Source organism: Devosia sp. GW821-FHT12F11 (assembly GCF_058806655.1).
In genome coordinates, this window is sequence record NZ_JBXAPX010000006.1 from 281,154 (window position 1) to 389,026 (window position 107,873).

At 65.7% G+C, this 107,873-nt stretch carries 112 protein-coding genes, 1 other RNA gene, 2 pseudogenes and 1 riboswitch (1 of these 116 only partly in view); of the genes and pseudogenes, 52 read left to right on the forward strand and 63 right to left on the reverse strand.

Annotated features, from left to right (window positions below; all coding sequences use genetic code 11):
* The 5 genes from AC1ROK_RS18940 to AC1ROK_RS18960 form a co-directional block, all read left to right on the forward strand.
* Positions 1 to 684 carry the 3' portion of an NAD(P)(+) transhydrogenase (Re/Si-specific) subunit beta gene (locus tag AC1ROK_RS18940; protein ID WP_492849746.1) on the forward strand. 723 nt of this gene lie to the left of the window's left edge, so 684 of the gene's 1,407 nt are visible here — the last part of the coding sequence; the start codon falls outside the window, past its left edge; the stop codon is at positions 682 to 684.
* Positions 685 to 818: 134 nt separating this feature from the next.
* Positions 819 to 2,438, forward strand: coding sequence for a hypothetical protein (locus AC1ROK_RS18945; RefSeq protein WP_492849748.1), 1,620 nt, complete (start codon positions 819 to 821; stop codon positions 2,436 to 2,438).
* Positions 2,439 to 2,560: 122 nt separating this feature from the next.
* Positions 2,561 to 2,965: a hypothetical protein gene (locus tag AC1ROK_RS18950; protein WP_492849750.1), complete on the forward strand. Its 405-nt coding sequence runs from the start codon at positions 2,561 to 2,563 to the stop codon at positions 2,963 to 2,965.
* Positions 2,966 to 3,243: 278 nt separating this feature from the next.
* The gene (locus AC1ROK_RS18955; protein ID WP_492849752.1) at positions 3,244 to 3,903 is read left to right on the forward strand and encodes a DsbA family oxidoreductase; all 660 of its coding nucleotides are present in this window, start codon (positions 3,244 to 3,246) and stop codon (positions 3,901 to 3,903) included.
* A gap of 47 nt (positions 3,904 to 3,950) precedes the next feature.
* Entirely contained in the window at positions 3,951 to 4,769 is an 819-nt protein-coding gene (locus tag AC1ROK_RS18960) for an alpha/beta hydrolase (RefSeq protein WP_492849754.1), read from the forward strand.
* Between the two features lie 199 nt (positions 4,770 to 4,968).
* Here the strand turns inward: AC1ROK_RS18960 and AC1ROK_RS18965 are convergent, their stop codons facing one another.
* The 6 genes from AC1ROK_RS18965 to AC1ROK_RS18990 all read right to left on the reverse strand — a co-directional run bounded on the left by AC1ROK_RS18965 (position 4,969) and on the right by AC1ROK_RS18990 (position 8,951).
* Positions 4,969 to 5,433 carry a DUF992 domain-containing protein gene (locus AC1ROK_RS18965; RefSeq protein WP_492849756.1) on the reverse strand — a complete coding sequence of 155 codons (465 nt, stop codon included), beginning with the start codon at positions 5,431 to 5,433 and terminating at the stop codon, positions 4,969 to 4,971.
* A 191-nt stretch (positions 5,434 to 5,624) separates the two neighbouring features.
* Positions 5,625 to 5,867, reverse strand: a complete 243-nt coding sequence (rpsU, locus tag AC1ROK_RS18970) for a 30S ribosomal protein S21 (protein WP_055046207.1) — start codon at positions 5,865 to 5,867, stop codon at positions 5,625 to 5,627.
* Positions 5,868 to 6,009: 142 nt separating this feature from the next.
* Positions 6,010 to 7,098 (reverse strand): 5-(carboxyamino)imidazole ribonucleotide synthase, encoded by a 1,089-nt coding sequence (locus AC1ROK_RS18975; RefSeq protein WP_492849758.1) that lies wholly within the window; start codon positions 7,096 to 7,098, stop codon positions 6,010 to 6,012.
* Positions 7,091 to 7,555, reverse strand: a complete 465-nt coding sequence (purE, locus tag AC1ROK_RS18980) for a 5-(carboxyamino)imidazole ribonucleotide mutase (protein ID WP_477157169.1) — start codon at positions 7,553 to 7,555, stop codon at positions 7,091 to 7,093. The genes AC1ROK_RS18975 and purE overlap by 8 nt, the downstream gene beginning before the upstream one ends.
* Positions 7,556 to 7,845: 290 nt before the next feature.
* Complete coding sequence (locus AC1ROK_RS18985) at positions 7,846 to 8,562, reverse strand: TetR/AcrR family transcriptional regulator (protein ID WP_492849760.1); 717 nt, start codon at positions 8,560 to 8,562, stop codon at positions 7,846 to 7,848.
* A gap of 173 nt (positions 8,563 to 8,735) precedes the next feature.
* Positions 8,736 to 8,951, reverse strand: a complete 216-nt coding sequence (locus AC1ROK_RS18990) for a YdcH family protein (RefSeq protein WP_055883069.1) — start codon at positions 8,949 to 8,951, stop codon at positions 8,736 to 8,738.
* Between the two features lie 178 nt (positions 8,952 to 9,129).
* Between AC1ROK_RS18990 and AC1ROK_RS18995 the strand changes: the two genes are divergently transcribed.
* Positions 9,130 to 9,300 carry a YdcH family protein gene (locus AC1ROK_RS18995; protein ID WP_477149867.1) on the forward strand — a complete coding sequence of 57 codons (171 nt, stop codon included), beginning with the start codon at positions 9,130 to 9,132 and terminating at the stop codon, positions 9,298 to 9,300.
* 94 nt (positions 9,301 to 9,394) lie between these two features.
* On the opposite strand, the gene AC1ROK_RS19000 is transcribed toward AC1ROK_RS18995, so the two are convergent.
* The 5 genes from AC1ROK_RS19000 to AC1ROK_RS19020 form a co-directional block, all read right to left on the reverse strand.
* Entirely contained in the window at positions 9,395 to 9,781 is a 387-nt protein-coding gene (locus AC1ROK_RS19000) for a VOC family protein (protein WP_492849763.1), read from the reverse strand.
* Positions 9,782 to 9,802: 21 nt separating this feature from the next.
* Positions 9,803 to 10,573: a sulfite exporter TauE/SafE family protein gene (locus AC1ROK_RS19005; protein ID WP_492849765.1), complete on the reverse strand. Its 771-nt coding sequence runs from the start codon at positions 10,571 to 10,573 to the stop codon at positions 9,803 to 9,805.
* 37 nt (positions 10,574 to 10,610) lie between these two features.
* The gene (locus tag AC1ROK_RS19010) at positions 10,611 to 12,500 is read right to left on the reverse strand and encodes a monovalent cation:proton antiporter-2 (CPA2) family protein (RefSeq protein WP_492849767.1); all 1,890 of its coding nucleotides are present in this window, start codon (positions 12,498 to 12,500) and stop codon (positions 10,611 to 10,613) included.
* An 18-nt stretch (positions 12,501 to 12,518) separates the two neighbouring features.
* Positions 12,519 to 13,241, reverse strand: coding sequence for a DUF1013 domain-containing protein (locus AC1ROK_RS19015; RefSeq protein WP_492849769.1), 723 nt, complete (start codon positions 13,239 to 13,241; stop codon positions 12,519 to 12,521).
* Positions 13,242 to 13,337: 96 nt separating this feature from the next.
* Entirely contained in the window at positions 13,338 to 14,363 is a 1,026-nt protein-coding gene (locus tag AC1ROK_RS19020; RefSeq protein WP_492849770.1) for an NAD(P)H-quinone oxidoreductase, read from the reverse strand.
* A gap of 183 nt (positions 14,364 to 14,546) precedes the next feature.
* Between AC1ROK_RS19020 and AC1ROK_RS19025 the strand changes: the two genes are divergently transcribed.
* The 3 genes from AC1ROK_RS19025 to AC1ROK_RS19035 all read left to right on the forward strand — a co-directional run bounded on the left by AC1ROK_RS19025 (position 14,547) and on the right by AC1ROK_RS19035 (position 16,009).
* Positions 14,547 to 14,732 (forward strand): DUF1192 domain-containing protein, encoded by a 186-nt coding sequence (locus AC1ROK_RS19025; protein ID WP_055883079.1) that lies wholly within the window; start codon positions 14,547 to 14,549, stop codon positions 14,730 to 14,732.
* A gap of 297 nt (positions 14,733 to 15,029) precedes the next feature.
* The gene (gene rcdA / locus AC1ROK_RS19030) at positions 15,030 to 15,554 is read left to right on the forward strand and encodes a protease adaptor protein RcdA (RefSeq protein ID WP_492849773.1); all 525 of its coding nucleotides are present in this window, start codon (positions 15,030 to 15,032) and stop codon (positions 15,552 to 15,554) included.
* 41 nt (positions 15,555 to 15,595) lie between these two features.
* Positions 15,596 to 16,009, forward strand: a complete 414-nt coding sequence (locus tag AC1ROK_RS19035) for a GFA family protein (RefSeq protein ID WP_492849775.1) — start codon at positions 15,596 to 15,598, stop codon at positions 16,007 to 16,009.
* 177 nt (positions 16,010 to 16,186) lie between these two features.
* Here the strand turns inward: AC1ROK_RS19035 and rpmE are convergent, their stop codons facing one another.
* Positions 16,187 to 16,408, reverse strand: a complete 222-nt coding sequence (gene rpmE, locus AC1ROK_RS19040) for a 50S ribosomal protein L31 (protein ID WP_492849777.1) — start codon at positions 16,406 to 16,408, stop codon at positions 16,187 to 16,189.
* A gap of 182 nt (positions 16,409 to 16,590) precedes the next feature.
* On the opposite strand from rpmE, the gene AC1ROK_RS19045 reads away from it, so the two are divergent.
* On the forward strand, positions 16,591 to 18,423 hold the full coding sequence (locus tag AC1ROK_RS19045) for an ABC transporter transmembrane domain-containing protein (protein ID WP_492849779.1): 1,833 nt from the start codon (positions 16,591 to 16,593) through the stop codon (positions 18,421 to 18,423).
* On the opposite strand, the gene AC1ROK_RS19050 is transcribed toward AC1ROK_RS19045, so the two are convergent.
* Positions 18,424 to 19,416: an AraC family transcriptional regulator gene (locus tag AC1ROK_RS19050; protein ID WP_492849781.1), complete on the reverse strand. Its 993-nt coding sequence runs from the start codon at positions 19,414 to 19,416 to the stop codon at positions 18,424 to 18,426.
* 58 nt (positions 19,417 to 19,474) lie between these two features.
* Here AC1ROK_RS19050 and AC1ROK_RS19055 point away from each other — a divergent pair, with 58 nt between their 5' ends.
* Positions 19,475 to 20,335, forward strand: coding sequence for an NAD(P)H-binding protein (locus AC1ROK_RS19055; protein ID WP_492849782.1), 861 nt, complete (start codon positions 19,475 to 19,477; stop codon positions 20,333 to 20,335).
* Here the strand turns inward: AC1ROK_RS19055 and AC1ROK_RS19060 are convergent.
* From AC1ROK_RS19060 to tkt, 12 genes are all read right to left on the reverse strand, one after another.
* Positions 20,319 to 21,344: a peptidoglycan -binding protein gene (locus tag AC1ROK_RS19060; RefSeq protein ID WP_492849783.1), complete on the reverse strand. Its 1,026-nt coding sequence runs from the start codon at positions 21,342 to 21,344 to the stop codon at positions 20,319 to 20,321. The genes AC1ROK_RS19055 and AC1ROK_RS19060 overlap by 17 nt on opposite strands.
* Complete coding sequence (locus AC1ROK_RS19065; RefSeq protein WP_326871838.1) at positions 21,344 to 22,339, reverse strand: flagellar motor protein MotA; 996 nt, start codon at positions 22,337 to 22,339, stop codon at positions 21,344 to 21,346. The genes AC1ROK_RS19060 and AC1ROK_RS19065 overlap by 1 nt, the downstream gene beginning before the upstream one ends.
* Positions 22,340 to 22,631: 292 nt before the next feature.
* Positions 22,632 to 23,423 carry an inositol monophosphatase family protein gene (locus AC1ROK_RS19070; RefSeq protein WP_492849785.1) on the reverse strand — a complete coding sequence of 264 codons (792 nt, stop codon included), beginning with the start codon at positions 23,421 to 23,423 and terminating at the stop codon, positions 22,632 to 22,634.
* Between the two features lie 145 nt (positions 23,424 to 23,568).
* Positions 23,569 to 24,684: a tetratricopeptide repeat protein gene (locus AC1ROK_RS19075; protein ID WP_492849787.1), complete on the reverse strand. Its 1,116-nt coding sequence runs from the start codon at positions 24,682 to 24,684 to the stop codon at positions 23,569 to 23,571.
* On the reverse strand, positions 24,681 to 25,235 hold the full coding sequence (locus AC1ROK_RS19080) for a thiamine phosphate synthase (RefSeq protein WP_492849789.1): 555 nt from the start codon (positions 25,233 to 25,235) through the stop codon (positions 24,681 to 24,683). Before AC1ROK_RS19080 ends, AC1ROK_RS19075 begins: the two co-directional genes overlap by 4 nt.
* A 129-nt stretch (positions 25,236 to 25,364) precedes the next feature.
* On the reverse strand, positions 25,365 to 26,390 hold the full coding sequence (locus AC1ROK_RS19085) for a class I fructose-bisphosphate aldolase (RefSeq protein WP_492849791.1): 1,026 nt from the start codon (positions 26,388 to 26,390) through the stop codon (positions 25,365 to 25,367).
* 108 nt (positions 26,391 to 26,498) lie between these two features.
* Positions 26,499 to 27,698 (reverse strand): phosphoglycerate kinase, encoded by a 1,200-nt coding sequence (locus tag AC1ROK_RS19090; RefSeq protein ID WP_492849794.1) that lies wholly within the window; start codon positions 27,696 to 27,698, stop codon positions 26,499 to 26,501.
* Between the two features lie 70 nt (positions 27,699 to 27,768).
* Positions 27,769 to 28,056, reverse strand: coding sequence for a hypothetical protein (locus AC1ROK_RS19095; protein WP_492849796.1), 288 nt, complete (start codon positions 28,054 to 28,056; stop codon positions 27,769 to 27,771).
* A gap of 151 nt (positions 28,057 to 28,207) precedes the next feature.
* Positions 28,208 to 29,098 (reverse strand): hypothetical protein, encoded by an 891-nt coding sequence (locus AC1ROK_RS19100; protein ID WP_492849798.1) that lies wholly within the window; start codon positions 29,096 to 29,098, stop codon positions 28,208 to 28,210.
* A 189-nt stretch (positions 29,099 to 29,287) separates the two neighbouring features.
* A complete protein-coding gene (locus tag AC1ROK_RS19105; protein ID WP_492849800.1) occupies positions 29,288 to 29,839 on the reverse strand; it encodes a putative glycolipid-binding domain-containing protein in 552 nt (183 codons plus the stop codon).
* Between the two features lies 1 nt (position 29,840).
* Positions 29,841 to 30,848: a type I glyceraldehyde-3-phosphate dehydrogenase gene (gap, locus tag AC1ROK_RS19110; RefSeq protein WP_492849802.1), complete on the reverse strand. Its 1,008-nt coding sequence runs from the start codon at positions 30,846 to 30,848 to the stop codon at positions 29,841 to 29,843.
* Between the two features lie 50 nt (positions 30,849 to 30,898).
* Positions 30,899 to 32,878 carry a transketolase gene (gene tkt, locus AC1ROK_RS19115; protein ID WP_492849804.1) on the reverse strand — a complete coding sequence of 660 codons (1,980 nt, stop codon included), beginning with the start codon at positions 32,876 to 32,878 and terminating at the stop codon, positions 30,899 to 30,901.
* Between the two features lie 192 nt (positions 32,879 to 33,070).
* Between tkt and AC1ROK_RS19120 the strand changes: the two genes are divergently transcribed.
* Together AC1ROK_RS19120 and AC1ROK_RS19125 are read left to right on the forward strand one after the other, a co-directional pair.
* Entirely contained in the window at positions 33,071 to 33,370 is a 300-nt protein-coding gene (locus AC1ROK_RS19120; RefSeq protein WP_492849806.1) for a DUF4164 family protein, read from the forward strand.
* A 5-nt stretch (positions 33,371 to 33,375) separates the two neighbouring features.
* Positions 33,376 to 33,753, forward strand: a complete 378-nt coding sequence (locus AC1ROK_RS19125) for a cell division protein ZapA (RefSeq protein WP_492849808.1) — start codon at positions 33,376 to 33,378, stop codon at positions 33,751 to 33,753.
* Here the strand turns inward: AC1ROK_RS19125 and AC1ROK_RS19130 are convergent, their stop codons facing one another.
* Positions 33,754 to 34,683, reverse strand: a complete 930-nt coding sequence (locus AC1ROK_RS19130; protein ID WP_492849810.1) for a lytic transglycosylase domain-containing protein — start codon at positions 34,681 to 34,683, stop codon at positions 33,754 to 33,756.
* Here AC1ROK_RS19130 and AC1ROK_RS19135 point away from each other — a divergent pair.
* Positions 34,669 to 34,872, forward strand: a pseudogene (locus AC1ROK_RS19135) (ribbon-helix-helix domain-containing protein); the annotation flags it as partial. The gene AC1ROK_RS19130 and the pseudogene AC1ROK_RS19135 sit on opposite strands and share 15 nt — an antisense overlap.
* Positions 34,873 to 34,921: 49 nt before the next feature.
* Here the strand turns inward: AC1ROK_RS19135 and AC1ROK_RS19140 are convergent.
* Together AC1ROK_RS19140 and AC1ROK_RS19145 are read right to left on the reverse strand one after the other, a co-directional pair.
* Positions 34,922 to 36,397 (reverse strand): diguanylate cyclase, encoded by a 1,476-nt coding sequence (locus AC1ROK_RS19140; protein WP_492849812.1) that lies wholly within the window; start codon positions 36,395 to 36,397, stop codon positions 34,922 to 34,924.
* A 181-nt stretch (positions 36,398 to 36,578) separates the two neighbouring features.
* The gene (locus tag AC1ROK_RS19145; protein ID WP_492849814.1) at positions 36,579 to 38,276 is read right to left on the reverse strand and encodes a cation:proton antiporter; all 1,698 of its coding nucleotides are present in this window, start codon (positions 38,274 to 38,276) and stop codon (positions 36,579 to 36,581) included.
* A 193-nt stretch (positions 38,277 to 38,469) separates the two neighbouring features.
* Between AC1ROK_RS19145 and ssrS the strand changes: the two genes are divergently transcribed.
* From ssrS to AC1ROK_RS19160, 3 genes are all read left to right on the forward strand, one after another.
* Positions 38,470 to 38,626, forward strand: a non-coding RNA gene (gene ssrS, locus AC1ROK_RS19150) — 6S RNA.
* Between the two features lie 77 nt (positions 38,627 to 38,703).
* The gene (locus tag AC1ROK_RS19155; protein WP_492849816.1) at positions 38,704 to 39,300 is read left to right on the forward strand and encodes a 5-formyltetrahydrofolate cyclo-ligase; all 597 of its coding nucleotides are present in this window, start codon (positions 38,704 to 38,706) and stop codon (positions 39,298 to 39,300) included.
* Complete coding sequence (locus tag AC1ROK_RS19160) at positions 39,297 to 40,112, forward strand: TIGR00282 family metallophosphoesterase (RefSeq protein WP_492849818.1); 816 nt, start codon at positions 39,297 to 39,299, stop codon at positions 40,110 to 40,112. The genes AC1ROK_RS19155 and AC1ROK_RS19160 overlap by 4 nt, the downstream gene beginning before the upstream one ends.
* A 3-nt stretch (positions 40,113 to 40,115) precedes the next feature.
* Here the strand turns inward: AC1ROK_RS19160 and AC1ROK_RS19165 are convergent, their stop codons facing one another.
* A complete protein-coding gene (locus AC1ROK_RS19165) occupies positions 40,116 to 40,946 on the reverse strand; it encodes a hypothetical protein (protein ID WP_492849820.1) in 831 nt (276 codons plus the stop codon).
* Positions 40,947 to 41,203: 257 nt separating this feature from the next.
* Here AC1ROK_RS19165 and AC1ROK_RS19170 point away from each other — a divergent pair, with 257 nt between their 5' ends.
* Positions 41,204 to 41,953: a YebC/PmpR family DNA-binding transcriptional regulator gene (locus tag AC1ROK_RS19170; protein WP_492849822.1), complete on the forward strand. Its 750-nt coding sequence runs from the start codon at positions 41,204 to 41,206 to the stop codon at positions 41,951 to 41,953.
* A 376-nt stretch (positions 41,954 to 42,329) separates the two neighbouring features.
* Entirely contained in the window at positions 42,330 to 42,728 is a 399-nt protein-coding gene (locus AC1ROK_RS19175) for a VOC family protein (protein ID WP_492849824.1), read from the forward strand.
* On the opposite strand, the gene AC1ROK_RS19180 is transcribed toward AC1ROK_RS19175, so the two are convergent.
* Positions 42,698 to 43,471 carry a GGDEF domain-containing protein gene (locus AC1ROK_RS19180; protein WP_492849826.1) on the reverse strand — a complete coding sequence of 258 codons (774 nt, stop codon included), beginning with the start codon at positions 43,469 to 43,471 and terminating at the stop codon, positions 42,698 to 42,700. The genes AC1ROK_RS19175 and AC1ROK_RS19180 overlap by 31 nt on opposite strands.
* Positions 43,472 to 43,610: 139 nt before the next feature.
* Complete coding sequence (locus AC1ROK_RS19185; RefSeq protein ID WP_492849828.1) at positions 43,611 to 44,387, reverse strand: GGDEF domain-containing protein; 777 nt, start codon at positions 44,385 to 44,387, stop codon at positions 43,611 to 43,613.
* Positions 44,388 to 44,541: 154 nt separating this feature from the next.
* On the opposite strand from AC1ROK_RS19185, the gene ruvC reads away from it, so the two are divergent.
* The 7 genes from ruvC to AC1ROK_RS19220 are packed head-to-tail and all read left to right on the forward strand — an operon-like array spanning position 44,542 to position 48,376.
* On the forward strand, positions 44,542 to 45,045 hold the full coding sequence (gene ruvC / locus AC1ROK_RS19190; RefSeq protein WP_492849830.1) for a crossover junction endodeoxyribonuclease RuvC: 504 nt from the start codon (positions 44,542 to 44,544) through the stop codon (positions 45,043 to 45,045).
* The gene (gene ruvA / locus AC1ROK_RS19195) at positions 45,042 to 45,656 is read left to right on the forward strand and encodes a Holliday junction branch migration protein RuvA (protein ID WP_492849832.1); all 615 of its coding nucleotides are present in this window, start codon (positions 45,042 to 45,044) and stop codon (positions 45,654 to 45,656) included. The genes ruvC and ruvA overlap by 4 nt, the downstream gene beginning before the upstream one ends.
* Positions 45,653 to 46,087, forward strand: a complete 435-nt coding sequence (locus AC1ROK_RS19200; protein WP_492849834.1) for a hypothetical protein — start codon at positions 45,653 to 45,655, stop codon at positions 46,085 to 46,087. Before ruvA ends, AC1ROK_RS19200 begins: the two co-directional genes overlap by 4 nt.
* Before the next feature lie 36 nt (positions 46,088 to 46,123).
* Complete coding sequence (locus tag AC1ROK_RS19205) at positions 46,124 to 46,462, forward strand: hypothetical protein (RefSeq protein ID WP_492849836.1); 339 nt, start codon at positions 46,124 to 46,126, stop codon at positions 46,460 to 46,462.
* A complete protein-coding gene (ruvB, locus tag AC1ROK_RS19210; protein ID WP_492849838.1) occupies positions 46,459 to 47,499 on the forward strand; it encodes a Holliday junction branch migration DNA helicase RuvB in 1,041 nt (346 codons plus the stop codon). Before AC1ROK_RS19205 ends, ruvB begins: the two co-directional genes overlap by 4 nt.
* A gap of 8 nt (positions 47,500 to 47,507) precedes the next feature.
* Positions 47,508 to 47,987 (forward strand): NUDIX domain-containing protein, encoded by a 480-nt coding sequence (locus AC1ROK_RS19215; RefSeq protein ID WP_492849840.1) that lies wholly within the window; start codon positions 47,508 to 47,510, stop codon positions 47,985 to 47,987.
* Positions 47,984 to 48,376, forward strand: coding sequence for a YbgC/FadM family acyl-CoA thioesterase (locus AC1ROK_RS19220; protein WP_492849842.1), 393 nt, complete (start codon positions 47,984 to 47,986; stop codon positions 48,374 to 48,376). Before AC1ROK_RS19215 ends, AC1ROK_RS19220 begins: the two co-directional genes overlap by 4 nt.
* A 53-nt stretch (positions 48,377 to 48,429) precedes the next feature.
* On the opposite strand, the gene AC1ROK_RS19225 is transcribed toward AC1ROK_RS19220, so the two are convergent.
* Positions 48,430 to 48,870: a CHRD domain-containing protein gene (locus AC1ROK_RS19225; RefSeq protein WP_492849844.1), complete on the reverse strand. Its 441-nt coding sequence runs from the start codon at positions 48,868 to 48,870 to the stop codon at positions 48,430 to 48,432.
* A gap of 307 nt (positions 48,871 to 49,177) precedes the next feature.
* Here AC1ROK_RS19225 and tolQ point away from each other — a divergent pair, with 307 nt between their 5' ends.
* The 11 genes from tolQ to AC1ROK_RS19280 all read left to right on the forward strand — a co-directional run bounded on the left by tolQ (position 49,178) and on the right by AC1ROK_RS19280 (position 61,555).
* Positions 49,178 to 49,882, forward strand: coding sequence for a protein TolQ (gene tolQ / locus AC1ROK_RS19230; protein ID WP_326871262.1), 705 nt, complete (start codon positions 49,178 to 49,180; stop codon positions 49,880 to 49,882).
* Positions 49,882 to 50,346 (forward strand): protein TolR, encoded by a 465-nt coding sequence (tolR, locus tag AC1ROK_RS19235; RefSeq protein WP_492849846.1) that lies wholly within the window; start codon positions 49,882 to 49,884, stop codon positions 50,344 to 50,346. The genes tolQ and tolR overlap by 1 nt, the downstream gene beginning before the upstream one ends.
* A gap of 4 nt (positions 50,347 to 50,350) precedes the next feature.
* The gene (locus AC1ROK_RS19240; protein WP_492849848.1) at positions 50,351 to 51,433 is read left to right on the forward strand and encodes a UCP034077 family protein; all 1,083 of its coding nucleotides are present in this window, start codon (positions 50,351 to 50,353) and stop codon (positions 51,431 to 51,433) included.
* Positions 51,434 to 51,468: 35 nt separating this feature from the next.
* The gene (gene tolB, locus AC1ROK_RS19245) at positions 51,469 to 52,776 is read left to right on the forward strand and encodes a Tol-Pal system beta propeller repeat protein TolB (RefSeq protein WP_492849850.1); all 1,308 of its coding nucleotides are present in this window, start codon (positions 51,469 to 51,471) and stop codon (positions 52,774 to 52,776) included.
* 332 nt (positions 52,777 to 53,108) lie between these two features.
* Positions 53,109 to 53,600, forward strand: coding sequence for a peptidoglycan-associated lipoprotein Pal (gene pal / locus AC1ROK_RS19250; RefSeq protein ID WP_055999663.1), 492 nt, complete (start codon positions 53,109 to 53,111; stop codon positions 53,598 to 53,600).
* 209 nt (positions 53,601 to 53,809) lie between these two features.
* Positions 53,810 to 54,889: a tol-pal system protein YbgF gene (gene ybgF / locus AC1ROK_RS19255; RefSeq protein WP_492849853.1), complete on the forward strand. Its 1,080-nt coding sequence runs from the start codon at positions 53,810 to 53,812 to the stop codon at positions 54,887 to 54,889.
* Positions 54,874 to 55,899, forward strand: coding sequence for a tRNA lysidine(34) synthetase TilS (gene tilS / locus AC1ROK_RS19260; protein WP_492849855.1), 1,026 nt, complete (start codon positions 54,874 to 54,876; stop codon positions 55,897 to 55,899). The genes ybgF and tilS overlap by 16 nt, the downstream gene beginning before the upstream one ends.
* Positions 55,900 to 56,043: 144 nt before the next feature.
* Positions 56,044 to 57,978 (forward strand): ATP-dependent zinc metalloprotease FtsH, encoded by a 1,935-nt coding sequence (gene ftsH, locus AC1ROK_RS19265; protein WP_492849857.1) that lies wholly within the window; start codon positions 56,044 to 56,046, stop codon positions 57,976 to 57,978.
* Positions 57,979 to 58,158: 180 nt separating this feature from the next.
* On the forward strand, positions 58,159 to 59,010 hold the full coding sequence (locus AC1ROK_RS19270) for a class I SAM-dependent methyltransferase (protein ID WP_492849859.1): 852 nt from the start codon (positions 58,159 to 58,161) through the stop codon (positions 59,008 to 59,010).
* A 146-nt stretch (positions 59,011 to 59,156) separates the two neighbouring features.
* Entirely contained in the window at positions 59,157 to 60,500 is a 1,344-nt protein-coding gene (glmM, locus tag AC1ROK_RS19275; protein WP_492849861.1) for a phosphoglucosamine mutase, read from the forward strand.
* 311 nt (positions 60,501 to 60,811) lie between these two features.
* Positions 60,812 to 61,555: an outer membrane protein gene (locus AC1ROK_RS19280; RefSeq protein WP_492849863.1), complete on the forward strand. Its 744-nt coding sequence runs from the start codon at positions 60,812 to 60,814 to the stop codon at positions 61,553 to 61,555.
* A gap of 65 nt (positions 61,556 to 61,620) precedes the next feature.
* Here the strand turns inward: AC1ROK_RS19280 and AC1ROK_RS19285 are convergent, their stop codons facing one another.
* Positions 61,621 to 62,067: a porin gene (locus AC1ROK_RS19285; RefSeq protein WP_492849865.1), complete on the reverse strand. Its 447-nt coding sequence runs from the start codon at positions 62,065 to 62,067 to the stop codon at positions 61,621 to 61,623.
* Between the two features lie 144 nt (positions 62,068 to 62,211).
* On the opposite strand from AC1ROK_RS19285, the gene AC1ROK_RS19290 reads away from it, so the two are divergent.
* Positions 62,212 to 62,904, forward strand: a complete 693-nt coding sequence (locus AC1ROK_RS19290; RefSeq protein WP_492849867.1) for a pentapeptide repeat-containing protein — start codon at positions 62,212 to 62,214, stop codon at positions 62,902 to 62,904.
* A 148-nt stretch (positions 62,905 to 63,052) separates the two neighbouring features.
* Here the strand turns inward: AC1ROK_RS19290 and AC1ROK_RS19295 are convergent, their stop codons facing one another.
* The 3 genes from AC1ROK_RS19295 to AC1ROK_RS19305 form a co-directional block, all read right to left on the reverse strand.
* Positions 63,053 to 64,213 (reverse strand): winged helix-turn-helix domain-containing protein, encoded by a 1,161-nt coding sequence (locus AC1ROK_RS19295; RefSeq protein ID WP_492849869.1) that lies wholly within the window; start codon positions 64,211 to 64,213, stop codon positions 63,053 to 63,055.
* Between the two features lie 44 nt (positions 64,214 to 64,257).
* Positions 64,258 to 66,318, reverse strand: a complete 2,061-nt coding sequence (locus AC1ROK_RS19300) for an ATP-dependent helicase (protein WP_492849871.1) — start codon at positions 66,316 to 66,318, stop codon at positions 64,258 to 64,260.
* 111 nt (positions 66,319 to 66,429) lie between these two features.
* Positions 66,430 to 67,179 carry an alpha/beta fold hydrolase gene (locus tag AC1ROK_RS19305; protein ID WP_492849873.1) on the reverse strand — a complete coding sequence of 250 codons (750 nt, stop codon included), beginning with the start codon at positions 67,177 to 67,179 and terminating at the stop codon, positions 66,430 to 66,432.
* 153 nt (positions 67,180 to 67,332) lie between these two features.
* On the opposite strand from AC1ROK_RS19305, the gene AC1ROK_RS19310 reads away from it, so the two are divergent.
* The 3 genes from AC1ROK_RS19310 (at position 67,333) to AC1ROK_RS19320 (ending at position 69,775) form a co-directional block, all read left to right on the forward strand.
* The gene (locus tag AC1ROK_RS19310) at positions 67,333 to 68,334 is read left to right on the forward strand and encodes an AraC family transcriptional regulator (RefSeq protein WP_492849875.1); all 1,002 of its coding nucleotides are present in this window, start codon (positions 67,333 to 67,335) and stop codon (positions 68,332 to 68,334) included.
* Between the two features lie 61 nt (positions 68,335 to 68,395).
* Positions 68,396 to 68,821 (forward strand): Rrf2 family transcriptional regulator, encoded by a 426-nt coding sequence (locus tag AC1ROK_RS19315; protein ID WP_492849877.1) that lies wholly within the window; start codon positions 68,396 to 68,398, stop codon positions 68,819 to 68,821.
* 186 nt (positions 68,822 to 69,007) lie between these two features.
* Complete coding sequence (locus AC1ROK_RS19320) at positions 69,008 to 69,775, forward strand: nuclear transport factor 2 family protein (RefSeq protein ID WP_492849879.1); 768 nt, start codon at positions 69,008 to 69,010, stop codon at positions 69,773 to 69,775.
* A gap of 52 nt (positions 69,776 to 69,827) precedes the next feature.
* Here the strand turns inward: AC1ROK_RS19320 and AC1ROK_RS19325 are convergent, their stop codons facing one another.
* Complete coding sequence (locus AC1ROK_RS19325) at positions 69,828 to 70,052, reverse strand: hypothetical protein (RefSeq protein WP_492849881.1); 225 nt, start codon at positions 70,050 to 70,052, stop codon at positions 69,828 to 69,830.
* A 32-nt stretch (positions 70,053 to 70,084) separates the two neighbouring features.
* The gene (locus AC1ROK_RS19330; RefSeq protein WP_492849883.1) at positions 70,085 to 70,459 is read right to left on the reverse strand and encodes an iron chaperone; all 375 of its coding nucleotides are present in this window, start codon (positions 70,457 to 70,459) and stop codon (positions 70,085 to 70,087) included.
* A 168-nt stretch (positions 70,460 to 70,627) separates the two neighbouring features.
* On the opposite strand from AC1ROK_RS19330, the gene AC1ROK_RS19335 reads away from it, so the two are divergent.
* A complete protein-coding gene (locus AC1ROK_RS19335) occupies positions 70,628 to 70,894 on the forward strand; it encodes an usg protein (protein WP_492849885.1) in 267 nt (88 codons plus the stop codon).
* A 13-nt stretch (positions 70,895 to 70,907) separates the two neighbouring features.
* Here the strand turns inward: AC1ROK_RS19335 and AC1ROK_RS19340 are convergent, their stop codons facing one another.
* From AC1ROK_RS19340 to AC1ROK_RS19365, 6 genes are all read right to left on the reverse strand, one after another.
* The gene (locus tag AC1ROK_RS19340) at positions 70,908 to 71,267 is read right to left on the reverse strand and encodes a hypothetical protein (RefSeq protein ID WP_492849887.1); all 360 of its coding nucleotides are present in this window, start codon (positions 71,265 to 71,267) and stop codon (positions 70,908 to 70,910) included.
* An 87-nt stretch (positions 71,268 to 71,354) separates the two neighbouring features.
* The gene (locus AC1ROK_RS19345; RefSeq protein ID WP_492849889.1) at positions 71,355 to 72,488 is read right to left on the reverse strand and encodes a hypothetical protein; all 1,134 of its coding nucleotides are present in this window, start codon (positions 72,486 to 72,488) and stop codon (positions 71,355 to 71,357) included.
* A gap of 53 nt (positions 72,489 to 72,541) precedes the next feature.
* Positions 72,542 to 73,237, reverse strand: coding sequence for a TfuA-like protein (locus AC1ROK_RS19350; RefSeq protein WP_492849891.1), 696 nt, complete (start codon positions 73,235 to 73,237; stop codon positions 72,542 to 72,544).
* Positions 73,234 to 74,352: a YcaO-like family protein gene (locus AC1ROK_RS19355; RefSeq protein WP_492849893.1), complete on the reverse strand. Its 1,119-nt coding sequence runs from the start codon at positions 74,350 to 74,352 to the stop codon at positions 73,234 to 73,236. The genes AC1ROK_RS19350 and AC1ROK_RS19355 overlap by 4 nt, the downstream gene beginning before the upstream one ends.
* A 90-nt stretch (positions 74,353 to 74,442) precedes the next feature.
* Positions 74,443 to 74,661, reverse strand: a complete 219-nt coding sequence (locus AC1ROK_RS19360) for a hypothetical protein (protein ID WP_492849895.1) — start codon at positions 74,659 to 74,661, stop codon at positions 74,443 to 74,445.
* A 20-nt stretch (positions 74,662 to 74,681) separates the two neighbouring features.
* On the reverse strand, positions 74,682 to 76,439 hold the full coding sequence (locus tag AC1ROK_RS19365; RefSeq protein WP_492849897.1) for an AfsR/SARP family transcriptional regulator: 1,758 nt from the start codon (positions 76,437 to 76,439) through the stop codon (positions 74,682 to 74,684).
* Positions 76,440 to 76,843: 404 nt separating this feature from the next.
* Here AC1ROK_RS19365 and AC1ROK_RS19370 point away from each other — a divergent pair, with 404 nt between their 5' ends.
* Complete coding sequence (locus AC1ROK_RS19370) at positions 76,844 to 77,320, forward strand: Ros/MucR family transcriptional regulator (RefSeq protein WP_492849899.1); 477 nt, start codon at positions 76,844 to 76,846, stop codon at positions 77,318 to 77,320.
* 249 nt (positions 77,321 to 77,569) lie between these two features.
* Here the strand turns inward: AC1ROK_RS19370 and AC1ROK_RS19375 are convergent, their stop codons facing one another.
* Positions 77,570 to 78,745, reverse strand: coding sequence for an acetyl-CoA C-acetyltransferase (locus AC1ROK_RS19375; RefSeq protein ID WP_492849901.1), 1,176 nt, complete (start codon positions 78,743 to 78,745; stop codon positions 77,570 to 77,572).
* Positions 78,742 to 80,670, reverse strand: coding sequence for an acetoacetate--CoA ligase (locus AC1ROK_RS19380; RefSeq protein ID WP_492849903.1), 1,929 nt, complete (start codon positions 80,668 to 80,670; stop codon positions 78,742 to 78,744). The genes AC1ROK_RS19375 and AC1ROK_RS19380 overlap by 4 nt, the downstream gene beginning before the upstream one ends.
* An 80-nt stretch (positions 80,671 to 80,750) precedes the next feature.
* Between AC1ROK_RS19380 and AC1ROK_RS19385 the strand changes: the two genes are divergently transcribed.
* Together AC1ROK_RS19385 and AC1ROK_RS19390 are read left to right on the forward strand one after the other, a co-directional pair.
* Positions 80,751 to 81,341: a helix-turn-helix transcriptional regulator gene (locus AC1ROK_RS19385; RefSeq protein ID WP_492849905.1), complete on the forward strand. Its 591-nt coding sequence runs from the start codon at positions 80,751 to 80,753 to the stop codon at positions 81,339 to 81,341.
* Positions 81,341 to 82,078: a 3-hydroxybutyrate dehydrogenase gene (locus AC1ROK_RS19390; protein WP_492849907.1), complete on the forward strand. Its 738-nt coding sequence runs from the start codon at positions 81,341 to 81,343 to the stop codon at positions 82,076 to 82,078. The genes AC1ROK_RS19385 and AC1ROK_RS19390 overlap by 1 nt, the downstream gene beginning before the upstream one ends.
* Before the next feature lie 18 nt (positions 82,079 to 82,096).
* Here the strand turns inward: AC1ROK_RS19390 and AC1ROK_RS19395 are convergent, their stop codons facing one another.
* The 6 genes from AC1ROK_RS19395 to AC1ROK_RS19420 all read right to left on the reverse strand — a co-directional run bounded on the left by AC1ROK_RS19395 (position 82,097) and on the right by AC1ROK_RS19420 (position 86,330).
* Positions 82,097 to 82,522, reverse strand: coding sequence for a DUF1284 domain-containing protein (locus AC1ROK_RS19395; protein ID WP_492849909.1), 426 nt, complete (start codon positions 82,520 to 82,522; stop codon positions 82,097 to 82,099).
* Positions 82,522 to 83,103 carry a biotin transporter BioY gene (locus AC1ROK_RS19400; protein WP_492849911.1) on the reverse strand — a complete coding sequence of 194 codons (582 nt, stop codon included), beginning with the start codon at positions 83,101 to 83,103 and terminating at the stop codon, positions 82,522 to 82,524. Before AC1ROK_RS19400 ends, AC1ROK_RS19395 begins: the two co-directional genes overlap by 1 nt.
* A gap of 85 nt (positions 83,104 to 83,188) precedes the next feature.
* Positions 83,189 to 83,851: a GntR family transcriptional regulator gene (locus AC1ROK_RS19405; protein WP_492849913.1), complete on the reverse strand. Its 663-nt coding sequence runs from the start codon at positions 83,849 to 83,851 to the stop codon at positions 83,189 to 83,191.
* Between the two features lie 124 nt (positions 83,852 to 83,975).
* Positions 83,976 to 84,683 (reverse strand): CE1759 family FMN reductase, encoded by a 708-nt coding sequence (locus AC1ROK_RS19410; protein ID WP_492849915.1) that lies wholly within the window; start codon positions 84,681 to 84,683, stop codon positions 83,976 to 83,978.
* Positions 84,684 to 85,118 carry a MarR family winged helix-turn-helix transcriptional regulator gene (locus AC1ROK_RS19415; RefSeq protein ID WP_492849917.1) on the reverse strand — a complete coding sequence of 145 codons (435 nt, stop codon included), beginning with the start codon at positions 85,116 to 85,118 and terminating at the stop codon, positions 84,684 to 84,686.
* Positions 85,119 to 85,139: 21 nt separating this feature from the next.
* On the reverse strand, positions 85,140 to 86,330 hold the full coding sequence (locus AC1ROK_RS19420) for a CE1758 family FMN-dependent luciferase-like monooxygenase (protein WP_492849919.1): 1,191 nt from the start codon (positions 86,328 to 86,330) through the stop codon (positions 85,140 to 85,142).
* A gap of 184 nt (positions 86,331 to 86,514) precedes the next feature.
* On the opposite strand from AC1ROK_RS19420, the gene AC1ROK_RS19425 reads away from it, so the two are divergent.
* Entirely contained in the window at positions 86,515 to 87,699 is a 1,185-nt protein-coding gene (locus AC1ROK_RS19425; protein WP_492849921.1) for a phosphoserine transaminase, read from the forward strand.
* 101 nt (positions 87,700 to 87,800) lie between these two features.
* Positions 87,801 to 89,387, forward strand: coding sequence for a phosphoglycerate dehydrogenase (gene serA / locus AC1ROK_RS19430; protein WP_492849923.1), 1,587 nt, complete (start codon positions 87,801 to 87,803; stop codon positions 89,385 to 89,387).
* A gap of 201 nt (positions 89,388 to 89,588) precedes the next feature.
* On the opposite strand, the gene AC1ROK_RS19435 is transcribed toward serA, so the two are convergent.
* The gene (locus AC1ROK_RS19435) at positions 89,589 to 90,836 is read right to left on the reverse strand and encodes an epoxide hydrolase family protein (RefSeq protein WP_492849925.1); all 1,248 of its coding nucleotides are present in this window, start codon (positions 90,834 to 90,836) and stop codon (positions 89,589 to 89,591) included.
* A gap of 111 nt (positions 90,837 to 90,947) precedes the next feature.
* Positions 90,948 to 91,328, reverse strand: coding sequence for a hypothetical protein (locus tag AC1ROK_RS19440; protein ID WP_492849927.1), 381 nt, complete (start codon positions 91,326 to 91,328; stop codon positions 90,948 to 90,950).
* A 118-nt stretch (positions 91,329 to 91,446) separates the two neighbouring features.
* Between AC1ROK_RS19440 and AC1ROK_RS19445 the strand changes: the two genes are divergently transcribed.
* Positions 91,447 to 92,253 carry a helix-turn-helix domain-containing protein gene (locus AC1ROK_RS19445; protein ID WP_492849929.1) on the forward strand — a complete coding sequence of 269 codons (807 nt, stop codon included), beginning with the start codon at positions 91,447 to 91,449 and terminating at the stop codon, positions 92,251 to 92,253.
* Between the two features lie 163 nt (positions 92,254 to 92,416).
* On the opposite strand, the gene AC1ROK_RS19450 is transcribed toward AC1ROK_RS19445, so the two are convergent.
* The 4 genes from AC1ROK_RS19450 to AC1ROK_RS19465 all read right to left on the reverse strand — a co-directional run bounded on the left by AC1ROK_RS19450 (position 92,417) and on the right by AC1ROK_RS19465 (position 96,907).
* Entirely contained in the window at positions 92,417 to 92,869 is a 453-nt protein-coding gene (locus AC1ROK_RS19450; protein WP_492849931.1) for a GNAT family N-acetyltransferase, read from the reverse strand.
* Positions 92,866 to 93,813 carry a DMT family transporter gene (locus tag AC1ROK_RS19455; RefSeq protein ID WP_492849933.1) on the reverse strand — a complete coding sequence of 316 codons (948 nt, stop codon included), beginning with the start codon at positions 93,811 to 93,813 and terminating at the stop codon, positions 92,866 to 92,868. The genes AC1ROK_RS19450 and AC1ROK_RS19455 overlap by 4 nt, the downstream gene beginning before the upstream one ends.
* 152 nt (positions 93,814 to 93,965) lie before the next feature.
* Complete coding sequence (locus AC1ROK_RS19460; RefSeq protein WP_492849935.1) at positions 93,966 to 95,351, reverse strand: FAD-binding oxidoreductase; 1,386 nt, start codon at positions 95,349 to 95,351, stop codon at positions 93,966 to 93,968.
* 185 nt (positions 95,352 to 95,536) lie between these two features.
* Positions 95,537 to 96,907, reverse strand: a complete 1,371-nt coding sequence (locus tag AC1ROK_RS19465) for an FAD-binding oxidoreductase (RefSeq protein WP_492849937.1) — start codon at positions 96,905 to 96,907, stop codon at positions 95,537 to 95,539.
* Positions 96,908 to 97,219: 312 nt separating this feature from the next.
* Between AC1ROK_RS19465 and AC1ROK_RS19470 the strand changes: the two genes are divergently transcribed.
* Entirely contained in the window at positions 97,220 to 98,509 is a 1,290-nt protein-coding gene (locus AC1ROK_RS19470; RefSeq protein ID WP_492849939.1) for an adenylosuccinate synthase, read from the forward strand.
* Positions 98,510 to 98,558: 49 nt separating this feature from the next.
* On the forward strand, positions 98,559 to 100,712 hold the full coding sequence (locus AC1ROK_RS19475) for a hypothetical protein (RefSeq protein WP_492849941.1): 2,154 nt from the start codon (positions 98,559 to 98,561) through the stop codon (positions 100,710 to 100,712).
* A 75-nt stretch (positions 100,713 to 100,787) separates the two neighbouring features.
* On the opposite strand, the gene AC1ROK_RS19480 is transcribed toward AC1ROK_RS19475, so the two are convergent.
* The 4 genes from AC1ROK_RS19480 to thiB form a co-directional block, all read right to left on the reverse strand.
* Positions 100,788 to 101,324 (reverse strand): sugar O-acetyltransferase, encoded by a 537-nt coding sequence (locus AC1ROK_RS19480; RefSeq protein WP_492849943.1) that lies wholly within the window; start codon positions 101,322 to 101,324, stop codon positions 100,788 to 100,790.
* Positions 101,325 to 101,544: 220 nt separating this feature from the next.
* Positions 101,545 to 102,177, reverse strand: a complete 633-nt coding sequence (locus AC1ROK_RS19485; protein ID WP_492849945.1) for an ATP-binding cassette domain-containing protein — start codon at positions 102,175 to 102,177, stop codon at positions 101,545 to 101,547.
* A complete protein-coding gene (locus AC1ROK_RS19490; RefSeq protein ID WP_492849947.1) occupies positions 102,164 to 103,807 on the reverse strand; it encodes an ABC transporter permease family protein in 1,644 nt (547 codons plus the stop codon). Before AC1ROK_RS19490 ends, AC1ROK_RS19485 begins: the two co-directional genes overlap by 14 nt.
* Positions 103,755 to 104,747, reverse strand: a complete 993-nt coding sequence (gene thiB / locus AC1ROK_RS19495) for a thiamine ABC transporter substrate binding subunit (RefSeq protein WP_492849949.1) — start codon at positions 104,745 to 104,747, stop codon at positions 103,755 to 103,757. Before thiB ends, AC1ROK_RS19490 begins: the two co-directional genes overlap by 53 nt.
* Before the next feature lie 65 nt (positions 104,748 to 104,812).
* Positions 104,813 to 104,910: riboswitch (TPP riboswitch) on the reverse strand.
* 74 nt (positions 104,911 to 104,984) lie between these two features.
* On the opposite strand from thiB, the gene AC1ROK_RS19500 reads away from it, so the two are divergent.
* Together AC1ROK_RS19500 and blaOXA are read left to right on the forward strand one after the other, a co-directional pair.
* Entirely contained in the window at positions 104,985 to 105,635 is a 651-nt protein-coding gene (locus AC1ROK_RS19500; protein WP_492849951.1) for a thiamine diphosphokinase, read from the forward strand.
* Positions 105,636 to 105,838: 203 nt separating this feature from the next.
* Positions 105,839 to 106,615, forward strand: a pseudogene (blaOXA, locus tag AC1ROK_RS19505) (class D beta-lactamase); the annotation flags it as partial.
* A gap of 301 nt (positions 106,616 to 106,916) precedes the next feature.
* Here blaOXA and rpoH read toward each other — a convergent pair.
* On the reverse strand, positions 106,917 to 107,804 hold the full coding sequence (gene rpoH, locus AC1ROK_RS19510) for an RNA polymerase sigma factor RpoH (RefSeq protein ID WP_069909057.1): 888 nt from the start codon (positions 107,802 to 107,804) through the stop codon (positions 106,917 to 106,919).
* Positions 107,805 to 107,873 lie beyond the last annotated feature (69 nt).

Consider the following 107,873-nt stretch of genomic DNA (forward strand, 5'->3'; position numbering starts at 1 on the left):
ACCGCGCTGATCATCACCGGGGCGCTGGTCGGCTCGTCCGGCGCCATCCTCAGCTACATCATGTGCAAGGCGATGAACCGCAGCTTCATCTCGGTGATCCTGGGCGGTTTCGGCGGCGACAGCGCCGCCGCCGGCTCGGGCGAAGAGGAGACGCGGCCGGTCAAGCAGGGCTCGTCCGACGACGCGGCCTTCATGATGAAGAATGCCGGCAAGGTCATCATCGTCCCCGGCTACGGCATGGCCGTGGCCCAGGCCCAGCATGCGCTGCGCGAAATGGCGGACCTGCTCAAGGCCGAGGGCGTCGAGGTGAAGTACGCCATCCACCCGGTGGCCGGCCGTATGCCGGGCCACATGAACGTGCTACTCGCCGAAGCGAACGTGCCGTATGACGAAGTGTTCGAGCTCGAGGACATCAATTCCGAGTTCGCGCAGACCGATGTCGCCTTCGTCATCGGCGCCAACGACGTCACCAACCCGGCGGCCAAGACCGACAAGACTTCGCCGATCTACGGCATGCCGGTGCTGAACGTCGAAGACGCCGGCACGGTGCTGTTCATCAAGCGCGGCATGGCGGCGGGCTATGCCGGTGTGCAGAACGAGCTGTTCTTCCGCGACAACACCATGATGCTGTTCGGCGACGCCAAGAAGGTCACCGAAGATATCGTCAAGGCACTGGGGCACTGACAGCCCGCGCGTCTATTGAATTCTGCTGACTTGCTTCCGTCAGCGCCGATACTGAACTAGAGTCGCCCTGAGGGCGGCTCTTTTCATTTTCAGGACTTGCGAGATCAATCTCCCAGCTGCCCGTGGGGATAGTCATGGCAAGAAAACCTGTGTCGAAACCTGCGGCCGAGCCGATCAAGCGGCAGGCGATCGTTGTCGTTCACGGCCAGGGCCAGCAGCGGCCGATGGGCACGATCCGCGATTTCGTCGCGGCCCTGTGGGCGTCCAATCCCGATGTGACGCCGGATCCGCCCTACAGCAAGGACAACACCTGGATCGTGCCCGACAGCAAGAGTGGGCTCTACGAAATGCAGCGGATCACCACGCCGCCGCATGACGAGGGTCGCCGCACCGATTTCTTCGAGCTCTACTATGCCGACCTGTTGGCCGACACGCCGCTCCGCAACCTCTGGCGCTGGCTCGAGCGCCTGTTCTGGATCAGCCCGCTGCAGGTGCCCAGGCGAATGTATGGCCCGTGGCTGGCGTTCTGGTTGCTCTGCCTCGCTGCCATGGCGATGACGCTCTGGGTCATCCTCGAAATCCCGCAACTGCTGCAGGCAAACTGGCTGGCGCCGTTCCAGGACCGTAACCGGGTCGATGCACTGATCGGCCTCGCGATCATTGCCATCGCCGTGCTGACGCTGGTGGTGCCGAAGTTCTTTCCGGCCACGGCGCAGGCAAAATCGATCCCGCGTGGCGCTATCCTCCTCGCGTTGATCGTCGGTGTCGGCTTCATCTCGTGGCAGACGCCGGTGATCGTTGCCGCCCTGATCATGGGTGTGGTGCTCTACCTGTTCACCAACGACCTGCTGCCGCTGTTCGGCGATGCCGCCAGCTACCTGAGCGCGCAGACCGAGACGGTGCGCAGCCGCCAGGCCCTGCGGGAGCGCGGCCTGTCGCTGCTCAAGGCCCTCCACGACGATACCGACTACGACCGCATCGTGGTGGTGGCCCACTCGCTGGGGACGGTCCTCGCCTATGACCTGCTGCAACTGCTCTGGCACAGCGTCGGGCCCACCAAGGACAACCCGCCGGAGGCCGACGCCGTCACCGCCATCGAAGCGGTGGAGAGCTTCGCCAGCAAACCCGTGGCCGAGTGGACGCCTGCCGATGTCGATACCTACCAGAACCTGCAATGGGCAGCGTTCTCGGCGCTACGTCGGCAGAAGCCGGCCGACCCTCCGGCTGACGGCAAGCCGGCAGGGTCGTCGGGCTGGAAGGTCAGCGATTTCGTCACGCTCGGCTCACCGCTCGCCAATGCCCAGTTCCTCGTCACCGAGGGGCTCGAGGACTTCGAGCGGATGAAGCATGAGCGGGTGCTGCCGATCTCGCCGCCCGAGCCGCGCGGCGATGCGGAAGGCTTCATCTATGAGGAGAACGGCCGGATGGTGACACACCATGCCGCAGTGTTCTCCACGGTGCGCTGGACCAACATCTACGACGAGTTCGATCCCCGCTGGTTCCTCAGCGGCGACGTCATTTCCGGCGCGATTGCCCAACTGTTCGGGCCCGGTATCAAGGATATCAACGTGCCCATCCTCGACAATGGCAAGCGAAGGTTCAGCCACAATCTCTACTGGGTCGATACACGATCGGAGCCGGCGCGCCGGCAGGTTGCGCTCGGTCCCGGAGGGGACGCACACAAGGTCCGGGCGGAAGCTGCGGCCCCGCAGATCCAGCAGCTTCGCGATGCGGTCGGGATGAGCCGCAACTAGCTGATGCTCGCGTCACCACGCGGCGGGGCTGGTGAAATATCGTGCCGGCGCGATCACCTATTGACCTCAACTTCACTTGAGGTCGTATCCAGTCTGCCTTCCCAGCAAAGGGCTCGGCAGTCATGGATCTCACGTTCAATATCCTCCTCATCATTCATCTCGCGGCCTTCGGGCTCGCCATTACCACCACCATCGCGGCGCCGCTGATCGGCAGCCGCATCGCCGCGGCTCCGCCAGAGGCACGGCCGTTGCTCGGCGGCATCGGCAAACGCCTCAGCATCAACGCCCGCATCGCCTTCGGCCTGCTGCTGATCACCGGCGTCGCCATGGTCTATGTCCGCTATGGCGGGTTCGAAGGGCAGAGCGTCTGGTTCTTCATCAAGATGGGGCTGGTGGTCGTGGTGCTGATCGCCATGATCATCGGCATCCTCGCCAAGCCGGGCACCATCAGCCCGCAGGTGATGGGCTGGATCACCCGGCTCGCCATGGCCGGCATCGTCATCAGTGCGGTGATGGCGTTCAACTAGCGTATCGCGCAGTCGAGCCGCACCCAAGGTCCGGCCCTCGACGTACCCACCGGGTCATTCCCGCGAAAGCGGGAACCCCTGTTTTCTTGCCTGTCGCACCATCGCAAACGGAGATCCCCGCTTTTCGCGGGGATGACACCGCAGATGGGGCAACTCATCGGTGAAATGCTCACAGGCGCGGATAGGCAGGTTGGCGGATGCAGGTTACCTCGGTGTGCGTTCTTGCGCCGCCGGGGTTGTGCAGCCATGTGTGGCCGGTTCAGCCAATGAGGACCACCGTGCCGCGCACCGTCAAGATCGACCTGTTCACCGATACCGTCTGCCCGTGGTGTCTCGTTGGCTCGGCACGGCTCGACCAGGCGATCGCCGCATTGCCGGATAACGTGGTGGTCGAGGTGGAGAACCACCCGTTCTATCTCGATCCCAACACGCCCGAGGAAGGCGTGGTGGTCGCCGACATGCTGCGCGAGAAGTATGGCCGCGACCCCAAGGAGATGTGGGCACGCGTCGAGGGCGAGGCGAAGAAGACCGGTATCGACCTCGATCTCAGCCAGCAGCCGCGCTCGTTCCCGACCCGCAAGGGCCACACGCTGGTGCGCCTCGCCAAGGCCAAGGGCACCCAGCATGCGCTGGCCAATGCCATCGCCTGGGGCTATTTCATGGATCACCAGCTGATCAATGACGACGAGGTGCTGGCCGGCATCGCCGCGCAGCACGGCTTCACCCATGCCGAGGCGCTCGATGCCGTGCGCGACCCGCGCGAGCTGGCGATCACCCACGAACTGGCGGTCGCCGCGGCGCAGCAGGGCATCCAGGGCGTGCCGTTCTTCGTGTTCGACAACAAGTTCGCGGTTTCCGGCTGCCAGCCGGCGGAAGTGTTCGAGCGGGCCTTCGAATTCGCGCTCGATCCCGAGAAGATGCAGGCAGCCCAGGGCTGACATCGCTTCGTCGTCATGGCATGCCCTTGCCGAACGGAGGGCATGAGATGAAGCGGCTGAGACGGATCGCCATCGGGGTCGGCATCGTCGCCGTGCTGGCCTACGGGCTGGTGCTGGGCGCCATGTACTTCTTCCAGCGCGATTTCCAGTATGATCGCGGCGGGCAGCTGCTGGCGCTGAGCGAGACCAGGCTCGCGCAGGCGGAGCTGGTGAGCATTCCCAGCGCCGATGGCTCCTACATCGCCGGCTGGTATCAGCCGCCGGCTGCCGGAAAGCCGCTGATTGTCTATTTCCGCGGTAACGCCCAGAGTTTTTCGCGCGAGCATGAGCGCTATGAAGCGTTCGTCGCCGACGGCTATGGCTTTCTCGCCTTCGACTATCGTGGTTTTCCCGGTTCGCCCGGCGAGGTGAGCGAGGCGAACATCCTCGCTGACGGCCTCGCGGCCTATGACTGGGCGGCCGCCAAGGGATTTCCGATCGTCCTGTGGGGGCGCTCGCTCGGCTCGGGGCCGGCCACCTATGTGGCGAGCCTCCGGGAGGCTGACGCGCTGCTGCTGGAAACGCCGTTCGACTCGGCCGTTTCGGTCGCCGCCGACCGCTACTGGTTCCTGCCGGTCGGGCTGCTGATGTCTGACCAGTTTCCGGTGGACCAGTGGATCAGGGATGTGACCGAGCCGGTCTACGTCGCGCACGGCACCGCCGACCGTACCATCGGGGTCAGCCATGGCGAGCGGGTCCATGCGCTGGCGCCGAACCCGGACGAGCTCTGGATCGAGCCGGGGGCAGGGCACAGCGATATGTGGGCGCGCGGGATCTGGGACAGGGCGAAGGCGTTTTTCGCGCGGGCTGAAGCTACGGCTCAGTAGCCGCGCGGCTTGCACATGCTGACCCCCACCCCTGTCCCCTCCCCGCAAGGGGGAGGGAGACCCTCACACCGGCATCGCAGCATGCGTCTCCCTCCCCCTTGCGGGGAGGGATCAAGGGCGGGGGCAGCCCGCACCGGCCCAAAAACGAAAACGCCGGCCCCTCAGGGACCGGCGTTCAATTTCAGCGCGGTGCGCCGGCTCAGTACAGGGTCAGGCCCGAGAAGGCGACCGAGTAGTTGAGGCCGGTCTGGCCCTGGATCGACCACGGCTGCAGGGCGAAGCCCTTGCGCGAGCCGCCGATCAGCCAGTTGCCGCCGAGGCCGACGCCGAGCGTGGCTTCAGCCGAACCGCCGACATAGGTGCCGGCCAGCGAGCCCTTGCCGTACTTGGTGTTGGAAGCCGAGAACACCAGCCAGACGATCTCGGTGCGGCCGGTGACGCCGATGTCGATACCGAGCTTCTTGATGTTGCCTTGGTAGCGCTCGGTCTTGTAGCCGTCGCGCTTGAAGCGGCAGGTCATGTCCTTGGACGAGCCGATGATGAAACCGACGCCGGCTTCGACGGAGCAGCTGAGTACGCCGACCTTGACCTGGGTGGCGGCCTGGGCAGCGCCGGCGGTCATGAGCATGACGGCAGCAGCGGCCGCGGCGATGAACTTCTTCATGTTGGAGTCCCCAATGTTTGACGCGTTTGTAGTCGATCCTCAGGTGGATCGGGAGTCTATCCGTTGCCGCCAACGGCACAAGGCCTCTTCCGGTTGCGCACAAACTGCACAACTATGAGCGAATTCTGGCGGTACGTAACAAAAACGCCGCCCTTGTGAGGCGGCGTTCCTGAACCAAATCTGAACGCCTCTTACGGGCGTGCCGGACGCGCTGCCGCAGCAGGGGCGGGCAGGCCGCCTTCACGCTGGGCGCGCTTGCGAGCCAGCTTGCGGGCGCGGCGCACGGCCTCGGCCTTCTGGCGAGCCTTCTTCTCGGACGGCTTCTCGTAGTAGTTGCGAAGCTTCATCTCGCGGAAGACGCCTTCGCGCTGGAGCTTCTTCTTCAGTGCGCGCAGCGCCTGGTCAACATTGTTATCGCGAACAACTACTTGCAAGCGCAACCGCCCTTCGAAATCCGTCAGAACTGTTTGAGGTGAACGCCCCAAAGGAGCGCCGACCGGCTGAACCGGTCATTCGTGGGCGGCTATATAGGCCAATCGAAACGGCTTGTCCACACCGGCAAGCGTCCGAAATCGCTCATTTTGCGCGCTTTTTCACCGCAATCCGGTTGATGTGACCCATTTTCCGGCCGCGGCGCGACTCGGCCTTACCGTAGGCATGCGGCTGGATGCTGGGGCCAAGCCGTTCAGGAATCGCAGTGATTTCGTCGCCGATCAGGTTCTCCATCACCACATCGGCCATGCGGCTGGGGTCGCCCAGCGGCCAGTTGACCACGGCGCGGATATGCTGCTCGAACTGGTCGGTAATGGCCACGGCCTCGGTCCAGTGGCCGGAATTGTGCACGCGCGGCGCGATCTCGTTGACCAGGAGCTTGCCGCCCGGCAGCACGAAGAACTCGACCCCGAGCACCCCGACATAGTCGAGCGCCGTGGCGATCTCAGCGGCGATCTCGACCGCCTTCTTCGCGGTCTTCGAGCTGATGTCGGCGGGCACCGTGCTGGTCTTGAGGATATGGTCGCGGTGGACGTTCTCGGCGGGATCGAACGCGGCGACTTCGCCGAGCGCATTGCGCGCCACCACCACCGAGATCTCCTTGTCGAATTCGATGAAGCCTTCCAGCACCAGCGGTTTGGGCGACAGCAGCTCCCAGGCGAGGGCCGCGTCTTCCATGTTGTGGACGATGCGCTGGCCCTTGCCGTCGTAACCGAGGCGGGTGGTCTTCAGCACCGCAGGCGCGCCGATCTCCTCGAGTTCAGCCTCGAGCCGGTCGAGATCGGTGATCGCCGCGAACGGCGCCACTGGGATGCGGTTGATGGTGAGGAAGGCCTTCTCGGCCAGCCGGTCCTGCGATACGGCCAGCGCATTGGCGCCGGGGCGCAGCGGCTTCAAATTGGCGAGGAAGGCGGCGGTCTTGGCCGGAACGTTCTCGAACTCGTAGGTGACGACGTCGACGCCGGCGGCAAAAGTCGCGAGCGCGGCTTCGTCGTCATAGGCAGCGACGGTCTTCAGCGGTGTCACGTCGAAGGCCGGGCTATCGGGATCCGGGCAGTAGATGTGGGTCTTCATCCCCAGCCGTGCGGCGGCGAGCGCCAGCATCCGGCCGAGCTGGCCGCCCCCGAGGATACCGATGGTGCTGCCCTGCGGCAGCGGCGAGGCGTCAAACATCGTCGGATGGAAACTCAGGGATGGAAGCGGTCTGGTCGGCGCGGAAATCATCGAGCGCCGAAGCGATTTCAGGATCGGAGAGCGCCAGGATCGCGGCGGCCAAGAGGGCCGCGTTGATGGCGCCGGCGCGGCCGATGGCGAGGGTGCCCACCGGAATGCCGGGCGGCATCTGCACGATCGAGAGGAGGCTGTCCTCACCGCCGAGTGCCGCCGTCTGCGCCGGCACCCCGAGCACGGGAAGGGGGGTCAGCGCGGCCACCATGCCGGGCAGATGCGCGGCGCCGCCGGCCGAGGCGATGATCACCTGAAAGCCCTCGGCCTTGGCGCCCTTGGCGAATTCGTACATCCGGTCGGGGGTGCGATGCGCCGAGATGATGCGCGCTTCGTAGTCGATCTTCAGCGCGTCGAGCGTCTCGGCGGCGTGGCGCAGGTTCGGCCAGTCGGACTGGCTGCCCATGATGATGGCGACGGGTGGCGAGGTCGGCACTTAGGTCCCCCGGAAGGCGCGGCTCATGCCTGGTTTATCGCGCAGTCGAACCGCAAAAGTCTGCAGCTTTTGCTGACCACGCTCGCGACGTTTGTCGCGCAGTCGAACCGCAAAAGTCTGCAACCTTTGCTGACCACGCTCGCGACGTTTGTCGCGCGGTCGAACTACAAAAGTCTGCAACTTTTGCTGACCACGCTCCACGTTTCACCCTTAGGCAAGAGCCCCGCCGAGTGCAAGCGGGCAGCCCTCGTCCTTTGTGGTCAGGCGGCGGTCGGCGGCCGGTCCAGCGTACAGGCCAGCGCATCGAGAGCGCTGCGATCGGCCAGCTCGATCGAGCCTTCCGGCAGCCCGAGGATGCGATCGATGACCGTGCCCAGATACTCCATCTTGTCGAGCAGGCGCTGCGACAGCCGCTCGAAATGCAGCCGGTCGCGGGTCTGGTAGAGCTCGACGATCAACTCCCGGTTCGAGGTCATCAGGTGCATGATGGTCTCGGCGGCGCCTTGCGGATCCGGTGTATCGAAGGTCTGCTCGGCAACGCCCTCGACGATGATGCGCGTCAGGATCGGCTGCACCACTTCGGTAACGGCGCGCTGGGTGCGCTCGAACAGCTGCAGGTTCTCGGCCCGGAACATCGGCTCGAACGTGGCGCGCAGTTCTGCCGCGGTCTCGGTCTTGTGGCGGCGCATGGTGCCGAGAAAGCCGGCGAGCTTTGAAAACGCATCGAGCGTCGGGTCGGAGAGTTCCGCTTCGGTCAGCGCAGCGGTCTGGCGCGCATAGCGGCAGGCGAGGGCCTCGACCAGGTCCTCCTTCGATTCGAAGTGGTGGTAGAACGCCCCCTTCGACACGCCGACGGCGGCGATGATCTGGCTGACCGAGGTCGAGTCGTAGCCGTTGCGGGCGAATAGTCGCTGCGCGGCGTCGAGGATTTCATCGCGCCGTGCAGGGGCGCTCTTCACAATTCGAGGAAACGGCATTCCGCCCTCCCAAGGACAGTTGCACGCGTCAAAATCAAGGACCGACCAGCGGTCGGTCACGCTGTGTAGCATGCTCGGCGAGGAAAGTGGAGAGCGGCGCGCCGACGCAGGTCGCAAGTCTTGAGTGGTGTGCTTTCCAACCGGGACAGTCTGCGGCCTCCCGCAGCGCTCGCTCAGGCGATGATGTCGGGAAGCAGGATGTTCTCGAGCTGCACGATCCGATCCTTCAGCGTCAGCTTACGCTTCTTCATACGCTGAATCAGCATCTGATCGGAGTAGCCGGAGGATGACAGGGTGTGGATGGCGGCGTCGAGGTCGGCATGTTCCTGGCGTTTTGCAGCCAGTTCCAGACCCAGCGCGGCTTCTTGTTCCTTGGTAAGCGGCAGCATCGCAGCGGTTGACGAGGTCCCTCAGCGAGGCGAAATGCCCGTGCCGAAAGGGTTAGCCGATCGGTCGGCGATTTGCACCTGATTTTGCACCGGCGGGGAGGTGTTGCAGTCTTGCACATCGACAGGGCGTGAAATTTTTGTGACGATCAGTGCGTCGAAAAGCTGGAGAGGAGTTGTCATGACGACTGAAGGCCACGTCGAATCGCTCGAGCGGCGTCACCGGGAATTGGACCGGAAGATCGAGGATGAAATGAGCCACCCCAGCCACGATGATTTGTACGTCGCGGCACTTAAGCGGAAGAAACTGGAGATCAAGGACGAGCTGGCGCGAATGCTCAGCGAGGCCTGAGGAAACAAACAGAATCCCATGCAGTTGAGGGCCACGGCAAGCGCCGCGGCCTTTTTTGTTGGGCGGCGTCACCTGCCACCCTCAAACTCGATGTCTAGCGGAAATCGTTGATCTCGAACCAGTAGCCGTTGGGGTCCTGGACGAACACGGCCCGCATGCCGTCGGGCCGGGTGTTCACCGCGCCCGGGTTGCCCTGCATATCCGAAAATGGCGTGCCCAGCGCCCGCAGATGCGTGAGCACGGCCTCGAAATCCGGAGCGGAAAGCGCGAAGTGCGTGCGCTTTTCCACATGGGTGCGGCTTATGTCGCCGGCCTGGATATGGAAGCGCTGGCTGTTGCCGAACTCGAACCAGCGGATATGGGTGCCGCCCATCGGGTCGGGCACTTCGCGGATCTGCAGCACCTCGGTGAGGAACTTCGCCGTCTCGTCGAGGTCGCGCACCAGCAGCGCAATATGGTCGAGGCGATAGTCGATGCTCATCTTTATTGCTCTTGTTGCGCCTCAGGCGACAGCGGCAGGGAAGAACACCCCAGCCGCGCCATCGTAAATCAGTTTCAGCGACAGCAAAAACACCAGCCAATACGTAAGCTGGTAGAAGCGTATCACCGAGATGCGCCGCACCAGCCAGACGCCGATCATCACCCCGACCACGGCCAGCGGTGCGAGGATCGCGGCGTGGGTGAGGTTGGCGACGTTGAGCTGGCCGAGGAAGAAATACGGCACCAGCTTGGCGGTATTGACGATAGCGAAGAAGAACGCCGTGGTGCCCGAATAGATCACCGGCGTCAGCCGCTGCGGCAGCACGTAGATCTGGAACGGCGGGCCGCCGGTGTGACTGATGAAGCTGGTAAAGCCGGCAAAGCCGCCCCAGAACGCGCCCCAGGGCTTCGACGGCGGCAGCCCCTCGAGCTTCTTCCTGATCGGCAGCAGGGCATCGAGGATGAACAGCAGCGTGATGATGCCGATGAACAGCAGCACCATGGCGTCGCTGACAAAGCTCCACAATGCCCAGCCGACCAGCGTGCCCACCATGGCGCCGGGCAGCATGATCTTGAGGATGCGCCAGTCGGCATCCTTGCGGTAGGTCCAGATGGCGATGGCGTCCATCACCAGCAGTAGCGGCAGCAGCATGCCCGCGGCATCACGCGCCGGCATCACGAGCGACATCATGGGGACGGCGACCATGCCGAGGCTGCCCACCAGCCCGGATTTGCTCAAGGCGACGATGAAGACCGCGAGGATTGCGACGGTCCAGAAATAGAGATCGGGCATGGGGAAGGGGGCGACCGGTGGGAAGAAAGACTGGCCGCTACTCGGATGCCCGCGGCGCCTTGTTGTCAATATCGCCTTGGGCAGAATGCCCCGGTTCTGGCTGCTGTTCGCGGTCGGCCTTCATCACTGCGTCGAGCATTTCGGTGGAGCGACGGACGAAGCCGATATAGGCGGTCTGGTCGTGGCGGACGGCGTAGCTCTCGTGCAGCATGCGCCTATCGTGCTGTTCGAACGCCTCGGCGACGCGGTGGGCCTCCGCCTTGTCACGGCCGAGCGCGAGCAGCGCTTCTTCGCCCAGCTTGATCGCGGCGCGGAAGGTTTCACGCTCGATCACCTGCACCCCGAGCGCCATCAAGTCATGGGCATGCGAGCGGTCGACGGCGCGGGCCGCGATGATGATGTCGGGGTAATTGCGACGGATCAGCTCGGCGATGCCGAGGATACGCTCACCACCGGCCACGGCGATGACGATCATTCGGGCCTTGTCGGCGCCTGCCGCACGCAGGATTTCGATCCGCCCGCCGTCGCCATAGAACACCTTGACGCCGAAGCGCTTGACCAGCTCGATCTGTGCCGGATCGTCGTCGATCAGCGTCATCTCAAAGCCCTGGGCGCGCAGCAGCCGGGTGACGATCTGGCCGAAGCGGCCATAGCCGAGGACGATCACTCGGTCATTCGGGTGGGGCACGTCCGGGCCCGGCGGCAGGTCGGCCTGGGCATCGCCGTTGCGGTTGAGCCGCGGCGCCCAGAGCCGGTCATAGAGAAAGATCAGGAACGGCGTCGCCGCCATCGAGAGCGCCACCACCACGGTCAGCAGCTCCACCTCGGGCCCCGAGAGGTTCCCAGCCGTGCGGGCGAACTGCAGGACAACGAACGCGAACTCGCCGGCCTGGCTGAGCAGCACGGCGAGCAACAGCCGCTCGGCAACGTGCATCTTGAAAAAGGTCGCCAGGACGAACAGCACCAGCATCTTGAGGCCGATCAGCGCCACCACCAGCGCCAGCACCAGCAGCGGGTTCTCGATCACCACATTGAAGGCGATCGACATCCCCACGGTGATGAAGAACAGCCCGAGCAGCAGACCCTTGAATGGCTGCAGGTTGCTCTCGAGCTCGTGCCGGTACTCGCTGTCGGCCAGCAGCACTCCGCCGAAGAACGCCCCCAGCGCCGGCGACAGCCCGAAACTCTCGGTGACCAGCGCGGCGCCGATCACCAGCGCCAGCGCGAAAGCGGTGAACGCCTCGGGCACGCGCGTCCGGGCGAGCCAGCTCATCAGCGGCCGGATGACGAAGCGCGAACCGAACAGCGCTGCGACAAACGCGCCGACCACCACCAGGGCAATCCACCAGTCGATCGGGTCGTCGACCGCCTCGAGCACGTTCTCGCCGATCGCCTCGATGGGCGAGCCACCCATAGCGCTGAGCAATGGGATGATGGCGAGGATCGGGATCACCGCCACGTCCTGCACCAGGAGGATGGCCAGAGAGGCACGACCGGTGTCGGTCTTGGTGATGTTGCGCTGATCCACCGACTGCATGGCGATGGCGGTGGAGCTCATGGCCAGCGCCAGGCCGACGACGACGGCATCGACCCAGACGAAGCCGATCAGCCGCGCCAGCACCGCGACGACGACAGTGGTCGCCGCCATCTGGGTGAGGCCAAGGCCGAACACCTTGTTGCGCATGCGCCAGAGTTCGCTGCCATCGACCTCAAGGCCGATCAGGAACAGCATCATGACGATGCCGAACTCGGCGATCTGGTGGATGAGGTCGGTGTCGGAGACCAGCGCCAGCCCAAAGGGGCCGATCAGCACACCGGCGGCGAGGTAACCGAGGATGGTGCCGAGCCCGGCCCACTTGAACAGCGGGACGAGCAATACCGTTGCGGCGAGAAGAACAAAGATTGCGAGCAGCAGGTTGATTTCCATCTCTGCTGCCCGTGCGCCTTACTCTTCGGAATCGCCCTTGAGCGACTTCAGCTTGGCGAACACCGAATCGGCGTCGAGCTCTTCCTCGCGCTCGGGGCGACGTTCGACGCCCTCCTCGTCTTCGGCATGGTCCATGCCGGCACGGCCGTGGGCGCCGGCCAGCGCTTCCTCCGCGGTCAGCAGCATGGTGCCCTGTTCGGCAATATCGCCCGGCGCGGCGCCCTTGGATGCACGGCTCACTTCCAGATCGAGGTCGATCTGACTGGCAAGGCCGAGCGTCACCGGGTCCATCGGGGTGATGTTGGCGTTGTTCCAGTGCGTGCCCTCGCGGACCGCATCGATGGTCGACTTGGTGGTGCCGACCAGACGCATGATCTGCGCGTCCTTCATCTCGGGGTGGTTGCGCAGCAGCCACTTGATGGCGTTCGGGCGTTCGTTGCGGCGCGAGATCGGCGTATAGCGCGGACCCTTGCGCTTGGGCGCGGCGACCCGGACCTTGGGATCCGAGATCTTCATGCGATAGTTCGGGTCGGCCTCGGCCTTCTCTATCTCCTCGCGGGTCAGCTGGCCGTTCTGCAACGGGTTGACGCCCATGATGCCGGTGGCCACGTCGCCGTCGGCGACGCCCTGCACTTCAAGCGGGTGCAACCCGCAAAAGGCGGCGATCTGCTCGAACGAGAGCGCAGTGTTGTCGACCAGCCAGACGGCGGTTGCCTTGGGCATCAGTAGGGGCGTGGCCATGATAAATCTCTCCTTGAGGCGCGGCCGGGTTCTTCCGGTCCGCCCCGCCTCGTGGTTCATCCTGAGGGGGAATAATGCGCCTATATACCTGCGGGTTCAGGCCGATTCAATCGGATTGTCGCTATCGTAAGCAGTCTCGCCCCATGGCGTGACGAGGATCAGCTTGCCGTAATTGCCGGGTTGCTCCAGTTCGACATGGCCACGAGCCGCCTCGGCGAGCGGCAACGCCCGGATCCGCGGGCGGACGATGCGGCCGTCGGCCAGCGCCGGCCAGGCCGATTTTGCGAGGCTTCGCGCGATCGCCGCCTTCACCTCGCGGGTCTGTGGTCGCAGCGTCGAACCCGACAGCGTCAGCTGCTTCATCAGGATCAGGCTGGCATTGATCTCGGATTTCGGCCCGGCCAGCGTCGAGACGATGACGATATGGCCGAAGCGGGCCGAGGCGCGGATGTTCCTTTCCAGCGCATCGCCACCGACGATGTCGACGATGCGGTCGGCGCCTTTACCCCCGGTGATCGACAGCGTCCGGGCGACGAAATCCTCGCTCGCGCGGTCGATGGTTTCGGTGGCGCCGAGCGTGCGGGCATAAGCCGCCTTCTCGGGCCCCGAGACGATGGCGATCGGATTGGCGCCGTGCAGTCGGGCGATCTGGATGGCCGCCCCGCCGATACCGCCGGCCGCGCCGTGGATCAGCACATGCATCCCCGGCGCCAGCCCGGCCCGCATGACCAGCGTCTGCTCGATGGTGAAGAAGGTTTCCGGCAGCGCAGCGCCCGACAGCATCGACCAGCCGGTGGGGACCGGCAGCACCTGGCCTGATGGCACCGCGACATACTCGGCGTAGCCCCCGCCATGGGTCAGCGCCACCACCTGGTCACCCAGCGACCAGCCGCGGACGCCCCGGCCTATGGCCGCGATCTCGCCGCCGACCTCGAGACCGGGCAGGGGCGAGGCATCGGGCGGCGGGTTGTAGGTGCCGCGGCGCTGGCCGAGATCGGGCGCGTTGAGCCCGGCCGCGGCGACGCGGATCAGTACCTCGCCGGGGCCGGGCTGCGGCACCGGCAGTCGCACCGGCTGTAGCACCTCGGGACCACCGAACTCGGTGATGGAAATGGCAGTCATTTCGGCGGGGATCGGCATGGCCATTAGCTAGGACCATGCGACCCGCGCTGGCAATCAGCCAATCGTCCGGGGACGTCGCAGTCGACGCTCCGGGGGACGTCGGAGTCGACGCCCTGGGGCGTCAGGGTTGCACGCCTCGGCAGGAGGTCTAAAATTCGGAAAAACCCAAGCCGGGAGAAGCTCATGTTCGACGACGACGCAGTCAAGAAGCCCAGGGGACACGAGGTCGGCATGCTGATCGACACGATGTCGGTAGAGGAGCTTGAGGAGCGGATCGGCCTCCTCAAAGCCGAGATCGCTCGCCTCGAGCAGGCGATCGCGGCGCGGAACAAGACCCGCTCGGAGGCGGAATCGCTGTTCAAGCTGTGAGGCGCCGACGGCGCCGCGCTGGTGACGGAATGGCAAGGTTAAGAAAGCGAGTCTCGTTAACCTCGAATTAACACATCGCCGTTAACTTAAATCGTATCCAGTTCGCTGGATTTTGCAGAGTGGTTTCTCCCTCTGTTTGACGCCTCCCTGTTAACTTTCGAGAGCCGTTTCGACGGCTCTTTTCTTTTATGCGGTTCCCATCGGTCCGTTAAGCCAACGGCAAGGGAGGCGGGCGCACAACCGGGTATCCGGCAGCAGGCGCCGGTCGCAAATTTCCGTTACCCGGGCGGCAGCAGCGTGGACGACAGCAGGCAGAAACAGAAGCCGGTGGCCATCGGGCCGCGTATCGTCGCGTCCGGTGGGTTCGACATGCTCTACCGCGAGGGCATGGTGTTGATCGAACAGGTCGCCTCCTATCTCGACGGCGACGGTCGCACCGAGAGCCGCGGCCTGCCGCGCGAAGCTTCGTTTCTTTACGCTTCCGAGAGCATGCGCCTCACCACCAGACTGATGCAGCTCGCCTCTTGGCTGCTGCTGCAGCGCGCAGTCAATGAGGGCGAACTCACCGCCGAGAATGCCCGCACCGAAAAGGAGAAGGTCCGCTTCTCCGCCACCCCGGCCGATCGTGGCGGCCCGGGCTACAGCGACCTGCCGGATCGGCTCAGGGAGTTTATCGCCAAGGGCGACCGGCTATTCGATCGGGTGCAGCAGTTCGACAAGCTCGAGCGCGGCGGCGTGCCGGAATATGCCCCGAGCGCCGAAGGCGGTATTGCCGACCAGCTGGCGCGGCTCAAGGCAGCATTCGGCCGGTTGAAGGAATAGGTCGGCAGCCTTACCATCGGTCGAGTAGACCGGGTGGAACAATGACCGAGACATTGACGGGTGGGTGCCTTTGCGGGGCCGTGCGTTACACCTACCAGGGTGAGGTCGGCGCCGCCGGCTATTGCCATTGCGAGGATTGCCGACGCATTTCGGGCAGCGCCTTCGGCGTCAGCGTGCGAGTTGCCGCCGCTGGGTTCAGCGTCAGCAAGGGCATCCCGAAGAGCTTCGTCAAACAGGGCGACAGCGGCCGGCCGGTGGCGCGCTTCTTTTGCGGCGATTGCGGCTCGCCGCTCTACACCCTGCCGCCGCTGCACCCAGACGTGGTGTTCATCAAGGCCGGCAGCCTCGATGATCCCAGTGTAGTGAGGCCCAATCGCCAGGCCTGGACGCGCTCGCGCGTCGATTGGGCCGAGATCGATCCGTCGATCACGGCGTATGAGACGAACCGGGTTTGAGGGGATGCGCGGGCTGCTAGTTGGGTCCCTGCTTTCGCAGGGATGACATCGAGTTTGAGGCACTGCCTGGTGGTGAGTTGCGCCGGTGGGGCGTCCGCCCAAGCCGTTGATATTACTCCAAACAACAAAAAACCCGGCGCAATGGCCGGGCTTTTGCATTCGTCGGTACCGTCAGGCTTAGAAGCCGAGGCCCTTGAACTTGTCCTTGAAGCGGGTGACGCGGCCGCCGCGGTCCATCAGGTTGCCCTGCACGCCCGTCCAGGCCGGGTGCGTGGTCGGGTCGATGTCGAGCTGCAGCGTGTCGCCTTCCTTGCCGTAGGTCGAACGGGTCTGGTAGGTCGTGCCGTTGGTCATCGCCACGGTGATCAGGTGGTAGTCGGGATGGATGTCGTTCTTCATGGCGCTGCCTCAAATCAAACGGGCGCCACGGCGCCCGGACGAAACGATTAATACGGATTGGCCGGGTTCATAGAGAAAATCCCGGCCCTCTGCAAGCGAAAGCCGCGCTTTGTCGCGGGGCTGGCAATTCGGTTGCGGCGCGGGCGCCACCTGCCTATATCGAGGGCACTTTGAAAAGTACTATGCGCAGCACCACCGGGGCGGCCCCGACCGGCAAGCTCGGCAGCAAGGGCGAGGCCCTCAAGGCCGGGCAGCGGGACATCAAGCCGATCCGCCGGCTGATGCCGTTCGTGCTGCGTTATCCCTGGCGCCTGACCTTCACCATCGGTTTCCTGCTGGTTTCGACCCTGTCGTCGCTGGTGATTCCGTCGCTGGCCGGCAAGATCATCGACAAGGGCTTCGTCGAGCAGAACCTGTCGATGGTCGGCCAGTACGGCATGATCGCCATCGGAGTGGCGCTGGTGATGGCGCTGGCCAGCGCCGGCCGCTTCTACTTCATCTCGGTGCTCGGTGAGCGCGTGCTCACGGACCTGCGCCGCAAGGTGTTCGATCACCTTTTGACCCTCGACTCGGCGTTCTTCGACCTGCACCGGGTGGGTGAACTCACCTCGCGGCTCAACGGCGATGTGGCAACGATCCGCGGTGCCATCGGCACCAGCCTCTCGATCATGCTGCGCGGCGCGGTGACGCTGATCGGCGCGGTGACGCTGATGTTCCTTACCAGCCCGTATTTGGCGCTCACCATCGTCATCGTCGGGCCGGCGATTCTCATTCCGGTGATGCTCTACGCGCGCCGGCTGCGCCGGATGTCGCGCCGCACCCAGGATGCGCTGGCCGATATGTCGGCGATGGCCACCGAAGCGCTGGGCGCCAGCAAGACCATCAAGAGCTTCGTGCAGGAACCCGAGCAGTCGCGGCTCTATGGCTCGCGTGCCGAGGAATCGTTCGAGGCCGAAGTCAGCCGGGTAGGGGCGCGCGCCGCACTGCTCGGCGGGCTGCTGTTCCTTTCCACCGCGGCGTTGGTGGTACTGGTCTGGTGGGGCGCCAACGCGGTGTTCACCGGCGTCGTCACCGTTGGCGAGCTGGCGCAGTTCATGATTTACGCGCTGATGGCCAGCAACGCGCTGACCAATCTCTCCGAGATCATGGGCCTGCTGCACACCGTCTCGGGCGCCACCGAACGACTGGTCGAGATTCTCGACACCGAGCCGGCAATCCAGCCGCCGGCCAACCCGCAGGCCCTGCCGGTGCCGCCGCTCGGCACCGTCGCATTCGAGAATGTCGGCTTTGCCTATGAGACCCGCGACAGCGAAGCGGTGATCTCCGAATTGAGCTTTGCCATCGCGCATGGCGAGACGGTGGCGCTGGTTGGCGCATCGGGCGCCGGCAAGTCGACGTTGTTCGCGCTGGTGCAGCGCTTCTATGATGTCACCGCAGGACGCATCCTGGTCGACGGCATCGATGTACGTGATGTCGAGCCCGAGCAGCTCCGCCGCCGCTTCGCCTATGTCGAGCAGGAGCCGACGATCTTTGCCGGCACCATCGCCGACAACATCCGCTTCGGCCGGCCCGAAGCGACGTTCGCCGAGATCGAGGCCGCCGCCAGGGCGGCGCTGGTGCACGACTATGTCAGCGAGCTCAGCAATGGCTACGATTCGATCGTGGGCGAGCGCGGCGTGATGCTGTCGGGCGGCCAGAAGCAGCGGCTGGCGATCGCACGGGCCCTGCTCAAGGATGCGCCGATCCTGTTGCTGGACGAAGCCACCTCGGCCCTCGACGCCGAGAGTGAGCGGCTGGTGCAACTGGCGCTGGAGCGCCTGATGACCGGCCGCACCACGCTGGTGATCGCCCACCGCCTCGCCACCATCCGCGACGCCGACCGTATCCTGGTGCTCGAAAAGGGCCGCCTGATCGACCAGGGGACGCACGACCAGCTGGTGCGGAAGGGCGGCAAGTACGCCGAACTGGCGAAGCTGCAATTCCGCGCCGAGCTGCAGCGCGAAGTGGCGGAATAATCAGCCGGGTTGGCGCGACAGCGTGTTGCGATTGGCGGCGCGCAACTGACCGGGCGCGATGTTGCGGATACGCTTGAAGGCCTTGGCGAAGGCGAACTCATTCTCATAGCCCACCCGCGGGGCCACGGCGGCGATGCGGTGTCCCTGTTCGAGCAAGCCTGCCGCGACCGTCATCCGCCAGCGGGTGACGTAGCTGAGCGGTGCTTCGCCGACTGCCTCGGCGAAGCGCCGTGCGAACACGGCGCGCGACAGCTTTGCCCTGCTGGCCAGCGCGGCGACCGTCCAGGGATGCGCCGGATCATCGTGGATGGCGCGCAATGCGGGCGCTACCTGCGGATTTTGTAGCGCACCGAACCAGCTGGACGACTGCGAGCGGCGCTGCTCTTCGAGCCAGGTGCGAAGCGTGTAGACAAAGATCAGGTCGACCAGCCGGTCGACGACCATTGCAGTACCCGAACCCCGACTTTCCGCTTCAGCGGCGAGCAGCGCGATGGCGGCTTCGAGGCCGGTCCCGCGGGTCTGGCTGCCGGTGAGGTGCACGAGGCTGGGCAGGCCGCGCAGCAGGGGGTTGGTCCCTGCAGCCGAGAAGGAATAGGAGCCACAGAGCAGCACCGTGGCCGCGCCGTCGGTGCCATCAGGGAACTCGACCGCCTCGCCCGGAGCGAGGCCGGCGAGGAGGCTCTCGAACTCGACGGCAGGAGTGTGTGGTGTATCGCCCAGCGTGTGGCCGGAGCCGTGCGGGAACAGCACGATATCGCCAGGCCCCAGGGCGACCGGGGTGTCACTGCCATCGACGCGGGCCCAGCAATGGCCGCTGACCACAACATGGAAACCGGCCCGGTGGCTGGTTTGTCCGGCATGCAGGGCCCACGGCGCACGCAACTCGTTGCGTGAGGAGAGGACGCTGCCCAGGTGCACCGCGTCCAGCACCTCGCTCAGCACATCGGCCCGTGAATCGAGACGTTTGAACATGATATCGAGTGTTTTACCCATCGAGGAGCTCGGCTGCGATCCGTATGTGATGGCGCAGTCAAGGTCAAGGAAAGCACAAATGACACGCTCTGTTCTGGTTCTCGGTGCCACCGGCAAATCCGGCCGCCGTCTCGTCCCGTTGCTCAGGGAGCAGGAGGTGAAAGTCCGGGCGGCGAGCCGCCGCGGTATTGCCGGTATGGCCTATTTCGATTGGGACAAGCCCGAGACCTATGACGCCGCCCTGGCGGGTATCGACGCCGTCTATCTGACGCCGCCGGAGCTGGTGGTTGATCCGACGGGGCACACCGGGCCGTTTCTTGCCGCCGCCGCTCGGGCCGGTGTCGGGCGGGTCGTCGCCGTGACCTCGATGGGGGTGACGTTTCCCAACGAAGGGCCGGGGACGGGACGATATGAGCTCGAGCAGCAGGTGATGGCTTCCGGTCTCGAATGGACCATCCTCAGGCCGTCGGGCTTCAACCAGAACTTCTCGGAGGATTTCTTTCTCCCCGGCATCCTCGGGGCCGACATGGTCGCGACAGCTACCGGCGACGGCGCCGTCGGCTTCGTCGATGCCGAGGATATCGCCGCCGTGGCGGCGGTTGCGCTGCTCGACGAGGGGCACACGGGCGAGATCTATGACGTGACGGGCCCCGAGGCGATGAGCTTTGCCGATGCGGCAGCGATCATTGGCCAGGCCGCCGGGCGGAGCATCGCGCACCGCAAGATCACGGGTGAAGAGTTCACCCAGATTCTGGTGGGGGCGGGGTTGGCGCCGGACTACGCGGCGATCGTCGTCGGCAACCAGCTGGCAATCCGAGACGGGTTGGGCTCGGCGATCAGCGATACGGTCCCGGGCCTTACCGGTCGGCCGGCGCGGACCTTCACTGATTATGCCGCGAAGGCGGCGCCGACTTGGGCGCGGCCTATTCCGTCAGCTTAAACTCGATACGGCGGTTGCGACGGTAGGCCTCGTCGCTGTCGCCGGGATCGATCGGCGAGAACTCGCCGAAGCCGGCAGGGACCAGCCGGTTGGCCGGGACGCCCTGGGTGATCAGGTACTTCGCCACCGCAATGGCACGGGCGGCCGAGAGCTCCCAGTTCGAGGGGAATTCGGGGGTGTTGATCGGCCGCTTGTCTGTGTGCCCGTCGATGCGCAGCACCCAGTTCACATCATCAGGGATCTGCGCCTGCAATTCCTTGATTGCGCTGCCGAGCTTGGCCAGCTCGGTCTGGCCTTCGGGCGAGATCGCCGCCTCGCCGGCGTCGAACAGCACCTCGGACTGGAACACGAAGCGGTCGCCCACCACGCGCACGTCGGCCCGGCCTTCCAGCACCTGGCGCAGCTTGCCGAAGAAATCCGAGCGATAGCGGCTCAGATCCTGCACGCGCTGCGCCAGCGCCAGGTTCAGCCGGCGGCCGAGATCGGCGATCTGGGTGCGGTTCTCGGTGTCGGTGGCTTCGGACGCCTGCAGCGCCTGCTCGAGCGCGGCGAGCTGGGTACGGAGGGCAGCGAGCTGCTGGTTGAGCAGCGCCACCTGGGCCGCCGCCTCGCGCGACAGATCGGTCTGCGCCGAAAGATCGGATTCCAGCTGAGCAATGGTTGCGTCCTTGCCGTCGCTGCCGTTGCCCAGGCCGGCGAGCTGAGCCGCCATCTGGTCGCGCTCGGCGGTGGCGCTGCTCAGCGTGGCAGTAAGCGTCGCGATAGTGGATTCGAGGTCGCTCGAGTTGACCTTTTCGAGCTGCAGCAGCTCGGTCAGCTCGGCGATCTGGGCGTTGAGCCGGCTCATCGCCGTGTCCTTGCCGCTGATCTCCTGGCCGAGGAAGAACTGGCTCAGCATGAACAGCGAGAGCAGGAAGATGATGACCAGCAACAGGCTCGACAGGGCGTCGACGAAGCCCGGCCAGTAGTTGGTGACCTGCGAGCGGCGGGAGCGGGTGGAACTGGCCATCAGTTCGGCCGCCGGTCGGATTCACCCTCGCGCAGCATGGCTTCCATCAGTTCGCGCAGCTTCTTGTTGGTTTCGCCCTGCTGGATGATGTGGCCGCGCAGGTCCTCCTGCTCGGCCTTGATATGCTTGACCAGCCCATCGATGCCGCGGGCCAGTTCGGCCATGGCGCGAATGGCGTTCTGCGACGAGCCGGAGTTCTGCAGGGTCGAGCCGAACTGCGCCAGCATCGCCGACATCTCATCGCCGGAGACGCCGAGGCCGGTGGCCTGCATCTGGGTGACGGGGTGGTCGAGCTCGGTCATCGAGGTCATCCAGTCCTCGAGGTCGGTGTAGAAGGCGTTCTGCGCCTGGCTGGCCTGCAGGTCGAGGAAGCCGAGGATCAGCGAGCCGGAGAGGCCGAGCAGCGAGGCCGAGAACGCCGTGCCCATGCCGCCGAGCGGGGCGGCGAGGCCTTCCTTGAGGTTCGAGAACAGCGTTGCGGTATCGCCCGCCGTGGCGTCCAGCGCCTGGATGGTCGAGGCGACGTGGGTCACGGTTTCGAGCAGGCCGTAAAAAGTGCCGAGCAGGCCGAGAAAGACCAGGAGGCCCGTCAGGTAGCGCGAGGTATCCTTGGCCTCATCGAGGCGGTTGCCGACGGAATCGAGGATCGAGCGCATCGACGAGGGCGTGATCACTGCTTCGCCGAGCCGGTCGCGCAACAGGTTGGCCACCGGAGCGAGCAGCCGCGGCTGGGTGGCGGGCATGCGGCCTTCCTGCAGGGCGTTCACCCAGTTGATCTCGGGGAATAGCCGGATCACCTGGCGGAAGCTCAGGATGATGCCGATGAAAAGCGTCAGCAGAATCAGCGAGTTGATGAAGGGATTGGCCCAGAAGAAGATCAGCAGCTGGTTGGCGAGGATGGCGGCAACCAGCGCCACCAGCACCAGGAAAATGACGATCTTGACCAGATAGACCGCGGGGCTCGCCAGGCGATACGGGTCGTAAGTCTGCGACATGTCGCGGCCCCATGCTCGATGAAATCGGCCTGACAATAGTGCGCTTCGGCGAATCCGCGCAACGGTCGGCGGCCCGCCATGCGGGTTAACCCCATGAAATCCCGACAATGCGACTGGAGGGTGACGGGATGCAGAGCGATAGAGATGGCCCCCTCCCCGGCTTCCCCCATGATGGGGGAGGTGAAGAAAGGCAGCGGCCGGCGCACGATCAAGCCAAAAACTCGGTGCGGCACCTCCCCCTTCATGGGGGAGGATGGGAGGGGGCCGTCTGCCAGCCGACTTCTTGAGGTGGCTAGTTGACGGCTTTGACGATCTTCAGCAGCTGGCCCTGGATCGTCTCGTTGCCGGCGATCACCTGGCCGTTCCAGACCGAGCCGGTGGTGCCGGCATAGTCGCTGATGGCGCCGCCGGCTTCGCGGACCATCAGCGCGCCGGGCGCCACGTCCCAGGGGGCGAGGCCGGCTTCCCAATAGCCGTCGAAGCGGCCGGCGGCCAGCCAGGCGAGATCGGTCGAGGCCGAGCCGGTGCGGCGGATGCCGGAGACAGCCGGAACGACCTGCGCCATCTGCTTCAATTGCAGCACGTCGAGCGCGCGGCCGCGCGAGTTGATGCCGGTGACGACGACGGCGTCGGCGAGGTGCTTGCGGTTGGCGACGCGCAGGCGCTTGCGATCATTCAGCCAGGCGCCGCCGCCCTTTTCGGCGGTGAACAGTTCTTCCATCGCCGGATTGTAGATCACCGAGGCGACGATCTCGTTGTTGCGTTCGAGCGCAATGGCGCAGGCGAACATCGGGATGCCGTGGAGGAAATTGGTGGTGCCGTCGAGCGGGTCGACGATCCAGCGGTGCTGGCCATCGGTGCCCTTCACCTCGGTGCCCTCCTCGCCGAGGAAGGAGTAGGTCGGGCGGGCCTTCTGCAACTCGTTGAAGACAATCTCTTCGGCGCGCTTGTCGGCGTTGGAGACGAAATCGGCCGGGCCCTTCACCGAGACCTGCAGGTTCTCGACCTCGCCGAAATCCTTGGCAAGCGAGCGGCCGGCTTTGGTAGCGGCCTGGACCATGACGTTGAGAAGCGCCGAGCGCATGGGGAAAACTCCGCGCGAGAAACCGGAAACGTGGGAAGGGCCGCTATGTGCCCGAGAACGCTTGCAAGTGCAAGGTTGCTGTCGTCTCGTCGGCAAAACACACCGTGCCACCCCGGCTGTCGCCGGGATAACGTCGAGCGTTGGGTCAGTTCGCCGGTGGCGCCGACACATCCGTTGCAGAGGGTTGGGCGGTGTTCGCCGCGACCTTGGTCGGCGGCAGCGACGGCCAGAAGCGGGCGCGCTCCTCGGCGCGGGTCAACTGGTCGGGCTTGATCGTGGCCAGCAGCTTGTCGAGCTGCGGGTCCTTCAGCCCCTGCCGCCGCGCCAGGGCGCGGTACATCGCAGCGTCCTCGAGATTGGCGGTCACGCCTTCGCCGGCGGCCAGCAGCTTGGCGTAGCGGTTCTGTGCCACCGGGTTGCCGCCGTCGGCAGCGCGCGCGTACCAACTGGCGGCGGCGGCACGATCTACCGGCACGCCTTTGCCGAGATAGAGGATGGTGGCGTATTCGACCTGCGCCGCGGCCAGTCCGTCTTCGGCGGCGAGGCGGAACTGCTCGGCCGCCGCCTTGGCATCGGGGGCTATGCCGGCGCCTTCGGCCAGCATGCCGGCATAGTCGTAGCGGGCTTCGGTGATGCCGGAATTGGCGGCTTCGCCAATCAGCTCGGCGGCCTTGGTGAGGCTCGGCTCGGCATAGACGCCTTCGACATGCAGCAGCCCCAGATTGTATTTGGCTGCCATGTTGCCGGCGTCGGCGGCGGTCTTGAACAGTTCGGCGGCGCGCTTGCGATCCTTGGCGACGCCGGTGCCCTGTTGGTACAGCATGCCGAGTTCGAAGGTGGCGAGCGCATCGCCATGTGCGCTGGCCATGCCGTACCAGCTGGCGGCGGCGGCAAAATCTTCCGGCACGCCAAGGCCCTTGGCGTAGATCTCGGCAATCAGCGTCTGTGCGTGCGCATCACCCTTTTCGGCGCGCGGCAGCGCCAGCCCGAGCGCGGTGAGGAAGAAGCCGCGTTGGTAGGCGCCATAGGCCGGGTCGACCTTCTCGCCGAAGACAGAATCGCTGATGGTCAGGGCGTCCGGAGCCGGCTGGCGCAGGAATTCCTCCGGCACCGGCCCGATCGGCAGGTCCTCCATGCCCAGATTGTCGGGGAACTGCATGTCCTTGGGACGCAGGTCCTCGAAATCGGTGCGGCCGGTTTGCGCCAGCGCCGGCAGCGCCAGGCCGGCAAGCAGCAGCGCGAAGCCGAGGCGGCGCATCATTTCGTCGGCTCCGGCAGCGTCAGCGGCAGGCCGATGAATTCGCAGTCGCCGGCATCGTAGTTGGCGGGGCCCGCTTCAGGGTCTGACAGCACGCTGGGGATCTCCATGGTCTCGGCCCACCACTGCGCCATTTCGCGCTCGGGGGCGGATATGGAACCGGAAAGCGGCCCAAATAGGATGTAGTCGACCCCCGCCTCGCCTTTCAGCATGGCGTCGTCGCGCGAGTGGATGTCGCCGGCCCCGACGATCATTTTCGGCTTCAGCGCGGCGATCGCTTCCCGCACCGCCGTGATGCCGCCGGGCACGTGGAGGCCATCGGCGCCAAGCAGGCGCACCAGTCCGGGCTCACCCTCGACCAGCACCGCCGCGCCCTTTGCCTGGGCCAGCGGCACGATGCGCTTGGCGAGGTCCTTGTAGGCGTTCTCGGCCAAGGTGCCGCGCGGCAGCAGCAGGGCGGCGACATCGTCGCGCTCCAGCGTGGCGGTCAGCGCCGCAACGAGCTGGTCGGACGGAGTATCGGTGGGTGCAATGAGGAAGATTTCGGCTGACATGGCGGTGTTATAGCGGCCCCACCGCCGATGTGGAGCCGGATTCTGGCCTGAGCGGGGCAAGGGGTTACCGAGCCGAAAAGAAAAGGGGCGCCGAGGCGCCCCTAGTCGTCGGGAAGTCAAATCCGGAGGTCAGGCCGCAAGATCGAGCTCGGGCTTGTACTGGCCGAGGGACGCAAGCGCGTTCATCCTGGCGCGGTGGGTGAAGGCCTGCTGCGCTGCCCGAACGTTCTGTTCCTCGCCGTTCCAGGTGACCAGCGCCGACGTCTGCAGCGCCCGGCCATATGAGAAGGTGAGGGCCCAGGGCAGGCCGCCAAGCTGGTTCATCGCCGACAGATGCGCGGTCGCTTCTTCATCGGACTGGCCGCCCGACAGGAAGGCGATGCCCGGCACGGCGGCCGGCACGAAACGGCGGAGCGTCTCGACGGTGCGTTGGGCCACTTCCTCGGTGCTGACGCGATCGCGCGAGCGAAGGCCCGGGGTCACCATGTTGGGCTTCAGCAGCATGCCCGAGAGGTCGACGCCGGCGAGGCGCAATTCCTTGAACACCGCCTCGAGCGTTTCGCCGGTCACATCCTCGCAGCGCTGGATCGAGTGATCGCCCGGCTCGCCATCGGCCAGCACTTCCGGCTCGACCACCGGCACGATGCCGGCTTCCTGGCAATACATGGCGTAGCGGGCCAGCGCATGGGCGTTGGCGCGGATGCCGTTGCGGGAGGGGGCGTAGGAGGTGATGGCAATGACGCCTCGCCACTTGGCGAAGCCAGCGCCGAGCTTGGCGTAATGGGCTAGCCGCTGGCGCAGCCCATCGAGCCCTTCGGTGATCTTTTCGTCCTTGCTGCCGGGCATCGGCAGCGCGCCGCGATCGACCTTGATGCCGGGGATCACATCGGTGGCGGTGAACAGGTCGCGGAAGGGTGTGCCGTCCTTGGCCTTCTGCTCCAGCGTCTCCTCGGTGAGGATGACGCCCGAGATGTAGTCGGTCATCGCGTCGGTGGAGCGGAACAGCATCTCGCGATAGTCGCGGCGGGTTTCCAGCGTCACCGGCAGGCCGATCAGCGCGAAGCGCTTGGCGATGGTGCCTTCGGATTCGTCAGCGGCAAGGATGCCCTTGCCGCTGGCGACGAGCTTTTTGGCGATTGCATTGAGCGAGGCCATGGGAGGGAGGGTCTCCGTTTGTGCAATGGAGACACAATGCCAGACCCGCCCGCGCAGTTCGATTGGACGTTCAGGTATTAGACGTTCGTCATCAGACGAAAGAGGGGATCAGCGCTTCAGCGCCTCGACGCCGGGAAGGGGTTTGCCTTCCATCCACTCGAGGAAGGCGCCGCCGGCAGTGGAGACATAGGTGAACTGGTCCTTCACCCCGGCATGGGCGAGGGCCGAGACGGTGTCGCCGCCACCCGCCACCGAGACCACCTTGCCGGCCTTGGTGCGCGCCGCGACATATTGCGCGATCTCGACCGTGCCGTGATCGAAGGGCTGCAGCTCGAAGGCGCCGAGCGGGCCGTTCCAGACGACGGTCTTGGCCTCATCGATGGCGCCCTTGATGCGCTCGATCGAGCCCGGGCCGACATCGAGGATCATGCCTTCGGGATCCATCGAATCGACGCCATAGAAGCGGTGCGGCGCGTTGGCCTCGAAGTGCCAGGCGACCGTGGCGTCGATGGGCAGGATAATGGCGCAATGCGCCGCGTCCGCCTTGTCGCGGATATCGTTGGCGGTTTCCGCCAGATCCTTCTCGGCCAGCGACTTGCCGACGCCCAGCCCCCCGGCATGCAGGAAGGTGTTGGCCATGGCGCCGCCGATCACCAGCCCGTCGACCTTGTTGATCAGGTTGCCGAGCAGGTCGAGCTTGGTCGAGACCTTGGCGCCACCGACAATGGCGATTACCGGCCGCTCCGGCGCGCCCAGCCCCTGCTCGAGCGCCTTGAGCTCAGCCTCCATGGCGCGGCCGGCGGCCGAGGGCAGCAGGTGGGCGATCGCTTCAGTGGAGGCATGGGCGCGGTGCGCAGCGGAGAAGGCATCGTTGACGAAGATGTCGCCGAGTTCCGCCATGCGGGCCGCCAGCGCCGGATCGTTCTCCTCTTCGCCCGGATGGAAGCGGGTGTTCTCCAGCACGAGGATCGAGCCCGGAGGCGCCTCGTCGATCGCCTGCTTGGCCTTCGTCACATCGGTCCAGTCGGTGGCGATAAAGCCCACCGGGTGGCCGGTCTCGTCGGCGACGGCGGGCACCACCAGCTCGAGTGAGAATTCCGGGTCGACCTTGCCCTTGGGGCGGCCGAAATGGCTGAGGATGATCGCCTTGCCGTCGACCTTGATGATTTCGCGGATAGTCGGCACCAGCCGCTCGATGCGGGTGGCGTCCGTTACCTTGCCGTCGGCGACCGGCACGTTGAGGTCGGCACGCACCAGCACGCGCTTTCCCGAAAGGTCGAAATCGTCGAGGGTCTTGAAAGCCGGCATGGCACGCATCCGCTGCTAGGGAGAGGTGCCGCTGCTATAGCAAGGATTGCAGCAAGGGCAACAGCGGAGGTCAGAGGCCGACGAGACCCGCGAGGGTGCCCGACAGCGCGAACAGCAGCGCGCCGATGCCGATATGGCGCAGCGCAAAGTAGAGGTTGGTGTTGAAGGTGAAGCGGGCAAAGCCCTCGCTCGGCCAGTGCCGCGGCCCGATGCGGCGGCGCAACGCCCGATCGGCCAGCACCACATAGAGCCCGAAGGCCGCCAGCGGAATCAGGAACCAGGTGGCGTCGTGGCGGGCGCCCAGAGCGAGGCTCCCCACGACATTGGCGACGACGAGAAGCCGTTCGATATCACGCACCGGCCGATCTCCGGATCAGGGATCAACTGGTCATGGACAATAGCGCGCCGACATAACGCTTTGGCGACGAAGAGATTAACGGTGGATGACGGTCGCATGCAAAGGGGCGCTCCGCAGGAGCGCCCCTTGAGTTTACCAGCCCCGTCGTTGATCAGGGGTTCTCGCCGCCGAAACCGCCGAATGTCTCGAGGAAACCGTTCGTGCCCTGCACCGGACGGAGCGAAGCACCGCTGCGGTCGCGATCGAGCAGTGAGTCCTCGCCGAGTGCGAAACGAGCGCCCACCAGGAAGCGGTGACTGCCGATCGTGGCGTCATCGCTCATCGGTGCGTCGACCGAGGTGGTCGAGTAGTCGTATTTCGCGAACAGCGAGATGGGGAGCGAGTCGAGCTTGTATTCGACACCGGCGCCGATGGTTACGGTGTCAAACGTCGCCGACGCGATCTCAAAATCCAGCGTGTCGAAGCCGGCGCGAGCTTCGATCCGCAGGTTGGGCGTAAGGAAGTAGCGGACTTCGGCGTTGGCGAACCAGCCATTGAGGCCGATCGACATAGAACCGTTGCCGTAGTCGAGCTGCTGCATGCCGGCTTGGCCGTACAGTGTCAGGTTGTCGAAGTACACTTGGGCTTCGCCGCCGACGTAGGCGCGGTCGATGGTGCCTACGCTCGCCGAGTTGTAGCTTACGTCGTCGCGGCCGATCTGCACGAAACCACCGACGAGGAACTTGTCGGACTCGCGGTAAAAGCCGTGCAGCGCCCCATCGAAGCTGTTCGTCGTAATGTCGTCGCCCGAGTCCTCGAGCGTGCGCGAGGTAAACTGGACGTCGCCCTGAACGCCGAGCACCGGGGTGAGCATGATCGCGCCACTGAGCAGCGCTTCAAGGGCATAGCCATCGAGGTTGAAGGTGCTGCTCCCGGCGTCGATCTCCGTCCCCGCTGGCCCGGCGCCAATCGAGATGAAGCCCGTGGGATCGGCCAGGGCTGGAGTAGCAAGGGGGGCCGTAAACAGAAGCGCGGCGCCAAGCGCAACGGCCTGGTTCTTCATTATGGTTCTCCGACGTGATCGCAGATGCATGCTGCACGAGGCTGGCGTCCGCGCCGATCCCCAGGATCAGCCTTGGCAATGAATCAGACGTGCAGCGCTTATGCGTTGGCGTCGTATCGGCAACAAGTGCAGCGGTGCCACAAACGTGGCCAAATCGTTGAAATTACAATCGTTCTGGTTGAGCAATTATTATCCGATCACCCGCCCGAACAGCGTCGGATAGTCCACCACGAAACCGTCCTCGTCCACCGTCAGGACCCGCTCGAAGCTGCCATCGGCAGCCTGGTAGCGGTAGTGGGTGGGATCGAGCCGGGTATAGATCTGGCCGTCACGGAACGGCTCGAGGCTGTCGAGCGGCACCCATGCCATGACGAACTGCTGCGGCACGCCATCGGCAAACTTCGCCCGGCGGATCGGCAGGGTGTTGGTGAAGGGCGTACCGGAGATGTCGATATCGACACAACCCTCAAGGTCCGGGGCGCGTTGGCCGTTCACCTTCCAGTCGCCAAGCCCGTTCGAGAGCAGGCGCAGCACGCGGCCATCCTGCAGGCGGAGGGTGAGAGAACGGAAGGTCCAGTCGGCGGCAAGCTGGATGTCGTACTGGGCGCCGCAGGCAAAGCCCTCGAATGCGCCGATCAGTACGCTGCGAACATTGATGCCGTCGGAATTCTCCCAGACACGGCAGTGTTCGAGCCCGACCTCACCGACTGGCTGCCAGCGGAGGTCGAGCTCGAGAGGCAATTTAGAGCGTCTTGGCGAACACGGCCGTCATGTCGGCCATGCGGTTCGAGAAGCCCCACTCGTTGTCGTACCAACCCATGATGTTGACGAAGTTGTCGCCAATCACCTTGGTCTGGTCGAGCAGGATCGTGCACGAATGCGGATCGTGGTTGAGATCGCTCGACACCAGCGGGTGGGTGGTGAAGGTCATGATGCCCTTGAGCGGGCCGTTGGCGGCGGCGATCAGCGCGTCGTTGACTTCCTGCGGCGTGGTGTTGCGCTTGGCGAGGAACTTCAGATCGACCAGCGAGACGTTGGGGGTCGGCACGCGGACCGAGATACCGTCCAGCTTGCCCTTCAGCTCGGGCAGCACCAGACCGATCGCCTTGGCGGCGCCGGTCGAGGTCGGGATCTGGCTCAGCGCCGCGGCGCGGCCGCGGTAGAGGTCCTTGTGCATGGTGTCGAGCGTCGGCTGGTCGCCGGTGTAGCTGTGCACCGTGGTCATCATGCCCTTCTCGATGCCGACCAGGTCGTTCATGATCTTGGCCATCGGGGCGAGGCAGTTGGTGGTGCACGAGCCGTTCGAGATCACCACGTGCTCCTTGCCGAGCAGGGCGTGGTTGATGCCGTAGACGACGGTCAGGTCGGCGTTCTCGGCCGGGGCCGAGACGATCACCTTCTTGGCGCCGGCGGCGAGGTGCGCAGCGGCCTTGTCGCGGCTGGTGAAGATGCCGGTGCACTCGAGCACGATCTCGACACCCAGCTCCTTGTGCGGCAGCTGTGCCGGATCCTTGACCGCGGTCACCTTGAACTTCTGGTTGCCGGCGGTGATCACATCGCCTTCGACCTTCACTTCATAGGGGAAACGACCGTGCACGCTGTCATAGCGCAGCAGATGGGCGTTGGTTTCGACCGGACCGAGATCGTTGACGGCGACGACCTCGATGTCGTTGCGGCCGCTTTCGACGATGGCGCGCAGGATGTTGCGACCGATGCGGCCAAAGCCATTGATTGCGACGCGTACAGCCATGATGGCTCCTTCAGGGACTTCTAAGGGAGGAGAGAAGAAGAGCGCGGTTCTTACAACTGCGCCATGACAGCTTCAACTATGGCTTTCGCCGTAATGCCAAAGTGCTCATAGAGCTGCTCGGCCGGCGCGCTGGCGCCGAACGAGTGCATGCCGATGAAGCGGCCCTTGTCGCCGAGCAGCTTCAGCCAGCTCATCTCGATGCCGGCTTCGATCGCCACCTTGGCCTTGGGCTTGCCGATGACGCTGTCGCGGTATTCCTGCGACTGGGCATAGAACAGCTCCTGGCTCGGCACCGACACGACCTTGGCCGAAATGCCTTGCGCCTTCAGCAGCTCCAGGCTCTGGACGGCGATAGTGACTTCCGAGCCGGTGGCGAAGATCACCGCGTCGGCGTCCTTGTCGCCGGCGATGACATAGGCGCCCTTGGCCGACGGGTTGCCGGCGACGGTCTCGGTGCGCAGCGCCGGCAGGTTCTGGCGGCTGAGCGCCAGGATCGAGGGCTTTTCCGCCTCGATGGCGAGCTGCCAGCATTCGAGCGTTTCGACCGCATCGGCCGGCCGGAAGACCAGTAGGCCGGGGATGGCGCGCAGCGTCGACAGATGCTCGACCGGCTGGTGGGTCGGGCCGTCTTCACCCAGCCCGATCGAGTCATGGGTCATCACGTAGATGACTTTCTGTTCCATGATGGCCGAGAGGCGGATGGCCGGGCGGGCATAGTCGGTGAACACCAGGAAGGTGCCGCCATAGGGGATCAGGCCCTTATGCAGCGCGATGCCGTTCATCGCCGCCGCCATCTCGTGCTCACGGATGCCGTAGCGCATGTAGCGGCCGGCGCGGTCCGTGGCGGTGAAAGGCAGGGTCTCGGGCGTGTTGGTGAGGTTCGAGCCGGTGAGGTCGGCCGAGCCGCCGATGGTTTCGGGCAGCACCTTGTTGATCACCTCGAGCGCCATCTGGCTCGACTTGCGCGTGGCGACCTTCGGCTTGTCGGCCACGAGCTTGGCCTTGAACGTCTCGATGGTCTCGTTCCAGTTCGCCGGCAGCTTACCGGCGATGCGGCGCTCGAACTCGGCGCGCAGTTCGGGCTTGGCTGCAGCGAGACGGCCTTCCCAATCGCCGCGGGCGTTTTCGGAACGGGTGCCGGCGGCGCGCCAGGCATTGAGCGTGTGGCTCGGGATTTCGAACGCCGGGTAGTCGATGCCGAGCTGCTGCTTGGCTCCGGCGAGCTCGGCCGCGCCGAGCGGCGAGCCGTGCACGCCGTGCGAATCCGCCTTGGTCGGGGCGCCGAAGCCGATGATGGTCTTGGCGGCGATCAGGGTCGGCTTGTCCTTGGACTTCTTGGCGTCGAGCAGGGCCTTTTCGACCTGGGCCTGGTCGAGGCCGTCGATCTCGATGGTGTTCCAGCCGCAGGCCTTGAAGCGGGCGATCTGATCGGTCGAGTCGGCGTTCGAGACGCGGCCGTCGATGGTGATGTTGTTGTTGTCCCAGATCACCACGAGCTTGTTGAGCTTCAGGTGCCCGGCGAGCGAGATCGCTTCCTGGCTCACGCCTTCCATCAGGCAGCCGTCACCGGCGATCACCCAGGTATAGTGGTCGACGAGGTCGGAGCCGAACTCGGCGGCGAGCTTGGCTTCGGCGACGGCGAAGCCGACCGAGTTGGCGATGCCCTGGCCGAGGGGGCCCGTGGTGGTCTCGATGCCCGGGGCGAAGTGATATTCCGGATGGCCGGCGGTTTTCGAGCCGAGCTGGCGGAACTGCTTCAGCTGATCGATCGTCATGTCCTCGTAGCCGAGGAGATACAGCGAGGCGTAGAGCAGCATGGAGCCGTGGCCGGCCGACAGGATGAAGCGATCGCGATCGGCCCACCAGGGGTTCTTCGGATCGAACTTCATCACCTTGGTGAACAGCACCGTGGCGATGTCGGCCACGCCCATCGGCAGGCCGGGATGACCGGAATTGGCTTTCTCCACCGCATCCATGGCGAGGGAACGGATGGCGTTGGCCATCTCATTGGCTTGGGCGGAGTTGGTCATCAGGGTGCTCTCGGCTAAGGGACAGAAGCCCGGAAATCCGGGCGCCTCGAACCCTCCTGCCGAGGCGGGTTGACGCTTAGCAGGTTCCTTTGACCTGTCAATGTCGCCTCCCGGAGGGGGGCGTTGCCACGCCGCGCCAGCTTTGCGCTATAGTGCCAAGCGGAATCGCCCTTTTTCGCGATGGGGGTCGGGATGGCCGAGCAGCACTCCGAGGATGGATACGAAGCCGCCGCCAGCCGGCTGGACAAGGCGTTCGCACGGCTCGAGGCGAGCGTGCGCAGCCTCAATGGCCGGGTGCGGGCGCATAGCCGGATCGAATCCGACACGCAGAAGCTGGTGGGCGAGCGGCAGCGCCTGGCGCAGGAACTCGATAAGGTCAGCGCCAAGGCCAAGCGGTTGGACGACAGCTCGGCGGAAGTGGCGCGGCGCCTCGTCGTCGCCATGGAGTCGGTGCGCGAAGTGCTGGCCCAAGACGGCTCCAAACAAGGATAGCTGAGATGCCCGAGGTCAATGTCGATATCAATGGCCGCAAATACCGCATGGCCTGCGAAGAGGGCCAGGAGCAGCACCTGCTCGGTCTTGCCGACCGCTTTAACCAGCATATCGACCAGTTCAAGGGCACGTTCGGCGAGATCGGCGACAACCGGCTGACGGTGATGGCCGGCATCGCCGTGCTCGACGAACTGGCCGAGGCCGAGCGCCGCATTATCGAGCTGAAGCAGGATGTCGCCAACCTCACCCAGGTGGGCGAGGCGCTGACCCACGAGGCCGAGGAACTGGAGCGGCGGTTCGCCAAGCGGCTCAACGAAGCGGCGCGCAAGATCGAAGCGATCTCGAGCGCCATCGACGACACCGGCGCCGCAGCGGGCGCTTAGCTAGTTCTTCCTGACGATGCAGGAGCCGCCGGCGGCCTGCAGTTTCGCGCAGAGCGCATCGGCGTCGCCGCGGTTGTCGCGGCCGATCATGGCGTAGTGCCTGAGCCGCGGCCCGAAATTGGGGTTGCGAGCCATCAGCAGCATCAGCTTCTCGCTGCCCAGCACCTTGGGGTAGCTCGCCTGCACTCGTTCGAAGCGGCGGATAACCACGCCCTGCGAAAAGTTCTGTGCCAGGAGCACGCCCCAGGGCTTCCATTCGCTCGGCACCCGGTCGAGGCTCGGCACCCGCTCCACCTCCGCCATCTTCACACAGGCGTCGATGAATGGCTCGTCCTTGCCGATGGCGTAGTCGACTTCGGGCGGCACCTCCGCCAGCCAGGCATCCGGATCGCGGCCGGTGACGATCTCGACGTAGAAGCGGGTCTCGGCCGGCAGGTAGCTGCCACCCTTCACATAGCCCGATGCTCGCCCCTCGCCGCCATTATAGGCGACGGCGGCCAGACCGAGGTTGCCGAACTTGTCGGTGAGAAAGCGCAGGTACTCGGCCGATTTCGCCAGCGCCTCGCTGGGGTCGAAGGCGTTGCGGAGCCCGCGGATACGCGCCGTCGAAGGGATGAACTGCGCGATCCCCTGCGCTCCGGCGGTGCTGAGCGCGAACGGATCGAACCGGCTCTCCTGCCAGATCAGTCGAGCGAAATACCCGACCGGTAACTGTTCGCGCCAGGCAAACAGCTGGATCGCGCCACAGGTATCGCGAAAGAATTGCTCCTGCCGGATGCATACCGCCGTCCAGGCCGGCGCGGCGGGATCGGCAGCATAGCAGGAACGGGGTTTGGCAGGTTCGGCATCGCTTTCGACAGCCGGGACGGCGCAGCTCAAGGCCGCGATCGCCAATGCCACACCGAGGCTGATCAGGTGTCTGCAGCGCATCGGGGGAAACTAGGACGTGATGCCGGGTATCGGCAAGCGCGGCCAAAGGAGCTTGGCCATGGCCCCATCAACATCTCGCTGCCGGACAAGTTGAAGCAATGGGTTGAGGAGGAGGTTACAACGGGACGCTACGCCAATGCGAACGATCTGGTGCGCGATTTCATTAGAGAGCGGCGAGAGAAGTCGGCTGCCATCGCTCGGCTGCAGCGTGAAATAGACAAAGGAATTGCCAGCGGCATTAGCTCGCGGCGGCTATGGTTCCGGGCGTCGCGTCATCGGCGACCACGCGATTTCGGCCGGCCGATTTCGCAGCGTAAAGGCGGCGATCGGCCCGCGCCAGCACAGCCTCCTGTTGGCCCGCTTCGGTGGCGGCGAGGCCGATGCTCACCGTCACGACGAGACCGGGCGCGAGCCGGGACCAATCATAGTCCTCGATCTCGCGACGCACCGCATCGCAGACCGCGTGGTGATCCCTGTCATTGCCGGTGAACAGCAGGGCGAATTCCTCGCCGCCCAGCCGTGCCGCCAGCGTCGCCGGCGCGGCATCCAGCAGGCGCGATACCTGGCGGAGAACGTCGTCGCCGAGCATATGCGAATGGTTGTCGTTGATTGCCTTGAAGCGGTCGATATCGACAATGGCAATGCTGTGAGGCTGTCCCTCTACCGCCTGCAATTGCTGCTCCAGGGCACGGCGATTGGCGATGCCGGTCAGCGGATCGCGCAGCACCTCGACAGCCAGCCGCTGGGCCTCGGCGCGGTGGTGCTGGCTTTCGAGATGGATCTCCGCCGCTTGCGCCCGCCGCCGCGCCTGCTCGCCTTCATTGCGGCGGTAGGTGTCGTGGTAGCGTTTGAAGTAACGCAGCGCCGCCGTCATGTCGCCGTCCCGTTCGGCGATCTCGGCGAGGCGCTTGAGGCTGTTCATCTGATGGTCGGTATGCCCGGTCGTTTCGGCCAGTTCATAGGCTTGGGCGCACATCCGCCTGGCGCCCACAAGGTCGCCCTCGCGCATCCGCAACTCGCCATCGGTATAGAGCTGGTGCGCAGTCTCGCGCACGCCGGGTGTGCCGGGAGTGGTCGGCCACTGGGCCAGGAGGGCGCGCGCCATGGCAAGATGCCCCTGCAAGCCGAGATATTCGGCCGTGTTGGTGAGCGCGAGCCGCAGCATCCAGCCATCGCCGCAGCGCCGCGCCGCATCGATCGCCGCGGTCCCGAAGTCCACGGCGAGGTCACGCTGGGCAGTCGCGCCACTGCTGTCGCCCTCCCGTTCCCGCTGGTCTCCGAGGTCGGCCAGGGCGTAGGCGAGATTGCTGAGGAACAACGACAGCGAGGATTCGTCTCCGATCTCGGTGGCGACCTTTACGGCCCAGCGGAAATGCTGCTCGGCCAGATCGGGGTGCTGGGAGTAGAGCAGCGCCATTCCCTTGGTGTTGAGGGCATGGGCGAGCGTCAGCGGCTTGCCGTCCGACTCCGCCAGCGCCACCGCCGCATCGGCTTCGAGATAGGCCTCGTCCGTCAGCCCGACCTCCAGCAGAAGCCAGGCGCCCAGCGAGCGCGCCGCCGCGCGGCGATCCTCATCACCCAGGTCTTCGGCCAGCCGGCGGGCCTGTACGGCAGCGGCCAGCCCGTCGTTCGCCTCGCCCAGTTGCAGGCTGTGCCAGCCGACCCGCAGCAGCGCCGCGAGGCGGGTGGCGGGGTCGGTGGAGACCTCGGCCACCTGCCGCGCGATGGCCAGCGCAGCAGCCGGCTCGCCGGCGCGGCCGAGACGGCGCGCCTGTGCCAGCTGGGAGTCCGGGCTCGGCGGTTGCGTGGCGATCGGTCGTCTCCTTCCAGCCCCAAGCTAGTCGGCAGGCGTTACCGTGCAGTTGTCGCGGTTATCGGTGTTGTGCGCATCGGCCTCAGCCGCTGAACCGCCCCGGTTCCCAATTCGCCAGTACCGCCTGCTGCAGGTCGATCTCTTCCATGATTTCGCGCAGCACCTCGTCGTCGAGCTTGCGCTCGTCGCGGGCGGCGACCAGCGCGGTGCGGCGGGCCTCCAGCACGGCGCGGCCCAGCTCGAGCACCATGGAGTCGTGCTCGGTATGCGACTGGCGCTCGGCGGCGTCTTCGACGCTGGCGCGCTTCAGCATCTGCTCGGCGGCGGCGCGGGCTTTCGGATCGGTCTGGCCATCGCGGAAGGTGGTGATGGCGGCGCGGCCGGCGGCGTCGGCGATGTCGCGGGCGATGGCGTGCTGGCTGGCGCGATACTTGTCTTCAGCCGGGTCGGAGATGCCGAGCACGCCGATCAGCCAGGGGAGAGTCAGGCCCTGCACCAGCAGCGTGCCGATCGTCACCGCGAAGGCGACGAACTGGATGAGGTCGCGGCCGGGGAAAGCGTCGCCCGAGAGCGTCACCAGCGGAATACCGGCGGCGGCGGCGAGGGTGACCACGCCGCGCATGCCGGTCCACGAGATCACCAGGTTCTCCTGCCAGCTGAACGGCTCGGGGACATCGTATCCGCCCTGTCGCAGCACCTCCCGGCGACGCTCGAAGCGACCGTCACGCCGGCCGAACCGTCGCGGCGGTTTCTCGCCCGCCTCCATGCGGGCAATGGACTCGCGCACCCGGCGGGTCTGCCAGCGTGAGACGAAACCGGTGCCGAACACCCAGCCGATGCGGACGAGGATCACTGCCACGAGGACGATCAGCGACAGTCCGAGCAGTTCGATCAGGCTGAAGCCGGTGGCCGTCGCCTCCTCGATGACGAACCTCATCTGCAGGCCGATATAGGCGAAGACGAAGGCCTCGAGCAGCGCATCGGCGGTGCGCCAGAACTGGCGCTCCTGGATGCGGGCGGCATAGCCAGCTTCGGTGGAATTGTGCCCCAGCGAAAAACCGGCGGCGACCACCGAGAGAACACCTGACGCCCCCACTTCTTCGGCCACGAGGTAGGCGGCGAACGGCACCAGCACGGAGAGCACGGTGACCAGCGAGGCGTTGCTCATGCGCAGCCGGGTGCGGTGGACGATGGCGCCGATCACCATGCCGATGACGATGCCGACGGCCACGGCGTAGATGAAGTAGAAAAAGCCGTTGTCGATGAACAGATGGCGGCCGGTTACCGTCGCCGTGGCGAAGGCGAACAGGGTCAGCGCCGCGGCGTCGTTGATCAGGCTCTCGCCCTTCAGCACGGTCATCATCCGGCTGGGGAGCCCGAGCTTGCGGCCGACCGCGACGGCGGTCACCGCGTCCGGTGGCGAGACGACGGCGGCAAGCACCGTCGCCACGGCCAGCGTCATGCCGGGAATGATCGAGGCCGATACCGCGCCCACCACCGAGGTGGTCACCAGCACCAGGATCACCCCCAGGTTGATGATCGAGGGCAGCCGCCGGATGAAGCTGATGAACGAGAACTCGGTTGCGGCCGAATAGAGCAGGGGCGGCAGCACCACGGTGAGGATGATCTCGGGCTCAAGCTCCAGCCGCGGCAGGCCAGGGATGAACGAAGCGGCGAGGCCGACCAGCGCCAGCAGCAGCGGCGCCTGGATGTTGCGCCGTTCCGCAAAGATGGTGACCGCAATGGCTGCGATCATCACCAGGAGGATCTGTGAAACCATGCGCTGCCCCGTGCCCGACGTCCCAGTGATATAGGGCAGGATCGCGTTTCGTTGAATCGCACTCCCGCCCTAAATTTTCGTTTGGTCGCGAGATCGAACCGGAAAAGTCTGCAACTTTTCCTGATCTCGCTCCGCGCGGGACGTGGAAAAGGAAAGAAGCGCTTGGCGTTGGTGGCAGAGGGACCCTATATTGGCGGTGCTGCCCGGTGCGTGTTGGATCTTATTTCCCTGGGGCCGTACTGATCCTAAAGGGAGCTGTACCTGACCGGACCCGTGGGTTCGGACATACGGCGCCCACCTACGTAAGTAGGTTCCCAGGATCTGTATCCCACGGCCAGGGCGGCACCTGAATTCCTCGGTATTCCGAGTTGCGGGATCGAACCGCAAGAGCCTGCAATTTTTCCGGATCCCGCTTCCAGAAAGCCCGATGAGCGACGCAAAGATCGAAGAGGCGAAAGCGGCGCTGCGCGCTGTGGCGCACAAGAAGCGGGCTGCTTTCCACCCGTCGCTGCGCAGCGACGCCGCCAAGGCGGCCGCCGAGCATTTCTTTGAAGGCGTGCCGCTCAACAAGGGCGAAGTGGTCGCCGGCTACTGGCCGATCCGTGACGAGATGGATGTGAAATCCGTGGTGGCCCGGCTGATGGATGCCGGCCAGCCGGTCTGCCTGCCGGTGGTGCTGGGCGACGAGCAACCGCTCGAATTGCGGATCTGGGAAGATGGCGCTCCGCTCTACGAAGCGGGCTTCGGCACGCTGGCGCCGCCTGAGGAGGCGCCGCGCGCTCAACCCGATGTCATCATCATGCCGCTGCTTGGCTTCGACAAGCATGGCACCCGGCTCGGCTATGGCGGCGGTTACTATGACCGCACTTTGGCGACGCTCAGCAAACGCCCCCGCCTGATCGGCTTCGCCTTCGCGCTGCAGGAGGTGGATCTGATCCCGCGCGAGGCGCACGATGTGCCGCTCGATGCCATCGTCACCGAGCATGGCGTGCGCAACTTCGACAAAAAGGCGCCGGTTACGTGAGAGTATTGTTCCTGGGCGACGTGGTCGGCAAAGCCGGCCGCGATGCCGTTTCCGACCGCCTCGCCGGGCTGGTCGACAAGCACAAGTTCGATTTCGTGGTGATCAACGGCGAGAACGCCAGCCATGGGCGCGGCCTCACCGAGGGGCATTTTACCGAAATCAAGGCGGCGGGCGCCGATGTGGTGACGCTGGGCGACCATGCCTTCGACCAGCGCGACACGCTCACCTACATCGCTCGCGAACCGACGCTGCTCAGGCCGATCAACCTGGCGCCCGGCACGCCGGGGCGCGGCGCCAACCTCTACGAGAGCCGCGCCGGGCACCGCGTGCTGGTGATCAATGCGCAGGGCCGGGTGTTCATGGACCCGGTCGATGATCCGTTCCGAGCGGTGGAGACGGCCGTCGCCGCGTGTCCGCTGGGCGAGCAGGCCGACGCGATCATCCTCGATTTCCATACCGAGGCGACCTCGGAAATCCAGGCGATGGGGCATTTCCTCGATGGCAAGGTCAGCCTTGTCGTCGGCACCCACACGCACATTCCCACCTCCGACCACCGTATCCTCAAGGGCGGCACGGCGCTGATGGCGGATGCCGGCATGTGCGGCGACTACGACTCGGTGATCGGAGTCGAGGTCGACGAGCCACTCAACCGCTTCCTCACCGGCATCGCCACCGGCCGCTTCACCCCGGCCGAAGGCGAGGCGACGCTGAGCGGTATCGCGATCGAGACCGATCCGAGGACCGGTCTCGTCGCCAAGCTGTCGCCGCTCAGGGTCGGTGGCTCGCTGGCCCAGGTCGAGCCGGCGTTCTGACCGTTACGGCACCTTGGACGGGTCGATCTGCGGTACCGATCCCTGTTCCTCCACAGCTGGCCCGGTCTCTCCGGTCTCAACCTTGGTGAAGGTGCACTTCTGGCCGCTCGGCAAGTGGCCGTAGAAGTCGCCTCGCTCATTGGAATAGGGCAGCGGCAACTTGAACACCTCGCCGGGGAGCCAGTCCTTCTTGAGCTCATAGGTCATCCATTCGCCTGACGGCAGGACGAAGACGATCTTGGTACCCTTCGGTATCGTCACGTTTCCACTGTTCTGGAGCCCAATGTAGAGCTGCGCCGGCTCCACGGAATTGTTCCAGTTCACCGCACATTTGAACTCCACCTTGCCGGCGAGATACCAGGGGGTGTCCTCCGCCGGCTGCGGCAACTGCTTGCTGTCCCGCTCTGGCTTGAGCTTGATGGAGCAGGCCGCAATGGCATCGACGCCGCCGATATCGATAGCGATGTCCATTGCTTGGCCGGGGTACCAGTCGGCGGTTACCTTGTATTGCTTCTGGATGCCACCCGGCTGCACATAGACGGTGACTATGGTGCCGGCCGGGATCAGCTTGCCGGTATCGTTCGTCACCAGCACCCCGACGATCTCATCGTCATCCCAAGTCAACTTGCACAGCATCCCAGGCGAGCCCTTGGGCAGCCGGCCAGGCTGCGCCGGGTTGGCGCGCTCCTCGGAGCTGTCCTTCTCCTTCTGTTCGATCGTCGGCCGATCCGGTTCGGTCGGCCGCGTATCCCGTGTCTGACTGAAGGCCGGCGTCGCGCCGGCCACCACTACCGCGGCCATCAAGGCCAGCGAAAATCTCTTAAATGCGTCCATCTCAGGCTCTTCCTGCTGGCGGCCCCAATGCCGCGCTGATGGACAGGGATAGGGTCTCAGGGCTGAATGTGTGCTGATATCCGCATTTATCGCGGGTTCATGTTATAAAACCCGCCAATACCACGGATAATGTTGTGCCTGTGGTCATCGTCGAGCCGACCGAAGCGTTACGCGTCACGCGCACTTTATTTTCCGCCCCGCCGCCCCTATAACCGCCCACCACCATTGCCACACATGCCAGAAACAGGGGTGACCGCATGGCCGGCCATTCACACGCCAAGAACATCATGCACCGCAAGGGCAAGTCCGACGCGGCTCGCTCGAAGGTGTTTTCGAAACTCGCCCGTGAAATCACCGTCGCCGCCAAGCTCGGCATGCCCGATCCGGCGTTCAACGCGCGCCTGCGCCTCGCGGTGCAGAACGCTCGCGCCCAGTCGATGCCGCGCGACAATATCGAGCGCGCCATCAAGAAGGCAGCGGGCAATGACGGCGAGAACTACGAAGAGATCCGCTACGAGGGCTATGGCCCGGGCGGCGTCGCCGTTATCGTCGAGGCGCTGACCGACAACCGCAACCGCACCGCTTCGAACGTGCGCTCGACCTTCTCCAAGAACGGCGGCGCGCTCGGCGAAACCAACTCGGTCGGCTTCATGTTCGATCGCGTCGGCGAGATCTTCTACCCGGCCACCGCCGGTTCGGAAGACAAGGTGATGGAAGCGGCCATCGAGGCCGGCGCCGATGACGTCGAAAGCGACGAAGACGGCCACTGGATCTACACCTCGTTCGAACAGCTGAACGAAGTGGCGGCGGCGCTCGAGAAGGTGCTGGGCGAAGCGGAATCGGCCAAGTTCATCTTCAAGCCGCAGAACGAAGTGCCGGTCGACGCGGAAAAGGGTGCGACGCTGCTCAAGCTGATCGGCATCCTCGAAGAGGACGACGACGTGCAGAACGTCTACAGCAACTTCGATATTTCCGACGAAGACATGGCGAAGATCGACGCCGCCTAAGAGCGGCTTCGACTTCGAGATCGACGCCGCCTAAGGGCGGCTTGGTTTGACAAATTCGGGCCCGGGCAATAGTTCGGGCTCGTTACGCCGAAAAAACGTAGGCCGGTTAAGGTGAGTCCGGCCCTCCCGCGAGGGAGATTGTCCCGCCGCTAGACCAGGATTGGTCGCGAGATCGAACCGGAAAAGTCTGCAACTTTTTCCTGATCTCGCTCTAGAGGCGAAGGACCCACGGCAAGCCGACGAGCGTCCGATCCCGGGCGCCCGCTGCTTGTTGGGATATGGGTCGATGCAATCACTGCCAGCTACATGCCCTCATGCCGCGTGCGTCACGGAGCCGGTCGCTCGACCGTTCCACCACGCTCATCAGGACATCACCATGCAGTTCAATCACGCTAATTTCGCCGTCGCCGATGTGCGCGCGGCTGCCGAGTTCTTCACCCGGCATTTCGATTTCGCCATTGTCGGAGAAGCCCACGACAACTTCGTCGTCCTTGTGGGCGAGGGCGGCTTCGTCCTCAACTTCATGGCGACCGGCAAGGCCGAGACCAGCTATCACAAGAACTTCCACGTCGGCTTCTTCGTCGGCAGCGTTGCCGAGGTCCAGCTGAAGCATGCCGAACTCGTCGCTGCCGACTGCGATCCAGGTGACGTGCAGCAGTTCAGCCGCGGCGGTGCCCGAACGACGACGTTCTACTGCCCGGCACCCGGTGGCTTCCTCGTCGAGGTGGCCACCACCGCGACGGATCAAGCGGCAGCGGCCGGCAGCGTTTCGTAGTGCGCGATGGACGTGACTGCGATGCAGTTGCGTCCATTCTGCTTGGCCGCATAGAGCTGCTGGTCGGCCAGCCGGAACAGTTCTGCGAAGGGCAGGTAGCGATCGTACACAGCGCCGCCGACGCTCACCGTCAGCTGGTGTGGCTTGCCTTCGGGCGCGAACGCGGCCCCGTGCACCGCGCGCCGCAGGCGCTCGGCGACTGCTTCGGCAATCAGCAGGGTGGTGCCGGGCAGGTACACCGCGAACTCTTCCCCACCGATCCGCCCGATGAGGTCGGCGGAGCGCAGCACGGCGCGGATCGAGGTGGCGATCAGCCGCAACGCGGCGTCACCCTGCTCATGGCCATAGGTATCGTTGATCGCCTTGAAGTTGTCGGCGTCGATCACCAGAAGCGTGCCGCGCATGCCGTCTTCAGCGAATCGCGCATCTGCCAGGGCTTCCTCGACCGCGCGGGTGAAGGCGCCCCGGTTCAGCAGATCGGTCAGCGCATCGGTTGCTGCGTAACGGCGCAGCAGCTCATGGGTAATCGCCAGTTCGCGCAGCTTGCTCAGCAGGAAGAACAGGATCGGGCCGGCGAGGCCGAGCGGCACCAGCACGTCGAGCATGATCGACCAGCGCAGGTCATCGGGGGCGAGGCTGTGGAAGTTGAACGAGTCCACGAACAGCGAGACGGCAATGCAGCCGGCAGCACCAAGTGCGGTCCAGAGGAAGACGCGGCCCCATCCGGTGGGTGAAAAATCCAAGACTCGCGTCCCTTCAGCACTTCTGCGCAGAGGGCCGGAACAGTAGGCGGGGCGAGTTGAAATCGCCTCAAGCCACCGGATTGGATTTTATCTTTCGCCGCCTATCTATCGGCGCCGACCTGTCGTCTTGGGGCTGCGGTCAGCGGATCGCGGCGCTCATTGCCGCAAGGTCGGCATCGCCGGCATTGCGTCCGAGTTCGACGCGGTTGCGTCCGCCGTGCTTGGCTTCATAGAGGCGGCGGTCGGCGATCCGGAACAGCTCCGAGAAACCGGAGTCGCCGGCGCAGACGGCGCCGCCGATGCTGACCGAAAGCCGCTGCACCATGCCCTCCGAAGTCACGAACAGGGCGTTCACCGCCGCGCGGATGCGCTCGGCGGCGCCGCTGGCGACGTCGTGCCCGGCATCCCTCAGGAACACGCCGAATTCCTCGCCGCCGATGCGGCCGACCAGATCGCCGTCACGCACGCTGTCGCGGATGGCGCCGGCGATCAGCTGCAGCACCTCGTCACCGCGCTCGTGGCCGAAGCGGTCATTGACGGTCTTGAAGTGGTCGGCATCGATGACCAGCAGCGTGCCGTAGCCATCGGTCTGGCCGAGGCTCGAGCTGACCCGCGAGGTGAAGGCGCGGCGGTTGAGGCAATCGGTCAACCAGTCGGTGGAGGCGAGCAATTCCAATCTGCGGTTGGCATCGCGCAACTGCGCCGAGCGTACCTGCAGGAACAGCAGGACCGGGCCACCCAGCGCGGTGGGCATGGCGAGGGCCAGCACGGTGCCGACGGTGTTCATCCCCTGGTTGAGGGACATCATGACGAGATTGGACATGACCCATGACCCGACGGTAGACGCGACCAGGATCAGGGCCGTGCGCTGCCAGGCGATGCGCCATTCGGAACGTGGCAGTGCATGGGTCTTCATTTCCGTGTCCCCCGGAGCGAGTGCCCCCGCTTAAGGGACGAATGCTTGAATGCTGATTAATTCGCTCATGCGGATCGCAGCTAAATCGGTGCAGTGTTTCTGTTTCGTTCACAAAGCACTTGGTAGGGTCCGGCTCCTGACCTAAAGCTTCGAAATGGCTGAAACAGTGCGAATCATCGGGATCGATCCGGGGCTGCGGCGCTGCGGCTGGGGCATCATCGAGAGCAACGGCAACCGGCTGAGCTTCATCGCCTGCGGGACGATTACGCCGCCGGTGGACGGGATATTGGCCGACCGGCTGGTGGCGCTGCATCGCGGCATCACGGCGGTGCTCGACGAGTATGCACCCGAGGAGGCGGCGGTGGAGGAAACCTTCGTTTCCGCCGGCGCGCGCTCGGCGCTGCAACTGGGGCAGGCGCGCGGCGTGGTGCTGATGACGCCGGCTCTGCGTGGGCTGCCGGTCGGCGAGTACGCCGCCAACCTGGTCAAGAAATCGGTGGTCGGCACCGGCCACGCCGAGAAGGCGCAGATCCAGATGATGATCAAGATCCTGCTCCCCACGGCATCATTCAAGGGCGCCGATGCGGCCGACGCGCTGGCCATCGCGGTCTGTCACGCCCACCATCGCGCCATCCGCAAGCTGAGTGTTCCTGCATGATCGGCAAACTCAAGGGCATGGTCGACGGCTTCGGCGACGACTTTGCGCATCTCGACGTCAACGGCGTGGTCTACGAAGTGTTCTGCTCGGCCAAGACGCTGGCGGCGCTGCCGCAGGTCGGCCACGCGGCGGTGGTCCATACCGAGATGATCGTCCGTGAGGACATGATCCGGCTCTACGGCTTCTTCACCGAGGCCGAGAAAGCCTGGTTCACCACGCTGATGACGGTGCAGGGCGTGGGTAGCCGCGTGGCGCTTGCCATCCTTTCCGTCCTCACCCCATCGGAGCTCGCCAGCGCTATCGCGCTGCAGGACAAGGCAATGGTCGGCCGCGCCAACGGCGTCGGCCCCAAGCTGGCGGTCCGCATCGTCACCGAGCTCAAGGGCAAGGCGCCGGCGGGAGCAATCGATGCCGGCGTGCTGGGCCTGCAGGCGGCGCTGGGCGAAGGGGTCGCCGCAGGCAATGTCGCCGACGCGGTCTCGGCACTCACCAACCTCGGCTATTCGAGCGCGCAGGCATCAGCCGCCGTGGCGCGGGTCGTCGGCCGAGAGGGCGATGACGTGCCGACGGACAAACTGATCCGGCTGGGGCTCCGGGAGCTCAGTTCGTGATTGGCGGCGCAGGACCGCGGGACCGCCTGATTGGCATCTTCGTCCTGTTCGCCATGCTGCTGGTGACGGGGCCTACCATTCTGAACTTCATCGATTTGGTGATCCATGGTCCCACGGCTTCGGCGCTGTCCTATCTATTCCCAAGCTCGGTGCTTTACGCGTTCTGGTGCCTTGCTGTTCTTCTGCGTTCGGCGGTTCGGGCACCGATTGGCCTATGGGAGCACCTCATCCTGCTGCCGCTGAGCGTGGCAGTGTTGATCGGGACAGTCTCAGTCTCGTGGGGCTGGTTCGATTGGTTGCCATCAGGCCCTTCGTTTAAACGGGACGGGCTTCGCTTCTTCGAACTGGTAACCACCTTTCCCTGGCTGGCCATTCAGTACATAGCGATAATGGTCATCGGCTCGCGGGTCGGGACGCGAGACAAGATATGAACGCCAGCCTGAACCCCCCGCCTATGGGTTAGTAACATGCCTTCTGCCATCGAGAATCTTGAGACGCTCATACTCCCGAAGGTGGACCCTCTGGTGATCCCCGACGCGGTAATGCTTGTCGCAAACGAACTAGGGCTGACCGTCACGCTTACCTGCAGGGATGCGCCGGAACAGTATGAGATCACGAAAGGTGGTGCGCCATGCGGCTACATCCGGGTGCGGTGGGGCGGAATGTCTGTTAGCTACCCTGACGCAGGTGACGAAGACCTGTTTGCCGGCCCCGTCGACGGCTTCGGCGGCTTCACCGACCACGAGCGGGAAGCTAAGCTGCTCCTGGCTCTGGGCCTCATCGCGGCGCGGATGCTGAAGCTTTGACCGACCTCACCTCGGCCCAGGCCGGTCGCGATGACCCGCTCGACGTTTCGCTGCGACCCTCCGGCTTCTCCGAGTTCATCGGGCAGGCCGAGGCGCGGGCCAATCTCGAGGTGTTCATCCAGGCCGCCAAACAGCGCGGCACGGCGCTCGATCACGTGCTGTTCGTCGGCCCGCCGGGGCTGGGCAAGACGACGCTGGCGCAGATCGTGGCGCGCGAACTCGGGGTCGGGTTCCGCGCGACCTCGGGGCCGGTGATCGCCAAGGCCGGCGATCTAGCGGCACTGCTCACCAATCTCGAAGAACGCGACGTGCTGTTCATCGACGAGATCCACCGGCTCAACCCGGCGATCGAGGAAGTGCTCTATCCGGCGATGGAGGACTATCAGCTCGACCTGATCATCGGCGAGGGCCCGGCGGCCCGTTCGGTGCGCATCGACCTCGCGAAGTTCACATTGGTCGGCGCCACGACCCGGGCGGGGCTGTTGACCACGCCGCTGCGCGACCGCTTCGGCATTCCGATCCGGCTGAATTTCTACACGCCCGAAGAGCTGGTGAAGATCGTCGAGCGCGGCGCCCGCCTGCTCGGCATCGGCATGGCGCCGGATGGGGCGATGGAAGTCGCCCGCCGCTCGCGCGGCACACCGCGCATCGCCGGCCGGCTGCTCCGCCGGGTCACCGATTTCGCGCTGGTCGATGGCGCCAAGGAGATTACCCGCTCGGTCGCCGACAAGGCGCTGCTGCGGCTCGACGTCGATGCGCGCGGGCTCGACCAACTCGACCGACGCTACCTCAAGGTGATCGCCGATTTCTACGGCGGCGGCCCGGTGGGGATCGAGACCATCGCCGCGGCGCTGTCGGAACCGCGCGACGCGCTCGAGGAAATCGTCGAGCCCTACCTGATCCAGCAGGGCTTCATCCAGCGCACGCCGCGTGGCCGCATGCTGACCGCGCTGGCGTTCCAGCATATGGGCATCAGCGTGCCGCAGGGCTTTGTCGGCATGCAGGGCAGCCTGTTCGAGGAGCCGGGCGAGGAGTGAGCCGCCGGATGATCTCGTTCGACCACGGCACGACGCGGTTCCAGTTCCGCGCTGCGGCGATCATCCGTCGCGAGGGACATGTGCTGATACACCGAGCGACTACCGAGGACTCTTGGGCGCTTCCCGGTGGGCGGGTCGAGATGGGCGAGATCAGTTCCGAGGCGCTGGCGCGCGAGCTCGAGGAGGAACTGGGCGTCGTAGGGAAGATCGGCCCCCTCGCCATCGTGATGGAGGACCTGTTCCGCTATGACGGCCGGGTGATCCACGAGATGGGGTTCTACTACCCGGCTGAGATTCCGCCGAGCTTTCCGTTTTCGACCGATGCGGTCTGCCACCAGGTCGCCGACGGCGGTGCAACGCTCGAGTTCAGATGGGTCCGCAATGATGCGAAGACCCTGGCAGCGATGCCGCTGTTCCCGGTGGAGCTGCGCGGCGGCATGATAGAGCTGGAGCCGCATCCGATCCATGTCGTCGTGAACGAGCTATGACCAGCAGCCATTTCACCGCCCGCGTCTACTACGAAGACACCGACTTTTCCGGCAATGTCTATCATGCGGCGTACCTGCATTTCTTCGAGCGGGCCCGGACCGAGTTCCTCAGGGAACGCGGCGTGCATCACTCGGAACTGGTGAAGGACGGCATCGCCTTCGCCGTGCGCAGCATGAGCATCGACTTCAAGGCGGCGGCGCATATCGACGACCTGCTCGAGGTGACGACCGAGGTCGCCTCGCTCACCGCGGCGCGGCTCAACCTGGTGCAGTCAATCAGCCTCGCTGGCGTCGAGATCACCCGGGCCGCGGTGCAGGTGGTGGCAATCAAGACCAGCGGCGGGGTAGCCCGGATGCCCCGCGAACTGGTGGATCTGCTTAAGGCGTAACAAAGGGCCGCCAGCGAACCAGCGACCCCAAGGATTGGCGTCAGACTGACGTCCTACATCGCAGCGGGCTTTACCTGTCCGCGGATTTCGCCATCCGGGAACTTTGCCGTGTGCAGATTGAAGTACCAGGAGCCGCCCTGCAGCTGGGTGGCCTGTTCGTCGGTCAACGTGGCGTTGCCGTTAATCGGGCTGGCCAGCGGGTCGGCAAGCGGCACGACCGGAGCGGCATTGGCGTCCTCGGCAGCCGGGCCGTGGAAGTGAGCGCCGGTAGCATCCCCGCTCAGGCCGTCATAGGTGACGGTCCAGGTGAAGACCTTGGAGTCGGTATCAAACGTCGCTTCCACCTTGCCCGTCGCGGTCGAATCCGTCGGCGGCACTTCGGCAGCGCCGGTCAGCTCTGCGCTGAACTTCAACTGCTCGGCGAACGCCGGCATGGCCGAAAATGCCAGGATGGCGGCAGAGGCGAGCAGCGTGCTCTTCAGGTTGAGATGCATGGGGATCTCCCTTTCGTTGTTTGTGCTTGTTGTGGGACGACCGCGAACCCCCAGAACGGGCGGCCTGGGGATGAACGCATTACCAACCGTAGGGTTGCGCTGCGCCGATCTGCCGCGATCACACAAACGCGAGGAATCGCTTTGTTAACACTTGCTTGACCATAAGTAAGGCAGTGCACCAGCAGCGCTGCCAAAGGTCCGGAAAACCGGGCTTTTCTCTTAAATTTGACAAATTTGAACCGCATCGACCCGACGATCAGGTTTCGGTCGTCGGGGCCGGACTGAGAAGGACCCTTACATGGAAGCCATGGATGCAGTCGGCACGGTCGCTCCGCATGCCGACCTCTCAATCTGGGCACTGTTCTGGCAGGCGGACCTCGTCGTCAAGACGGTGATGATCGGGCTGCTCGCCGCCTCGGTCTGGTGCTGGGCGATCATCGTCGACAAGTCCATGCTGTATGCGCGCGCCAAGAACGAGATGAACCGCTTCGAGCGGGTGTTCTGGTCGGGCCAGTCGCTCGAGGAACTTTACCAGCAGATGAGCGAGAAGCCCTCGATGGGGCTGGGCGCGGTGTTCGTCGCGGCGATGAAGGAGTGGAAGCGCAGTCACGAACAGAACGCATCCTCGTTCGTCGGCGTGCAGGGTCGTCTCGACAAGGTGCTGGACGTGGCGATCAGCCGCGAGAGTGAGAACCTCGAGAAGCGCCTCGGTTTCCTCGCTACTGTCGGCTCGGCCTCGCCCTTCATTGGCCTCTTTGGCACGGTATGGGGCATCATGAACGCATTTACGGCCATCTCGGCCGCATCGAGCACCAATCTCAGCGTGGTCGCCGGGCCGATCGCCGAAGCGCTGTTTGCCACCGCACTTGGCCTGCTCGCCGCTATCCCGGCGGTTATCGCCTACAACAAGCTCTCGGGTGACGCGAACAAGCTGATCGGCCGGCTCGAAGGCTTTGCCGACGAGTTCTCCACCATCCTCAGCCGGCAGCTCGAAGCGCGGGGTGCTCGCTGATGGCAATGGCAGTATCCAGCGGCGGTGGCGGCGGACGCCGTCGTGGCCGGCGGCGTGGCGGCGGTTCCAAGCCGATGAGCGAGATCAACGTCACGCCGATGGTCGACGTGATGCTGGTGCTGTTGATCATCTTCATGGTGGCGGCGCCGCTGATGACGGTCGGCGTGCCGATCGAGCTGCCGCAGACGCAGGCCAAGCAGCTCAACACCGAGCAGAAGCCGATCACCGTCTCGGTTACCAACGAAGGCGCGATCTTTCTCGGCGACAATCCGGTGACGCTCGAGGATCTGGCCGCGCAGGTTGCCGCGGTGGCCGTCAACGGCACCGAGGACCGGATCTATGTGCGCGGCGATCTGGCGGCGAACTACGGCTCGGTGATGCAGGTGATGGGCGCGTTGTCGGGCGCCGGCTACGCCAAGATCGGGCTCATCACGGAACAGGCCGCGCAGCAACAGGACCAGTGAGCTGATGCGCACCGGGTTCACGGTTTCCACCATCGGGCATGTCGGGCTGATCGTTCTCGCGGTCGTCGGCATCGGCATGGGACGACCAATGGATCCGGAGCCGGTAGAGTCGATCGCCGTCGACCTGATCTCGGTTACCGACTTCGCCAATATCCGCATGGGTACGCTCGACAGCACGGTGGTCGAGACCGAGGCGCCGTCGATCGTCGAGGCGGAAAAGCCGGCGGAGCTGGCGCAGCCGACCGGCAACACCCAGGAAGACCAGCCGACCCCGATGGACAATCCGGATCCGACCCCGGCGCCCACCGAGCAGACCGCTCCGGCGCCCGAGGCGGCGGCCGAACCGGTGGTTGAGCCCGAACCGGAAGTGGCGCCGACCCCAGCGCCGCGCCCGGTGGTCGAGCCGCAACCTGAGCCGGTCCCCGAGCCGGTCGAAGAGCCGACCCCGGCCGAACCGACGCCGGTAGCTACACCCGAAGCCCCCAATCCGGCGGAGAGTGCGCCAAAGCCGCGGACGCACACCGCTTCGCTCGAGCAGAAGCGTGCCGAGTTCAAGAAGCAGCAGCAGGCCGAAAAGCAGAAGCAGGCCGACGAAAAGGCCAAGGCCGAAGCTGACAAGAAGAAGGCCGAGGAAGAAAAGAAACGCAAGGCCGCCGAGGAGAAGAAGCGGATCGAGCAGGCAAAGGCCGACGAGGCCACCAAGCTCGCCGATGAAGTCGCCAACCTCATCAACAACGAGGAATCGCGCGGCGCCACCACCGGTGCGGGCGGCGAGCCGACGCTCGGTCGGGAGGATGGCCGCTCGGCGACGCTCAGCCAGTCCGAGATCGGTGCGCTGGTGGCCCAGATTCGCGCCTGCATCACCTTGCCGGCCGGCGCCGAGGATGCCGATGCGCGCGCCGAGTTCACATTCTCGATCGGTGCCGACGGTATGGTCAGCGGCCGCCCGCAGATGATGAGCACGCCGAGCAGCCAGATCGAAGATGCCTATGCCCGGGCGGTGTCGCGCGCGCTGCAGCGTTGCGGCCCGTTCACCGTGGCAGCCGGGCAGGACGTGCGAGCCCAGTTTGCAGCGCGGGAGTTCTGAGTGACCCCGACGCCCGAGAAAGATGGAGACGTAAGATGACCCTGATCACCCGGCGCAACGCGCTCAAACTCGGCCTTGCGGGCGGCGCGCTGGCGCTTGCCACCCCGTCGCAGGCGCTGGTCGAGATCGTCGTCACCGGCGGCAACTTCACGCCGCTGCCGATCGCCATTCCGGATTTCGCCTCATCCGACCCGGCCTTTGGCGCCGAGATCGCGCAGATCGTGCGCGACAACCTCAAGCGCTCCGGGCTCTTCGTCCCGCTCGATCCCGCTTCGCTGCCGATCCGCGTCGGCGACGTCACCAACGAGCCGGACTTTGCCGCCTGGCGCGCCGCCACCGTCGATGCGCTGGTGATGGGCTCGGTGGAGCGCGGAGCGGAGGTCGCTTCGCAGGTGCGCGTCTGGGATACCCAGGCTTCGGCCCAGGTGGTCGGCAAGTCGTACAAGACCGATGCGCAGAACTATCGCCGCATCGCCCACATCGTCTCCGACGCGATCTATGCCTCGCTGTCGGGCGGCACCGGCTATTTCGATACCCGCATCCTCTACGTCGCCGAGAGCGGCCCCAAGGCCAATCGCGTGAAGCGCCTCGCCATCATGGACCAGGACGGCTTCAACGTGCAGTACCTGAGCTCGGGCAAGGCGCTGACCCTGTCGCCGCGGCTGTCGCCCGATGGCGGCACGGTGACCTTTACCTCGTACGAGGACGGTAACCCGCAGGTGTACGTCGCCGGCCTCGGCGGTTCGTCGAGGAAGCTGATCGAGGGCGCGCCGATGTCGTTCGCCCCGCGCTTCTCGCCCGATGGCGGTACCGTGGTGTTCTCGGTCTCCAACGGCGGCACCACCAATATCTACGCGGCCGGCGCCGGTGGCGGCAACCCGACCCAGCTGACCAGCGGCGCGGCCATCGATACCTCGCCCTGCTACTCGCCGGATGGTTCGCGCATCGTGTTCGAGAGCGACCGGGGCGGCAGCCCGCAGCTCTACATCATGGGTGCCGGCGGCGGTGGCGCGCAGCGCATCTCCTATGGCGAAGGCAGCTATTCCACCCCGGTCTGGTCGCCGGCCGGCGACCTCATCGCCTATACCAGGCAGTCGGGCGGGCAGTTTCACATCGGCATCATGAAGCCCGATGGCTCGGGCGAAAGGATCCTTTCGTCCTCCGGCCAGGTGCAGGAAGGCCCGACCTGGGCGCCGAACAGCCGCGTCATCGCCTTCTTCCGCGATCCGGGTGGCGATGCCGGCCCGAGCCTCCACTCGATCGACATCTGGGGCCGGAACGAGCTCAACCTCAAGACCGAGAGTTTTGCGTCCGACCCCGCATGGTCGCCGCTCAGGGGGTAAAGGCTTCGATTTAGAGAGGGCCGTGCGGGAAGAGTACCCCCCACCCTGTCCCTCCCCCACAAGGGGGGAGGAGACGCTCACACCGATGCCAGTGTTTTGGTCTCCTCCCCCCTTGTGGGGGAGGGACAGGGTGGGGGTGCTCTTCCCGCGCCGGTCTATCGGTGAAAGCCGCTCACCATTCCGTGTCTTCACGGCAACATCACGGAAAAGCCCGGATTCCGGCCACATTGGCGCCCGAATGACCAACAATTAACCAAGCACGACAACCCCGCCTTAAGATTACCAACGGTAAAAAAGGCGTCTCAAATCCTTCCGATTAGGAGTCAACCCGGATGCGTTCAGTAACGCCCCTTCTCGCCGTGCTGCGTGCTGCCGCGCTGGTGGTTCTCGTGGTCGCCGTGGCGGCCTGTTCGCGCAATGGCGCCGGCGGTACCGGCGTCGGCAATCTCGGGCCCGGCGGCGGCGCTCCCGGCAGCCAGCAGGAATTCCTGGTGAGCGTCGGCGACCGCGTGTTCTTCGAGACCGACTCCTCGAACCTCACCCCGACCGCCATCGCCACGCTGGATAAGCAGGCGGCCTGGCTCAACCAGTACCGCAACTACCGCATCCTGATCGAAGGCCATGCCGACGAGCGCGGCACCCGCGAGTACAACATCGCGCTCGGCGCCCGCCGCGGCTCGATCGTGGTGAATTACCTGGTGTCGAAGGGCGTCGACCAGCGCCGCATCACCACCAAGTCGTTCGGCAAGGAACGTCCTGTGGCCATCTGCAACGATATCTCGTGCTGGTCACAAAACCGCCGTGCTGTGACGGTGGTACAGTAGGCGTCGAACGGGCTTCGGGGCGGAGGCCGCGGCCACGCGGTGTCTCGCGCGTAATCCCCGAAGCTTTATCGACTGGAGGCATAAGCGCCGGGCGCCGCGTAATTGGGCCCGGCGCTTTCTTTTTGTCGAAATCCTGCGCTAATCCAAGCTGGTGCGGTCGACGGCCGCTCGTGACCCACTGGACCCCTCCCGGACCCGACGGAGCTTTGATGGTGAAACTGCCCCCAATTCGTGGATCGGCCTACCGACCCGCGATCTATGCCGCCCTGCTGGCCTCGGCGCTGACCGCGCCCGCGCTTGCCGCAAGCAGCCCGCTGCCGGCAAATGCGCTGATGCCACCCAAGGCGATCGCCGAGACGCGCATCCATGTGGCGCAGAACCAGCAGTCGAGCGCCCAATTGCTGGTGCGCATCCAGGAGCTCGAGGACCTGATCCGCACGCTGACCGGGCGCGTCGAGGGGCTGGAGTTCCAGCTCACGCAGATGCAGACGCAGCTCGCCAAGCAGGCTGAGGACAATGAGTTCCGCTTCCAGGAACTGGAAGGCGGTGCTGGGGGAAAACCACAGGCGGCAGCGCCAACTGACGGCGTGACGCCGTCCGATACGCTGCCGCAGACCTCGGCCCAACAGACTCCGGCGCAACAGCCTCCGGCCCAGCAGACTCCCGCACCCGAGGCTCCCGCCGTCGCGGCAACCCCCGAGGCGCCGGCGGCGGCCGCGCCGATGGATGATCTGCCCCTGGCGGATCTCAACGGCGAACCGATGGACGCCCTCGGCGACTCCGCCGATCCGCTGCTCAAGGGCGGCATCGACCAGCTCGGCACCATCAGCGGAGAAGATCCGCTCGGCAGCCGCCCGCTCGACCTGTCGCTCGGCGGGGGCGGAGAAATCTCGAGCGGTGACGCCAAGGCCCAGTACGATGCGGGCTACGACGCCATGACCCGCGGCGACTATGCCTTTGCTTCCGACCAGTTCCAGCAGTTCGTCGCACTCTATCCCGACGATCCGCAGACGCCCGACGCCATCAATTGGCTGGGCGAAGCGCTGATCCAGCAGGGCCAGTTCACCGATGCGGCGCAGGTGCTGGCCGACGGCTATACCAAGCACAAGGATAGCAAGCGCGCCCCGGACATGATGCTGAAGCTCGGCGTGGCGCTGATCGGCGCCGACCAGGTGGATGTGGGGTGCCGCACCTTCTACACGCTCAAGCAGCGTTACCCGCAACTCAGCCCGGCGTTCACGCAACGCCTCGATGAGGAAGCGCAGAAGGCGAAATGCCCGGTGAGCTGATCGACAGCGAGGCGATCTTTGCCCCGCTCGCCGAATTCCGGCGCGTCGGGCTTGCCGTTTCCGGCGGGCCCGACAGTCTGGCGCTGATGCTGCTGGCGTCCGAGTTCGCTGCCCGGCATGGGGCGCACGACCGCTTCACCGTCTACTCGGTCGATCATGGCCTGAGGCCCGAGGCGGCAGGGGAGGTGGCTTACGTCACCGAGGCGGCTCGCCGGCTTGGCTTTGCTGCCCGCGCCCTCCGCTGGCAGGGAGCGAAGCCGGCGACCGGCATCCAGCAGGCGGCCCGCACCGCACGCTATGGACTGATTGCTGACGCCATGGCGGCCGATGGCACACAAATCCTCGTCACCGCGCATCACCTTGCCGACCAGGCCGAGACGGTGCTGATGCGACTGGCGCATGGCAGCGGCGTCGAAGGGCTGCGTGGCATGGACTATCTCGCCGAGATCGACGGGCTGGTCGTGGCGCGGCCGCTGCTTGGGGTCGATCCGGCGGATCTGGCGAACCTGGTTGCCGCGTCCGATCTGTTGCCGGCGCGCGATCCCAGCAACTTCGATACCGACTACGAGCGGGTCCGTTGGCGCCAGATGCTGCCGCAACTGGCGGCGCTCGGGCTCGACGCGCGCCGGCTGTCGCGATTTGCCGACCGGATGCGCGATGCCGACCAGGCGCTTGCCACAGCGGCGGTGATGGTCGCGACAGGTGCCGATCCGGCGACCGGCTCCAGCACGATCACGCATGCCGAGCTGGTCCAACTGCCGCGCGCGGTGGCGGTCCGGGCGGTGGCCAACCTGCTCGACCGGGTGGGGGGCAGGCAGAAGCCACATGATCTCGCGCCGGTCGAAGCCCTGACCGATCGATTGCGGATGGAGCCAGCCCTGAAGCGGACAAGTTTGCATGGTTGTCTCATCGGCAGCGACGGCGTGACCATCACCGTCGCGCGGGAGGCTGGCCGGCAGGCCGCGCGTCAATCCCGCGTGAGGTCCGATAGCTCCGTGACACGGAATTAACCGGAAAAGCGCAAGCGCTCTCGACTTTTCGGCCAAACCGCCGCACCAGTTTCGGCCCGCCGATACCTTGTAAGGCCCAGGAGCGAGGCCTACATTCGCTCCAACTCTCCGGCGTCTCCCGTGCCGGACTTCAGGACAGGATTGATGAACGTCAATTTCCGGAATTTCGCCATCTGGCTGGTAATTCTGTTCATGCTGATGGGCCTGTTTCAGGTCTTTCAGTCGTCGACCCGCTCCATAGCGACGACGGACAAGAGCTATAGCCAGTTCGTCTCCGACGTCGATGCAGGCAGCGTCCAGTCGGTGACCATCACCAACGACGTGGTTTCGGGCGTGCTGAACAACGGCACCAAGTTCGAGACGGTGTTGCCGCCGCAGGGCTCCGACATCATCTCGAGGCTCGAGCAGCGCGGCGTGCAGATCACCGCGCAGCAGCCGGAGTCGAGCCCGTTCTGGGGCATGCTGCTGACCTCGTGGCTGCCGTTCCTCGTCATCATCGGCGTGTGGTTCTTCTTCATCCGGCAGATGCAGGGTGGCGGCCGTGGCGGCGCCATGGGCTTCGGCAAGAGCCGCGCCAAGCTGCTGACCGAGACGCAGGGCAAGATCACCTTCGAGGACGTCGCCGGTGTCGACGAGGCCAAGCAGGACCTCGAGGAGATCGTCGAGTTCCTGCGCGATCCGGGCAAGTTCCAGCGCCTGGGCGGCAAGATCCCGCGCGGCGTGCTGCTGGTCGGCCCGCCGGGTACCGGTAAGACGCTCATTGCGCGCGCCGTCGCCGGCGAAGCCAATGTGCCGTTCTTCACCATCTCGGGTTCGGACTTCGTGGAAATGTTCGTCGGCGTGGGCGCTTCGCGTGTCCGCGACATGTTCGAGCAGGCCAAGAAGAACGCCCCGTGCATCATCTTCATCGACGAAATCGACGCTGTCGGCCGTCACCGTGGCGCAGGCCTGGGCGGTGGTAACGACGAGCGCGAGCAGACGCTGAACCAGCTGCTGGTCGAGATGGACGGCTTCGAGGCGAACGAGGGCATCATCCTCATCGCCGCGACCAACCGCCCCGACGTGCTGGATCCGGCGCTGCTGCGTCCGGGTCGCTTCGACCGCCAGGTCGTGGTGCCGAACCCGGATGTGCAGGGGCGCGAGAAGATCCTCAAGGTGCACGTGCGCAAGGTGCCGCTGGCCCCTGACGTGGACCTCAAGGTGCTGGCCCGCGGGACCCCCGGTTTCTCCGGCGCCGATCTGATGAACCTTGTCAACGAGGGCGCCTTGCTGGCGGCTCGCCGCAACAAGCGCTTCGTCACGATGAGCGAGTTCGAGGATGCCAAGGACAAGCTGATGATGGGCGCCGAGCGCCGCACCCTCAGCCTGACCGAGGAAGACAAGAAGCTCACCGCCTATCACGAAGCCGGGCACGCGCTGCTCGCCATCAAGATGGACGCGTCCGATCCGATCCATAAGGCCACCATCATCCCGCGCGGTCGCGCCCTGGGCATGGTGATGCGTCTGCCGGAGCGCGATCAGGTGTCGCTGACCCGCCGCAAGGCCTATGCCGACCTCGCCGTCGCCATGGGTGGCCGCGTCGCCGAAGAGGAAATCTTCGGCTACGAGAAGGTGACCTCGGGTGCTTCCGCCGACATCAAGATGGCAACGGGCCTGGCGCGCGCCATGGCCACCGAATGGGGCATGTCCGACAAGCTCGGCCCGCTGCTCTATGGCGATGCGCAGGACGAGGTGTTCCTCGGCCGTTCGATGATGCAGCGCAACACGCATATGTCGGACGAGACCCAGCAGGTGGTTGACGCCGAGGTGAAGCGCTTCGTCGACGAAGGCTATCAGACGGCGCAGAAGGTGATCCGCGACAACATCGACGATCTCCACACCATCGCCCAGGCGCTGATTGAGTTCGAGACGCTGACCGGCGACGAGATCCGCGGCCTGATGGAAGGCAAGACACCGCTCCGTCCGTCCGACACCGATCCGCCGGTGAAGTCGACCGGTGTGCCGACTGCCGGCAAGTCGGGCAAGAAGCGCCCCGACGCCGAGCCGGGCGCCGCGCCCGAGCCGCAACCGGGCAGCTGACGTCTCCCAAAATCCACACCAGGGCCGCCCTTCGGGGCGGCCCTTTTGTTTGTGGTTGTTTCCCGGTTGTGTTTCGGGCGCGGCTGCCCCAAACCGCTCCGGCCACCTGGAGCATCTCACCGTTTCGCAGAAGCGACGAACGCTCCGGGTCTTTCGATTTGCGCTCCAGGAGCACCTCGCTTGAAGCAGCCCAAAAAGCACGCCGACCTCGATCTGTTCGCCCGCATGCTGAAGGTGTTCGCCGATACGCCGTGGTTGCACTATGGGCTGTGGCTCGAGGGCGAGACGCCGAGCTTCCCCAGAGTCCGGCAGGCGCAGGAGCGCTATGTCGACAAGCTCCTGGCGCTGCTGCCGCCGGCGCCGGCGAGTATTCTCGATATCGGCGGGGGTACCGGCGCCATGGCAGGCCGGCTGGCTTCGCTCGGCTATACGGTTGAAATGCTGACCCCCAGCGAGGTGCAGGTCGGCATCGCGCGGGAAGCGCTCAATGGCGCCGCTACGGTGCACCTGTCACGGCTCGAGGATTTTGCGCCGGGCAAGCGCTTCGACGTCTGCCTGTTTTCCGAGAGCTACCAGTATATCCCGCTCGATGCGTCCTTCGCCAAGCTGGGCGAGTTGCTGGCGCCGGGGGGGCGGGTGGTGATCGCCGACTGCTTCCGTTCCGAGGGCTTTGAGGGGGGCCGGGCGATCGGTGGCGGGCACCGCTACAGCGCGTTCCTCGAGGCGGTCGAGCGATCCGACTTCGCCATCACCAGCAATGAGGATGTCACGGCGCTCGCCGCACCCTCGATCGAGATCGACCGCATGCTCTATCGCGACGTGCTGTCGCCGGTGGTGACCCAGCTTGGCGGCCTGCTGGAAGATAGGCGACCCGCTATCCATTGGCTGGCACGGCGCGCTTACGGCCTGTTCGTCAGCCCCAGGGAACGTCAGCGCATCTCCGAGCGGCTAACGGCAGAGTACCGTACGCCCGAGCTGTTCCTCGCCAACAACACCTATCGGTTCATGACGCTGGCACGCAGGGCGGGCTGAATCTGCGGCGGGCCGGCAACATCTGTCGGCAATCGGCCGCGCAGCCTAACATCCGCCGGGATCGGCCGGTTAACGAAACGGCACCAATCTATTTCGTATGCTTGGGGCTCGGCGCTAGATTGGCGCTACCCAATCGAGGGCTTCTCATGGCGCGCAGATATTTCGGCACGGACGGCATTCGCGGGCTGGCGAACGGCGAGAAACTGACGCCCGAGCTGGCCATGAAGGTCGGCATGGCGGCCGGCGTCAAGTTCGTCAACGGCGACCACCGAAACCGCGTCGTCATCGGCAAGGATACGCGCCGCTCCGGATACATGATCGAGAGCGCGCTGACTGCCGGCTTCACTGCCGTCGGGATGGACGTCTACCTGCTCGGCCCGATGCCGACGCCGGCCGTCGCCATGCTGACCCGCTCGCTGCGGGCCGACCTCGGGGTGATGATCTCGGCTTCGCATAACCCGTTCGACGACAACGGCATCAAGCTGTTCCGGCACGACGGCTACAAGCTCTCCGACGCGCTCGAGGACGATATCGAGCAGTTGATGGATTCCAACATGCTGGGGCAGCTGAGCGTCGGTCGCGATATCGGCCGCGCGCATCGCGACGAGGCGGCCCAGACCCGCTACATCGAGTATGCCAAGCGCACCATGCCCAAGGGCGTCGACCTCACGGGCCTGCGCGTGGTGCTCGATTGCGCCAATGGCGCGGCCTACAAGGTGGCGCCGACGGCGCTGTGGGAGCTGGGCGCCGAAGTGTTCGTCATCGGCAACGAGCCCGATGGCTTCAACATCAACGACAAGGTCGGCTCCACCGCCCCCGAAGCGCTGATCGCCAAGGTGAAGGAGCTGCGCGCCGATATCGGCATCGCGCTCGATGGCGACGCCGATCGGGTGATCATCGTCGATGAAAAAGGCGAGATCGTCGATGGCGACCAGTTCATGGCGGTCATCGCGCAATCCTGGCACGCCCGCGGCGAGCTCAAGGGCGGCGGGCTTGTGGCCACGGTGATGAGCAATCTCGGGCTCGAGCGGTATCTGGGCGGCATCGGGCTCAGCCTCGAGCGCACCCAGGTGGGCGATCGCTATGTGCTCGAAGCGATGCGCGCCAAAGGCTTCAATGTCGGCGGCGAGCAGAGTGGCCACATCATCCTTTCCGACTTCACCACCACGGGCGATGGCCTCATCGCCGGGCTGCAGCTGCTCGCCGTGGCCAAGCAGGCGGGACGCGCGGTGTCCGAGATCTGCAAGCGTTTCGACAAGGTGCCGCAGCTCTTGCAGTCGGTGCGCTACAAAGAGGGCAAGCCGCTGGAGCACAAGCTGGTGCAGCAGGCGATCAAGGAAAGCCAGGCGCGCCTGGGCGACACTGGCCGCCTGGTCATTCGCCCCTCCGGCACCGAGCCGGTGATCCGGGTGATGGCCGAGAGCGACGACGAGGGGCTGGTCCTCGCCGTCGTCAGCGAGATCGCCGCGACGATCAAGAAGGTCGCTTAAGGGCGGTCCGCCGCAAGCAGACGGCCCCCTCCCATCCTCCCCCATAAAGGGGGAGGTGCCGCATCCAGTACTGGGCACGATCAAGGCCAGAGCCTTGACTCTCACCTCCCCCTTTGTGGGGGAGGACGGGAGGGGGCCGTCTCCATCAGTCTGCCCCCCTCAAGTAACCGCGTGCCCAAGACAAGACTTCGTTAACACATCTCCTTCACCCGATATTAGGGTTATCCGTTAGGGTTAAGTGGGTTTTAAGAAAAGGCAGGCAAGGTGGGGCCACTCGACTGGTGTCGTCGTGGCAACAAGGACCCTGCAATATGCGTAGATATCTTGCCTCAGCGGCTGCGGTAGGAACCGCCCTGCTGCTCGCCGGCCCCGTGATGGCGGCCGATATGCCTGAATATCCCGAGATCCCCGAAGTCGATTACGATATCGGCGGCTCGTTCTACCTGCGCGGCTCGGCCGCACTGAACATTCACTGGGCGCCCGAAGTCGTGCATCCGTGGCTCGATGAGACCCATGAGATCGTCGACTACGGTTATGGCTATAGCTGGGGCGCCGGCTTCGGGTATGAGACCGGCACCGGTCTGCGCTTCGACGGCACGATCGACTCGGTTGAGACCAAGGGCCTGAAGATCACCAAGCCCGCTCCCGCTCCGGACGCCGGCGACTACACGCTGATGCTGCGTTCGACCGTGGCGCTTGCCAACGTCTACTACGACTTCGGTCTCGGCGGCGACTTCTCCTACTCTTCGGGCGCCGGCGGCGCCTTCGGCTATGTTGGCGCCGGCGCCGGTCTGGCCTGGAACCACGCCGAGATCAACTCGCCGCTCGGCGTGCCTCAGCCGGTGCCAACCGGCGGCAATGTCAGCGCCGCGGCGGCTGTCATGGTCGGTGTGGGTTACGACATGGGCAACTGGGTGGCCGATGTCGGCTATCGTGGCCTCTACATCAACCAGATCAACAACGCGCCGACCGATCCGGAGTCCGACAGCTACTACGAGATCGACAATAACTGGATCCACGAGTTGCGCGGCACGGTCCGCTACCGCTTCAACTAAGCAGCCGTTGGACGACACCAGTCCGACCGGAACGGCGCCCAGAAGGGCGCCGTTCTTGTTTACGACTACCAGGAGTAGTTCACACCGGCACGGCCGCCGGCAGTACCGCGGCCAAGGCCGACACCCACGGCGCCAGTGATGGTCAAGCCGTCGGTCGCGACGATGGCGCCGCCGACACCGATGGCGCTTTCTCCGTTGAATGTGCCGAAATTGACGGCGGCGCCGAAGGTCTTGCCCGTATCGACCGTGGCGGTCGGCAAGGCAAGGCTCAGCGCCACACCCTCGTTGGCGTCCCGCACCTGCTCGAGCATTTCGCTCTCGCCATTGATGGTACCGTACGGACTTTGTTTCTTGGTTTCACCGGTGTTCGCGTTGTAGCAAGTCTCGGTGACGGGGATGTAGAACCATCCCGTCCCGTACACGTCACAGACCCGAACATATTCCGGGGCAGCGTAGGTGGAGGAAGAACAAAAAATGACCGCGGAGGCCGCGGCGGCAAGCAGTATGCGCATGGTGATTTGCCCCAAATTGACGGCGCAATTATCACTGGCGATTCTGCAGGCGCAAGCCAAAGTAACGATGCAACTTGTTACTTTCAGCTGCGGTTTTTTGCCTGGCCGTCGACCGACTCGGTGTCAATCGCTAGAACGAGCGACATGAATCCTCCCGCCATCACCATAGAAGACCGCACGCTCGCCCGCGCCGATGTCACCGCCCTCGTGGGTGACGATCCGGTCCGCCTCCTCGGCTGCAATCTCGATGAAACCAAGCTCGCCGATCTCGATCTCACCGGCTGGGTGTTCGAGCGTTGCAGCTTGGTGCGCACCGATTTCGGCAAGGCCGAGCTGGAGCTTGCCCGCTTCCTCAACTGCCGCGGCGCCTTCGCGCTGTTCCGCGGCGCCAATCTCGAGGATGCGGCGTTTCGTTCGTCCGACTTCAACAATGCCAGCTTTCGCGGCGCCACGCTGTCGTCGGCCTCGTTCGAGGATTGCAAGCTCACCGGCTGCGACATGGCGGAGGCCAAGTCGATGGACGTGCGGTTCACCAATACCTTGCTGGTCTCGGCCAAGCTCCCAGGCTTCAATTTCCGCAAGGAGACGCTGGTCGGCGTCGACTTCAGCTCCGCCGATCTCGCCAGATGCGACTTCCGCGAGGCAAGCTTCGAGAACTGTTCGATCCGCGAAGCCAATATCGAGGAGGCGCGGTTCCAGGATGCGGACCTGCGTGGCGCCGACCTGGGCGGTCTCTCGATCCTCGCGCAGGCCGGCCGCTTCAAGGGTGCTGTGGTCTCGGCGGCGCAGGCGGAACTGATCCTCAGCCAGACCGGGCTCAAGGTGCGGGCGCGGTAAGTGCCCATGGTTTGCGAACACCCACCGGTGTCATCCCCCGCGAATGCGGGGACCCAGTGAGATGCTTCAGCCTCCATTTGCCAGGCGATATCCCACCAGGTTCCCGACTTCGCGGGAATGACGCCGGCGGGTGTGGCACGACACGGACTCAAGCGGCCGGCGCTGCAGCCTCGTCGCTCGCCAGCTGAAACCGCTCGAACCGGCCCAGTTCATCCTCGAGCATGGCCTTGTGCTCGGCGGCGTTGCCCTTGCCCACCCAGTGCCAGGCCTGGATCAATACCTTGCCGGCGGCACGGTCGGTCTTGAGGTCGAGGGCCGCGACGATCTCGTCGCCGGCCAGCACCGGCAGGGTGAAGTAGCCGAACTTGCGCTTGGCCTTGGGCACATAGGCCTCGAACACATGGTCGTAGCCGAAGAACAGGCTGGTGCGCCGGCGCTGGATGGCCAGCGGGTCGAACGGCGAGAGGATGTGCACCAGCGGCGGGCCCTTGGGCTCCGGCGTTTCCAGCGCTTCGGGTGTTGCATAGTGGAGCGTCGGATCATCGCCGACGGTCACCGGCAGCAGCGCCTTCTTCCGTCGCCTGGTCTCGATCAGCTTGGCCAGTTCGGGCGTAAAGCGGAGCTTGGGGTGCATCACCGATGGGCCGCTGATCAGCCCCTGCGAGGTCAGCGCCCGATCGAGCAGGTAGGTATCGATCTGCCTCGATGTCGCCGCCTTGGGCAGCTTGCCGAAGTGCCGCGTCATCAGCTCGTAGGTCTTCACCATGCCGATGCGTTCGGAAATGGTCAGCTCGCCCGAAAAGAAGCCGTATTGCAGCACGCGCTTAGATGGCTTGCGACTGCCCCACGGATGGTCCTTTTCCACCAGCTCGTCGGTGTCGATATCGCGGATCGAGATGGCGCCGTCCTTCCGGATCTGGCGCAGCAGCTTTTTCAGATCGTTGGGGTCGGCATCGGCATACCAGCGCATCGGCTCGCTGCGATGCTGCTTCATCTCGTCGATGTAGAACGGCAAATCACGCACCGGCACATAGGCCAGGGCGTGCGTCCAGTACTCGAACACCGATTTGTCGACCGACTGCGCCTGCGCCAGGTCGCTGCGCCGATAGTTGGGGATGCGGGTGAACAGGATGTGGTGGTGGGCGCGCTCGATGACGTTGATGGTGTCGATCTGCACATAGCCCAGTTGCTCCACCGCCTGGCGGGTCGCCTCGGGGCCGGCGCCGAACGGTTCGCGTTCATCGAGCCGCTGGGCGTGCAGCCAGATCCGACGGGCGTGGGGCAGGGTGAGGTTGAGCGGTTTCTTCATGCTGACAAGCCTAGCGCATCATCCTGCCAGCGCGTGTCAGGGTTTCATTTCTTCCACATCGCCAAGAGCCCCGCGCCGACATCGATGCGCGCCGTCCCTGGCGCAAGGCCGCTGATCGCGGCCGGCTTCACCGCCGGCCAGAACATGTCGTCGAACAGCGGCAGCATGGCTTTGGTGATGAAGCGGCTGCGCTGGGCGTAGACATGCTTGTCGCCATAGGGAGTCTGCTGGTGCACGTAGAAGCGCTGCGGCACCATCAGGTGCAGCTCGTCCCGGGCCCGGGTCATCGCCACGTAAAGCAGCCGACGCTCCTCTTCCAGCTCGTGGGTCGAGCCGGTGCCGAGGTCTGACGGGATGGCGCCGTCGACGACGTTCAGCACATGGACGTTCTTCCATTCCTGCCCCTTGGCCGAATGGATGGTCGAGAGGATCAGAAAATCCTCGTCGAGCAGCGGCACGCCGGCCTGGTCCGAGGTGGCATCGGGCGGATCGAGCGTCAGCTCGGTGATGAAGCGCTCGCGGCTCGGGTAGCCGGCGGCGATCTGCTCCAGCTGGTAGAGGTCTTCCTTCCGAACTTCGGCATCCTCGTACACTGCTTCCATCAGCGGCTCGTACCACATGCGGGCCCTGAGCAGTTCGGCCGGCCAGCCGCCACCGCCCTTGCCCAGATGCTCGACCACTTCGAGCAGCGCCGGCCAGGCTTCGGAGCCGCGCGGCGGGGGAGCGGTATTCAGCAATTCGACCAGCGGGTCGGGGCTCTCGGCCATGCGGTCGAGCACCTTGCCCGCGGCGCCCGGTCCGATACCCGGCAGCAGCTGCAGCACGCGGAAGCCGGCAACGCGGTCGCGCGGGTTATCGACGAAGCGCAGCAGCGCCAGCATGTCCTTGACGTGGGCGCTGTCGAGGAACTTCAGCCCGCCATACTTGACGAACGGGATGTTGCGCCGCGTCAGTTCGATCTCGAGCTCGGCCGAGTGCGAGGAGGTGCGGAACAGCACCGCCTGCTGCTTCAGCGCCGTGCCGCCCTCGCGGCAGGTCAGCACGCTCTCGACCACGTAACGGGCCTGGCTCGGCTCATCCTTTACCGTCACCAGCCGCGGCTTTTCGGTGGCCTGCCGCTCGGTCCAGAGGTTCTTGGTGAAGCGCTCCTTGCTCTCCGAGATCACCGCGTTGGCGGCCTCGAGGATCGGCTGGGTGGAGCGATAGTTGCGGTCGAGCGTCACCATCCGTGCCGGCGGGGTGAAGGCGCCGGGGAAATCAAGGATGTTGCGCACCGTCGCGGCGCGGAACGAGTAGATCGACTGCGCGTCGTCGCCGACGACCGTCAGCCCGTCTCCATCAGGCTTCAGGGCCAAAAGGATCGAGGCCTGCAGCCGGTTGGTATCCTGGTACTCGTCGACCAGCACGTGGTCGAAGCGCCCGCCGAGATCCTCGGCAATCGTTGGCTCGCGCATCATGGCGGCCCAGTAGAGCAGCAGGTCGTCGTAATCGAGCACCTGCTGGCGTTGCTTTGACTCAACATAGGCGGCGAACAGCTCGCGCAGCTGTGGGCCCCACATGGCGACCCAGGGGAAAGCTTCCTTCAGCACCGCGTCGAGGTCGTCCTGCGCGTTGACCACGCGCGAATAGATGGCGAGGCAGGTGCCTTTGGTCGGGAAGCGTTTCTTGGCTTCGGAGAACCCCATCTCGTGCCGGATGATGTTGATCAGGTCGCCGGAATCCTCGCGATCGTGGATCGAGAAGCCCGGCGTCAGGCCGATCTGCTCGGCATGCTCGCGCAGCAGCCGCGCGCCAATGCCGTGGAAGGTGCCGGCCCAGCTCAACGCATCGGTAATCACGCCGGATTTGGCGCCCATCACCTGCGCCACCAGCCGCTCCACCCGGCGCTGCATTTCGCTGGCGGCGCGGCGCGAGAAGGTCATCAACAGGATACGGCGCGGATCGGCGCCGTTGACGATCAGGTGCGCCACGCGGTGCGCCAGGGTGTTGGTCTTGCCCGATCCTGCCCCGGCAATCACCAGCAGCGGCCCACCCAGATGCTCCGCTGCCTGCCGCTGCTCGGGGTTCAGCTTGTCGAGATAGTGGGGGGCTAAGGCAGTCTGCACGCGAATCGATCCGGCTGGAGGTCCGGATCAGGAAGCATCATTCTCGCTTTGTTCGCAATTCACGGGATCGAGGCGCCGGCGGTCTGAGCCGACGCCTCCATGGTCCAATCGTCACTGCGCTGCAGCTTCGATCACTTTGGCGACGTCCTCGGCCTTCGAGATGAGGCCGGAATGGCTGGCCTTGATCTCGGTGACCGTGGCGCCGATGCGGCCGGCGAAGAAGCGCTGCGCGTCGGGGGGCAGCACCAGGTCTTCGGCGGTCACGACGTAGAAGTTCGGCTTGTCGTGCCAGGCGGCGACCTCGGCCACGGCGTCGAAGTTGGCCGGGTTCGAGGGGAGCTGTGTCGCTGCACTGGCCTCGGCCTCCGCCACCGGCAGGTCGCCGGCGAACAGGGCGGGGTACTGGGCCGGGTCGAAGATCAGCCCACCCTCGACGTTCGGGCGGATCGCCTTGACGCCTTCGCTCGGTGCGCCACCCGACAGCAGCTTGGTCAGAGTTTCGCCCTTGTCCGGCGCGAAGGCCGAGACATAGACCAGCGACTTGACCTTGGCGTCAGCCCCGGCTTCCCCGATCACCACACCACCCCAGGAATGGCCGACCAGCACGGTCGGGCCGTCCTGGGCGTCGAGTGCTGCCATGGTGGCGGCGACGTCGTCGGCGAGCGAGGTGAGCGGATTGGCGACCTGGGTCACCTTGTAGCCCTTGGCCGAAAGGATGGCGGCGACCTTGTCCCAGCTCGATGCATCGGCGAAGGCGCCGTGGACGAGGACGACATTCCTGGCAGGCTCCTGGGCGAGAGCGGCGCCACCAGCACCGACAGCGGCGGCGCTGAACACGACGGCGGACAGAAGGGACTTCATTTTCATCTCCATATGTTGAGGCGAGGCTGGACGATCGGCAAAGTCGATTTGCCGCTGGCTGGCGCCGCGCTTGTAAAAACCGGATCTTGCGTTTCGCCCGAGGATTGTTGAAGTTCCTCGCCAAGCGATGCCGTAGAGATAGAGGTGAGGGCCGTGAACGACCATGATCGCGCCTCCGGAGTTCATGCTCTGGAATCCGAAGGCAGCTTCCCGATGATGGCGTCGCGCGTCGACCTGTTGTCGCAGGTGCTGACGCTGATCCGGCTGCGCGGCGAGCTGATCTTCTCAAGCGAGCTCACGGCGCCCTGGGCGCTGCAGTTCGAGGCCGGCTCGGCCTATTTCCATGTGGTGTCGGAAGGCACGATGGAGGTGCGGGCCAGCGACGGCCGGCGGATCACCGCTGCGGCGGGTGACCTGATCGTCCTGCCGCAGGGCAGCGGCCACAGCATCGGCGTCGATGGCGCGACGCCCGTGCCGATCCGCGAGGTGCTGGAGGCACAGATGCGGGAGCAACTCGCCATCCGCCTTGGCGGCAATGGGGCCATGACCCAGCTTATCACCGGGGCGTTCCGCTTCGAGGGCGACAACATGCCGACCATGCTCGCCGTGCTCCCCTCGCTGATCCACATCTCGAAGGCATTGCGCAGCGAGGAGGAGGCCTGGGTCGAGGGGATCGCGCATTTCCTCCTCGCCGAGGCCAGGGTGCCGCATCCCGGCTCGTCGCTGATGATCTCGCGGCTGATCGACGTGCTGGTGATCCGTGCCATGCGCACCTGGGTGCGCACCGCACCGCCGGAAAAGCGCGGCTGGCTGGGCGCGCTGGCCGATGTGCGGATCAGCCGGGCGCTGAAAGCCATCCATGACGAGCCGTTCCGCCGCCGCACCGTAGCCGAGCTTGCCGGCATTGCCGGGATGTCGCGCTCGAGCTTTGCCGAACGTTTTGCGACGTTGATCGGCGCGGCGCCGCTGCACTACCAGACGCGCTGGCGGTTGCTGCTGGCCAATGAGATGCTGAAGGGGCCCGACACGCGGGTGAGCGAGGTCGGGCGGCGGGTCGGCTACGACTCCGACGCCGCGTTCAGCCGGGCGTTCAAAGCGCAGTTCGGCTACCCGCCGGCGCAGGCCATGCGTGGTGGGTTCGCCGGTTCGCCGTGACAACCATCGGTTGCCAGCCGACCTTTGTGTTCCTATTTTGGGTACACATGGGATCCGCTCGATGAACACACGCTTTGCCGTCGCCACGCACATCGTGACCTTTCTCGCCTATCAGGACGGCCGGCCCGCGACGTCCGAGCTCATTGCCGCAAGCGTGAACACCAATCCAACCTTCATCCGGCGCCTGTTGACGCAGCTTCAGAGGGCGGGCCTCACCGCGTCGCAACTGGGCGCCGGCGGTGGCGCGTTGCTGGCGCATCCGGCGAACACGATCAGCCTGCTGGATGTCTACCGAGCGATCGACGAGGAGCAGCAGGTGTTTGCCCTGCATGACACTCCCAACCCGCAGTGCCCGGTTGGCCGCAACATCGATGCGGTGCTGAAGGGCCGCATGCTGGAGGCGGAGCGCGCGCTGCAGGCACAGCTGGCGAAGACCACGATAGCCGACCTCGCCGCCGATATCGCCGAGCGCAACAAGGTCGCCTGACGCGAAGGCACGCCCGTCGAGCCGGACCTCTTTACAATCATGTGTATCCGGATTAGATACCATTATGTGTAACCGATCTGGATACAGAATATGACGAACCTGGACCTCGCAGCGATCACTCTGGCGACGTTGATCACCTCGTCGGCAGTGCTGCCGGCCACACCCTTATTTGCACAGGAGCCAGCCATGAGCACTCAGGAGCAGCAGGTCGTCGACCTGCTCAAGGCCATCGAAACCGGCGCCGCCGGCCCGGTCGCCGTCATCAATCCCGAGCACTACACGCAGCACAATCTGGGGGCGGCCGACGGGCTCGCCGGCTTCGGCGCGCTGCTGGCCGCGCTCCCGCCGAACTCGGCCAAGGTCAACACCGTTCGCGTGTTTGAGGATGGGGAGTATGTCTTCGCCCATACCGAGTACGAGTTCTTCGGCCCCAAGATCGGCTTCGATATCTTCCGCTTCGAGAACGGCAAGATCGTCGAGCATTGGGACAACCTGCAGGAGACGGCGCCTGCCAACCCGAGTGGCAACAGCATGATCGACGGCGCGGCCACCGCCAGCGACCTCGATCAGACCGAAGCCAACAAGGCGCTGGTGGCGCAGTTCGTCGACGACATCCTCGTCAATGGAAGGTTGGAGAAGCTCGCCGGCTACTTCGATGGCGACAGCTACATCCAGCACAACCCGCAGATTGCCAATGGCCTGTCGGGTCTGGGCGCCGCGCTCGAGGCGATGGCCAAGGCCGGCATCACCATGAAATACGACAAGGTGCACAAGGTGCTCGGCGAGGGGAACTTCGTGCTCGTCGTCAGCGAGGGCAGCTTCGGCGGCAAGCCGACCGCCTTCTACGATCTGTTCCGCGCCGAGAACGGCAAGATCGCCGAACACTGGGACACGCTCGAAACCATCCCGCCGCAGGGCGAGTGGAAGAACCAGAACGGTAAGTTCGGTTTCTGAATGTAGGGCGCCTCGGCGCCCTACGCCTCTTGGCCGTGGCGGCAGAGGTTGTTCAGCCCGAACGATCCTCGGAGCGACCGAGCTCGCGCTGCCTGAGGATGAACGCCACGCCCTCGGTATAGCGGTCATGCAATTTGGCGAAGCGGGTGAGCGTGTCCTTGGGAACGCCGATCTCGATCAGCTCCTCGTGCATGTCCTTGAGGCGCTCTTCCATCTCCTCCATGCCGACGATCAGGCGTTCTATCTGTTCCTCCGTCAGTCGAACCAGTGTTGCCATCACTGCCTCCTTCAAGGCGCCGCGGGTTCAGTCTACCTCTTCCTGGCTCTGCGCGCCGCATTCTCGGTGAGCCGCGCCTTGACCAGCCTGGTCACCAGCGCGTCCGGCAGCGGCGTGTCGGGCGTGAAGCGCACCGTGCCCTTGGACGTGTCGAGCTCGGCCAGCTCGGCCGCATGGGCCTCCATCACCGCGGGGCTCTGCACGTAGAAAGCGCAATGGGTTTTGGCGGCGCCGAACGACACCAGCGCGCCATCCTGTCGAAAGGCCGGAATGCCGTAGCCGACATATTCCTCGGCCTCAGGCGCTGCTGCAATGATCACCTCTCGCAGGTGTTCCAACGCCTGCCGCTGCGCCGCGGGCAGGGCAGCGAGGAACCTGCGCGTGGTCTCGGGCATCGGCGCGGGCATGGTCGTCTCCTCTCGCACCATAGCCTCGCACGGCCCCACCGCTCTGTCAGCACTCTCCGTTGATTGCTGCTATACTATTGAAATCGTTAAACTATTCGTGCAACTCTGTTGTCATGCGGGCGGCTTCGCCTCATGTTCATCCGGTCGCCCGCCCATCGGAGGTGCCTGATGTCGCTCACCAGCCCGGACGCCGATACTGAAGGTTTCGGCCTCACAACCGCGCAGATCATCTATCGCGTGCCCGATCACCTCGAGCTGCTGCAGGATTTCGTCTGGCAGCAATACGACGTGTTCCCCCAGTTCCCCAGCCTCAGAAAGTTCCTGGCGTTCTGGGAGGAGAAAATCGAGGGACCGTTGCACTCGGTGACCGTGGCGCACGCACGACTGATCCACCCGGTGGAACTGCGCACCCTCAAGGGCGCGCGGCTCCATTAGGCGTTGTCAGGGGCTAGCTGTTGGTCGTGTCGTCGACCTCCTCGAGAGTGTCGTCCCCGTAACACTCGTCGTAGCCGTCGAGCTGGATCTCTTTGACGCGGACCGGACACGGATCGTAGTTGCCGCTGCCGGCCGCGCCGAGCGCCTTGGTCTCCGGCGCGACATTGCTGGGCAGGCAGTTGGCGGCGTGGATGTCCGGAGCGGTGATCAGCACACCGGCGCAGTCGATGAAATGCTGCAGCGGGTCGACGCTTTGCGGCGTCACCGTCTGCGAGTTGGCGGACGATGCGAGCAACAGCAGGCCGCCGGCGGCCAGCGTTGCGATGGTTCCGATGCGGATGCGGTGGGTGAGTTGGGTCGATACTGGAGGCATGCGAAGTCTCCTTCGTACGATTACGCCCCCAACTCAACTAGATCAGTTTGCCGATGCGGCCGCAACACAGTAAAACACGGATGTCGATCACATCGTCCAGCCGCCTGTACCCTCGATCAACTGTCGATAGAGCAGCAGCGCGGAAAGGCAATGCTGGGTCGAATCCACCCGTGACCGCAGCACGTAGGCGCCGTTCCGGAAAGCGCCGGCCAGGGTTTTCAGCTTGGCGTCCTCGTAATACTGACCTGGCCCGAACTCCAGCCGCGTGCTGTCGCCAGCCAGTTGCAGGCTCAGGTTGTGCGGTAGGTCCGTTTCGATACGCGCCCGCAGCGTCGCCGAGAGATCGGGGGCGCCATGTCGCCCGAGCGCCGCGGCCGCGGCGATCACCCCCTCCAGCGCTGCGCAGGTATTGGTCCCGCTGTCGGCTGAGGGCATGAGAGTCTCGACATAGTTGCCGGCGAACCGCTCGAGGAAGTCGCGATAGCGGTCTTCGCCGGTGGTTGCGAGCCGCTGCGCCGCAGCCATCATGCCCCAATGCGCGAACATCCGGTCGGGCGTGACGAGGTACCTGGCCATGACGCCGGTTTCGAGCCGCTCGAGCACTGCCGCGAGCCCGGCGGCATCGGGCGCGAGGTCGATGTAGTGCGCGAGCGCCAGCCAGGTTTCACCGGTGGCGTAGGAGTCGGCGGTGGTTTCGCCCGGTATCTGCGCGATGCCGCCATCGGGGAGCTGTTGCGCGGCGAGGCCACGGAACCAGGCCTCGCGCAGGTCCGGGCGGAAGCCGGACCCAATGGCGCGGCTATGGAACAGCTCGGCCAGCAGGGCAAGCGCCGCGGCTCCGGCGCGTCCCCCGGCCAGCGTGCCGTCTTCGGACGGCAGCAATCCGTCGCCGACGGCGATGGACTCGGCCTCATAGTAGGCGATGGTGCGCGCCGACGGCTCGGCGAAGCCGGGTTTGCCGGAGAGGAAATAGAACTGGTTGAGGATGAAGCCGGCGCCGGCCTGGCGGACGATGTTGTCGTCCGGGGTGAAGTGCGAGCGCAGGAAATCGAACTCGTAGAAGAAGCGCCCCTCGGCGGTTTCGGTCGCCACCAGGTAGCGCGCCGCGGCTTCGGCACGGCGTTCGACCTCCGCCTGCCCGAGGATTGGATCGGTGGCGAGAGCAGTGCGGGCGAGCCCAAGCACGAGCAGCAGCGCCAAGCCGGCACGGCGGATGGCCATGAGCCCCTCCCAGGTCCGTCCCTCGCAACATAGCGCCGCGCAAGGGAGTAGCGCTAGGCCGCCTGTTGTGCGCGTTCGGCCAAGTAGAGGCGCCAGGGTTCGGACTCGACGAAGACCCAGTCCGGAATCGGGCCGCGGCCGGACGGCAATGCCCTCAGTTGCTCGACCAGCAGCAGCGCATCGGCGGTCTTGGCGCGCACCCGCGCCGCGCGGTAGCGGTCGGCAAACGATGGATCGAGCCCGGCGCCGGCAACGATCGCCTCGACGGTGCGGTCGGCAAAGTAGATGTCACTGGCTGAGAGGCGCAGCGCGATCGCCTCGGCGGGCGTCACGCCCATGGCAGCGATGGTCGCCTCGGCATCGACCAGCGGTTCGCTCAGCGGCAGGAAGTCGAGCTCGGCCGGGGCGTGAGCGAGGCAGACATCGCCGTCCTCGGTACGCGCGCCGCTCGCATAGCTCCGAGCGATCGGTCCTACCGGCACCATGCCATAGGGCGCGCACTCGGCTGCTCGCAGCGCCCCGATCGAGGCGGCGCCCAGCACCGGAATGCCTTGCTTGAGTGCGAACAGGATCTCCTTGTGCCAGACCGAGGGCACGAAGCCGAACACCCCGTCGACCAGCCCGATGGCCTCGGCGCCATCCAGCACGGCGCGATACAGGTCGCCCTTCCTGACCGGCGGGCGGACATCGAGTCCGCTGCGATCGTAGTCTTGCCCGGAGAGCGACGGGCCGGCGAACAGGACTTTCACAGGAACCCCAGCATGGCGGCAGTGGCGCGCGAACCGGGGCGCCAGTTGGAATTGGTCAGCCGGTCTTCGAGACCGGGCACATAGATCTTGGCTACCCGGATGCCGAACGGTTCGCCGCCGAGCGGGATGACGACGATGCGATGGAGGCCTGCCCTGGCGAGCCCGGCCTGAAGTGCGCCGATCAATACGTCCTCGCCGCTGTCGGCCATGAGGCCCATGGGCGCCGGCCGCGTGGCAGGCGTCGCTTCGGTCAGCACCGCGATGGAACGGCCGAGTTGCTGGTCATACTCGCCTTCGACAATATCGTCGCGCGCCCCGGCAATATTGGTGATGCGCGTCTGCGCCGCCTCGACGATGGCGCGCCGCGCCGCAACCGCCGCAACGGGGTGGCAACTGGCGCCAGTGGTCAGGTCGAAATGCTTGTCGGCGCCATCGGCGGGAAACAAAGCCGCATAGATCACCGGCACGCCGATATTGTTGGTCAGATCGAACAGCCGCAGCCGGAAGCCGGCACGGGCGATCTTGTCGACCAGCGCGTCGACCGCCGCATCGCCGAATGCTGCGGGGGAGACGGCCGTGGCCTGGGCGGCGGCATCGGGCTTATAGCTCCACAGGCACACCGCATCGCGCTCGACCACCTCGCATAAACCATGCAGCAGCGCGCCGGAGAGGCGCGTTCCGGCAGCGATGCCATTGGTCGACTGTGACAGGCCGATGAGGTCGCGAGGCGGCGTGCCCAGCACCACCGCGTCATAGGGCACGAGCACCGGCGCGCCGGTGGTCAGGGCAAACCCCTCGACCCAGCGAATCGGCATGCTTTCGTCGATCACCGCGCCGCGCGGCAGCAGGTGCGTTACGTCGAGCAGCTCGAGGCCACGGGCCTGCGCCTCGGCGATGCTGAGGGTTCGTTGTGGTGTGTCAGGCGCTTCCGCGATGGCGTATTCAGCCGCCTCCATCACCGCCGAGAGCTGGGCCGAGATGTCGTCGACGCCCTTGCCCTGATGGGTGGCGAGCGTCGCTGAGTTAGGCCGGATGGCGGCATAGCAGGGGATGCCGATGCGGTCGAGCCCGGTCTGGCGGGCCAGCCGGGTGATGCCGAGTCCGGCGAAGTGCAACGACAAATCCCGCAGCAGGGCCGCGGGATTGCGCGTGCCGCCTGGAGCCGTATCGGCTGCCGGGCGGAGCTGGGCTCTGAAATTCAAGACTTACTTGGAGTTGTAGAACCAGGCGCCGCTGCCATCGGCGCGATTGCCGGCTGCCACCGCGATGTTAATACCGTCGACAATGGCGTTGCCCGACTGCAGTGCGGAGCGAACGTTGGCCGGGACCACGGTGTCCTGGTCAACCGGGGTCACAGTCATCAGCTGGGTGTCGACGACCAGCAGCTGCTCAGAGTCTTTCTGTCCAATAATGACGTAACGCATTGGTATTTCTCCTTGTCGGCCTACTTGAAACCGGCCTTATGCAATGCGTCTATATACAGATCGACATCAGAGGGATCGCGCTGAGGCACTCGGGATAGCCAACGAGCAGTTGTGAAATCCGGTTGCAATCTAAGCGCTTGCAACCGATAGCGGCGGGCAAGTTCCATTTGCCCCGCCATCGCGGCGGCGGCGGCCATCAAGCGATAGGCCGGTTCCGGATTGCGCATCTGGCTCAGGTTGGCCAGCGCCTCGTCAAAGCGCCCGCGGAAGAAGTTGATGCCACCCAGCGTCCACAGGTACTCGTCGGGAGGGATCGGGTTGAGCCGCATGGCGGCTTCGATCTTTTCCTGGGCTTCGCGATGGTTGGAGTTGTGGGCAAGGGTATCTGCGAAGTCGGCGAGAATGTCGGCGTGGTTCGGCGCGAGTTCGGCCGCTGTCGACATATGGGCGAGGGCTTGATCGAGGTCGCGATCGAATAGTGCGACGCGGCCAAGCTCCCGATATGCCGTGCCGTCATTGGGATCGATCGATACGGCGCGTTCGGCATGCAGCTTTGCCTTGTCGAGCAGCGCCTTGTCCGAGCCGGACCGGAGCACCCACTCCACCACATAGGAGCGGGCCAGCGCGCTCTCGATCGTGGCCTGTTCCGGCTCGATGTCGCGGGCGATGCGCAGCGATTTGCGGCCGCGCCGCACCTTCGGCAGGTCGAACGTCCTGAGGTTCTGCCGTCCGGCGAGGTAGTGCGAGTAGGCATTGGCGTCGCGCAGCGTGCGCTCGCGCTGCAGCTCCGCGGATTCGATGGATTCGGCGAGGGCGCGCGCCACCCCGTTGGTGAAGTCCCAGTAGCGTTCCGGGGCGGTCAGCGCCGAGAAGGCGAATTTATCGGCCCAGACGATCTCACGGCCGGCAGCGCGCACCAGGCGGATTGCGAGCGACAGCCCGTCGCCGGCAAAATGCGGGGCGATGCGGCTTTCCACCGCGTAATCGATCTGGTGCGCCCGCACCTCGTCCAAAGCGGTGAACGGGTCGAGCTGCCACGCCGTATGCGGCGCGATCACCGACAGGGACTTGAGGCGTGACAGTCCGATGGTCACATCTTCGACCAGCGCCGGCGCCAGGTGCTTGGGAATGCTCGCCTGCTTGAAATCCTGTAGCGGCGGCAGCAGCACCACACGGGGTACAAAGCTCACCCGCGCCCTGTCCTCGTCGGCCATGGGCCGGCGCCGCTCGATGGTGCGCGGCTGGGCGGGGGTCGCTTCGTCGTCGTGGTCGAACAACTCGGCGGTTTCCGCCGCCGGTTCCATGCCGAGCCCGTGGCGCAGCCGGTTGCGGAAGGCCGCGAATGCCGCCCGCGCACCGCTTTCATTGTTCTCTGAGCGGAACAGCTCGATCGTGGCGCGACACACCACGTCCGAATAGGGCAGGCGCTCGGCGAGGCGGAACAGCGCCGAGTGGGCGCCGCGACCACCGATGCGCAAAGCTGCTTCGGTCGCCTGGGTGGAGAACTGATTCTCGATGCGGGTGCGCTCGAGCGCCAGCCACTGATCGAACTCGCTGCCCACCCCGCCGACGCCGGCCAGCAACTCGCCGCGATAGAGGCTGATCAGCCGTTCGAGCTCGGGCGCATCCTCGACGCTGCGGACGCGGCCGATCTCGCGCAGGTCGAGCACTACATCACGGTTAAGTTCGATTTCCGTGGCGTCGGCATCGAATAGGTCGAACCCGTATCTGCCTTCGAGTTCACGCGTATGCAGCAGGGTCTGTCGCAGATTGGTCATTGCCTGTTCTGCGGTGCTGCTTTCCCAGGTCCGCTCCGCCAAAGCCGACCGTCGCGCCCGGTTGGAAAAGTCCAGATACAGCACAGCTGCAAGGGCATAGGCCTTTTGGCGCAGCTTTACTGCCGAACCGTCCGCCAAGCGGAGGACCGGGGTCCCCAAAAGCTGCAGGGTGACCGTTTCACGCATAGAAGTGATCGGCATTGCTCAGTTGATCCGTCGAAATTGGTGGAAGTTTACTTGACGAAGTAAAGGGCAAAGCGTAGCCACGTAACGGCTAGATAACGCATTGAAGTAAGCTACCCAAGCGTGATGCGCTAGCACAATAACTGCGAGGAGGCGCGGAGGGTGGGCCGCAGTGTCCCGCATATAGGACCCGAAACCTAGGCAACAATATCGAGGGACGAATGGAATCAGGAACATCGAACTTGGCTGCAGCAGCAATCGCGGACGCTAGAGGTTCCCAACTGATCGAACTGAGCGCCGACATCGTCAGCGCCTATGTGAGTCACAACGCACTGAGCGCCAGCGACATTCCCAAGTTGATCGCAACCGTGCATGCCACGCTGAGTGGTCTGGGCGGTGCGCCCGAGCCGGAAGCAGTCGTGGAGCTGAGGCCTGCAGTTCCGGTGAAGAAATCGATTACACCGGACTATTTGATCTGTCTCGAGGACGGCAAGAAGTTCAAGTCGCTGAAGCGCCATCTTCGGACCGAATACGACATGTCGCCGGAAGAATACCGCGCGAAATGGGGTCTTCCGGTGGATTATCCGATGGTGGCGCCGACCTACTCGGAAGCGCGCTCGCGTCTCGCCAAGACCATTGGTCTCGGACGCAAGCCCAAATCGACAGCCACCCGCGGGCGCGCCAAGGTCGTTTCCTGACATCACCGGCGGCAAGCTAAACCAAACCGGCGCTCACTGCGCCGGTTTTTTGTCCTATGGATGCACCTGATCGCAGACCCGGCCGTGATCGGCAGGGCGGGATGGTGGCTCAAAAACTGCCCCCTCCGCTTGGTGGGGGAGGGAGCAGTAGGACACAGGACCCGAATTTCCTATGCGACCGGCATGGTAATCCGATGTTCGTGATGCTGGCGTTATGCGCCATGTCAGCAAAATATCAGCCAGCAGCCCTCAGCGTTCGATGCAGATTGCTACGCCCTGACCACCGCCGATGCATAGCGTCGCGAGGCCGCGCCGGGCGTTGCGCCGCCGCATCTCGTGCAGCAGCGTCACCACGACGCGGCACCCCGAGGCGCCGATCGGATGGCCGAGCGCGGTGGCGCCGCCGTTGACGTTGACCCGCTCGAGATCCCAGTCCATCGCCCTGATCACGGCGAGCGCCTGTGCGGCGAAGGCCTCGTTGAGCTCGATCAGGTCGAACTCGGCCGACCGCCAGCCGGCCTTGTCGAGCGCCCGCTGCGCCGCCGTCGCAGCACCCAGCCCCATCTCCATCGGCTCCAGCGCCGCCGAGGCGCAGGAGACGATGCGGCCAAGCGACGTCAATCCGAGCTGACCCGCCTTCGCCTCGGAGGCCAGCAGCACCGCCGCAGCGCCATCATTGAGGCTGGCCGCGTTGCCGGCGGTCACCGTGCCACCGGCGTCGAAGGCCGGTTTCAACCTGGCCAGCGCGGCCAGCGTCGTGTCGGCGCGCGGTTGTTCATCGGCGGCGACGCGGCGCGTCTCGCGTCGCTCGGTGACACTTACCGGCACGATCTCGCTGTCGAAGCGGCCGGCCGCAGCGGCGGCGACCGCCTTCTGGTGTGAGGCCAAGGCGAAGCTGTCCTGAGCGTCGCGCGAGATGTCGAATTTCTGCGCCAGCCCCTCGGCGGTAATCCCCATGGCGACGTGGTTGAAGGCGTCGACCAGCCCGTCGACCATGATGCTGTCGGTGGCGGTGATATCGCCGAGCTTGGTGGCGCGGCGCCCCGCCAACAGATGCGGCGCCTGCGTCATGCTCTCCTGCCCGCCGGCGACGACCAGTTGGGCATCACCCGCCCCGATCGCCTGCGCGCCGAGGTGGATCGCCTTCAGTCCCGAGCCGCAGACCTTGTTGACGCTGAAGGCCGGCACGCCGATCGGCAACCCGCCGCCGATCGCCGCCTGCCGCGCCGGGTTCATGCCCGCGCCTGCAGTCAGCACCTGGCCGATGATCGCCTCGTCGACGATGGCCGGGTCGACGCCGCTATCGGCCAGGACCTGCCGGATGGCCGCGGCCCCCAGCACCGCCGAGCTGAGCTCGGCGAAAGCGCCGCCGAAGCGGCCGATTGGCGTACGGCGGGCCGCGACGATGTGAACGGGGGTGGTCATGTGGTGAGCTCCGCGAGGTTCTCGAACAGTTTCAGCGCTTCCGGGTTGGCGAGCCCCTCGACATTGCGGACCGGCCGACCATGCACCACGTCGCGCACCGCCAGTTCGGTCAGCTTGCCCGATCGGGTGCGCGGCAGGTCGGCTACCGCGATCACCTTGGCCGGCACATGGCGCGGGCTGGCGCCGCTGCGGATGGTCGAGCGGATCCTGAGCCTGAGGGCCTCGTCGAGCGCTGCCCCGGGCGCCAGCTTGATGAACAGCACCACGCGGGTGTCGTTTTCCCACTGCTGGCCGATGCAGAGTGCGCTGTCGATTTCGGGCAGTTCCTCAACCACGGCATAGATCTCGGCGGTGCCGATACGCACGCCGCCCGGGTTGAGCGTCGCATCGGAGCGGCCATGGATCATGATGCCGTGATGCGCCGTCCATTCGGCATAATCGCCGTGCGCCCAGACGCCGTCGAAACGCGAGAAATAGGCGGCGCGGTAGCGCGAGCCGTCCGGATCGTTCCAGAAGCCGATCGGCATCGACGGAAACGGCGCCCGGCACACCAGTTCGCCCTTGCCCTCGCGCATCGGTTGCCCGTCCTCGTCGAACACATCGACCGCCAGCCCCAGGCCCGGCGCCTGGATTTCGCCGCGCCACACCGGCAGCGTCGGCACGCCGAGCACGAAGCTCGAGACGATGTCGGTGCCGCCCGAGATCGAGGCGAGGTGCACGTCGCCCTTTATGTTGCTGTAGACATAGTCGAAGCAATCCGCCGCCAGCGGCGAGCCGGTGGAAAGGATGGCGCGTACCGATTTGAGGTCATGCGTCTCGATCGGCTTCAACGCGAGCTTGCGCACCGAGTCGAGGTAGCGCGCCGAGGTGCCGAACAGGGTGAAGCGCTCGGCCTCGGCATAGTCGAACAGCTGCGTCGGCTCGGGATGGAATGGCGAGCCGTCGTAGAGGCAGAGCGTCGCCCCGCAGCCCAGCGCCGAGGCCAGCCAGTTCCACATCATCCAGCCGCAGGTGGTGAAGTAGAAGACCCGGTCGCCCTCGTGCACGTCGCAGTGCAGCCGGTGTTCCTTCAAATGCTGCAACAGCGTGCCGCCGGCCGAGTGGACGATGCATTTTGGCTTGCCGGTGGTGCCGGACGAGAACAGGATGAACAGCGGGTGGCTGAATGGCAGCCGCGCGAAGCGTACCGGTTCGACGGAGAAGGGCGCGAGGAACGCCTCCATCGTCACCGCACCGTCGATGCGTCCGGCGCTCTGTGCAGCGCGGCCGAGCACGTCGATCACCACCGTTCGCGCCGGCGCCAGCGCTCCGGCCACCTCGGCAATGGTGGCGCCGATATCGATCAGCTTGCCATTGTAGTGGTAGCCGTCGACCGTCACGAACAGCTTTGGCGCAATCTGGCTGAAGCGGTCGAGCACACCGCGCGGCCCGAAATCGGGGGAGCACGATGACCACACCGCGCCGATCGAGGCGGTCGCCAGCATCATCGCCACCGTCTCGGGCAGGTTGGGCAGCATCCCCGCCACGCGATCGCCCGCGCCGATGCCGAGCCCCAACAGGGCCTGCTGCAGGCGCGACACCGTCTGGCGGAGCTCATCCCAGCTCCAGCGCCGGCGCGCCCCCGCCTCGTCGCGGAAGACGATGGCATCGGTCGGCCCATCGCGCCGTAACAGGTTCTCGGCGAAGTTCAGCGTCGCATCGGGCAGGAACCGTGCACCGGGCATCAGTTCGCCATCGATGACCAGCCGTTCGCCCTTATCGCCGATCACGCCGCAGAAATCCCACACTGCGCTCCAGAACGCGCCGCGCTCGGCGATCGACCAGCGGTGCAGCCCCCAGTAATCGTCGGGCGCGCAGCCGTGGCTGGCGCTGGTCAGTTCAGTGAACTGCCATAGCAAGGTGGCGCGCTGGCGCGCCGGATCCATCTGCCAGAGAATTTCACCCTCCCGTTTTGAGGCGACGCTATTGCTTGTGCCGTCTCGACAAGGAGTCGTATTTCTACTGCATGCACCCTCTCCCTCCCAGTCTTGGCAAGGTCGACCCCGGTACGGCAGGCTTCGGCTACTCGCTCGCCGATATTCCGGTACCCATCGTGTTCGCCGCCCACCGCATCATCAGGGACTGCAACGCCCCATTCGCGGCGCTGTTCGGCTATGACCGCGCCGAGATGCTCGGCGCCAGTTTCCGGCAGCTCTACCAGGATGTCGGCGATTTCGTCCGGGTGGGCGAATTGTGGCGCAGTCACCTCGCCGCGGGCGCCATCTACTTCGACGAGCGGGTGATGCGGCGCAAGGATGGCAGCACGCTGTGGTGCCGCGTGCATGGCCGCTCCAACACGCCGGACGATCCGTTCGCCGAGGCGATCTACTGCTTCGAGCCGATGCAGCGCGGCATCCTGCCGACCGAGCACGTGCTCACCGGCCGGCAGCGCCAGATTCTCATGCTGGTGGCGCAGGGTCGCACCAGCGGCGAGATCGCGGCCGAGCTCAAGTTGTCGCGACGGACGGTCGAGGCGCATCGCGCCAGGCTGATGAAGACCATCGGGGTGCGCAACGGCGCCGAACTGATGGCGTGGTTCAACGAAAGGGAAGGGTGATGACAGAGCAGAAGACGGCGCTGGTGACCGGCGCATTGGGAGGCATCGGCTCGGCCATCGCGGCACGGCTCGCAGCGGACGGGTTCCGTATTGCCTGGCATGACATCGTCGAGCGCAGCGCCGACGACTATTTCCGCGCTGACCTGATGCAATCGGGGGCGGGCGAGCAACTGGTTGCCGACGTCATCGCTCGCTACGGCCGGCTCGACGTGCTGGTCAACAATGCCGGGGCGCAGAAGGTCTCGCCGGTCGCCGAGTTCGCCCGCGCCGACTGGGATCTCGTCCGGACCCTCAGCCTCGATGCCTCGTTCGAATGCATCAAGGCGGCGGTGCCCGGCATGGTGTTGCGCGGCTGGGGCCGCATCATCAACATCGCCTCGGCGCATGGGCTGATCGCCTCGCCGTTCAAATCCGCCTATACCGCCGCCAAGCACGGTCTTGTCGGCCTGACCAAGAGCGTGGCGCTGGAAGTCGCCGAAGCCGGCGTTACCGCCAACGCCATCTGCCCCGGCTATGTCCGCACCCCGCTGGTGGAAAAGCAGATCGACGACCAGATGAAGGTGCACAACCTCGGCCGTGAGGCGGTGATCCGTGACATCATGCTCGCCTCGCAACCCACCCGCCGCTTCGTCGAAGCCGAGGAAATCGCTGGCCTGGCCTCGTATCTCGCCAGCGACGCAGCACGGTCGATTACCGGGACGACGATTGCGATCGATGGCGGGTGGACGGCGCGGTAGGCGACCTGCCGGTTGCGGTCAGGCGGCGGGGATGACCACGCCGGCATAGCCGCGTGCCGAGATGCCGGTACACAGTCCATGCCACTCGCACCCGACACATGCGGCGCGGGTGCGGCCGGCGGCGAAGGCTTCGCGCATCTGGTGCAGCAGGGCCGGCTCGAGAACGAGCGAGTCGCCAAGCCGCGGTGGTGTCGCCAGCAGATCGCCGAGGTTGCGCAGGGCCAACCGGTCACGTTCGATGACGCTGTCGCGGTGGCAATGCGGTTCGGCATCATCCAGCAGCGGGGCGCAGATATCGTCCGGCCCCGCCACGATCAGCACGTCTTCGCCATCGCCGATACGGGCGGCGATGGCGTCGTAATTGGCGATGAACGCCGCGCTGTAGCCCTTGCCCACATAGGTCAGCAGGCAGAGCAGGTGATGCGGGCGCAACCGGATGGTCATCAGGCGGTGCGGGTCTTGCTGCGGGCCAGCAGCGCCAGCAGTGCGGCGCCGAGCGCCGATTTCAGCACGCCGCCGACGATGAACGGCGCGACGCCGCTGGTCCATGCTACCGCGGCGCCGAACAGGGTGGCGAGCCAGGCAGCGCCGAGCCCGAGGCAGAGCGCGTTGCCGAGCAGCATGCCGAAGAAGGCCAGCACCGGGCGGCGGCCGTTCCAGCTGCGTTCCGCCAGCCAGCCGACAGCAGCGCCGGCAACGGGGAAGGCGAACAGGTAGCCGGCGGTCGGGCCGACGAAGTGATGCGCCCCGGCGGCGCCGCCCGACAACACCGGCAGGCCGATGGCCGCCTCGGCGAGCCAGGCGATGATGGTGATGGCGCCGAGCCGCCAGCCATAGAGCGCGCCGACCAGCACCACGGCGAAGGTCTGCATGTTCACCGGCACCGGCACCATCGGCACTTCGACATAGGACGAGAGGGTCAGGAACAGCGTGCCCAGCACCACCGCTCCGACCCGCCAGGCGAGCGGACGGCTTTGCAGGTCGAGCGGGCTGAAGGCGGGCGTCAGAGAGGCGGCACTAGACACGAGGAGGCTCCTTGCGAGAAATTATAGATAATCTGCGTTATCTATCGCTAAAGGAGTCCACAGCCGCGCGGGATTTGCAAGAGGGCTAAAGTCGAGCCGTCGCTGGAACCTTGCGCAGGGCCGGTTTGCGGGGCTCCTGGCCACTCGAGCGGATATGGCGCGCCAGCACCGTAGCGGCGGTTTCGATCTGTCCATCACGCAGCGCGGCGAGGATCGCCATGTGGTCGCGATCGGTCGGCGCCTCCCACTCGGCCCGCCAGCCCGAGAACAGGAAACGGGCGCTGGCGCTATGCAGGTCGTCGATGGTCTTGAGTAGCCGCGGCATGCCGCAGGGCGTGATGATCAACCGGTGGAAGGCCCGGTTCGCCTCCTCCCAGGTCTGCACATCGCTGGCTTTGTCGCCGGCTTTGCTGACGGCCTCGGCCTGGTCGAGCATCGCCTTGGTGAGGTGCGGGCCGGCCTGGCGCAACGCCAGCACTTCGAGCGCGGCGCGCATCTCGGCGACCTCGCGCACCTCGTCGAGGCTGAAGCCGGCAACCCGCACGCCGCGGCGCGGCTCGCTGACCACCAGCCCCTGCGCTTCCAGCAGCCGGAACGCCTCGCGCACCGGCACGTGGCTGGCGCCGAACTCCTCGGCGATGTGGTCCTGCCGCAGGCGGGCGCCCGCCTCGATGTCGCCGGCAATGATCCGCTCGGCCAGCGCGCGGCTGATCCGGACGGAAACGGGGTCGTCTTTGGCTGTGGTCATGATTTTATAGATAAGTTATCGGTCTGCCGATGGCTACCGCCGTGAGCTGGCAGAGATCGACCGGGCCCGCCCGTGCGCCACTGCCTGGGCGGCTCCTGTGCCAAGGCCACCGCTGCTGCTGCGGTCAGGACGCGGCCGAGGATCCGCCGGCCGCCAAACGCATCAGGTCGGTGTCGAAGTTCACGTCGGCCGCCGATTGCTCGGCCTGCGCGGCGTTGCCGGCGAACTGGTGCTGGTAGCCGTCCCAGGCGGCGTTGGTGATGGCGCGAGCGACGCCCGAGGCAACGAACTGGGTAAGTTCGGTGGCGGCGCGATCGATGCGCTTGCCCAGGTCCGGCGCCCCCCAATCCTCGGGCGCGGCGAAGATCGAGGTGGGGACCGGGACGGCGCGGAGGAAGGCAAAGAGCGGGCGCATCTGTTCGTCGGCGACCATGGCGTGGCGGGCGGTGCCCGCGGTCGCCGCAAGGATCACCGGCTTGGCAATCAGCAGGTCGTTGTCGACGAGGTCGATGAAGGATTTGAACAGTCCGCTCATCCCGGCCTTGTAGACCGGTGTTGCAGCGATGATGGCGTCGGCGCCGGCGAGGGTGTCGATCGCCGCTTGCAGCTTGTCGCCCGGAAAACCGGCGACGATGGCCTTGGCGATGTCGATCGCCAGCGGCGCGAGGTCGATGATGGCGAGCGAGGTGCTGAGGCCCGCTCCCGACAGGCGGTCGAGGCTCCGCTGGGCGATGCGGTCGACGAGCATGCGGGTCGAGGAAGGGTCGCTGACGCCGGCATTGATGACGACCAGCCGCGCCGGCTGATCGGGGGTGGGGAACGGTTTGGTCATCTAGGCCTCGCGGGTTGACGGCGGCACCGCGAGCAGTTGCTCGCACAGGTCGCGCAATTGGGTGAGCTGCTGGTCGCTGAGGCGACAGGTCATCGCCTCGGCGACATGCCGGCCATGTCTGGCGCCGACGCGTTTCTGCAGGTGCGTACCGGCCCTGGACAGGCTGAGGATGCTGGCGCGGGCATCCTCCGGGTCAGCCTGACGGTCGATCAGGCCACGCGCCTCGAGCCGCGACACCGACCGGGACAAGCCCGCCTGGCTGATGAGGATGTCCTTGCCGAGCTCGGACATCCTCAGGCCGGCCCTGGCGCCCGAGAGCGCGTAGAGCACGCCGTAATCGGTGGGCACGAGGTCGCCCCAGGCGTCGCCGGCGTGGAGCTCGGCCGCGATGGTCATCTGGGCGCGGAACAGCGCTTCCCAAGCCTCATTCGCCAATCTGGTGTCGCTGGCCATGGTTCAGCCCACCAGCGGCAGCTTGGCGACGAGCTCAGGGGCGGTGTCCTGGTACGGACGGGCGCCGGTGAGATTGTCGCCGCGGTTGGGGTTGGGCGTCGGCTGCCGCGCCGGGGCGTCGCTGTACCTGGCCTTGACCAGGCTCTGGTGCGTCGGCGCCTCGGCAGCGCCGGGCGAGCGCCGCGCGGCCATCTCCTTGCGCAGCACCGGCACCACTTCAGTGCCGAGCAGTTCCACCTGCTCCAGCGCCGCCTCGAGCGGCAACCCCATGGCGTCGACCACCCAGAGCTGGCGCTGGTAATCGCCGAATTCCTCGCGGAAGCTCAGCGTCTTGTCGATGATCTCCTGCGGGCTGCCGACGCTCAGCGGCGTATTCTTCGCATATTCCTCGAGGCCATAGCTCGAGCCGTAGATCGGGTTGCCCTCGAAGAACGGCCGGAAACGTTCGTAGGCGTCCTGCGAGTTCCTGGCGATGAAGGCGTGCCCGCCCAGCCCGACAATGGCCTGCTCCTTGCTGCCATGGCCATAGTGCTCGAAGCGCTCACGATAGAAGTTGACCAGCGGCAGGAAGTGAAAGTTCGGCGCCAGGACATTGTTGGCGAAATAGCCATTGCCGTAATAGGCCGCCTGCTCGGCGATCTCGGGGGTGCGGATCGAGCCGTGCCAGACGAAGGGCGGCACATCATCGAGCGGTCGCGGGATGGCGGTAAAACCCTGCAGCGGCGTGCGAGACTTGCCCTGCCAGTCGACCACGTCTTCGCGCCACAGCCGGTGCAAGAGGTTGTAGTTCTCGAGCGCCAGCGCCACGCCGTTGCGGATGTCCTGGCCGAACCAGGGGTAGACCGGCACAGTGTTGCCGCGGCCCAGCATCAGGTCGACCCGGCCTTTGGCCAGGTGCTGCAGCATGGCGTAATCCTCGGCGATCTTCACCGGGTCGTTGGTGGTGATCAGCGTCACCGAGGTCGAAAGGATGATACGCTGCGTCAGCGCCGCGATGTGGGCGAGCAGGGTGGTGGGCGAGGACGAGAAGAAGGGCGGGTTGTGATGCTCGCCAATGGCGAAGACATCGAGCCCAACCTGGTCGGCGCGCTGCGCGATGCGCCCGATGGCGTCGATCCGCTCGGCCTCGCTGGGGGTGGTGCCGGTCAGCGGATTGCGAGTGACGTCGCTGACCGAAAAGATGCCGAACTGCATGATGTGCCTCCTAAGGCTGCTTCTGTCGCATATATATGCTTGCGCATGCATCTATCAAGATGGCGTCGGATTGGTGTTGCCGCCTCCGACTTTTGGACGCTTGACGCGCCGCCACGATGAGGAGTATCTGCCCGTCCCAGGACACCTCACCCTAACGTGAGGCTTTCGACCTGGGAGGGTCGCCATGGCTGATTTGCCCCTGACTGCGCCGGCAGTGAAACCGGTAAACCCCAATTTTTCGTCGGGTCCCTGCGCCAAACGTCCTGGCTGGACGGTGGATGTGCTCGCCAACGCCCTGGTTGGCCGCTCGCACCGCGCCAAGCCCGCCAAGCAGCGCATCGAGAAGGCCATTGCGCTGACGCGTGAGCTGCTCGAGGTCCCTGACGACTACCTGATCGGCATCGTTCCCGCTTCCGATACCGGCGCCGTCGAGATGGCGCTGTGGTCGATGCTCGGCGCCCGCGGCGTCGACATGCTGGCTTGGGAATCGTTCGGCGAGGGCTGGGTCACCGACGTCCAGAAGCAGCTAAAGCTCGACAATGTGCGGGTGCTGAAGGCGCCGTATGGCGAGCTGCCGGACCTCTCGACCGTCAACTTCGACAATGACGTGGTCTTCACCTGGAACGGCACCACCTCGGGCGTCCGCGTACCGAACGCCGACTGGATCCCCGCCGACCGCAAGGGCCTCACCATCTGCGACGCGACCTCTGCCGCGTTTGCGCAGAACCTCGATTTTTCGAAGCTCGATGTGGTGACCTTCTCGTGGCAGAAGGCGCTGGGTGGCGAAGCGGCGCATGGCGTGCTGATCCTTTCGCCGCGCGCCGTCGAGCGGCTCGAGACCTATAAGCCGGCCTGGCCGCTGCCCAAGATCTTCCGCATGACCAAGGGCGGCAAGCTCATGGCCGATATCTTCGAGGGCGCCACCATCAACACCGTGTCGATGCTGTGCATCGAGGACGCGGTGGATGCGATGGAGTGGGGCAAGACCGTCGGCGGGCTCAAGGGCATGCAGGCGCGTGCCGATGCCAACGCCAAGGTGCTGGCCGACTGGGTCGCCAAATCCGACTGGGCCGCGTTCCTCGCCAAGAACGAAGCCGAGCGATCGAACACCTCGATCTGCCTCGTGATCAAGGACCCAGCGATCACCGCGCTGGCCGATGATGCGCAGGCGGCGTTCGCCAAGGCGATCGTCTCGCGGCTCGACAAGGCCGGCGTCGCCTATGACATCGGCGGCTACCGCGATGCCCCGACGGGGCTGCGCATCTGGGCCGGCTCGACGGTCGACACTGCGAACCTCGCGGCGCTGACCCCGTGGCTCGACTACGCCTTCGCCGCCGAGAAGGCCGCGCTGGCACAGGCTGCCGCCTAAGCTTCGATGCTTCAGCCGCCCCACCGGGGGCGGCTTCTTTCCCACAGTTTCATGCGGTCACAGGTTCAAATCCCGGACCCGCAACCAACACGGAGGGCGACATGCCCAAGGTTCTCGTTTCGGACAAGCTGTCGAAGACTGCGGTCCAGATCTTCAAGGACAACAATATCGACGTCGATTACCTGCCCGATCTCGGCAAGGACAAGGACAAGCTGTTCGAGGTGATCGGCCAGTATGACGGCCTCGCCATCCGCTCGGCCACCAAGGTGACCGACAAGATCCTCAGCGCCGCCAAGAATTTGAAGGTGATTGGCCGCGCCGGCATCGGCGTCGACAATGTCGATATTCCGGCCGCCACCAAGGCCGGCATCATCGTGATGAACACCCCGTTCGGCAACTCGATCACCACCGCCGAGCACGCCATCTCGCTGATGCTGTCGCTGGCCCGGCAGATCCCCGAGGCCGACGCATCGACCAAGGCGTCGAAGTGGGAGAAGAACCGCTTCATGGGCGTCGAGGTCACCAACAAGACGCTCGGCCTGATCGGCGCCGGCAATATCGGCTCGATCGTTGCCGACCGGGCGCAGGGCCTCAAGATGAAGGTGGTGGCGTTCGATCCGTTCCTGACGCCGGAGCGCGCGCAGGCCATCGGGGTCGAGAAGGTCGAGCTCGACGAGCTCTTGAAGCGAGCCGATTTCATCACGCTGCACACGCCGCTGATCGATGCGACCCGCAACATCATCAATGCCGACGCCATCGCCAAGATGAAGGACGGCGTGCGCATCATCAACTGCGCCCGTGGCGGCCTCGTCGATGAAGCGGCGCTCTACGAGGCGCTGAAGTCGGGCAAGGTGGCAGGCGCGGCGTTCGACGTGTTCGTCGAGGAGCCGGCGCAGAACAACCCGCTGTTCGAACTCGCCAACTTCATCGCCACGCCGCACCTGGGCGCCTCGACCACCGAGGCGCAGGAGAACGTCGCGCTGCAGGTGGCCGAGCAGATCTCGGCCTATCTCAACACCGGCGAGATCACCAACGCGCTGAACTTCCCCTCGATCTCGGCCGAGGAAGCACCGCGGCTGACCCCGTGGGTGAAGCTCGCCGAAGCGCTCGGCTCGTTCGCCGGCCAGCTGACCGAGACTTCGATCAAGGGCATCCGCATCGAGTATGAGGGCAATGTCGCCGGGCTCAACACCAAGCCGATGACCGCCGCGGCGATCAACGGCGTCTTGAAGCCGCAGGTGGCCGAGGTGAACATGGTCTCGGCGCCGCAGATCGCCAAGGACCGCGGCATCAATGTCGAGATCATCACCCGCGACCAGCAGGGGGCGTATGAAGGCTATATCCGCCTCACCGTGATCACCGAGCGGCAGGAGCGCGGCATCGCCGGCACCATCTTTGCCAATGGCAAGTCGCGCATCATCCAGGTCAAGGGCATCAACATGGATGCCGAGCTTACCCCGTCGATGCTCTACGTCACCAACGAGGACAAGCCGGGCCATATCGGCCGGCTCGGCACGCTCCTCGGCAACCTCGGCATCAACATCGCCAACTTCAACCTCGGCCGCGCCGAGGTGGGGGGCGACGCGATTGCGCTCTTGTCGATCGACGGCGAGGTCACAGCGGAGCAGCTCAAGGAAATCGCCGGGTTGCCGGGTGTGCGCCAGGCCAAGGCGGTGGCGTTCAACTAAGCCGCAGGGTTGTAAGCAGATGGAAAGGCCGGGCAATGCCCGGCCTTTTTTGGTCTTCACGGGCCGATACCCTCCCTCCCCCTTGAGGGGAGGGATTGAGGGTGGGGGTGGTGCAGTCAGCATCGTACCCGCCTCACCACCCCCACCCCCCGCCCCTCCCCTCAAGGGGGAGGGGAGCAGGCCGGTGGTTCACTCCATGGTTCAGCGCAGTGGCCGAAAGAACTTTTGCAAATCCCCGGCCAGCAGTGCCGGCTCTTCCATCGCCGGGAAGTGCCCACCCTCCTTGAACTCGCTCCAGTGGCCGATCTGCTGCTGCGGGTCGAACAGCGGGCGGACCAGGTCGCTGGTGTTGAACACGGCGACGCCGCGTGGGGTGGCGCTGGGCGGGGCCCAGCCCATGGCCTTGAAGGCTTCCCACAGCGCGTTGGCCGACGCAGAACCGCCGCCGCCGTACCAATAGAGGCTCACATTGGTGAGGAACTGGTCGATATCGACCGCCGCTTCGATGGTCGCCTTGTTCGGGTTGGTCCAGGCCTCAAACTTTTCAGCGATCCAGGCGAGCTGGCCGATCGGCGAGTCGTTGAGCGCATAGCCGAGCGTCTTGGGCCGGGTCGACTGGATGGCGATGTAGCCGTTGCGATCGGCGACCTTGGCGAGGAGGGCACCCGCGCGCTCTTTCTGCTCGGCGGTGAGCGCCGGGTTCTGAGACAGGTCGCCGCCCATGAACGAGGCGACGGCGATGACGCTGTCGAGGTCGGTGCCGAGGTGGAGGCCAATGGCGCGGCCGTTGGTCAGCACGTCGAGCTGGGCTGCGACGTCGGAGCCCATATCGGTGCCGTGCACGGCGAAGCGCTCATAGCCGAACTGGTTCAGCAGCCCGGCGATAGCGGCCGCGGTCTTCTTGGCAGTCCAGCCGGGCTGGCGCGGCGCGGGGGAGAGGCCGAAACCGGGGGCGGTCGGGATCACCAAGTGGAAGGCGTCTTTCGCGTCCGCCGGGTTGGTCAGCGGCTCGACCAGTTTCAGGTATTCGATCCCCGAACTCGGCCAGCCATGGCAGAGCACCAGCGGCATGGCGTCGGCGTGTCTGGAGCGGATGTGGAAGGCGTGCACATGCTCGCCTTCGAACTCGAGCATCACCTGCTCGTAGCGGTTGAGCTCAGCCTCCTGGGCGCGCCAGTCGAAGGCGGCCCAGCGCTCGGCCAGCCGCCGGAGGTAGCCGCCCGGGATGCCGCGCTCCCAGCTATCGGGAGCCACTTCCACCGGCCAACGAGCGCCCTTCAGGCGGCTCTTCAGGTCGGCGATATCGGCGTCGGCAATGGCGAGCTTGAACGGCTTGGCGGTGGTCATGGCGGTCTCTCCTCGGGCTGCGGAATGGGCGATGGCCGTGAACGCCGGCACCAGTGCTGCGGCGATGGCGGACTTGATGAGGGATCGACGGGTCAGGGGCATTTTCGGGTCGTCCTCGCTGTTTCGGCGCCGGTCTCGCCGGCCCCGGAACAATGCGCCGGCGCTGCTGACAGAGCCTGTCAGCAGCGCCGGTTGTCCGCCGTGACGTACGAGTCAGGCGAGGGCGCGAGGCCGGCCGAGGCCGATCCATTGCAAGGCGGCGAGCGCCGCGACGGCAACGGCCTGGGCGATGACGAAGGCCACGCCCAGCAGGGTCAGCGGAAACGTGCCGGCCAGCAGGACGATGACGCTGCCGACGACCCATGCGGCATTGATGAGGACGATCAGCATCACGGCGCCGCGCGGCGTCTCCCGCTGCATTCCGGCCCAGCCGACGAACGCGGCGTAGGCGACGAGGAACAGGCCGAGCGGCAGGGTGGCGGTTGCGGGCAGGCCGGTGAGATCGGCGAGGAGGCTGCCGCCGATGGCAAGCAGGGCGCCGGTGGCAGCCGTCGCAGCGGCGTCGGCAACGAGGGCAAGGCGGATGAGGTTCATTTCGGTTTCTCCGTCGGGGTTCGTCAGGTGACGGCGACACATTTCTACCTCCCGCCTCCTCGTCTCAACTAACGCAGAGGTAATTGAACCGGTGACGCGACCGGGTAGGGTCGGGGGCATGACACACGCACAAGCCACGGCCTCCGACCGTTCCATCGGCGACTATATCCGCGACTGGCGGCAGCACCGCCGCTTCAGCCAGCTCGCCCTGGCGCTGGAGATCGAGCTCAGCCAGAAGCACCTGAGTTTCATTGAAAGCGGGCGCTCGGTGCCGAGCCGCGAAGTGGTGCTGCGCATCGCTTCCGGGCTCGGGGTGCCCTTGCGCATTCGCAACCTGATGCTGCTCGCGGCGGGTTACGCCCCGGTCTACCCGGAGCGGCGGCTCGATCATCCGGATCTGGCGCCGGCGCGGGCGGCGGTCGACCTGGTGCTCAAGGCTTACGAGCCGTATCTGGCCATAGCCGTCGATCGCGGCTGGAACCTGGTATCGGCGAATGCCGCGGCGGCGCCGTTCCTGGCGCAGGTGCAGAATCCAGAGCTTCTGCAGGAGCCGATCAACGTGCTGCGCCTCAGTCTCCGCCAGGACGGGTTGGGGCGGCTGATCGTCAATTACGACGAATGGGCCCGCGACATCCTGCGCCGGGTGGCGGCGCAGCTCGAAGCGAGCGGCGATCCCGCCATCGCCGAGCTTTTGGAAGAGCTGCGCGGCATTTCCGGCATCGCTCCCGGCTATGAAGGGCGCGACGAGCATGGCGGGGTGTTCGTGCCGATGAAGATGCGCTTCGGCGACGCCGTCGCCAGCTTCATTTCCACCACCACGGTATTCGGCACCCCCACCGAGATTACGCTCAGCGAACTGGTGATCGAGGCGTTCTTGCCGGCGGATGCGGAGACGGTGGCGCTGCTCGCGGCGGTGGTGGGGTAGGGGTGGCATTGAAGCTGTGGCTCCACCCCCTCCCGGCCTCCCCCATCAAGGGGGAGGTGTCGGGCCGGTGAATTGGGCTCGATCGTGCCACACACACTGAACGGCACCTCCCCCCTTGTGGGGGAGGTTGGGAGGGGGGAGCCACACGCACCGGTGTCTATCTCTACCCCTGCTTCCACCCATACCAGACGATCGGATCACCAAAAATCGGGTGGAGTTCGTCTCGCAGCTGCGTGAGTCCGTGCTTCTCGTAGAACCGGCGAGCGGGCGCGTTGCCGGGGCGGGTGAACAGGGTGAACCCATCAGGCATCTGCGCCTTGGCTGCATCGAGCAGCAGCTGGCCGAGACCGAGCCCCCGAGCCTCGGGGTGCATGAACAACTGGTCGAGGATGGCAGGTGCCGGTTTGACGGCAAGGAAGCCGACGATTTCCGCGCCAGCCTCAGCCACCGTCACCTGCCAGCCCGCATCGATCTCGATATCCACCCGCTCCCGCAGCCGCGCGAGGCTCGGCAACTGCGCCGGGCCGACCCCGGGCAAGCCGGCGCTGGCGTGCCAGATGGCGGCGATCGAGTCGTAGTCGGCTTGTGTTGCCGGACGGAGCAGGATCCCGGTCATGCGCTGCGCCGGGCGGAGTATTCCGCCAGCACCAGGCCGGCGGCGACGAGGATCGCGGCGACGATGTGGAACAGCTGCAGTGCTTCGCCCAGCACGATCACCGAGCCGACCGTGCCGAACAGCGGGATCAGGTTGACGAACAGGCTGGCGCGATTGGAGCCGATCAGCTCGACGCCGCGGACATAGAGCATCTGCGAGATTACCGAAGGAAAGATCACGGTATAGGCGGCGATCAGCCAACCCTGCATATCGATGGCAGCGAGGTTGGACGGGAGGCTGGCGGTGCCGTTGCCCAGCGTCGCCTGATAGGCGAGCGAGGCGAGGATCGCGCCGGCGCAGGTGGCCGCGAGGAAGCTGGTCCAGTGGGTCGGCGGGCGCCAGCGCAGCGCGATCGAATAGATGGCGTAGGCGAAGCAGGCGAGGATCACCAGCAGGTCGCCGAGGTTCACTTCCAGCGTCAGGATACGCGGGAGGTCGCCGTGGGTGGCGATGATGGCGACGCCGAGGATGGTGACCAGCACGCCGAGCAGTTGCAGGCCGCGCACCCGGGTGCGGAACAGCGCGAAGTTGAGGATGATGACGAAGATATTGACCGCCACCTGCTCGAGCGAGGTGTTGACCCCCGAGGTGTAATAGGCGGCGACATAGACCAGGACGTTGAAGGTGGCAAAGCCCACCGCGCCGTAGAACAGATAGAGCCACCACTTGGCCCGGATCACCGGCCAATCGCGTTTGAGCGGCTCGATGGCGAAGGGCAGTACCAAGAGCAGCGCGCCGGTCCAGCGCAGGATCATCAGCGAATGCGCGTCGATATGGCCGACGGCGAGCTTGCCGGCGACGACATTGCCACCCCAGAACAGCGTGGTGAGGATGAGGATCAGATAGGGGCGATCCATCAGGGCGTGGAACGCGCGGTTGCCGGTCGCGGCAGAGGAATTGGTCATCGGGGCCGTGTGGTTCGAGCATCGGCCGCTACCTCGAAAGGTGGCGGCCGAAGGAGGCGCGAACATAGAGTGCTTCCAGGAAAAGTTGCAGACTTTTCCGGTTCGGAAGCGCGACAAACAAGACGTGAGGCTTGGCGCGTCGCGCCAGCCCGTCAGGCCGCCGGTGGGATATTCTGGTTGAGCCGGAACAGGTTTTCCGGATCGTACTTGGCCTTGATCTGGCGCAGCCGGTCCCAGGTCGAGCCGGGATAGGCGGCGCGGAGGCCCTCGCCACCCTCGAGGCCGAGGAAGTTGACATAGGCGACGGCGTTCGTCTTGCTCACCGTGTCGAGGGCGCTGGTCGCCCAGCGGTCGAAATGGGCTGTGACCTCGGCGCCGCCCTCATACATGGCGAGGAACGCTACCATGACCTTGCTCTTCCGATGCGCAAACGCCGTGGCGTCGGTGGCGATGCGCGAATAGGCGCCGCCGAGCACGCGAACCTGGCCCATCTTCATCGGCGACGGGCAGGCTTCCAGCGCCGCCAGCATCCTGGCCGCGTCCTCGACGCTGAAACGGTCGACGAAGCGCGAACGGCACGAGACGGCCGGGCGCATCTCGGGCGGTGGGTCCATGGCGTACATGGCGGAGTAGGGCGCCGGCCCGACGAGATCGGCGATCGGCGTGGCGATGGCGCGGAACGGCGCCAGCGCCTGGGTCGCGGCGTCGGGCGTGCCGGAGAACGCCATCATGCCGATCAGTGCCAGCGTACCGTGGAACTCGGGCCGCACGAACGGTACCGGCGGGATCGGCATCACCAGGGCGATGGTCGAGAGCGCGTCCGGCGCGGCATCGGCGAGCTCGGCGAATTTCGCGATGTTCTCTGCGGTGGCGGGCAGCACCAGTGGGCCGCCCACGAAGGACGGCAGCGGGTTCAGCTTGAACTTCAGCCGCGTCACCACGCCGAAATTGCCGCCGCCGCCGCGCAACGCCCAGAACAGGTCCGGGTGGTGGTCGGCGTCGGCGACGAGGATATCGCCGGCCGCCGTCACCAGTTCGGCCGCCAGCAGCGAGTCGATGGTGAGGCCGTGCTTGCGCACCATGTAGCCGATGCCGCCGCCCAGCGTCAGGCCGCCAATGCCGACCGTGCCGGAATCGCCGAAGCCGACGATCAGCCCGTGCTGCTCGACGGCACGGGTGACTTCGCCGGAGCTGAGGCCGGTGCCGGCCCACACGGTGCTGGTCTCGCGGTCGATCTCGATGCTGTTGAGATCGCGCAGGTCGATGACCAGGCCACCCTCGGTGCCGCTATGGCCACCGACGCTGTGGCCGCCGCTGCGCACCGCCAGTTCGAGATCGGTGGCGCGGGCGAAGTTGATCACTGCCGCCACGTCCGAGACGTTGGCGACACGGATCACCGCCGCCGGGCGCCGGTCGAAATTGCCGAGGGCGACGCTGCGCACCTGGTCGTAAGCCGCATCGCGGGCCGAAATCACCCGACCGCGCAGGCTCGAGGCCAGCATGTCGATCTGGTCTTCGAGCGGAAAGCGTTTGTCCATTCCCTGAGTTCTCGCTGAGAGGGTTAAGTTGGAGCGCGGGCCTCTAGGCGTGGCGATTTGAACGGCAAATGAATGTGCCGCTCAGCGCCGGATCAGGAATGGGTTGGGGGCGGAAAGCTGCCGGCCTCTCCATGATCCTCCCCCGCGTGGCGGGGGAGGATTAGCGGAGAGGCCGGCGAGCGGCCTCAGGCGGGCGGGATGTTCTGGTTGAGCCGGAACAGGTTCTCCGGGTCGTAGGCCCGCTTCACCTGTCTCAGCCGGTCCCAGGTGTCGCCGGGATAGGCGGCGCGGACGCGGGCCGGGCCCTCGTCGGCGACGAAGTTCACATAGGCGCCGTCATCGCCCTGGTTCAACGCCTTGGCGAAATCGGCGGCCCAGGCTTGCTTCTCCGGCTTGTCCGCCTCGCCGTCGTAGAACGCCGCCACATTGACCATGATCGGGCTCTTGCGGTGGGCGTAGGCGGTGGCCGCGGGGGCAACGCGGCCGAGCGCGCCACCGAGCACGCGAATCTGGCAGACCCTGAGGCTTGCGTCGGATTCCTCCAGATAGCCGAGAATGGTCTCGGCCTCCGGGGTGCCGATGCGATCGACCAGGAGGTTCAGCGCCGCCGCTGTCGGGTGATAGTCGGGATCCTCGGGCGGATACATGCTGGCATAGGGGCCGGGCTTGACGAAATCGGCGAGCGGGGCGCCGAGCGCCCGGAACGGCGCCAGCGCCTTTTCCGCTGCGTCCGGCTCGCCGGCGAAGGCGAGCATGGCGAGGATCACCATCTTGCCGTGCTGCTCGGCCGGCAGGAACGGCATCGGCGGGGCCGGCATGACGTTGGCGATGCTCGAGAGCTCCTCGGGCGCCGCCTTGGCGGCTGCGACGAACCCGGCGATGGTGCTGGCGGTGGCCGGCAGCACCAGCATGCCGCCGGTGAAGGCGGGGAGCGGGTGGAGCTGGAACTTCAGCCGGGTGACCACGCCGAAATTGCCGCCGCCACCGCGCAGCGCCCAGAACAGTTCGGGGTGATTGGCGGCGTCGGCCAGCAGTTGCTGGCCGTTGGCGGTGACCAGTTCGACCGCGAGCAGCGAGTCGATCGAGAGGCCGTGCTTCCTCGCCAGATAACCCACGCCACCGCCCAGCGTGATGCCGCTGATGCCGACAGTGCCGGCATCGCCGAAGCCGACGATCAGCTGGTGCGGGGCAAGGGCTTCGGTCAGTTCCATGGCGGTGACGCCGGCGCCCACCCAGACGGTGCGGTTGGTAGCGTCGATGTCGACGCCCTTGAGATCGCGGACATCGATGACGAGGCCGCCATGGGTGGTCGAGTGGCCGGCCCCGCTATGGCCGCCGCTGCGGATGGCGAGCTCGAGGCCGTTGTCGCGGGCATAGACGATGGCGGCGGCAGTGTCGGCGGCATCGGCGACACGGACGATCTGTGCGGGGCGCTTGTCGTAGCCGCCATACATGACGGTGCGGGCCTTGTCGTAGTCGGAATCAGTTGCTGTGATCACCCGGCCGGCAGAGCCGGCGGGCAGGCGGAAGGCATTCGCGGCAGTCGAGAGGGGCATAACCTTGTCCTCAGGTTCTCGGGTTGGCGCGCTGGGTTGCGGTAACATGGGTGTGACTATCCGTGATTGCTAGAGTGAGAGATCGTCTCGTTGCATCGGATCCCGCGCCGCCCCTGGTCTCGCTTCTTCCTGGGGGTGCGACGTGACGGGATTTGTCATCTGAGAAGGACTGCTCTAAAGGACATCCGCAACTACCTCGGACTTCCCCAGGGGAAGCCGCGCGGGTCAGCTTGCAGCGAAACGTAACTGATCTCTGCGGTCCGCCGGCAGCACGCCCGGCCGGGCTGCCGCTTCCTGAGGGGCAATAAGCGCATGGCAAACGTGATCGTCGTCGGCAGCCAGTGGGGTGACGAGGGCAAGGGCAAGATCGTCGACTGGCTTTCGGAGCGCGCCGACGTCGTCGTGCGCTACCAGGGCGGTCACAATGCCGGTCATACGCTGGTCATCGACGGCACCAGCTACAAGCTGGCGCTGCTGCCCTCGGGCGTGGTGCGCGGCAAGCTGAGCGTCATCGGCAATGGCGTGGTGGTCGATCCGCACCACTTTGTCGCCGAGGTCGAGAAGATCGGCGCCCAAGGCATCGAGATCACCCCGGAAGTGCTGAAGATCGCCGACAATGCGCCGCTGATCCTGAGCCTCCATCGTGAGCTCGACGCAGTGCGCGAGAGCGGCAATTCCGGTTTGAAGATCGGCACCACCCGCCGCGGCATCGGCCCGGCCTACGAGGACAAGGTCGGCCGGCGCGCCATCCGCGTCTGCGATCTCGCCGAGCCCGAAACGCTGATGCCCAAGATCGAGCGGCTGCTGGCGCACCACAATGCGCTGCGCCGCGGCATGGGGCTGGCCGAGCTTTCCGCCCAGTCGCTCTACAACGAGCTGACCGAAGTCGCCGGCAAGATCCTGCCCTATGTCGACCAGGTCTGGCGCCTGCTCGACGAGAAGCGCCGCGCCGGCGCGCGCATCCTGTTCGAGGGGGCGCAGGGCGCGCTGCTCGACAACGACCACGGCACCTATCCGTTCGTCACCTCGTCGAACACCGTGGCGGGCCAGGCCTCGGCCGGCTCGGGCCTCGGGCCGACGGCGATCGGCTATGTGCTGGGGATCACCAAGGCCTACACCACCCGCGTCGGCGAGGGACCGTTTCCGTGCGAGCTCGATGACGAGATCGGCCGGCACCTCTCCAGCGTCGGCCGCGAAGTCGGCGTCAACACCGGGCGGCCGCGCCGCTGCGGCTGGTTCGACGCGGTGCTGGTGCGTCAGACGGTGAGAACTTCGGGGATAAACGGCATTGCACTGACGAAACTGGATGTTCTTGACGGCCTCAAAGAGCTCAAAGTGTGTGTGGGCTATGAGCTCAATGGTCAAAAAATTGACTACTTGCCTGCCTCAATGGGAGCACAAGCTGCTGTTAAGCCGATTTACGAGACCCTCGAGGGGTGGTCGGAAACAACGGCAGGGGCGAGAAGCTGGTCTGAACTCCCGGCCCAGGCGGTGAAGTACGTCAGGTACATCGAAGAGCTGATCGGGGCGCCGGTCGCCATGCTCTCCACCAGCCCGGAAAGGCTGGACACCATACTGGTTCAGGACCCGTTCCAAGATTGAGTTTTTTTCGGTAGAACAGGCCCCCTAAATTACGGATGTCGCTTAGCCAATGGCGGACTACAAAGAGCTGTTACGTAGGGCGGTAGAAGCTCTGCCGGAGAATAACGGCGCCGCGCGACGCGCGGTCTACGAGAAGGCGCGCGCCGCGCTGGTCGGGCAGTTGCGCGCCATCAATCCGCCGCTGGCCGCTCGCGACATTACCGCACACCGCCTGCAGCTCGAGGATTGCATCCGCCAGGTCGAGCAGGAAGCCAGCGAGGCGGTGATTGCCGGTCTCGGTTCGGGCAAGGAAGACAATCCGCCGCCGCCGCCGGTATATTTCGAGCCGCCGGCCAAGAAGGCCCCGGCGGCTGTCGCCAAGCCGGTCGCCAAGCCCGTGCAGCAGAACGGCAAGGAGCCGCCAAGGCCGCTGCCGCCCGGCGGGTCGATCGAAGAGATCATCGCTGCCGCCAATGCCGAGCAGACCGAAGGTTCCGACCGGTCGCGTTCGATCGTCCGTCCAGACGCCAAGCCGATGGGCAAGCCCGTCCCCAAGCTCGTGCCTTCGACGCAGCGCCAGCAGCCGCAGCTCGCCGCCCCGGTGCCCTCCGACGAGGACGAGGATGACGGCGAGGAGTTGCAGCAGCGCCCAGCGCCGATCCGTTCGCCCATTCCGGCCAAGTCGCCGACCGGCCGCTCGCCGCTGCCCTCGATCGTGGCGCGCGCCGAAGCGGCCAAGAGCCGCACCGGCAATGCCGCGTTCGGCGCGCCGATCGGTGGCGCTGCCCGCGGTCCGGTGCTCGAGCCGCGCCGCGAATTGCCGGCGCCCCGCCTCGAGCCCGCCGGCCGCAACGGCCAGGCCGCGGCCCGCCAGATGTCCGAGCCGGTGGCGCTGTTCAACGATCCGCCGATCGCCGCCGCCATGTCGGCGGTGCGCGAGGTTGAGGTGGAAGCGCCGCCTGCCGATCCGCAGGGGGCGATCGATCGCGCCATTGCGACGCTCGACCGCGAAGCGCGTGGCGATACCGAGTTCGAGGAGCCGATCGGCAACGGCGTGCCGTATCGCGCCTTCGAGGATGACGAGGCCGACGAGCCACCAGCGCGCCAGAACGGCTTCGCGCCGTCGATTCTGAAGGCCGATGCGCGGCCGCAGCGGGAAGGCAAGGCCGCCAAGGCCAGCGCCTTTGCCCGCGACGCCCGCGAACCGCGCGCCAAGAAGCAACGCGATGCCGAGTCGAATTTCCCGCGTGCCCGCGCTGAGGATGAACGTCGCGGTCTCGGGGCTGTCACCATCTTCCTGATCGTGTTTGCCGTGCTGCTGATCGGCGCCGGCGGCGCCGGCTTCTGGGCCTGGCGCGAAGGCTTCATCGATCTCGACCAGATGTTCGGGCGCGGCGCGCCGGCAACGCAGCAGTCTGAGATCACCTCGCCGACGCCGACCGAAACCGCCACCGATACTCCGGCCACCGGCCCGGGTAACACGGCTACGCCCGCCGAGAGCGATACGCCGACGGCCGAGCTGGGCACGGAAGATCGCCTCGGCACCGACACGGCTGCCGCGCCGGCGGAACTGAGCCGGCTCGTCCCGGCAGCACCGGAAGATCGCCTCGGCACCGACCAGCAGACGGCGGCAACCGATGCGACGCAGGCTGCGGCCTCGGTCGATCCGGCCAGCCTTGCCGGCAGCCAGTCGCTGCTGCTCGAAGCCTCGGACAGCGGCACCACCGGCGCCGTGCCGTTCTCGGGTACGGTCGAATGGAGCAAGGGCACCGACGAGATGGGCCTGCCGACGCTGATCGGCAAGGCGAACATCCCGGCGCGCAACCTTGCCGTCGACGTGCTGATCCGCAAGAATTCCGACGCGAGCCTGCCGGCCAGCCACCTGATGGAAGTCAATTTCCGGGTGACCGACAGCTTTATCGGCGGCTCGATCGCGGGCCTGCCGGGTGTGCTGCTGAAGAACGAGGAACTGGTGCAGGGCACGCCCCTGGTCGGCGCCTCGGCCCGCGTCGTCGGCAACTCGTTCCTGTTCGCGCTCAGCGCCTCGCCGGCCGATATCACCGCCAACAGCAGCCTCCTCACCTCACGCAAGTGGATGGACCTGGCGCTGATCTACGCCACCGGCAAGCGGGCGATCATCACGCTCGAAAAGGACGCCGCGGCCGAGACGATGTTCACCGAAGTGGTGGGCGAGTGGACCAAGTCGGTCGCTGCTGCGAACTGATCGGCTGAGAAAGAACCATCGAGACGCCCGGACCTCAGGTCCGGGCGTTTTGCTTTTCGGGAGCGCCGAGGCCGGCTACAGCCGCTTCAACACCCGCGCCGGAACGCCCGCTGCAATGGTGCTCGCCGGCACGTCCCGGCTGACCACCGCTCCAGCCGCGATCACCGCGTTGTCGCCGACGGTCACGCCGGGGAGGATCGTCGCGGCGGCGCCGATCCAGACATTGTTGCCGATGGTGATGGGCTTCTTGACGATACCATTCCGCCGCTGCGTGGGGTCGGTGGGGTGGCCGGCGGAAACGAGGTTCACCTTCGGTCCGATCATCACGTCGTCGCCAATGCTGATGCCGCCCATGTCCATGAAGTGGCAGCCCTGGTTGATGAAGACGTTGTTGCCGACGGTGATGTTGAGGCCGCAATCGGTGGAGAAGGGCGGGATGATCATGAAGCGCTCGCCCACCGGTTTGCCGATCAACTCGCTGAAAGCGGTGCAGAGCCCGTCGAGGTCATCAAAGCCGATGTCGCTCAACCGGGCGCTCAGCCGTACGGCGCGTTTGAGGTTCTCGAACATCTGCCGCCCCTCGGACGAGCGGGCGGGGTTGGCTTCGGTCATGGCAGAGCATCCGGAGAGAATCGGGGTGGTAGTGTAGCTCGGGTCCGGGGCTCGGGTGAGCTTCCGCAGAGAGTATCGCGGCACCGCCTTCGCTCGGGGAGGGGCTGGGGGTGGGGGTGGTGAGGCGGGCTCGGTGCTGACTGCGCCACCCCCTCCCTCAATCCCTCCCCTCAAGGGGGAGGGAGGCGATCGCCCACGAGATTTGTGCCGAGGAGACGCCTCAGCCCTTGAACAGCATGCCGTCGCGCAGCTGGTAGCGCCGCGTCGCCAGCGCTTCGACGTCGTCGACATGGTGGCTGACCAGCAGAGTGATCCACCGGTGCCGCTCGGTCAGCGATTTCACCAGCGTGCGGATGGTGCCGCGCGTGTCGTCGTCGAGGGCGGAGAACGGTTCGTCGAGCAGCAGCACCGGCCGGTCGCGCAGCAGGGTGCGGGCCAAAGCCACGCGCTGCTTCTCGCCGCCCGAGAGGGTGTCGGCGCGCTGTTTCAGCACGCCGGGGAGGCCGACCTCGGTCAGGGCTGCCACGATCTTCTGCTGTCGGTCGACGGCACCGCGGGGCAGGCCGAGTTCGAGGTTCTGATAAGCGCTGAGGTGCTCGAACAGGGTTTCGGACTGGAACAGGATGGAAATCGGCCGTTGCTCGGGCGGCCATGGCAGCAGGTCCTGGCCGTCGAGCATCAAGCGGCCGGCCGAGGGCACGAGGAAGCCGGCGATCAGGTCGAGCAAGGTCGATTTGCCGGCGCCCGACTGACCGCTGACGGCGGTGATCTCACCCGGGTTCGCCACGAAGCTCAGGTCGAACTGGCGGGTCGCGCCGGGGTGGGTGAAGCGCAAATGTTCAGCTTCGAGCATCGGTGAGCTTTCCAAGCAGTTTTGGCAGCAGCACGAAGGCGGCGATGGTGATCACGAGCATCAGCGCGGCGATGGCGGCGGCGTCGTTGCTGCGATAGGCGCCGAGCGCCCGGTACATGAGCAGCGGCAGGGTGGCGAAATCCTCGGTGCCGAACAGCGCGATGACGCCCAGATCGCCGAGCGAGAAACAGAAGCTCAGCGCCAGGACGACGCCGGCTTCGCGCCCGATCAGCGGCCACTCGACCGCCGCGAACTGCCGCCAGCCGCTGAGGCCCAGCGAGCGGATCAGCCGGCCACGCCGTTCGGCAATGGCGTCGAGCGGCGGCGCCAGCGTTGCCAGGGCGAAGGGCAAGGAGAGCAGCGCGTTGGCGAGCAGCACCACCACCGGGGCGGCAGCCTCCGGCAGCATCCCGGCATTGCGCACGAGGAGGAAGGCACCGAGCGACAACACCACGGCCGGCACGGCGAGATAGGCATAGGCCGGCGCGCCGATGCCGACGCGGAGCAGCGGGATGCCCGAGGCAGCGCGGCCCATGCCGATGCCGAGCGCCAACAGCAGCGTCAGGATGGCGGAGCCCGAGCCGAGCAGGAGGCTGGTGCCGAGCGCCTTCCAGAAGCTCGCGCGGCTCGCCACGTCCAGGATGCCGGGGCCGATGCCGTCGATGAGGATGGCGAGCAGCGGTAGCGCGAAGCCGACGATGCCGAAAACGAGCACGGTCCATTGCGCCATCCGCGCCACCGCGCCGTCGCGCCAGCGCGGCGGGGTCGAGCCGCCGGTGCTGGCGGATATGGGGGCGAAGGCGGAGGCGGCGATGATGATGGCCGAGCAGATGCCGATCTGCACCAGCGCCAGGGTGACGGCGCCGCGGAGGTCGAAGTCGAGGCGGACGGCCGCATAGATCGCCACTTCCAGCGTCTGGTTGGCCGGGCCGCCGCCGAGCAGCAGCACGATGGGGAAACTGGTGAAGGCGAGGAGGAAGATGATGGCGGCGAGGCCGGGCAGCGTGGTGCGCAGCATCGGCCAGTCGATGACGCGGAAGCGCTGCCAGGCGCTGAGCCCAAGGCTCTGGCCGGTCTTCAGGCGCCTTTCCGGAATGGCGTCGAGCCGGGCGAGAAGGATGCGGGCGGCGAACGAGGCATCGAGAATGACATGGGCGGCGAGAATGCCGCCGAGGCCGAACAGCTGCACCTCGAGCGGCTGGCCGGTTACGGCCAGCGAGAGCTGGTTGACCCAGCCGGCGCGGCCCCAGACCGCCAGCAGGCCGAAGGCGACGATCAGCCCGGGGGTGACGATGGCGGAGGCGAACAGCCCGACGATCAGGTCGCGGCCAATGAAGCGCAGGCGGTTCAGGGCCCAGGCGAGCGCCGTGCCGACGAGCAGCGACAGCACCGTGGTGAGCCCGGCCTGGATGCTGGTCATCAACACCAGGTGCCAGACATCGATGCTCGATTGGCGTGACGGCTCGCCCGCCGCAGTGGCGAGGATCGCCAGCAGCACCAGCGCCACCAGCGCGGCGATGGCCGCCGCGATGCCCGCCCCGGCGATCAGCCGGAGCGGGCGATGGGGCAGGACCTGGTTACTGGAGCGCGGCGAGAGCAGCATCAACCCAGGCACGGCCATTGGCGGCAAGCGCGGCTTCGTCGATCGGCAGCACCTTTTCGGGCGGCTTACCGAAGGCCGCTGGCAGGTCGTCGCCGATGTCGATCACTGGGTACATCCAGTTGGTGGTCGGGATCACCTTCTGCGCTTCGGCGGTGACGAGATAGGCGAGGAAGGCCTTGCCGAGTTCCACCTGCTTGGCGGTCTTCAGCAGCCCTGCGACCTCGACCTGCGGCACGAAGCCTTCGGTGAACGGGGCGTAGGCGTACTTGCCGTCGTTCTCAGCAACAGCGTGATAGGCGGGCGAGGTGGTGTAGCTCAGCACCATGTCGGCCTGGCCATCGAGGAACAGGCCATAGGCTTCCGACCAACCGCGCGTCATGGTCAGGACGTGCGGCTTCAAACCCTTCCAGATTTCCGGCGCGCGGTCGCCATAGGCCGCCTGCACCCACAGGACGTTGCCGAGCCCGGGCGTCGACGAACGCGGATCCTCGATGACGATCTTGAAGCTCGCGGGCAGCGCAATGAGCTCTTCGAACGAGGTCGGCGGGTTCGGCGTCTTCTCCTTGTTGTAGACGAAGGCGAAGTAGCCGTAGTCGAACGGCACGAACTCGGCGTCGCTCCACGGCAGGGACAGACCCTCGAGGGTCAGCCCGTGCGGCGCGAACAGCCCGGTGGCGCGGGCTTCGCCGGAGGTGGCGGTGTCGAGGCCGACGACCAGGTCGGCCTTGGTCGAGGCGCCCTCGAGCTGCACCTTGCGCAGCGTCGAGATGGCGTCCTCGGAGGTAGTGAACTGCACCGTGCAGCCGCAGGTCTTCTCGAACCCGGCCTTCAGCGCCGGGCCGGGGCCCCATTCGGCCGCGAAACTGTCATAGGTGTAGACGTTGAGCGTGGGCTTGTCCTCGGCGAGGACTGGCAGGGCGGTGGCGCAGATGACTGCCGCCAACGCGAAGTGTGCGAACGAGCGCATATATCGTTCCCTTCGGTTGCGGCCATGTGAATGAAGGGGACGTCAATGGATCGGACGCTTTCGCGCCCTTGCCATCTCGAACTTCCTCCGCCAGCATGACCTGGTTCAGGTTCAATGGGTAACTCTCAGCTCCGGAAGATCCGGAACACCCCAGCGAGACAGCTGACAGATAGACAGAGTTTTCCCTCCGTGCAAGCGCGTGCCCCCCAGACTTCCGTTGCGGTCTTTGACGACCTGATGGTCATCGTCGGCGGCGGAACGGTCGATTTCGACCTGCTCCGCGAGCTTTATGCCTCGGGCGGCCACCTGGTCGGAGCCGATGGCGGCGCCGACCAGATCGTCGAGGCTGGCCTCAAGCCAGAGCTGATCATCGGTGATTTCGATTCACTGAAGAACCCGCATTCCTGGCTGGGCAAGACCCGGCTGATGCAGATCGGCGAGCAGGAAACCACCGATTTCGAGAAGTCGCTCTATTCGACGCGCGCCCCGGTGACGGTGGCGCTGGGGATGACCGGGCGCCGCTTCGATCACACGCTGGCGGCGCTCGATGCGGTGACCAAATATGCGGCAAAGCGCAAGATCGTCCTGGTCGACGAAGAGGATGTGGCGCTGCCGCTGACCAAGGCGTTTTCGTTCACAGTCGATCCAGGCGAGCGCGTCTCGATCCATCCCCTGGCGCCGGTGACGTTCTGGGGTTCGGAAGGGCTGAAATACCCACTCGATGCGGTGAAGCTCGCACCGGGAATACGGACGGGAACCTCGAACGAGGCACTGACCGGGCCGTTCCGGATCGTACCGGAGGAAGGCGTGCATGCGCCGTACCTCTTGATCCTGCCGCGGAAGTATCTGGCGCAGCTGATTGCGAAGCTGCTGCTGGAGAAGCGCTGACTGAAGCAGACGACCCCCTCCCATCCTCCCCCATAATGGGGGAGGTGCCGCATCGAGTTTCAGGCACTATCGGGCCACACGCTCGACCCTTCACCTCCCCCTTCATGGGGGAGGCCGGGAGGGGGCCGTCTCTATCGGTCGAAATTCCCCGCTCCGGCGAAATTCCGCCCAAATCCCCGCTACATGTCGCGGTCTTTAAGAGCTTGGGGCCATTCGTGAAAGTTCTGATTGCAGCAGTATTGCTGAGCCTTGCCGCGGTGTCGGCGAGCCGGGCGGAAGTCGTGTGCACATTGATCGTCGACGCTCAGAGCGGCGCGGTGCGGCTGCAGGAGGGCGGCGGTTGCGACACGCCGACCTCGCCGGCCTCGACCTTCAAGGTGCCGCTGGCGGTGATGGGGTTCGATGCGGGCATCCTGACCGGCGCGGACGAGCCGGCCTGGCCGTACAAAGCCGAGTATGACGCCAACCGCGCGGACTGGAAGGTGACCACCACGCCCACCACGTGGCTGCGCGATTCGGTGCTGTGGTATTCTCGCGTATTGGTGGCAGAGATGGGTGCCGAGCGCTTCGGCAAATACGTTGCCGATTTCGACTATGGCAATGCCGACATCTCGGGCGATCCGGGCAAGAACAACAGCCTGCTGCGTTCGTGGATCAACTCGTCGCTGCTGATCACGCCGGAAGAGCAGGTGCGGTTCGTGCGGCGGCTACTGGTGGGCGAGCTGCCGGCGACGGCGGCGGCGCAGGCCGCGGTGGTCGCCATCATGCCGAGCTTCAAGGCCGGCAAGTGGACCGTCTCGGGCAAGACCGGCACCTATTACGAGCGCAACGCCGATGGCACGTTCAACTCGCGCCGGCAGACCGGCTGGTTCGTCGGCTGGGCCGAACGCGATGGCGAGCGGCTGGCCTTCGCCTACCTGATCCGCGAGAACAAGAAGAGCTCGACCGGGGCAGGGACGCGCGCCCGTGATGCGCTGCTGGCGCGCTTCGCCAAGTGGGGCAAGGGCGAGTTCGCCTGGGCCCAGCAACCGCGTCCGGCGGTGGTGCCGGTGATCGGGCCGCCGCAGAACGGTTGATTGACTCCGAAGTACCCCACCCACGGTGTCACCCCGGCGCAGGCCGGGGCCCATCCTGAGGTGGCGCGGATACGCGCTCGAACCGAAGTATCTCAGGATGGATCCCGGCCTGCGCCGGGATGACACCGAGTGTGTGGGACGCTGATCTGGCAAACGAAAAGGGCCGCCCACTGGGCGGCCCTTTCTCATTCAGTGATCAAAGCCCTCAGAGGCTGGCTTCGCGCGACTTGGCGTGGGCTGCCTTCTGCACGGCTTCCTGCACCTTCTCGAAGGCGCGGACTTCGATCTGCCGGATGCGCTCGCGGCTGACATTGTATTCCTGCGCCAGCTCTTCGAGCGTCGCCGGCTCGTCACGCAGGCGGCGGGCCTGGAAGATGGCCTTCTCGCGCTCGTTAAGGTCGCTCATCGCGTTGGTGAGCAGGCCCATGCGCTCGGAGAATTCCTCGGTCTCGCCGAGGGTGGTCTCCTGGTCCGGCGTATCGTCGACCAGCCAGTCCTGCCACTCCGAGGCGCCCTCGTCGGCGCGCATCGGCGCGTTGAGCGAAGCATCGCCCGAGAGGCGCTGGTTCATCGACACGACGTCGCTTTCAGTGACGTGCAGGGTCGTCGCGATCTGCTTGATCTGGTCGGGGTGGAGGTTGCCGTCATCGAGGGCGGCGATCTGCCCCTTGATCTTGCGCAGGTTGAAGAACAGCCGCTTCTGCGCCGCAGTGGTGCCGATCTTGACCAGCGACCACGAACGCAGCACGTATTCCTGAATGGCGGCGCGGATCCACCACATCGCGTAGGTCGCGAGGCGGAAGCCCTTTTCAGGCTCGAAGCGCTTCACCGCATGCATCAGGCCGACATTGCCTTCCGAGATCACCTCAGAGATAGGCAGGCCATAGCCGCGATAGCCCATGGCGATCTTGGCCACGAGACGCAGATGCGACGTGATGAGCTTCTGGGCGGAACCGGGATCCTGATGCTCCTTGTAGCGCTTGGCGAGCATGTATTCCTCGTCAGGCTCAAGCATCGGAAACTTACGAATTTCCTGGAGATAGCGGCTGAGTCCACCCTCAGCCGAGAGAATTGGCAAATTGGTCTGGGCCATGATGCACCCTCGTCTTTCCCCCGTAGTCACGGGCAGATACGCAGCCGTGTCCAGTCCGGCACACGGCTG

Excerpts from the sequence above, each read along its gene's own strand:
- AC1ROK_RS18945 (WP_492849748.1), top strand. The coding sequence starts at position 819 with ATGGCAAGAAAACCTGTGTCGAAACCTGCGGCCGAGCCGATCAAGCGG.
- AC1ROK_RS18950 (WP_492849750.1), top strand. The coding sequence starts at position 2,561 with ATGGATCTCACGTTCAATATCCTCCTCATCATTCATCTCGCGGCCTTC.
- AC1ROK_RS18960 (WP_492849754.1), top strand. The coding sequence starts at position 3,951 with ATGAAGCGGCTGAGACGGATCGCCATCGGGGTCGGCATCGTCGCCGTG.
- AC1ROK_RS18965 (WP_492849756.1), bottom strand. The coding sequence starts at position 5,433 with ATGAAGAAGTTCATCGCCGCGGCCGCTGCTGCCGTCATGCTCATGACC.
- AC1ROK_RS18975 (WP_492849758.1), bottom strand. The coding sequence starts at position 7,098 with ATGTTTGACGCCTCGCCGCTGCCGCAGGGCAGCACCATCGGTATCCTC.
- purE (WP_477157169.1), bottom strand. The coding sequence starts at position 7,555 with ATGGGCAGCCAGTCCGACTGGCCGAACCTGCGCCACGCCGCCGAGACG.
- AC1ROK_RS18985 (WP_492849760.1), bottom strand. The coding sequence starts at position 8,562 with ATGCCGTTTCCTCGAATTGTGAAGAGCGCCCCTGCACGGCGCGATGAA.
- AC1ROK_RS18990 (WP_055883069.1), bottom strand. The coding sequence starts at position 8,951 with ATGCTGCCGCTTACCAAGGAACAAGAAGCCGCGCTGGGTCTGGAACTG.
- AC1ROK_RS18995 (WP_477149867.1), top strand. The coding sequence starts at position 9,130 with ATGACGACTGAAGGCCACGTCGAATCGCTCGAGCGGCGTCACCGGGAA.
- AC1ROK_RS19000 (WP_492849763.1), bottom strand. The coding sequence starts at position 9,781 with ATGAGCATCGACTATCGCCTCGACCATATTGCGCTGCTGGTGCGCGAC.
- AC1ROK_RS19005 (WP_492849765.1), bottom strand. The coding sequence starts at position 10,573 with ATGCCCGATCTCTATTTCTGGACCGTCGCAATCCTCGCGGTCTTCATC.
- AC1ROK_RS19010 (WP_492849767.1), bottom strand. The coding sequence starts at position 12,500 with ATGGAAATCAACCTGCTGCTCGCAATCTTTGTTCTTCTCGCCGCAACG.
- AC1ROK_RS19015 (WP_492849769.1), bottom strand. The coding sequence starts at position 13,241 with ATGGCCACGCCCCTACTGATGCCCAAGGCAACCGCCGTCTGGCTGGTC.
- AC1ROK_RS19020 (WP_492849770.1), bottom strand. The coding sequence starts at position 14,363 with ATGACTGCCATTTCCATCACCGAGTTCGGTGGTCCCGAGGTGCTACAG.
- AC1ROK_RS19025 (WP_055883079.1), top strand. The coding sequence starts at position 14,547 with ATGTTCGACGACGACGCAGTCAAGAAGCCCAGGGGACACGAGGTCGGC.
- AC1ROK_RS19035 (WP_492849775.1), top strand. The coding sequence starts at position 15,596 with ATGACCGAGACATTGACGGGTGGGTGCCTTTGCGGGGCCGTGCGTTAC.
- rpmE (WP_492849777.1), bottom strand. The coding sequence starts at position 16,408 with ATGAAGAACGACATCCATCCCGACTACCACCTGATCACCGTGGCGATG.
- AC1ROK_RS19045 (WP_492849779.1), top strand. The coding sequence starts at position 16,591 with ATGCGCAGCACCACCGGGGCGGCCCCGACCGGCAAGCTCGGCAGCAAG.
- AC1ROK_RS19050 (WP_492849781.1), bottom strand. The coding sequence starts at position 19,416 with ATGGGTAAAACACTCGATATCATGTTCAAACGTCTCGATTCACGGGCC.
- AC1ROK_RS19055 (WP_492849782.1), top strand. The coding sequence starts at position 19,475 with ATGACACGCTCTGTTCTGGTTCTCGGTGCCACCGGCAAATCCGGCCGC.
- AC1ROK_RS19060 (WP_492849783.1), bottom strand. The coding sequence starts at position 21,344 with ATGGCCAGTTCCACCCGCTCCCGCCGCTCGCAGGTCACCAACTACTGG.
- AC1ROK_RS19065 (WP_326871838.1), bottom strand. The coding sequence starts at position 22,339 with ATGTCGCAGACTTACGACCCGTATCGCCTGGCGAGCCCCGCGGTCTAT.
- AC1ROK_RS19070 (WP_492849785.1), bottom strand. The coding sequence starts at position 23,423 with ATGCGCTCGGCGCTTCTCAACGTCATGGTCCAGGCCGCTACCAAAGCC.
- AC1ROK_RS19075 (WP_492849787.1), bottom strand. The coding sequence starts at position 24,684 with ATGATGCGCCGCCTCGGCTTCGCGCTGCTGCTTGCCGGCCTGGCGCTG.
- AC1ROK_RS19080 (WP_492849789.1), bottom strand. The coding sequence starts at position 25,235 with ATGTCAGCCGAAATCTTCCTCATTGCACCCACCGATACTCCGTCCGAC.
- AC1ROK_RS19085 (WP_492849791.1), bottom strand. The coding sequence starts at position 26,390 with ATGGCCTCGCTCAATGCAATCGCCAAAAAGCTCGTCGCCAGCGGCAAG.
- AC1ROK_RS19090 (WP_492849794.1), bottom strand. The coding sequence starts at position 27,698 with ATGCCGGCTTTCAAGACCCTCGACGATTTCGACCTTTCGGGAAAGCGC.
- AC1ROK_RS19100 (WP_492849798.1), bottom strand. The coding sequence starts at position 29,098 with ATGAAGAACCAGGCCGTTGCGCTTGGCGCCGCGCTTCTGTTTACGGCC.
- gap (WP_492849802.1), bottom strand. The coding sequence starts at position 30,848 with ATGGCTGTACGCGTCGCAATCAATGGCTTTGGCCGCATCGGTCGCAAC.
- tkt (WP_492849804.1), bottom strand. The coding sequence starts at position 32,878 with ATGACCAACTCCGCCCAAGCCAATGAGATGGCCAACGCCATCCGTTCC.
- AC1ROK_RS19120 (WP_492849806.1), top strand. The coding sequence starts at position 33,071 with ATGGCCGAGCAGCACTCCGAGGATGGATACGAAGCCGCCGCCAGCCGG.
- AC1ROK_RS19125 (WP_492849808.1), top strand. The coding sequence starts at position 33,376 with ATGCCCGAGGTCAATGTCGATATCAATGGCCGCAAATACCGCATGGCC.
- AC1ROK_RS19130 (WP_492849810.1), bottom strand. The coding sequence starts at position 34,683 with ATGCGCTGCAGACACCTGATCAGCCTCGGTGTGGCATTGGCGATCGCG.
- AC1ROK_RS19145 (WP_492849814.1), bottom strand. The coding sequence starts at position 38,276 with ATGGTTTCACAGATCCTCCTGGTGATGATCGCAGCCATTGCGGTCACC.
- AC1ROK_RS19155 (WP_492849816.1), top strand. The coding sequence starts at position 38,704 with ATGAGCGACGCAAAGATCGAAGAGGCGAAAGCGGCGCTGCGCGCTGTG.
- AC1ROK_RS19165 (WP_492849820.1), bottom strand. The coding sequence starts at position 40,946 with ATGGACGCATTTAAGAGATTTTCGCTGGCCTTGATGGCCGCGGTAGTG.
- AC1ROK_RS19170 (WP_492849822.1), top strand. The coding sequence starts at position 41,204 with ATGGCCGGCCATTCACACGCCAAGAACATCATGCACCGCAAGGGCAAG.
- AC1ROK_RS19175 (WP_492849824.1), top strand. The coding sequence starts at position 42,330 with ATGCAGTTCAATCACGCTAATTTCGCCGTCGCCGATGTGCGCGCGGCT.
- AC1ROK_RS19185 (WP_492849828.1), bottom strand. The coding sequence starts at position 44,387 with ATGAAGACCCATGCACTGCCACGTTCCGAATGGCGCATCGCCTGGCAG.
- ruvC (WP_492849830.1), top strand. The coding sequence starts at position 44,542 with ATGGCTGAAACAGTGCGAATCATCGGGATCGATCCGGGGCTGCGGCGC.
- ruvA (WP_492849832.1), top strand. The coding sequence starts at position 45,042 with ATGATCGGCAAACTCAAGGGCATGGTCGACGGCTTCGGCGACGACTTT.
- AC1ROK_RS19205 (WP_492849836.1), top strand. The coding sequence starts at position 46,124 with ATGCCTTCTGCCATCGAGAATCTTGAGACGCTCATACTCCCGAAGGTG.
- AC1ROK_RS19215 (WP_492849840.1), top strand. The coding sequence starts at position 47,508 with ATGATCTCGTTCGACCACGGCACGACGCGGTTCCAGTTCCGCGCTGCG.
- AC1ROK_RS19220 (WP_492849842.1), top strand. The coding sequence starts at position 47,984 with ATGACCAGCAGCCATTTCACCGCCCGCGTCTACTACGAAGACACCGAC.
- AC1ROK_RS19225 (WP_492849844.1), bottom strand. The coding sequence starts at position 48,870 with ATGCATCTCAACCTGAAGAGCACGCTGCTCGCCTCTGCCGCCATCCTG.
- tolQ (WP_326871262.1), top strand. The coding sequence starts at position 49,178 with ATGGATGCAGTCGGCACGGTCGCTCCGCATGCCGACCTCTCAATCTGG.
- tolR (WP_492849846.1), top strand. The coding sequence starts at position 49,882 with ATGGCAATGGCAGTATCCAGCGGCGGTGGCGGCGGACGCCGTCGTGGC.
- AC1ROK_RS19240 (WP_492849848.1), top strand. The coding sequence starts at position 50,351 with ATGCGCACCGGGTTCACGGTTTCCACCATCGGGCATGTCGGGCTGATC.
- tolB (WP_492849850.1), top strand. The coding sequence starts at position 51,469 with ATGACCCTGATCACCCGGCGCAACGCGCTCAAACTCGGCCTTGCGGGC.
- pal (WP_055999663.1), top strand. The coding sequence starts at position 53,109 with ATGCGTTCAGTAACGCCCCTTCTCGCCGTGCTGCGTGCTGCCGCGCTG.
- ybgF (WP_492849853.1), top strand. The coding sequence starts at position 53,810 with ATGGTGAAACTGCCCCCAATTCGTGGATCGGCCTACCGACCCGCGATC.
- tilS (WP_492849855.1), top strand. The coding sequence starts at position 54,874 with ATGCCCGGTGAGCTGATCGACAGCGAGGCGATCTTTGCCCCGCTCGCC.
- ftsH (WP_492849857.1), top strand. The coding sequence starts at position 56,044 with ATGAACGTCAATTTCCGGAATTTCGCCATCTGGCTGGTAATTCTGTTC.
- glmM (WP_492849861.1), top strand. The coding sequence starts at position 59,157 with ATGGCGCGCAGATATTTCGGCACGGACGGCATTCGCGGGCTGGCGAAC.
- AC1ROK_RS19280 (WP_492849863.1), top strand. The coding sequence starts at position 60,812 with ATGCGTAGATATCTTGCCTCAGCGGCTGCGGTAGGAACCGCCCTGCTG.
- AC1ROK_RS19285 (WP_492849865.1), bottom strand. The coding sequence starts at position 62,067 with ATGCGCATACTGCTTGCCGCCGCGGCCTCCGCGGTCATTTTTTGTTCT.
- AC1ROK_RS19290 (WP_492849867.1), top strand. The coding sequence starts at position 62,212 with ATGAATCCTCCCGCCATCACCATAGAAGACCGCACGCTCGCCCGCGCC.
- AC1ROK_RS19295 (WP_492849869.1), bottom strand. The coding sequence starts at position 64,213 with ATGAAGAAACCGCTCAACCTCACCCTGCCCCACGCCCGTCGGATCTGG.
- AC1ROK_RS19305 (WP_492849873.1), bottom strand. The coding sequence starts at position 67,179 with ATGAAGTCCCTTCTGTCCGCCGTCGTGTTCAGCGCCGCCGCTGTCGGT.
- AC1ROK_RS19315 (WP_492849877.1), top strand. The coding sequence starts at position 68,396 with ATGAACACACGCTTTGCCGTCGCCACGCACATCGTGACCTTTCTCGCC.
- AC1ROK_RS19320 (WP_492849879.1), top strand. The coding sequence starts at position 69,008 with ATGAGCACTCAGGAGCAGCAGGTCGTCGACCTGCTCAAGGCCATCGAA.
- AC1ROK_RS19325 (WP_492849881.1), bottom strand. The coding sequence starts at position 70,052 with ATGGCAACACTGGTTCGACTGACGGAGGAACAGATAGAACGCCTGATC.
- AC1ROK_RS19330 (WP_492849883.1), bottom strand. The coding sequence starts at position 70,459 with ATGCCCGCGCCGATGCCCGAGACCACGCGCAGGTTCCTCGCTGCCCTG.
- AC1ROK_RS19335 (WP_492849885.1), top strand. The coding sequence starts at position 70,628 with ATGTCGCTCACCAGCCCGGACGCCGATACTGAAGGTTTCGGCCTCACA.
- AC1ROK_RS19340 (WP_492849887.1), bottom strand. The coding sequence starts at position 71,267 with ATGCCTCCAGTATCGACCCAACTCACCCACCGCATCCGCATCGGAACC.
- AC1ROK_RS19345 (WP_492849889.1), bottom strand. The coding sequence starts at position 72,488 with ATGGCCATCCGCCGTGCCGGCTTGGCGCTGCTGCTCGTGCTTGGGCTC.
- AC1ROK_RS19360 (WP_492849895.1), bottom strand. The coding sequence starts at position 74,661 with ATGCGTTACGTCATTATTGGACAGAAAGACTCTGAGCAGCTGCTGGTC.
- AC1ROK_RS19365 (WP_492849897.1), bottom strand. The coding sequence starts at position 76,439 with ATGACCAATCTGCGACAGACCCTGCTGCATACGCGTGAACTCGAAGGC.
- AC1ROK_RS19370 (WP_492849899.1), top strand. The coding sequence starts at position 76,844 with ATGGAATCAGGAACATCGAACTTGGCTGCAGCAGCAATCGCGGACGCT.
- AC1ROK_RS19375 (WP_492849901.1), bottom strand. The coding sequence starts at position 78,745 with ATGACCACCCCCGTTCACATCGTCGCGGCCCGCCGTACGCCAATCGGC.
- AC1ROK_RS19380 (WP_492849903.1), bottom strand. The coding sequence starts at position 80,670 with ATGGATCCGGCGCGCCAGCGCGCCACCTTGCTATGGCAGTTCACTGAA.
- AC1ROK_RS19385 (WP_492849905.1), top strand. The coding sequence starts at position 80,751 with ATGCACCCTCTCCCTCCCAGTCTTGGCAAGGTCGACCCCGGTACGGCA.
- AC1ROK_RS19390 (WP_492849907.1), top strand. The coding sequence starts at position 81,341 with ATGACAGAGCAGAAGACGGCGCTGGTGACCGGCGCATTGGGAGGCATC.
- AC1ROK_RS19395 (WP_492849909.1), bottom strand. The coding sequence starts at position 82,522 with ATGACCATCCGGTTGCGCCCGCATCACCTGCTCTGCCTGCTGACCTAT.
- AC1ROK_RS19405 (WP_492849913.1), bottom strand. The coding sequence starts at position 83,851 with ATGACCACAGCCAAAGACGACCCCGTTTCCGTCCGGATCAGCCGCGCG.
- AC1ROK_RS19410 (WP_492849915.1), bottom strand. The coding sequence starts at position 84,683 with ATGACCAAACCGTTCCCCACCCCCGATCAGCCGGCGCGGCTGGTCGTC.
- AC1ROK_RS19420 (WP_492849919.1), bottom strand. The coding sequence starts at position 86,330 with ATGCAGTTCGGCATCTTTTCGGTCAGCGACGTCACTCGCAATCCGCTG.
- AC1ROK_RS19425 (WP_492849921.1), top strand. The coding sequence starts at position 86,515 with ATGGCTGATTTGCCCCTGACTGCGCCGGCAGTGAAACCGGTAAACCCC.
- serA (WP_492849923.1), top strand. The coding sequence starts at position 87,801 with ATGCCCAAGGTTCTCGTTTCGGACAAGCTGTCGAAGACTGCGGTCCAG.
- AC1ROK_RS19435 (WP_492849925.1), bottom strand. The coding sequence starts at position 90,836 with ATGCCCCTGACCCGTCGATCCCTCATCAAGTCCGCCATCGCCGCAGCA.
- AC1ROK_RS19440 (WP_492849927.1), bottom strand. The coding sequence starts at position 91,328 with ATGAACCTCATCCGCCTTGCCCTCGTTGCCGACGCCGCTGCGACGGCT.
- AC1ROK_RS19445 (WP_492849929.1), top strand. The coding sequence starts at position 91,447 with ATGACACACGCACAAGCCACGGCCTCCGACCGTTCCATCGGCGACTAT.
- AC1ROK_RS19450 (WP_492849931.1), bottom strand. The coding sequence starts at position 92,869 with ATGACCGGGATCCTGCTCCGTCCGGCAACACAAGCCGACTACGACTCG.
- AC1ROK_RS19455 (WP_492849933.1), bottom strand. The coding sequence starts at position 93,813 with ATGACCAATTCCTCTGCCGCGACCGGCAACCGCGCGTTCCACGCCCTG.
- AC1ROK_RS19460 (WP_492849935.1), bottom strand. The coding sequence starts at position 95,351 with ATGGACAAACGCTTTCCGCTCGAAGACCAGATCGACATGCTGGCCTCG.
- AC1ROK_RS19465 (WP_492849937.1), bottom strand. The coding sequence starts at position 96,907 with ATGCCCCTCTCGACTGCCGCGAATGCCTTCCGCCTGCCCGCCGGCTCT.
- AC1ROK_RS19470 (WP_492849939.1), top strand. The coding sequence starts at position 97,220 with ATGGCAAACGTGATCGTCGTCGGCAGCCAGTGGGGTGACGAGGGCAAG.
- AC1ROK_RS19475 (WP_492849941.1), top strand. The coding sequence starts at position 98,559 with ATGGCGGACTACAAAGAGCTGTTACGTAGGGCGGTAGAAGCTCTGCCG.
- AC1ROK_RS19480 (WP_492849943.1), bottom strand. The coding sequence starts at position 101,324 with ATGACCGAAGCCAACCCCGCCCGCTCGTCCGAGGGGCGGCAGATGTTC.
- AC1ROK_RS19485 (WP_492849945.1), bottom strand. The coding sequence starts at position 102,177 with ATGCTCGAAGCTGAACATTTGCGCTTCACCCACCCCGGCGCGACCCGC.
- thiB (WP_492849949.1), bottom strand. The coding sequence starts at position 104,747 with ATGCGCTCGTTCGCACACTTCGCGTTGGCGGCAGTCATCTGCGCCACC.
- AC1ROK_RS19500 (WP_492849951.1), top strand. The coding sequence starts at position 104,985 with ATGGTCATCGTCGGCGGCGGAACGGTCGATTTCGACCTGCTCCGCGAG.
- rpoH (WP_069909057.1), bottom strand. The coding sequence starts at position 107,804 with ATGGCCCAGACCAATTTGCCAATTCTCTCGGCTGAGGGTGGACTCAGC.